The sequence below is a fragment of the Fuscibacter oryzae genome (assembly GCF_016765795.1).
Lineage (GTDB): Bacteria > Pseudomonadota > Alphaproteobacteria > Rhodobacterales > Rhodobacteraceae > Fuscibacter > Fuscibacter oryzae.
In genome coordinates this window covers 56,632-170,279 of sequence record NZ_JAESVP010000006.1, presented here as the reverse complement: position 1 = coordinate 170,279, position 113,648 = coordinate 56,632, and the positions used below count along the sequence as shown (strand labels likewise).

Sequence of the window (113,648 nt, the reverse complement as noted above, 5' to 3'; positions counted from 1 at the left end):
TCTGGAATCGCGCGCGGTGCATTACTGGTCGGAAGACCAGTCGGTCTATCGGTTGTACCCGTCGTCGGTGCCGCTGAACGAAGAGCTGACCAAGCGTGGCCGGACCGAAGTGATCAAGAAGGTGGAAAATCCGGTCTGGATTCCCACGAAGGACGAGCTGACTCGCCACCCCGATTGGCCCACCCGTGTTGATGGCGGCGCGGCCGACAACCCGCTTGGCGTGCGGGCGCTCTATCTTGGCTGGCCCGCCTACCGCATTCATGGCACGCATGACACCCGAAAGATCGGGCGGCGGTCGTCCAACGGCTGCGTGGGTCTGTATAATGAGCATATCCTGGAGCTTTACGGCTTTGCCAAAGTGGGAACCCAGGTTCTTTTCCTCTGATTTCACGGGCTTGTGTCTCTGGAAATCCGGCATCCGACACCTATGTTGGGCCGGAGCAAACGGAGGCAGCAGATGAACAATCAGAACGGGCGGGGCATGAACCGCCGTCTTATCCTTTCCGCGGCGGGCGGTTTTCTGGCCGCGGCAGCGACCGGAACCGCACGCGCGCAAGAGAATTCCACAGAATTCCTGCCCGCCGCCACCGGACCGACCAACAACATCTCGTCCTTTCGGATGCCCACCTGGCAGGAACACTTCCAGACGCTGAAGAACGGCGCGATTCTGGCAGACCTGACCTCGCGCGCGGTGCATTTCTGGGGCGAGGATGGCGTGACCTACCGCCTTTACCCTTCGTCCGTGCCGCTAAGTGAGGATTTGACCCGCCGCGGCCATACCGAGGTGATCCAGAAGGTGGTGAACCCGCCATGGCGACCCACCGCCTCGATGAAAGAACGCAATCCCGAATGGCCCGACATGGTGCCCGGCGGCGCGCCCGACAACCCTCTTGGCACGCGCGCGCTGTATCTCGGCTGGCCCGCCTACCGCATTCACGGCACGCATGACACCCGCAAGATCGGGCGGCGATCGTCCAACGGTTGCGTCGGGCTTTACAATGAGCACATTGAGGAACTTTTCACTCTGGCTACGGTTGGCACACAAGTGTTGCTAATTTGACGCAGCGCGCCGATGCTGCGGCATGCACATGCGGGGCCGATTGCATTCCCCCCGCAACTGCTTCTAGACAGCCTATACGTGGATAACATTGCGTGCGGCTTGGCTAATATGTCGATCCGCAGAAATCTGGAGACTGACATGAAAAAAATCGCGCTCGCCGCTGCTCTGTCGCTGGCTGCTACCACCGCTTTCGCTGGTGGCGTTGCTGAACCTGTTGCTGAACCGGAAGTTGTCAAGGCCGAGACCTCGTCGTCCTCGGGCGGCATCCTGGTTCCGCTGCTGCTGCTGGTGGTTGTTGCCGCCGCTGTGGCTTCGAACTGATTCTTCCAGCTTCGGCTGGTAAAAGACGGCAGTCCTTCGGGGCTGCCGTTCTTTTTTGGCAATATCTGTTGTGATCTTGCCTCATTACCCCCCCGTTTTCTTGATTATTGTTTTACAACATTTGATTTGACGCCCGTGGTCTGCAATTCTGCCCGGGCAAGCCGGCTGTTCCGGCCGCATCGGGATCTGCACCCGGTCGTAATTTCTGGAGGCTCCTATGAAAAAAATTGCACTCGCTGCCGCTCTGTCGCTGGCTGCCACCACGGCTTTCGCTGGTGGCGTGGTCGAGCCGGTCGTTGAAGAAGAAGTCGTTAAGGCCGAGACCACCTCGTCCTCGGGCGGTATCTTGATTCCGCTGCTGCTGCTGATCGTTGTGGCCGCTGCCATCGCCTCGTCGGGCGGCAACGATTCGATTCCTCAGTAATTCAGAGAGCATGCACATGAAAAAGATCGCACTCGCAACCGCCCTGTCGCTGGCTGCAACCTCCGCCTTCGCCGGTGGCGTGGTTGAACCCACGATGGAACCCGAAGTCGTGGCCGCAAAGACCACCTCGTCCTCGGGCGGCATCCTGATTCCGCTCCTGCTGCTCATCGTCGTCGCCGCCGCTATCGCCTCGTCGGGCGGCAGCGACGTTCGCGGTTAACAAGGGAAAGCTTTGATGAAAAAGATCGCACTCGCAACCGCCCTGTCGCTGGCTGCAACCTCCGCCTTCGCCGGTGGCGTGGTTGAACCCGCGATGGAACCCGAAGTCGTGGCTGCAAAGACCTCCTCCTCCTCGGGCGGCATCCTGATTCCGCTGCTGCTTCTGATCGTCGTCGCCGCTGCCATCGCCTCGTCGGGCGGCAGCGATACCCCCACCTGATAAAAGGGAAGGCGTTATGAAAAAGATCGCACTCGCAACCGCCCTGTCGCTGGCCGCCACGTCCGCATTCGCAGGCGGCGTGGTTGAGCCCGTGATGGAACCCGAGGTCGTGGCCGCAAAGACCTCCTCCTCCTCAGGCGGCATCCTGATTCCGCTACTGTTGCTGATCGTGGTGGCTGCGGCTATCGCCTCGTCGGGCGGCAACGACTCCGTTCCCACCGGCGGCTGATTCAAAGGGAAGTTCGTGATGAAAAAGATCGCTCTTGCCACCGCGCTGTCACTGGCCTCCACCACCGCATTTGCGGGCGGTGTGGTTGAGCCCGTGATGGAACCCGAAGTCGTGGCCGCAAAGACCACCTCGTCCTCAGGCGGCATCCTGATTCCGCTGCTGTTGCTGATCGTGGTGGCCGCAGCAATTGCCTCCAACGGCAGTGATCCGATAGATTGAGAAAGGGGGCCTTTGGCCCCCTTTTTTACATCCAGCCCTGAAGGTTCTGCGCAATTACCGCGCATAGTGCGTCTATATGCGCAGGCTGATCATTCAGGCAGGGGATGTAGGTAAACTCCTCTCCACCTGCGTGCAGGAAGCTTTCGCGGATCTCGCCGTTGATCTCTTCCAGCGTCTCGATGCAATCGGCCGAGAAAGCCGGGGCCATCACTGCGATTCGCTTCTTTCCCTGTTTTGCGAGTTCAGCCACATGCTGCACCGTATAGGGGCGCAGCCATTCCTCGCGGCCAAAGACCGATTGAAAGGTCGTCAGAATCTCGCCCTTGTCCCAGCCCAGCCGCTCGCGCAGCAGACGAGAGGTCTTTTGGCACTGGCAGTGATAGGGGTCGCCCTCCATCAGATAGCGTTGTGGCATCCCGTGATAGCTGGCAATCAAATGGTCTGGGCGGTGGGCCAGGCCCGCATAAGCGCGCTCAACCGATTGCGCCAATGCTTCGATATACAGCGGGCTGTCAAAATATTCCGGCACCGTGCGGGCGGCAGGCTGGCGTTTTTCGCGGGCAAGCGCGGCAAAGAACGCATCATTCGCCGTGGCAGAGGTGGCACCTGCATACTGGGGGTAGAGCGGGAAGAACAAAATCTTCTCGCACCCCGCCTCGACCATGGCCCGCACCTTCGATGCGGTTGACGGGTTGCCATAGCGCATGCAGAAATCAACCATCACGCCATCGCCATGCGCTTCGGCCATCCGCGCTGCGATCGCCGCCGTCTGGTCCTTGGTAATGGTCATCAGCGGGCTTTCACCCTTGTCGTGATTCCAGATCAGCTTGTAATTCGCGCCGCTGGTGAAGGGCCGCTTGGTCAGGATGATCAGTTGCAACAGCGGCTGCCATTTCCAGTTCGGAATATCGATCACCCGCTTGTCCGACAGGAACTCGCTCAGATACCTCCGCATCGGCCAATAGTCATAACTGTCGGGCGTGCCCAGGTTGGCCAGCAGAACGCCGACCTTTGCCGCCTTTACCTTGGGGTGGGCGGGCGTGGCATGGGCCAGCCGTCCGGTTCCTGGGGTCACATCGGTCATCCGCTTGCTCCTCTGCTCGCCGATCCCAGATAGCGCGCGGGTGGCGACGGTCAACCACCCTCGCGCGGCAGGGGTGGTTCCGCCGCATTCAGCGCCTCGGCAAGACGGGCCGCTGCCGAACCGGGGCGCAAGGGTTTCTGCTGGCCCTCATCCGGGGCCCAGCCGGTCAGCGCGATAATCTCGAACGTCGCGGGAATGCGGCCGTCCTCGCCCGCGAATCGCTGCTGATAGATCTCGGCCGCCCGCACCAGTACCCCTCGCCGCGTCACATGGCGCAAGCGGCCCGCCAGCGCATTGCCCTCGCCCATGGCACGCAAATCCGCCATCAGGCGAAAGGCATCGGCATAGCGCACCGTCTTGGTAAAGCTGTCCGCGACAGGCAGTGCAAAGCCTGCCCTGCCCAAAAGCCCCCCCAGATCGCGTATCTCACCCATCGGCAGCACGCGGGGCGACAGACCGCCCGTCACCTCGGCCTCGGCCTCGGCCAGACAGGCGCGCAATTCGTGCAGGGTCTGGCCGCCGAACAGAAACGCAAGCATCAGCCCGTCAGGCCGCAGCGCCCGACGGCATTGCACCAACTGTCCCACCGGGTCATTCGCCCAGTGCAGGCACAGCCCATGCACCACCAGATCTTGCGATCCCTCGGCTATCGACAGCACCTCGGCCTCGGCCACTGTGCGCCATCCAGCCCACAGATGGGGAAAAGGTGTCACCACCACCGCATCGGTAAAGGGTCTGTTAACCTCACTGAGTCTCTCCTGAACCTCGGCCACCACCTCTTCGTGCAGGAAGAATTCGGTGGCGCGGGCGCGGTGGCGCATCAGGGCGGCAAGATCGGTCAGCGGTGTCATGCGCCGGACCATAGGAGGCGGCGATGGGATTGCAAGCAGGCGCATGGCGGGCGGCGCTGCACCTGGTCTATCCACCGCAATGCCTGACCTGCGATGCGCTGGTCACCACCGATTTCGGGCTGTGCGGTGCCTGTTGGCGGGAAACACCGTTCGTTTCGGGGCTGGTTTGCGACCGCTGCGGCATCCCCCTGCAGGGTGATGATTCGGGTCATCCGGCCCATTGCGACGATTGCCTGACCACGGCCCGCCCCTGGGGCCGCGGCCGCGCCGCGCTGATCTATCAGGACAAGGCCCGACAGATGGTGCTGGCGCTGAAACATGGCGACCGGCTTGACCTTGCGCGCCCTGCTGCCGGCTGGATGCTGCGTGCGGCAGCCCCGATCCTGGAACCCGGAATGCTGGTGGCCCCCGTTCCGCTGCACCGCCTGCGCCTGTTCAAACGGCGCTATAACCAGTCGGCCCTGCTGTCGGCCCGCATCGCCCGCGCCGCCGGGCTGGACCATTGCCCCGACCTCCTCCTCCGCCCCCGCCCCACGCCGAGTCAGGAGGGACGCGACCGGCAGATGCGCTTTGCCAACATGGCAGGCGCCCTGACCCTGCACCCGCGCCGCGCCGCGCGTGCGAAAGGCCGCCATATCCTGCTGGTTGATGATGTGATGACCTCTGGCGCCACCCTTGCCGCCGCAGCCGAGGCCTGCCTTGCAGGCGGTGCAACACAGGTTTCGGTTCTGGTGCTGGCACGCGTTGCGAAGGATGCTTAAATCCCTATAGTTCCGCGCAAAGCGGGCCTGTGCGAAAGGCATTCCATGAAGACGGTCGAGATTTATACCACCCCCACCTGCCCCTATTGTCTGGCCGCCAAGCGGCTGTTGACGAAAAAGGGCATCGCTTTTACCGAAATCGACGTGTCGCGCGATCCGGCGCTGCGGGTGGCGATGACCGAACGCGCGCGGGGCCGCCGCTCGGTCCCGCAGATTTTCATCGACGGCACGCCTGTCGGCGGCAGCGACGACATCCACCTGCTTGACCATCAGGGCAAACTTGATCCGATGCTGGCCTGACATGCGCGTCGCCCTGCTTCAGCTAAATGTGTCCGACGATCCGGTGGCAAACCTTGCCACCACGCTGGATCTTGTGGCCCAGGCCGCGCGGGGTGGGGCGCAGTTCGTGCTGACCCCGGAATGCACCAACATCCTGTCGTCGAACCGCGACCATCAGCGCGCCGTGCTGTGGCATGAGGAAGACGACCCCACCCTTGCGGCCCTGCGGGCAGCGGCGCAGCAGCATGGCCTGTGGCTGCTGATCGGGTCGCTGGGCGTCAAGACGCATGATGCCGATGGCCGCTTTGCCAACCGCTCGATCCTTGTCGCGCCCGATGGCTCGCTGGCCGCACGTTATGACAAGATCCATATGTTCGACGTGAACGTCAGCGAGACCGAGGTTTACCGCGAAAGCGCCGCCTATCGCCCCGGCGCCCATGCCGTTCTGGCCGAAACGCCCTTTGCCAAGATCGGCATGGCGGTGTGCTACGATCTGCGCTTTCCGCGCCTGTTTCGCCGCCTGGCCAAGGCGGGTGCGCAGATCCTGACCATTCCCGCCGCCTTCAACGACACTACCGGCGCGGCGCATTGGCATGTGCTGCTGCGCGCCCGCGCCATTGAAACCGGCTGCTTCATGCTGGCCCCTGCCCAGACCGGCCAACATGCCGAGGCGCATGGCCCGGGCAAGCGCCGCACCTATGGCCACTCGCTGGTCATCGCCCCGTGGGGAGAGGTGCTGGCAGATGGCGGAACCGAGCCTGGCGTGACCTTTGTCGATCTTGACCTGTCGCTGGTCGAAAGGGCCCGCGCCCGTGTGCCCTCCATCCACCATGATCGGGCGTTTGACGGCCCATGACAGAGCGCGTCGATGACCTTGCCGTTGCCCTCTTTGGCGAGCTGTTCATGGCCGATCAGCTTGCCCGCAATCGCATATCAAAGGCGCTGCCCAAAGGGATGGAGCTTTCGCATTTTTCCGTGCTGAACCATCTGGCGCGGATCAGCGACGAACGCACCCCGGCCCAGCTTGCCCGCGCCTTTCACGTCACGCGCGGCGCGATGACCAATACCCTCAGCCGTCTGGAATGGGCTGGCCACATTCACATCCGCCCCGATTGGGACGATGCCCGGCAAAAATTCGTGGCAATTTCCCCGGCAGGCCGCGCCGCCCGCGATGCCGCCGTGGCTTCGGTTGTTCCGATGATCGGCGATGTGGTGCAAGCGCTCGGCTCTGAAAAGGTCCGTGCGTTGCTGCCGGTGCTGCGAGAGTTGCGGCTGAAGATGGAAGGCGAGGGTTAGGCCAAAACAAGCACCGCATTCCGAAACCCCACCGTTTACAATTGGTTACCAAGAATATCCAACGCATTGATCCAGCATACATATCCCAGGATTTTCACCGCGTAATTCCCCTTGCCGACGCCCCCATCCTCGCCCATCCTGCCGCTATGCGGCTGTCTTTTCTTCACCCCGATCTGGTCGCGGCCTTTTGGCGCTTTTATCGCCGGATCGACCATGCCGAGATTGACCTGATCGCCGCCGGGGTGGCCTTTTACGCCTTCCTCGCCATCTTTCCCGCCGCCGCCGCCGTGATTTCGATGTGGAGCTTCGTCTCCAACCCCGCCGTGATCCGGCAAGAGTTGGAGCTGATACGTCCGCTGGTTCCGGTAGATTTCTTCAACCTGATCTCGGCCCAGGTCGATCAGCTTCTATCCCTCGGCTCGTCCCATTTCGGGCTGACCGCCTTCCTGTCGCTGATGCTGGCCCTATGGTCGGCGCGTGCAGGGGCGGCGGCCCTGATCCGGGGGTTGAACGCGATTCATCAGCGCCCTAACCGTGCCGGGCACCGCCATCAACTGCGGGCGATCTTTCTGACCTTCGTGCTGATCGGTCTGGTTCTTGCGGCCATGGTCATGGCCGTCGTCATGCCCCTGCTCGCAACCTCTTTGCCCGAATGGATGGATTGGGCGGGCCTGACCAGCACCACGAACCTTGGCCTTGCCTTGCTGTTTGCCGTTCTGGCCGTGGGTCTTGCGTTTCGTCTTGGCCCCAATCACGGGCCCAGCGCGCCGCCCTTGTTTTCCTGGGGCCTGCTGGTTGCCGTTATCCTGTGGGGGCTGGTGACGCGGGGCTTCATGCTCTACCTCGCGAATTTCAACAGCTATAACCGGGTATACGGCTCCATCGGGGCGGTGGCGGTCACGATGATCTGGCTGTACCTTACGGCCTATGCCGTTCTTCTTGGTGCCGCCGTGGACGCCGAGCGGCAAAAGCTGCGCCGGATACGGGAACGGGGAGTTCCTACGGAGTGATCCGTTCCGCCCCGCCGCGCGTCAGCCGGTAGAACCCGCCCGCCAAGGGCTGCCAATCGCCCGCCACCCCATCCGGCCAGATCACCCGCACCTCGGCCTGATCCGCCTTGCCCAAGCCAAAGTGCTGCCAGCCCAACTGCCCGCCGCCATGGCCACCACCCACTGTTACCTCGCGCCGTTGCAGATGGTCGCCCACCCGCAGCTCGATCCAGGCACCGATGGCATCGCGGTTGGCCCCTTCGTCAGCCAGCCACAGCGCAACGAACCCGCCAGCGCCCGCCGTTGTATTGCGCCAGACCTTCGGCGCCTCTCGCCGGTCTACCACCACCAGATCGGGCAGACCGTCCAGATTGAAATCGGCCAGCGCCGCCCCCCGCGCCGTCCCCATATCGGCCACGCCCGCCTTGTCACCCATTTCGACAAACTTGCCGTCAGCGCCCTGCATCAGCAGATTGTTGGGGTCGTTCTGCGCGAAATCGGGCATCCGGTCCACGTTGCCCTTGGCCACGAACAGATCGTCCAGCCCGTCGTTGTTCACATCCGAAAACTCGGCATGCCAGGCGGTCGAGGGGCGGATGTCATCGCCGGTATAGGGCCGATGAGAGGTCACGCCCCGCGCAAAGGCGGTGTCATCATAGACCGGCTTTGGCCCATCTTTCTGTGCCGCCGGATTCAGAGATTGCAGCTTGTTATCGGCCATCGAGGTCAAAAACAGCTCGGTTGTGCCATTGGCATCCAGATCGCGGCTGGCAATGCCCATGCCCCAGATACGCAGGCGCTTCCAGCCCTCAGCCTCGGTATAAAGCGCTGGCGGCTGGCCGGGTTCGATATGCCACAACTGCTCTTGCCCGCCCTTGTAATATTCGCGGTCGTTCGACACCCGCAAATCCACCTTGCCCGTGCCGGACCAGTCGGAGAACAGGATCGACAGCGCGCAATAGCTGGGCTTCAGCGGCAGGGCCGGGGCAAAGCCCGTGGCCCCGGCAGGCCGGTGCAGCCAGTTTTCGGTGCAACTGCCCCAAGGAAAGGCATCCTGCGTGCGGTCAATATAATTGCCTACCGCCAGCGTGGGCCAAGTCGCACCCTTTTCCCAAGTGGCCGAAAACGCGGTAGACCAGCCGTCTCCGCCATCAAAGCCCCAGTCGGCGCTGGCATCGCGGAACTTGCAGCCGCCCAGACCCTTCATCAACCGGTTCTGACCCACCCGCATCACCGCCAGATCGGTCAGCCCGTCAGCATCGATATCCAGCGGCCAGGCGCCGGTGACGGCCTCCATCTCCAGCCCGCTGTCCACCGGTTGAAACCGCAGATCGCCGCCGATGGCGGAAATGTTGCGGTAAAGGCCCGCCTTGCCCTCTCCGCCCGCAACAAAAACATCCTGCTTGAGATCGCCGTCGCAGTCGAACACCGCGACACCGCCGCCGACCATGTATTGCCAATCGCCCTGATAGGGCGTGGTCAGGCCTGCCGACGGCTCCGGCGCAAAGGTCTGGGCCAAGGCAGGGCTGGCGGCAAAGGCCAGAACAAGCAACATCCGCATCACGCAGCCCTCGTTTTCAGCTGTGTGACATGGCCCGCAACACAGGCCCCCTGCGCCAGCCCCTGCTCGATGGCAGAGCGGAAATGGATACCACCATAAAGGCGCGACATCGCCGCCTCTTCTGCCGCAGCGGCAAAATTGGGAAAGTTGCGCGCTGGCAGGCCGTCATCTTCGTGGGTTGCGTCACTAAAGGCGAAATTGTCCCCGAAAAGATGGGCCAGAACGCCCGCTGCCGCCCCCGATTGCGTCGAATGCCCCGAAGGGTATTCAGGGAAGGGCGGCGTGTTCAGAATGGGTTGCCATGTCTTGTCGATCACGCGGTCAATATAGGTGACGGGCCGGATCAGGTTATAGTCGAACTTGGTTTTCCAGCAGCAGATGAAGGCATCCGCCATCGCCATGCCCAACAGGGCCAGCGCTTCGACCTGACGGTCCAGCGGTAGCGCGTCGCGGTCAGAGATCTGGCGCAGGATGGAAATCCAGTGGCCGGGCGGGGTGGGCGACAGCATCGGATCGTCCGACCAGAACCGCGCGATGGCTTTCTGGTCGGGCGTCAAGGCGCGGGTGGTGTCGTAAACCTCTTTCGCTTCGGCATAAAAGGCAGACCCCGGTTCTTCGCTATAGGCGGGCGGGGGGGGCAAACCGCAATCGGCGGCGCCCGCCATGGTAAAGGTGCGCACATCGCCCCAATGCGGCAACAGGGGGGCCTGTTGCTGGGCGACCTTGCTGGTCGGCACCCATTCCCAAGGCTTGGCATCTTTCACCGCTTGCTGCGGGAAGCCCATGTTTTCAATCTTGGCGCCACCGTCCGTTTCGGCCCAGGCCAGAACATGGGCCGCCACCGCCTTGCCACGCGCGATACTGGCGCTGGCATGGGGGCTGGTTGCCAGCTTGTCGGTCAGGTTCCGCTCCATCGCCGCCATGGCGCGCTGCCCGGTGGGGCCGGTGTGGGAAAACAGGCTTTGCGCGGCGATGGACAGAGCTGCGTGCAGCATCAGCGCCGTATCGACGGGGCCATCGGCGGGAGGCAGAGGGGCCAGTCCGTTGACCTGCCCGGCCAGTGAAATCAGCCCCTCTGGCCCGCCCGCAAGGCATTCCTGCAAGATGATGCCCATATAGGCCAAGGCCCGGCTGGCCACCGGGGGCGAATAGATCGGCGTATGGCGCACCAGTTCCAGCGTCAGCCGGTACCAGTTATCGACCACAGCCGCGCCATCGGTCGCCGCCTGCGCGGCGCGGGCCGACAGCAAGACCGGGGCCGCCACAAGCCCAGCCAGAACCTGCCGCCGAGCAAGCCGCATTTCGCGCAATTTGCGTGACTGCATCAGGCTCTCTCCCCATCCCCTGTTTGCGCGAACAAGGAAGCACATCCGCGCCTTGGCGAAAAGATGCCGTCTTGCGGAGCTATCACGAATTCCACAGACCCACCCATTGCCCTTTGCGGGGGGGCGGGCGATAGTTTGCTACCGCATCTGGGGGATCAGGATGCCCATGATCACGATGGGTCGTTGTGGCCCGTTTTTTGCTGGTTGTCTTGCCCTGGTATTGGGCGCATCGCCCGTCCGGGCGCTTGAAACGCTGACCTTTGCCACCCCCGGCGCTGACAAGGGGCTGGAAGAGGTACTGAAAGGGGCGTCGATCCTGCTGACCTCGCAGGCCGAGGGCAACACCGCTGCGCAAGACCTGTTTGCCGATTCCCAAGCCGAATATGGCAGTTTGCTCAATGCCCTTTATGCCACCGGGCATTATTCGGCGGTGATCCATGTGTATATTGACGGGCGCGAGGCGGCGGCGATTGCACCCCTGGATGCCCCGGCGCGGATTGACCGGGTTGAGGTGGTGGTGGAACCCGGCCCCCTGTTTCGCCTGTCACGCGCCAATGTGCATCCGCTGCCGCGCAAGGCAAAGCTGCCCGAAAGCTTTGCCCCCGGCCAACCCGCCGAAAGCGGCCTTGTGCTAGAGGCGGTTTCGGCCGGAATTGACGCTTGGCGCGATGTTGGCCACGCCAAAGCCGCGGTCGCCACCCAAAATCTGGAGGCGGATCACCGCAACGCCACCCTCTCGGCCGATATCACGCTGGACCCGGGCCCCCGCCTGCGCTTTGGCCCGTTGACCATCAGCGGCAATCAGCGGATGCGTACAGAACGTATCCGCGCCATCACCGGCCTGCCCGAAGGCAAGATCTACAGCCCCGAAGAGATTGAACTGGCCAAGGATCGCCTGCGACGGTCTGGTGTGTTTCGCTCTGTCGCGTTGGAAGAGGGCGAGACCATCGCCCCGCCCGACCTGCTGCCCTTTCATCTGACCGTGGTCGAGGAAAAGCGGCGGCGTTATACTTTTGGTGCCGAACTGGCCAGCCCCGACGGCGCCTCGATCACCGCCGGATGGCTGCACCGCAACCTGTTCGGCGGGGGGGAACGGCTGTCGATTGACGGTGAATTGCGCAATCTGGGCAGCGGCAGCAGCGGCACCGATTATGGGCTGAAGGTCGCCCTTAGCCGCCCGGCCACCTTTACCCCGGACACCACGCTGACCTTTGCCAGCGAAATCGGCCATCTGGACGAAGAGGATTACACCGGCGAGGTGTTTACCCTGTCCACCGGCGTGACCCATCGCTTTTCGCGCAGCCTGACGGGGCGGGCGGCAGTGGAATACAGCTATCTTTCGGTAACCGATGTCGGCAGTGACCGGCTTTATCGGAATCTTGCCCTGCCGCTGGGCCTGACTTGGGACCGCCGCAACAGCACCACCGACGCCACGCGCGGTTATTACCTTGAAGCCGAGGCCAAGCCATTCCTTGGCTTTGGCATCACCGACAGCGGCGCGCGGTTCACACTGGATGCACGCGGCTATCGCGGTTTTGGCGACCGGGACCGCTTTGTCCTTGCCGCGCGGTTCCAACTGGGGGCGGTTGTCGGCTCCAGCCTGCTCGGCACGCCGCGCGACTATCTGTTCTATTCCGGTGGTGGCGGCACGGTACGGGGACAGCCCTATCAATCGCTGGGTGTGAATGTGTTGCGCGGCGGGCCGGATACATTCCGCACCGGCGGCACGCATTTCATCGGTGGCTCGCTGGAGGGGCGGGTGCGGGTAACGGAAAAGATCGGCGTTGTCGGTTTTGTCGATGTGGGCCGGGTGGATGCGATGGGCTTTTTCGATGATTTCGGCGGCTGGCAGGCGGGCGCCGGTGTAGGGGTGCGCTATGCCACCAGTGTCGGGCCGATCCGTCTGGATCTGGCGCTGCCGGTTGGTGGCGATACCGGCGACGGATTGCAGATTTATGTGGGTCTGGGGCAGGCATTCTGATGCGGAAACTGGTATTTGCACTGGCGTTTCTGCCCCTGCCTGCGATGGCCCAATCGCAGGACGCCCAAGCACAGGCTGACAAGGGTTACCTGACCACGCTGCTGGAAGACAACTTGTCAGGCGCAGGCCGGCAGGTTGTGATTGACGGGTTCGAAGGGGCGCTGTCTTCGCGCGCGCGCATCAGGCAGTTGACGATTGCAGATGATACGGGCGTCTGGCTGACGCTGCGCGATGTGGCGCTGGATTGGAACCGCGCGGCGCTGCTGTCGGGTCAGGTTTCGGTGAACGAGCTTTCGGCGGCAGAGATCATACTGGACCGTTTGCCCGCAAGCGGCAGCTCTGCGCCCTCGCCCCAGGCTTCGGGCAGCTTTGCCCTGCCCGAACTGCCGGTATCGATCGATATTGGCGCACTGGCCGCCAACCGCATCGTTTTGGGGCCAACCGTTCTGGGCAGCGCGGTCGAAGGCAGGCTGACAGCCAGTGTTCATCTGGCAGGCGGGCAAGGCAAGGCGCATCTGGACCTGCGGCGCACCGATGACGGGCCAACGGGCGTTGTGGCGCTGGATGCCGAATATGCCAATGCCTCGCAGGTGCTGGCCTTGGACCTTTCTGCACAGGAAGGCTCGGGCGGGATAGCCGCAACCCTACTGGACCTGCCGGGCAAGCCTGCGGCGGCACTGAGCATCGCAGGGCGGGCGCCGATCAGTGACTATTCTGCCAATATTGCCTTGTCTACTGACGGAGAGAACCGGCTGGCGGGGACGGTCACAGTCAAAACCGCAACCGACCGCAGCACGGGGTTCGAGGCCATTCTGGGGGGCAATCTTGCCCCGTTGTTCCTGCCCGACTATGCCGAATTCTTCGGTGACAAGGTGGCGCTGGATGTTGCAGGTCGCCGCTTTGCCGATGGGCGGCTGGATCTGAGCAAACTGGTTGTCGCGGCAAAGGCGCTGCAACTGGCCGGAACGCTGGCGGTCGGGGCCGATGGCGTGCCGCGCAGCTTTGATCTGCGCGGGCGCATCGCGCAGGCCGATGGTCAGCCCGTGCTGTTGCCGCTGACAACCAACCTGCCGGTCAGAATCGACAATGCGGACCTGTCGTTGCAGTTCGATGCCACCAAGGGCGAAGGCTGGACGCTTTCCACCCAAGTGACCGGGCTTGACCGGGCCGATATGAAGATTGCCCGCCTTGCATTGGCCGGATCGGGGCGGATCGCCAACCCGGCGGGCAGCACGACAGTTGGGGCGACCCTGCGGTTTGATGCCGAAGGGCTGGCCCCCAGCGATCCCGGACTGGCGGCGGCGCTGGGCGCGCAGGTTTCGGGCGATGGCGTATTTTACTGGAGTGCCGCCACCAATGCGCTGGCCTTTCCCAAGCTGACGCTGGCGGGCGACGGCTATAGCGCCAGCGCCTCGGGCAAGGTGCTGGGGCTGTCGTCCGATCTGGCGCTGTCGGGTCAGATAAAGGCGCAGGTGGCAAATCTGTCGCGGCTGTCTGGTCTGGCAGGGCGGCCCTTAGGGGGCGCGGGCCAGGTAACTGTGGGGGGCAACTACAGCCCGCTGACCGGCGCGTTTGACGGCACTGCGGCGGTGCTGGGCACCGATCTTTCGGCAGGTATCGCCGAGGTTGACGGGCTGCTGAAAGGACCGTCGCAGGTAACCCTGTCAGCCCGGCGCGACCAGACGGGCACCACCTTGCGCAACCTGACTCTGCGGGCAACCAGTCTGACGGCCAGCGCAGAGGGCTCGATTTCCAGCGCAGGCACAGCCCTGACCGGCGATGTCAATTTTGCCGACCTGTCGGTTCTGGGGCCGGGCTATGGCGGTGCGTTGACCGGCAAAGCCAGTGTCAGCGGCCCGTCCGATAAACTGGCGCTGACGCTGGATGCCACCGGCAGCAACCTGCGCACCGGGCAGGCCGAGGCCGACAAGCTGTTGCGCGGGCAAAGCAGTGTAACGGTGGCGGCAACGGCCAGTGCGGGCAAACTGGTGCTGGACCGCGCCGACATTCGCAACCCGCAGCTTCAGGCCAAGGCCAGCGGTGTGGCCGATGGGGCCAGCCAGCGCCTGACCATTGATGCCAATCTGGCCAATCTGGGCCTGCTGTTGCCCGACTTTCCCGGTGCAATGACAGTTTCCGGCACAGTGCTGCAAAGTGCCGCCAGTCTTGACGTCGATCTGGCGGGCCGGGGGCCGGGCGGCATCAATGCCACCGTCAAGGGCAAGGTCGCGACTGACTTCCGGTCAGCCAACCTTGCGCTGGCCGGGCGGGCGCAGGCGGCACTGGCCAACCCCTTCCTCACGCCACGCTCTATCCAAGGGGATCTGGGCTTTGACATGAAACTGAACGGGCCGCTGGCGGTTTCGTCGCTGTCGGGCACGGCAAGCCTGGCGGGCGGGCGGTTTTCTGACCCCGGCTTCAAATTCGCGCTGCAAGATATTGCCGCGCGGGCCGACATTTCCGGCGGTCAGGCGCGGATCACCGGCACGGTGCCGGTTTCAACCGGCGGCGCGATTTCGGTCAGTGGCACCATCGGCACGGCGGCCCCCTATGCCGGAAATCTGGCGCTGGGGTTGCGCGGAGTCGTGCTGCGCGACCCTGCGCTTTATGAAACCCGGCTGAATGGCGATCTGACCGTGAAAGGCCCGCTGGCGGGTGGTGCCATGATTGCCGGGCGGATCGCGCTGGCCGAAACCGAACTGCGCGTGCCCTCCACCGGGTTTGGCGGGGCTGCGGGGTTGGAGGGGCTGCGCCACATCGCGGAACCTGCCGATGTACGCGCAACCCGTGCGCGGGCGGGTCAGCTTGGCAACGGCACGGCGGCGGGCAGGTCGGGCGATGGCCCGTCTTATGGGCTTGATGTCACCTTGTCCGCCCCGAACCAGTTGTTCGTGCGTGGCCGGGGGCTGGATGCAGAACTGGGGGGCGAGTTGCGCCTGAATGGCACGACGGCGGCGGTGGTGCCATCTGGCGCGTTCGATCTGATCCGAGGGCGGCTGGATATTCTGGGCAAGCGGCTGGACCTGACCGAAGCGCGCTTGCAGATGGAGGGCGAGCTGGTGCCCAACATCCATATCGTCGCCTCGACCGAAAACGACGGCATCACCACCGGGATCGAGATTGACGGCCCGGCGACCAACCCAACGGTCGGCTTCACCTCCAGCCCCGATCTGCCGGATGAAGAAATTCTGGCGCAACTGCTGTTCGGGCAAGACCTGCAAAGCCTGTCGCCGTTTCAGGCGCTGCAACTGGCCAATGCGGTGGCGACACTGGCGGGCAAGGGCGGTGGTGGCATCGTGAACAAGCTGCGGCAGGGCTTTGGGCTGGACAATCTGGATGTACGAACCTCGGCCACCGGGGGGGCAGAGGTGACGGCGGGCAAGTATCTGGGCAAGAACCTGTACAGTGAGTTTTCGGTGGATGATCAGGGCAAAAGCCAGGTGAACCTGAACCTTGATGTCAGCAAGTCCATTACCGCCAAGGCCCGCGCCAGTTCGGACGGGTCAACCGGCATCGGGATATTCCTGGAGAAGGATTATTAAGCCGCAGCCCCGTCGCGCGCCGCGCCCAAGATCATGTCGCTGACATGATCCAGCGCCAGTGCGGCGGCCCCCTGCGCCCAGACCAGATCGCCCCAGGCGTGAATTTCAATCGGCGGGCGCGGGCGGCCCGTTGCGATGACAAGGCTGTCCATCTCGGCCAGCGTCTCATCTGCGTAAAGGTAGTCATAGCGCATCCGTTCACCCGACAGGATGATCAGCGCCGGGTCGAACAGGTTGACCACATTGGCCAGCCCGACCGCCAGATAGCGCCCCGCGCGGCGAAAGATGCTGCGCGCGGTGGCATTGCCCGCCTTGGCCTGTGCGAACAGGCTTTCCAGCAGCAGCGTCACGCTTTGGTCTTCGCGGTGGGTCCAGTTCAGCGCAGTGGTCGCCTCTCGTGCCAAGGCATAGTCGGCGACATACGCCTCCAGACAGCCACGCTGACCACAGCGGCACAGGGCGCCATCAAGCTGCACCTTGGTATGGCCCAGCTCCATTCCCACATTGCGCGCGCCGCGATAGATGCGGTGGTTCATCACGAACCCCATGCCAACGCCGTGTTCGATGGTCACCACCGCAAAATCGGCCAATTGCCGCCCCGCGCCGAACCATAGCTCGGCCAGCGCGATCAGGTTGGCGTCGTTGTCGATGGTCGCGGGCAGGCCCAGCCGAGCCGAAGCGGCGGCGGCAAAGTTCACCCCCCGCTCGGTCAGAACCGAAGACCACAGCACCACACCTTCGGCACAATCGACAAAACCCGGCACACCGATGCCCAGCGCCGAAAGCTGATGGCGGGCCACGCCCGCCTTGGCACAAACCCGCGCCAAGAGCGCCTCGACATCATCCAGCAGGGCCTGCGTCTGCACCTGGCCCGGCTGGCGCGCGACAGATTCCTGCGCGATGATGTTGCCCGCGAAATCGACGATTACCGCCGTCTGGTCACGGTCTGACAGCTTCATCCCGGCAACATGGTGCGAATCTGCCCGCACACCCAGCGCCACGGCGGGGCGGCCCCGGCCCGGATCGGCCTCTCGGCTGGCCGAAATCTCCTCAATCAGACCTGCGGCGATCAGTTCCGAAGTGACGGTGGTCACCGAGGCGGGGCTGACCCCCAGATCCTTGGCCAATTGTACCCGCGCAATCTGCCCCGCAGCGCGCACCCGTTCGAAAATCTGCTGGCGCAGCGGCTTTTGCAGCTCGGCAAAGGGGGAAAACAGCGGTCCTGCCCCCTGCCCCTTCATCTCTTTTTTCTGCCGCGCCAATTGTGTCATTTGTTCCAAGCGTAAAGTAATGTCGCCCCGTTTCGCTGCAACATCGACATGATTTTCTGCATTGCAGCGCGATACTTGTCGAAAATTGCGTCAGGGCCAGACTGCGCCAGTAGTTTTATTTTGACAACTGAAATTATTCGGCGCATTTTTGCCCTTGTTACGGCGAATCCGCCGGACCGGCCTTGTGGAGGGGCCGACCAAATCGGGAGGATAATAATGCGCAATACCCTTCTTGCTGCCGTCATGGCAGTGACCGGCTTTTCCAGCGCCGCCCTGGCCGAAGGCCTGACGGTCGGCGTTAGCTGGTCCAACTTCCAGGAAGAGCGCTGGAAGACCGACGAAGCCGCCATCAAGGCCGCCCTTGAGGCCGCTGGCGCCACCTATGTTTCCGCCGACGCGCAAGCCTCGGCTGCCAAGCAACTGACCGACGTCGAGGGCCTGATCGCGCAGGGCGTTGATGCCCTGATCATTCTGGCCATGGACAAGGACGCCATCGTTCCGGCGCTGGACAAGGCCGCCGCCGAAGGCATTCCGGTCATCGGCTATGACCGCCTGATCGAAGATCAGCGCGCCTTTTACCTGACCTTTGACAACAAGGGCGTTGGCAAGATCATCGCCGAAGAGGTTACCAAGGCCAAACCCGAAGGCAATTATGCCATCATCAAGGGCGACCCCGGTGATCCGAACGCAGGCTTTCTGCTGGAAGGCATGATGGGCGTTCTGCAACCATCGATCGACGCCGGCAAGATCAAGATCGTCGGCGAGGCCTTCTCGGAAGGCTGGAAGCCCGACAATGCCCAAGCCAACATGGAACAGATCCTGACTGCGAACAACAACGCGGTGGATGCGGTTCTGGCGGAAAATGACGGCATGGCCGGTGGTGCGATTGCCGCACTTGCCGCGCAGGGCCTGAATGTTCCGATCGGCGGGCAGGACGGCGATCTTTCCGCGCTGAACCGCGTGGCACGCGGCACGCAGACCGTTTCTGTCTGGAAAGACAGCCGCGCACTGGGCAAGGCTGCGGGCGAGATTGCCGTTGCGCTGGCCGGTGGCACCGCGCTGGATGCGGTTCCGGGTGCGGTCAAGTTCGCGGACGGCGAAAAGAAGGTCGAAATGAACGCGATCCTTCTGACCCCGACCCCGATCACCAAAGACAACCTGAATCTGGTGATCGACGCGGGCCACATCTCGAAAGAGCAGGCCTGCGAAGGGGCCATGGCCGACGTGGCCGCCTGCAAGTAAATCCGGGCTGCCGACATCTCGGCGCCCAAGGGTCGGGCAGAATTGCCCGACCCATCGCTTCCGCGGCGCAGGCCCCGCCCGCCAGACGGACGATTTACCCTTAGCCTTGTGGGACAAGGACATGACCAACACAAATTCCCCTACCCCCGCTGGGAGCGACGCAACCCAGGGGCCGGTGACCAGATTTCTGCGCGCAACCGAAATTGACACCCGCCTTTTGGGTATGGTTGCCGCGCTGGTGCTGATCTGGATCGGCTTTCACCTTTACGGTGCCCTCATCAACGGAAACGGTGCCTTCCTGACGCCGCGCAACCTGTGGAACCTGTCGGTTCAGACCGCATCCATCGGCATCATGGCCACGGGCATGGTCTTGGTGATCGTGACGCGCAACATTGACCTGTCGGTCGGCTCTGTCCTGGGCTTTACCGCAATGATCATGGCGCTGATGCAATCACGCTGGTTGCCCCATGTGTTCGAACTGGGCAGTCCGGTCATCTGGATCACGGCAGCTTTGACCGGGTTGCTCATGGGGGCGGCCATCGGGGCCTTTCATGGCTATCTGATCGCCTATGCCCGCATTCCCGCCTTTATCGTCACGCTTGGCGGGTTGCTGGTCTGGCGTGGTGCGGCGTTTCTGGTGGCGCGGGGTGAGACGATTTCACCGCTCGATTCCACCTTTGTGCTGATCGGCGGCGGGCCCTATGGATCGGTCGGCGCAACGGGAAGCTGGATCATCTGCGCGCTGGCCTGTGCGGCCGTGTTGTGGATGATCGTGTCGGGCCGCAAATCGCGCCAGGATCATGGCTTTGCACAACGCCCGGTCTGGGCCGATACGTTCCTGTCGGCCTTGGGATGCGGCATCATCATCGGCGCGACCCTGCTGATGAACGCCTATCCCTGGCCCAAGGGCATCGTGAAAGACTATGCTGCGAAGAACAACATCACCGTGCCGGAAGAGGGGCTGTTCATCTCTCATGGCTTCGCAATTCCGGTGCTGGTGCTGGTTGCAGTGGCGATCCTGATGACGATCCTGTCCACCCGCACCCGCTTTGGCCGCTATGTCTTTGCGATTGGTGGCAACCCCGAGGCGGCGGAACTGGCAGGCATCAACACCCGCTGGATGACGGTAAAACTGTATGCGCTGATGGGGCTTTTGACAGGTCTGTCTGCGGTGGTCGCCTCGGCGCGCCTGAATTCGGCAACCAACGCGCTGGGCACTTTTGACGAACTGTATGTGATTGCAGCCGCAGTTATCGGCGGCACATCCCTGGCAGGCGGTGTTGGCACCATTTACGGTGCCATACTTGGCGCGCTGGTGATGCAATCGCTGCAATCGGGCATGGTTCTGATCGGCTTTGACGCTGCAATCCAGCAGATGGTCGTCGGGGGTGTGCTGGTCCTCGCCGTGTGGCTGGACATCCTTTATCGCCGCAACGCCAAGTAGGGGGGGCTATAGCATGACAGATACCAAAGGAACCCCGCTGGTCGAGATGCGCGACATCTCGATCTCTTTCGGCGGGATCAAGGCGGTCGATCATGTGTCGATCGACTTGCAGCCCGGCGAAGTGGTGGGCCTGCTGGGCCACAACGGTGCGGGAAAATCGACGCTGATCAAATGCCTTTCGGGCGCCTATCAGGCCGATGCGGGCGAGATTCTGATCAATGGGGAAAAGGTCACCATCCGCAATCCGCGCGATGCCCGGACCCACAACATTGAAACGATCTATCAGACACTTGCACTGGCCGACAACCTGACTGCCGCCTCGAACCTGTTTCTGGGCCGAGAGCTGGTGACCCCGCTGGGCATGGTGGATGACAGCCGGATGGAGGCTGAAACCCGCAAGATCATGGGTCGGCTGAACCCGAACTTCCGCAAGTTCAATGTGCCGGTCAGCGCATTGTCGGGTGGTCAGCGCCAGTCGGTCGCCATCGCCCGCGCGGTCTATTTCAACGCCAAGATCCTGATCATGGATGAACCGACCGCCGCCCTTGGCCCGCACGAAACCCAGATGGTCGCCGAGCTTATTCAGGAACTGAAGCGCGAAGGACTGGGCATCTTCCTGATCGAGCATGACATTCATGCCGTGATGGAGCTGTGCGACCGGGCCGTGGTGATGAAAAACGGCCAGCGCGTCGGCACCGTGAACGTCAAGGACGTGACCGATGACGATATTCTGGGCATGATCATCCTGGGCAAAAAACCACCACAGGCATATTGATGTACATCGGACTTGATCTTGGCACTTCGGGCCTTAAAGGCATCCTGATCGACGGGAACCAGACGGTTCTTGCCGAAGCCACAGCACCGCTTGACGTAAGCCGCCCCCATCCGGGGTGGAGCGAGCAATCCCCCGCGCATTGGGTTGCCGCCGCCGAAGCGGTGATGGATGCCCTTGCCGCCCATGGCCTTGATCAGGTTCGCGGTATCGGCCTTTCGGGGCATATGCACGGGGCAACCCTGCTGGACAGGGCCGATGATGTTCTCCGGCCCTGTATTTTGTGGAACGACACCCGCAGCCATGCCGAGGCAGCGCGGCTGGATGCTGACCCCCGGTTCCGCGCCATTTCGGGCAACATTGTTTTCCCCGGCTTTACCGCACCAAAGCTGGATTGGGTGCGCGCCCATGAACCGGCGATCTGGGACCGGGTGGCCAAGGTTCTGTTGCCCAAAGATTATCTGCGCCTGTGGCTGACGGGTGAGCATGTGGCCGAAATGTCGGATGCTGCGGGGACAAGCTGGCTGAATACCGGCGCGCGTGACTGGTCAGATGATCTGCTGGCGGCGACCGGGCTGACGCGCGATCAGATGCCCCGGCTGGTTGAGGGAAGTGCGGTTTCCGGGCAGCTTAGAGACACATTGGCCAATCGCTGGGGCCTGCCCAAAGGCGTCGTCATTGCCGGTGGCGGTGGCGACAATGCCGCGTCGGGCGTCGGCGTGGGCGTAGTCCGCGCGGGCGAGGCGTTTGTTTCGCTTGGCACCTCTGGCGTGTTGTTTGCCGCCAATGACGGCTATCAGCCTGCGCCCGAAACCGCGGTTCACACCTTTTGCCACGCCCTGCCCGACACCTGGCACCAGATGGGCGTGATCCTTGCCGCGACCGATGCGCTGAACTGGTATGCGCGGCTGGTCGGACAGGATGCGGCAACCCTGACAGGCGAATTGGGTGCGGTGCAAGCACCCGGAAAGACGCTGTTCCTGCCCTATCTGGGCGGCGAACGTACACCCCTGAACGATGCCGCCGTGCGCGGTGCGTTTGTTGGGCTGGAACATGCCACCGACCGCGCGGCAGGCACCCGCGCCGTGCTGGAGGGGGTAACCTTTGCCATCGCCGATTGCCGCGATGCTTTGGCCGCGACCGGCACGCGGCTGGAAAGCCTGCTGGCTGTGGGCGGTGGATCGCGGTCCGATTACTGGCTGCGGGCGATTGCGACGGCGCTGGATTGCCCGGTTCTGCTGCCTGTCGCGGGCGATTTCGGCGGCGCTTTCGGGGCCGCCCGGCTTGCCCTGATGGCCGCCACAGGCGCGGGAGCCGAGATTGCAACCCTGCCGCAAATCGCCCGCCAGATTGACCCTGACCCCGTCTTGAAACCCGCCTTTACCGAGGCCCATGCCCGCTATCGCGCGGCCCAATCTGCCATCAGAGGACTGACATGACCGATTTTTTCAAGGGCATTGCCCCGATCAAATACGAAGGGCCGGAAACGACCAACGAATTCGCCTTTCGTCACTATGACCCCGATGAGGTAATTCTGGGCAAGCGGATGGAAGACCATCTGCGCTTTGCCGTCGCCTATTGGCACAGCCTGGCCTATGAGGGCGGCGATCCTTTTGGCGGCCAGACCTTCCTGCGCCCGTGGTTCGGCGCGGGGATGGATCAGGCCAAGCTGAAGGCCGACGCGGCGTTTGAGCTGTTCGATATTCTGGGCGCGCCGTTCTATGCGTTCCACGATCTGGACGCCCGGCCCGAAGGCGCGACCTTTGCGGAATCGAAGCGCAATCTGGAAGAGATCACCGATTACCTTGGCAACAAGCAGGCGAGCCACAAGACCAAGCTCTTGTGGGGCACGGCCAACATGTTCACCCACCGCCGCTGGATGTCGGGCGCTGCAACCAACCCCGACCCAGAGGTTTACGCCTATGCCGCCGCGACGGTAAAGGCGATGCTGGATGCCACCCACAAGCTGGGTGGTCAGAACTATGTGCTGTGGGGCGGACGTGAGGGCTATGAGACCCTGCTGAACACCGACCTCAAGGCCGAGCGCGCCCATGCCGGACGGTTCCTGCAACAGGTCGTGGAATACGCCCACAAGATCGGCTTCAAAGGGTCGATCCTGATCGAGCCGAAGCCACAGGAACCGTCAAAGCACCAGTATGATTATGACGTGGCCACGGTTTACAGCTTCCTCAAGGATTTCGGGCTGGAAAAAGAGGTCAAACTGAACATCGAACAGGGCCATGCCATCCTTGCCGGCCATTCGTTCGAACATGAGCTGGCGCTGGCCAATGCCTTGGGGATTTTCGGGTCGATCGACATGAACCGGAATGACTATCAATCCGGCTGGGATACCGACCAGTTCCCCAACAACCACCCGGAAATGGCGCTGGCCTATTACGAGGTGCTGCGCGCGGGCGGCTTTACCACCGGCGGCACCAATTTTGACGCCAAGTTGCGCCGCCAGTCGCTGGACCCGGCCGATCTGGTGCTGTCGCATGTCGGTGGCATGGACACCTGCGCCCGCGCCCTGCGCGCTGCCGCCTATCTGTTCGAGGACGGCCCGCTGGAGGCTGCCCGCAAGGCGCGTTATGCCGGATGGGAGCGGGAAGGGGCCAAGGCCATGCTGGCCCAGCCTTTGGAGGCGATTGAAAAGGCGGTGTTGGAAAACAACATCAACCCGCAACCCCGTTCGGGCCGGCAAGAGCGGTTGGAAAACCTGTGGAACCACTATCTCTGATCAGCGTTTCAGTGACGAAAAGGGCGGCCAGTGGCCGCCCTTTTGCGTTCAGAAACTCAAGAGCCTGTCGCCGTTTTCATCCTTGATCCGGGTGGGCAGGCCCATCTGGTTCAAAAGGTTGATAAAGGGCTTGGGGTCCAGCTCTTCTACATTCGCCATGATGCCCACGTCCCATGTGCCATCGGCAATCAGCAGGGCGGCGGCCACCGGGGGAACACCGGCGGTATAGCTGATGCCTTGGCTGCCCACCTCTTCATAGGCTTCCTTGTGGTCGGCGACATTGTAGATCAGCACCTCTCGCGGGTGCCCGTCCTTCACACCCTTGATCACATCACCGATGCAGGTCTTGCCGGTATAGGTCGGCGCAAGGCTGGCCGGATCGGGCAGCACGGCCTTGACCAGTTTCAGCGGAATCACCTCTTGCCCCTCGGCGGTTTTCACCGGCTTTTCCGACAGCAGGCCAAGGTTTTTCAAGACGGTGAAGACGTTGATATAATGGTCGCCAAAGCCCATCCAGAACCGCACATCGGCCTGCGGATAACGGGCCGACAGGCTGTGAACCTCATCATGCCCGGTCAGATAGGCCTTTTGGTCGCCAACGACGGGCAGAGTCCAGGTCTGGCCGACCTCGAACATAGTGTTTTCCTGCCACGCGCCCTTTTGCCAAGAATAAACCGTGCCGGTGAATTCACGGAAGTTGATTTCCGGGTCGAAGTTCGTCGCGAAGTATTTGCCGTGAGAACCGGCGTTGATATCGACGATGTCGATCGAGTCAATCCGGTCGAAATAGTCTTCCTCCGCCACCCGCGCCCAAGCGTTCACCACGCCCGGATCAAACCCGATACCCAGAATGGCCGTGACACCCGCCGCCTTGCAACGGTCGCGGCGTTGCCATTCGTAATTGCCATACCACGGTGGGGTTTCGCAGATCTTGGCCGGGTCTTCGTGAATGGCCGTGTCCATATAGGCGACGCCGGTTTCAATGCAGGCCTCCAGCACCGTCATGTTGACGAAGGACGACCCCACGTTGATCACAATCTGCGCGCCGGTCTGGCGGATAAGCCCCGCAACCTCCGCGGTGGACAGGGCGTTGACGGCATGGGCGCGAAAAACGCTCGGCACCTTCATGGCACCTTTGGCGTTCACGCCATCAATGATCGCCTCGGCTTTGGCCTTGGTCCGGCTGGCGATATGCAAATCGCCCAAGCGGTCATTCACCTGCGCGCATTTATGCGCCACGACCTGCGCCACGCCACCGGCGCCGATGATCAATACGTTCCGTTTCACTTCGAACCGTCTCCTTTAAGGACAGAGGGAAGGGGAGAGTCTCAGCCGAGGCTGCTCTCATAATCGGCATAGCCGAATTCGCGTTTCAGGGTCAGCGAACCGTCAAGTTCGCGCACCACGATGGAGGGCATCTTGACGCCGTTGAACCAGTTTTTCTTGACCATCGTGTAACCGGCGGCATCGGCGATGGACAGTCGGTCACCCACCTTCAGCGGATGGGCAAAGTTGAACTCGCCAAAGATGTCGCCCGCCAGACAGGACTTGCCACAGACCATCCACGGATGCGGGCCGTCAGTCTCGATCTTGCCCGACAGCCGGTAGATCAGCAGGTCCAGCATATGCGCCTCGACCGAGGCATCGACTATGGCCAGATCCTTGCCATTGTTCAGCACATCCAGCACCGTCACCTCTAGCGACGCGCAATTGGTAATCGCGGCCTCACCCGGCTCCAGATAGACCTGAACGCCAAAGCGGTCCTGAAAGGCGCGCAGGCGGGCGGCGAGTTTATCCACCGGATAACCGATCCCCGTAAAGTGGATGCCGCCGCCCAGCGAGACCCATTTCAGGCGCTTCAGCAGGGGACCGAATTCATCCTCGATCCGGGACAGTTGTGTGTCGAACAGGCCGAAATCGGCGTTTTCGCAGTTGTAGTGAATCATGAAGCCGGAAATCTGGTCCATCACGCGCTCGATCTTGTTCGCGTCCCACTCGCCAAGGCGGCTGAACGGGCGGGCAGGGTCGGCCAAGTCAAAGCCGCTGGTGGAAAAGCGCGGGTTCAGGCGCAAGCCGCGTTCGATCTGGGCGGATTGGTTGTCGAACCGCTCCAGCTGGCCAATCGAGTTGAAGATGATCTTGTCGGCATAAGACACCGCCTCGGCGATCTCATGGTCCGACCACGCCACCGAATAGGCGTGGGTTTCCCTGCCAAACTTCTCGCGCCCCAGCCGCAGCTCGTAAAGCGAAGATGAGGTGGTTCCGTCCATATGCTGCGCCATCTGATCAAACACCGGCCAGGTGGCAAAACATTTCAGCGCCAGCAGCACCTTGGCCCCCGAAGCCTGACGCAACTTGTCCATGATTTCCATGTTCCGCGCCAGCTTTGCGCGGTCGATCAGGTAAAACGGTGTCTGGATCACGGCATCCCCCGGTCAAAGGACAGCAAGCGCAGGCAAATAGGGCCAGCAGCCCCCTGATGCAAGCCCCGGACTGATGGGCCAATTGCATGAAACAAATATGACGTCTTTATTGATCGTGATTTTGCCGATAGCCTTGTCGCGAACAGAGAGGATGCCATGACCTATCACCCCGCAGAAGACCGCTATTCCCGCATGATCTATCGCCGCTGCGGCAATTCGGGTTTGAAGCTGCCTGCGATCAGCCTTGGCCTGTGGCACAACTTTGGTGACGACACGCCCCATGCCACCAAACAGGCGATCTGCCGCACCGCTTTTGACCACGGCATCACGCATTTCGACCTCGCCAATAACTACGGCCCGCCCTACGGGAGCGCCGAAACCGCCTTTGGCCGCATTCTGGCCGAGGATTTCGCCGGGCTGCGCGATGAGCTGATCATCTCGTCCAAGGCGGGCTATGATATGTGGGCCGGGCCTTATGGCGAATGGGGCAGCCGGAAGTATGTGATCGCATCCTGCGACCAGAGCCTGAAGCGCATGGGTCTGGATTACGTTGACATCTTTTATTCCCACCGGTTTGACCCCGAAACCCCGCTGGAAGAAACCATGGGCGCGCTGGATCATATCGTGCGGTCGGGCCGGGCGCTCTATATCGGGATTTCCAGCTATAACAGCCAGCGCACACGCGAAGCGGTGGCTATCCTGAAAGACCTTGGGACGCCGCTGCTGATCCATCAGCCCAGCTATTCCATCCTGAATCGCTGGGTGGAAACCGACGGGCTAAAGGATACGCTGACCGAACTGGGCGTCGGGTCGATTGCCTTTACGCCGCTGGCACAGGGCATTTTGACCAAGAAGTACCTTGGTGGTGTTCCGACAGGCAGCCGCGCGGCGCAGGGCAAATCGCTGGACCCTGCAACCATCACCGACCGGGCGCTGGCTTCGGTTCGGGCGCTGGATGCTTTGGCGCAGGCGCGGGGCCAGACGCTGGCGCAGATGGCGCTGGCTTGGGTATTGCGTAATGGCGGCATCACCACGGCACTGATCGGGGCTTCCAAGCCCGAACAGGTGGTGGATTGCGCCGGCGCCATCGGAAATCTGGAGTTTACCGCAGCCGAACTGGCCCAGATCGACGCCATTGCCGAAGAGCCGGACATCAACCTTTGGGCGCAGTCTGCCGAGCTTTAGCGCGCGCGGATACCGGCCGAGAAATCGGCCCCTTCGGGCAGCGCCTTGGCCTTGGCGGATATCGCGGCGCGCTGGATGATATCGTTCAGCGTGCCCGGTCCTTGCAGGATATTCATTCGCATCATGAATTCGGGCAGATAGCCCGAAAACACCAAGCTGCGGTCCCACGGCACATCCGCCTTGAGCGCATGGGTCAACCCCCAGACGACCGAGGTACAGTTGGCGGTAATGGTGTTGTAGAACTCAGGTTCTGTGGCGATGCGGTTGCCCAGATCGACATATTGCAGGAACATGGTCCGCAGCGCCTCTGGCGGCAGGTTCACCGGGTATAGATGCACATCCTCATCCCGGTAATTGGTGCGCAGCTTGATGACATCTTCCTCATCCGCCGCAATCAGGGCCAGTTCGAACTGGCGAAAGAACCCGCCGATGGAAGAGAAGGACTCGCCCTTTTCCTTGCGTATTTCGACCGAGAACACCACGCGCTGACCGTCGGAAAAGCCAAAGCTGACCAGCAAATGGGCAATCGCGGGCGAGGACCAGCTAGAGGTGATCACGTCCGCCCCGGTCAGCTTTGACAGATCGTAGCTGCGGGTTTCCCAGGACTGGATGGCGTTTGTGTCGTCCTGCCAGCGAAAGGCGCGAACGTTGTGCAGAGTTACCGCATCGCCCGCGACATCCGCCGTCATGATATGGGCCACATCCTCGGCCCAGTCGCGGTCCAGCCTTGGGGTCAAAGTGGAATACCACAGACCCACCACAACCGCGACGGCGGCAAGCGCCGCCCAACCCCAACCCTTGACCAGCCGCGCCCAAAGCACGCCCAGCGCCGCAACAGCCAGCAGCGCCAAGATCCAAGGCGCATCTGGAAACTGCACCCAAAGGGCCGATGCAGCCCAAGCCAGACCAACGACGAAAACCAGCCAGAAGGGGGTCGCCCGCAAAACCCTCACCGCTTCACGCTCGCCGTGACATAGTTGCAGGACAGGTCGCGATCCGAGAGGCTCCAGCTCCACGCAAGGGGGTTGAACACCATCCCCTTGCGGTCCACCGGGTCAAGACCCGCGCGGGTGATCAGGTCGCACAGCTCATCCGGGGTGATGAACTTCGCCCAGTCATGCGTGCCCTTGGGCAACCAGCGCATGACCCATTCGGCCCCGACAATCGCCATCATGAATGACTTTGGGTTGCGGTTCAGGGTGGAACAGATCATCAGCCCGCCGGGTTTCAGCAAGGTTTGACAGGCCGTCAGGTAGGCCAGAGGGTCGGCCACATGCTCGATCACCTCCATGTTCAGAACTACGTCGAACCGCTCGCCCGCCGCCGCAAGGTCTTCGGCGGGGACGTTGCGATAGTCGATGGTCAGGCCGGATTGTTCGGCATGAAGCTGCGCCACAGGAATGTTGCGCGCGGCGGCATCGGCGCCCACCACCGTTGCCCCCAACCGCGCCATGGGTTCCGACAGCAACCCGCCACCACACCCGATGTCGAGCAGGCGCAAACCCGCAAAGGGCCGGGGCTGTTTCAGGTCACGGCCAAATTCGGCGGCCACCTGCGTCGTGATATAATCCAGCCGGCAGGGGTTCATCTGGTGCAGGGGTTTGAACTTGCCATTCGGGTCCCACCATTCGGCGGCCATCGCCTCGAACTTGGCAACTTCTGACGGGTCGATGGTCGTGGTCATCGGGAACTCCTTGCACGGGCGCGCATGGCGGCGCAGTCTGTTGCCGTTATATAGGACGGTCATGGACCAGAGATCAGGCCAAAAGCGCGCAGTCGAATATCTTTACCCACCCATCGACCCCTATGACCAGCGGGTGATAGAGGTGGGCGACGGCCATCGCGTTTATGTTGAACAATGCGGGCGGCCCGATGGTGTGCCCGTTCTGGTGCTGCATGGCGGGCCGGGGGGCGGGTGCAGCCCGGCGATGCGGCGCTATTTTGACCCGTCGGTTTACCGCGTGGTGCTGTTTGACCAGCGCGGCTGTGGCCGGTCGCGCCCCCATGCGAGTATTGAGGCGAATACGACCTGGCATCTGATTGATGACATCGAGCGGATTCGGACGGATCTTGGGATCGACCGCTTCATCCTGTTTGGCGGCAGCTGGGGGGCGACGCTGGCCCTTACCTATGCCATCCGCCACCCGGATCGCGTGACCCAACTTGTTCTGCGTGGCGTATTTCTGGGCACCGGGGCCGAATTGCGCTGGTTCTATGGTGGTGGCGCGGGCGCGTTTTATCCCGAGCTGTGGCAGCGGTTCATTGCGCAAATTCCCGAGGACGAACGGTCAGACCTGATCGCGGCCTATGAACGCAGGCTGTTTTCCGGCGATGTGATGGCAGAGGCGCGCCATGCGCGGGCTTGGGCAAACTGGGAAAATGCTCTGGCCTCGGTTCAGGCAGATCTGATGCTGGGCGATGGCCCGGCGGAATATGCCCGCGCCTTTGCCCGACTGGAATGCCACTATTTCGCCAATGGCTGCTTTCTGGGCGAGGATGGCTGGATTTTGAAAAACCGCCACAAGATCGAACATCTGCCCGCCACCATCGTGCAAGGTCGGCTGGACATGATCTGCCCGCCCGTCTCATCCAGCCGTCTGGCCAGCGGCTGGGCCGGGGCGCGGCTATGGATGGTGCCCATGGCGGGCCACGCGCTTTCGGAACCCGGCATCAGCGAGGCGCTGGTGCGCGCAATGAATGAGTTGCGGCCCTCTTGAAACTTTCGTGATCGGCCCCATCTCTTGGTTTGCGGGCCGGGCCCCTCTGACGACGCTTGTCGTGATGTCGGACCGCATCGAGCATGCTCGATGGTCAAGCCCGGCACCCCTGCCCCATACGGCCTGTCCTCGGCGTGCAAACATGCGAGAGGACAAGATGGACCTGCTGACGACTATATTTCTGGGAACCCCGCTGTGGATGTGGGGCACCTTCATTGCCTTGGTGATCGGCCTTCTGGTGCTGGACCTTGGCGTTCTGCACAAAGATGGCGCGCAGGAAATCGGCGTGGCCGAAAGCCTGAAGATGTCGGCCATGTATATTACGCTGGGCCTGGCGTTTTCGGGCTTTGTCTGGTGGCAGATGGGCTGGGACGATACCGCCAATTATCTGACCGCCTTTGTGGTGGAAAAGACGCTGGCGATGGACAACATCTTTGTCATCGCGCTGATCTTTTCCTTCTTCGCCATTCCCCGTGCCTATCAGCACCGCGTTCTGTTCTGGGGCATTCTGGGCGTAATCGTGCTGCGCGGCATCATGATTGGCCTTGGGGCGACGCTGGTCGCGCAATACGGCTGGATTCTATACGTCTTTGCCGCCTTCCTGATCTTTACCGGCATCAAGATGCTGTTCGTCAGCGAGGAAAACCATTCGGTCGAAGACAGCCGCTTTCTGCGCTTCCTCAAGGGGCGGATGCATGTGACCGAGAGCTTGCGCGGCAACGCGTTCTTCGTGCGCGAGGCGCATCCTGAAACCGGCCAGCTCACGCGCTATGCGACGCCCCTGTTTCTGGCGCTGATCCTGATCGAGATCGCCGACCTGATCTTTGCCGTCGACTCGGTGCCCGCCGTCTTCACCATCACGACCGAGCCTTTCGTGGTCTACACCTCGAACATCTTCGCGATCCTCGGCCTGCGCGCGCTCTACTTTGCTCTGGCCGCCATCCTGCACCGCTTCGCCTATCTGAAATACGCGTTGTCGGTGCTGCTGGTGTTCATTGGGTCGAAGATCTTCATCGCGCATGGCATGGGCTGGACCAAGTTCCCCCCCGCCTGGTCGCTGGGCATCACCTTTGCCATCCTTGGCGCGGGCGTGGTGTTTTCGCTGTGGAAGACCCGGCGCGAGCCCATCGCCGCCCATTGACCCGCTTCCCCCCCGCCCCGCTTTGCGCTAGGCGGGGGCAAGATCAGGAGGGCGCCATGAGCTTCAACACCTTCGGCCATTTGTTCCGCGTGACGACCTGGGGCGAAAGCCACGGGCCCGCGATTGGTGCCACGGTCGATGGCTGCCCCCCCGGCGTGGCGCTGAACGAGGCGGTGATTCAGCCCTGGCTGGACCGCCGCAAACCCGGCACCTCAAAATTCACCACCCAACGGAAAGAACCGGATGAGGTGCGTATCCTGTCGGGCGTGTTCGACGGGATGACGACCGGCACACCGATTCAGCTGATGATCGAGAACACCGACCAGCGGTCCAAGGATTACGGCGATATCGCCCAGGCCTTCCGCCCCGGCCATGCCGATATCACCTATCACCAGAAATATGGGCTGCGTGACTATCGCGGCGGCGGGCGATCCTCGGCACGCGAAACCGCCAGCCGGGTCGCGGCGGGTGGCGTGGCGCGGGCGGTTCTGGCGCAACTGGTGCCGGGGCTGAAAATCACCGGCTATATGGTGCAGATGGGCGCGAAGGCGATCGACCGCGGCCGCTTTGATGCCGCGCAGATTGAGGAAAACCCCTTCTGGTGCCCCGATCCTGTCGCAGCTATCGAATGGGCCGACTATCTGGATGACCTGCGCCTGAATCACAATTCGGTCGGTGCCGTGATTGAGGTCATCGCGACCGGCGTGCCCGCAGGCCTTGGCGCCCCCCTCTATGCCAAGCTGGACAGCGATCTTGCCAGCGCGATGATGTCGATCAACGCCGTTAAGGCGGTAGAGATTGGCGATGGCCTGGCGGCGGCCACCCTGACCGGGGTGGAAAACGCCGATGAAATCCGCATGGGGCCAAACGGGCCGGAGTTTCTGTCGAACCACGCAGGTGGTATTCTGGGCGGGATTTCAACCGGCCAGCCCGTGGTGTGCCGTTTCGCCGTCAAACCCACCTCGTCCATTCTGACCCCACGCCAGACGGTGAACACCCGTGGTGAGGAACTGGATCTGATCACCAAAGGCCGCCACGACCCCTGCGTCGGCATCCGCGCCGTGCCGGTGGGCGAGGCGATGATGGCCTGCACCCTTCTGGACCATCTGCTGCTGGATCGTGGTCAGACCGGTGGCATTCGGGGCCATATCGGCTGAGCCCCCTCATCTGTTCATAAATATCCCGGGGGTCCGGGGGCTGGCTCCCGGCTTTCGGTCAGATCAGGAACTCGGCCAGCAATTCATCCTTGGTGATGTCGCTGTATTGAAATGCCGCCGCGTCCAGCTGGTCGGTCAGCGCCTTGAAGTTTTCGGGGCGGCTCGTCTCGATCCCGATCAGCACCGAGCCAAAGTTGCGGGCTGATTTCTTCAGGTATTCAAACCGCGCAATGTCATCTTCCGGCCCAAGCATTTCCAGAAACTCACGCAAGGCACCAGGACGCTGGGGCATCCGCAGGATGAAGTATTTCTTCACGCCCGAATAGCGCTGCGCGCGCTCCTTCACTTCCGGCAGGCGCTCAAAATCGAAGTTCCCGCCAGAGGTGACGCAGACCACGGTCTTGCCCCGGATTTCCTCGGCCATGTCCTGCAACACGTTGACCGACAGCGCCCCCGCCGGTTCCAGCACGATACCTTCGATATTCAGCATCTCCAGCATCGTCACGCAAATGCGGTCTTCGGGGGCCAGCAGCACCTCTTCGGGCTTGACCCATGACAGCGCGGCAAAGTTGCGGTCGCCGATGCGGGCGACGGCAGCGCCATCGACGAAACTGTCGATCTTGTTCAGCTTGACCGGCTCTTGCGATTTCAGCGCGGCGGTCAGGCTGGCCCCGCCTGCGGGTTCAACAAAGCGAAACCCCACCTCGGGGGCCTCTTCGCGCAAATACCGCGTAACCCCCGCCGACAGGCCGCCGCCGCCGACAGGCAGAACAACAAGATCCGGCGCGCGACCCAACTGATCAAGCAGTTCCACCCCGACAGAGGCCTGACCTTCGATCACATCGTCATCGTCAAAGGGCGCAAGGAAATGCGCGCTCTGCTCGGCGCAGTATTTCTGCGCCGCCGCCAGCGTCTGGTCAAAATAGTCACCATTCAGCACGATCTTGACGAACTCGCCGCCAAAGGTGCGGGTCTTGTCGATCTTTTGCTGCGGGGTGGTAACCGGCATGAAGATAGTGCCCGAAACGCCGAAATGGCGGCAGGCAAAGGCCATGCCCTGCGCGTGGTTGCCCGCACTGGCACAGACGAAATGGCGCTGTTCGGGGTTGGCCGTTCGCACCTTGCGCATCGCGTTCCACGCACCGCGCAGTTTATAGCTGCGCACCGGCGACAGGTCTTCGCGTTTCAGCCAGATGTCGGCCTCATAACGCTGCGACAGGAAGTCGTTCCGTTGCAGCGGGGTGCGCGGAAACAGCTCGCGCAGGGCGCGGGTGGTGGCTTTGGCGGCTTGGGCAAATGTGGTCATGGGCCAGACTTGGCCCATGACTGCAAATTTCGCAAGACCAGACCACCCGTCAGACCAGCGGGCGCTTTTCGATGTAATGGCCGTAAAGCGTGGTCAGGATCGACACGCCGACCATGGTCACAAGCCAAGTGACGGCCACATTCCAGAGGATCGACACCACCGGAATGCGGTCAAATATCAGGAACCCCAGCACCGCCAGAACCAGATGCGCCCCCACAGCGATGGCCGACAGCACAAGAATATCTGCCGATGCACCCTTGGTCGCCTCCCACCCCGCCATGAAAGGCAAGCCGCTGCCGACAGCAGAGCCAGGCAGCGCGGTTGTCAGACGGAAAGCGAGATATATCATGGGCAGCTGCACCAGCACCGCCATCAGGATCAGGAATACAACAACGCCCCCGCCAGACAGCAGCGGCGAAAGCAGGCTGCCGATAATCGTTCCCAACACCGCACCCGCAATCACAACAATCAGGCCATAACCCAAGGACCGCCCGAAATAGCCCATCATGCGTTCGCCGTTATAGGGCGGAACAAAGCCCTGCGGCTGTTCGTTCAGCAAGACATATCGATGCCAGGCCACCGCCAGCCACAGGCTGGTCACAACAGCCACAACCATGACAATCAGCATGCCCAGCCCCATGCCGGCACCCATTCCCATGCCGCCACCCGCCATTGCGCCGGGGCCACCCATTCCCATCATCGCACCGCCCATGAACAGCAGCACAACCACCGTCTGGATCAGGATTGGCAGCGCCGAGACCCGCAGCGCGCCGTCCAGATTGCCCGTCACCTGACGGACCGAATGCAAGAACAACTCCAGGCCCTTCATCTTTGCCTCCTTTCTGAAATGCGTTGTGGTCAGGATTGCGGTTTGCGCCCACAAGTCAACCGATGCTTGCGTTGCGCAGGCCTTGTCTGTCCGCCAGCTTGCCCTTGCCGCCGTTTCCCGCTAAGCGCGGGCAAACCGCGATGGAGCGTCTTATGTTCAAGCCGAAGAAAGTCGTTCTGGCCTATTCCGGGGGCCTTGATACCTCGATCATCCTGAAATGGCTGCAAACCGAATACGGCTGTGAGGTCGTGACCTTTACCGCCGATCTGGGTCAGGGCGAAGAGCTGGAGCCTGCGCGCCAGAAGGCGCTGCTGATGGGGATCAAGCCCGAAAACATTCACGTCGTCGATGTGCGTGAAGAATTCGTGCGCGATTTCGTCTTCCCGATGTTCCGCGCCAATGCGCTGTACGAAGGGCTGTACCTGTTGGGCACCTCGATCGCGCGGCCGCTGATCAGCCAGCATCTGGTGCGGATCGCACATGAAACCGGGGCCGATGCGGTGGCGCATGGCGCAACCGGCAAGGGCAACGATCAGGTTCGGTTCGAACTGTCGGCGGCGGCGCTGGACCCGGCCATCAAGGTGATTGCGCCATGGCGGTTGTGGGATCTGACCAGCCGTACCAAGCTGCTGGAATTTGCCGAGGCGAACCAGATTCCGATTGCCAAGGACAAGCGCGGCGAAGCGCCGTTCAGCGTCGATGCCAACCTGCTGCACACCTCTTCCGAGGGCAAAGTGCTGGAAAACCCGGCCGAAGAAGCCCCCGAATTCGTTTATCAGCGTGTGGTTCCGGTGGAACAGGCGCCAGATACGCCGGAGTATGTGGAAATCGGGTTTGAACGCGGCGATGCCGTTTCGATCAATGGCGAGGCTCTTAGCCCCGCCACGATCCTGACCCACCTGAACGAGATCGGCGGCCGGCATGGCGTGGGCTTGCTGGATCTGGTGGAAAACCGCTTTGTCGGCATGAAGTCGCGCGGTCTGTATGAAACCCCCGGCGGCACCATTCTGCTGGAGGCGCACCGTGGCATCGAGCAGATCACACTGGATAGCGGCGCGGGCCATCTGAAAGATTCGATCATGCCGCGCTATGCCGAGCTGATCTATAACGGTTTCTGGTTCTCGCCAGAGCGCGAGGCGTTGCAAGCCCTGATCGACAAGACGCAAGAGCATGTTTCCGGCACCGTCCGCGTCAAGCTCTACAAGGGATCGGCCCGTACAGTCGCACGCTGGTCGGAAGAGTCGCTCTATTCCGAAAAGCACGTCACGTTCGAGGAAGACGCCGGCGCCTATGACCAGAAGGACGCTGAAGGCTTCATCCGCCTGAACGCCCTGCGCCTGAAACTGATCGCCACACGGAATGCGCGCGCTGCCCGTAAAGGGTAAGCCGCACGCCACGAGGGCTGTAGGCAAGAACCGGTCGGGGCGGGCGCCCCTGGCCGGTTCTTCATTCCTTGGGCGCGGTTCTGCCGTATTATTGCCGGAAATAGGGTCAAACTACGGCCAGAAATCAGGTTAACGACCTGACTCTTAGCACCCTGACCACTGTGCCGAAGGAAGTCGCCATGAAAATTCGCAGCGCCCTGACAACGCTTTTTCTCTCCGCCGCATTGATCGGCCCCGGCCCTTCGATCCTTGCGCCCCACGCGCTGCTTGATGCCGCCATTGCGGGGAACGGCAATGGCGGCGGAAATGGAAATGGCGGCGGGAAGGGCAACGGTGGCGGGAACGGAAACGCGGGCGGGAACGCCAACAGCAGCAGCAAAAGCAGCGAATCGTCTTCTGGTGCCGGCAAATCCAACGGGAACGGGGCTGTCGCATCAGAGCTGAAGGGCCTGAACGCCTCGAATGCGAGCGCCACCGCCATGGCAAATGCCGCGCCCAACAGCCAGGTTGGAAAGGTTGCAGCCTACCGTGACGCCGCCTTGGCAACGATTGACGCGCAGACTGCGGCCACTGATGCTGCAACCGACGCCGCAGCAGCCCAAGACGGTGTGACGGCAGCCACAACCTCCGTAGCCGCTGCACAGAAGGCGGTAGATGACGCCATCGCTGCGGGCGCAACGCAGGAAGAAGTTGACGCACTGAATGAAAGCCTGAGCGCGGCGCAGACCGATCTTGCCACCGCGGAACAGGAACTGGCTGATGCGCAGGCCGCAGCGTCAGAGGCTCAGGCTACGGCGGATGCAGCACAGGCGACAGAGGATGCCGCGCTTTCAACAGCCTCTGGCGGGCGCACGCTTTCGGATGCCGCGCTGTCGCAGTTGCGCAGCAATCTGGGGCTGTAAAGGCACCCAAACGGAACGGCAGACGGCTCGCCCCGGGGCGAGCCGTTTTCCATTTTACAGCCTCAGTGCAGCAAGCCTTTCATAATAGGACAGCGCCCGGTCCGACAAAGCCCGATAGGCGTCTGGCAGAGTGGGCAGCGGCCCTTCCGGCTCATCGAACCCGGTAGAGGCGTGAACAGCGTTGTACCAATGCGGTGCCCAGGGACCATCATAAGGCTTGGGCCCGGCTGGCCAGCGCAGCATTCCTTCGGCAAAGGGGATGCCCAGCGCAGCGCACAGCCGCCCCAGCGTTTCGCGCGGGGTGGCACGAATGTCGGCGGAATCGACGACCAAAGGCGCCGCGCCCAGCCGGTCGGCCACCTGATCAAACAACTCTGCCTGCTGCACGAAACCGATGTCGGCCAAGGTCGGGGCCTCGCGTTTCTTCGAATAGCTGGCAATGACGCGCGCGGGGTGGCGGATCAGGAAAACATTGGTCAGGCCCGCCATGAAGCTGCGGTCAAATCCGGCGATCATATGCAGCGTCATGTGCTTTTGGTAGAACAGCGGCTTGCCGTCGGGGATTGCGCCAAGACACGCGTTAGCCACCCGGGCCGGATCGGCAATACCCGCAGAAATCACCTGATCGGCCATTGGATGAGCGATGCCTGTCGCCTTGAGATAAGCCGCATAAAAAGGTTCGTCCCAGACCGCGCAATCACCACGCCCCGCAAAGGAATACATCATCGCGGTCGAAAGATTGCGCGGGCCAGACCACATTGCGATGCGCATGGCTCAGGCTCCTACCAGGGCCTTGTAAAGAATGCGCAGCCGTTCGGTCATCGGCCCCATCTGGCCGGTGCCGATGGTGCGTCCGTCAATCGTGCCCACCGGGGTCTGCGCCCCGAAGGTGCCGGTCAGGAACGCCTCATCCGCAGAATAGGTATCGACCAGACTGAAGTTCCGCTCAAAGACCGGGATGTCATTGACGCGGCACAGGTCAATCACCTTTTGCCGCGTGATGCCGTTCATGCAGTAGTCGCCCGTACTGGTCCAGACTTGACCCTTGCGCACGATAAAGAAGTTGCAGGCATTAGTGGTGTTCACAAAGCCATGCACATCCAGCATCAACGCCTCATCCGCGCCAGCCTTTTGCGCAGCAATACAGGCCAGAATGCAATTCAGCTTGGAATGGCTGTTTAGCTTGGGGTCTTGCGTCATCGGCAATCCGCGCAAATGCGGAACCGTTGCCAGAGTTATCGGCCGCGGGATCCTGGGGCGCGAATGCTCCATGATGATCGCAATGTTCGGCCCCTGCTGCGACAGGCGTGGATGCTGGAACGGCCGCGTTTTAACCCCGCGCGTCACCATCAGGCGGGCGTGGGCGTCGCTGTGCATTCCATTGGCTTTTTGTGTCTCTAACAGGGCATTCGTGACGCTTTCTCGGGTCATCCCGATGTCAAGATCAATGGCTTTTGCGGCGTCAAACAGGCGGTCGATATGCTCCTCCAGAAAGGACCAGCGCCCGTTATAAAGCCGAAGCCCTTCCCACACACCATCCCCCAGCATGAAGCCGGAATCATAAACCGACACCACGGCTTGCGCCTTGGGCACGATCTTGCCATTCACATAGATCAGGATGTCCTCGTTGCGGGCATCTTCTTCGGCCTGATGGGTGGAAACATGGTCTGTCATCGCACTCTCCTTGCCCCGTCACGTCAGGCCACGTCACGCTAGGCCCGCTGGCGACAAAGGCCAAGAGGTCAGGTTTGCCCTCCTTGCGGGAAAGGCGTGGTCGTGTTCTGCTGGCGGCATTTGAAATGCTATATTCCGGGAGGTCGCATGAAACAGAAGATCGTGTTTCCCCGTTTTGATGCCGAGTTGAATACCGACGTCTGCGATGCCTACAACAATGCCGAATTGACGCTGACGGTCCGCATGGGGTTTTCCCAGATCAACCCCGCTGCTGGCGCGGACGAAGGCACCTATCACGACTATGGCAACGCGGCCAAACCGGCGCGCAAGATCATCAAATGGACTCCGGCCACCTGGAAGGCGTGGAAGGACACCTTCTGCTCGTCAGTTCAGGCCTATTGGAGCGACAAGTTCTGGCTGATCAATGACGCGGGCAGCTTTCTTTACACCGCCAAGGATGCGCAGGTTTATGTTCCGAATGTCTGGTGCCGGCTGAAGGTGGTGGGGCAAGAGGGAACGGCCGCCAACAATCACCACAGCATCGATGTGGTGCGCTTGCATCCCAGTGTGAAGTGGTTCGGCTCTCATGAGCATCTTTATGATAGCAAGGACATCAACTCGGTCGAAAAGAACCGCGACAGTCACAACAAGAAGGTGATGCAGCAGGCCCATGTGCATGAGTTCGGCCATATTCTTGGCCTTGGCCATGTCGATATCGGCAAGGCGCATTGCCCGGCCAGTGGCGATACCAATGCAAGCGCCTGTTACGGCGTTTCTGACGTGGACATGAATTCCGTCATGGGATCGGGGATGCAGTTGCGGCTGGAACATTCAGCGCCCTGGCGCGAGGCGGTGCGTGCCTTTTCGGTGGCAGAGGTGTTTTCGGGCGGCGCCTCGCCCACTGACCTTCTGATGCCGTTCGCGCGACTTCTGGTTGGCAGCAACACCTTGTTCGCCGTCTGGCCCGCCAAGATGAAGCGGCATTATCCGCGCACCCCTGCCGAAGCGGCGGCGGGAACCCTGATCACGGCTCCCCCCAAGCGGGGGGCGAAATGAGTCGCGGGACCAGATTATCGCTTGCCGCCGTCTTGGCGGTTGTTTGCGCAACTGCGGTGGTTGCCCTGCTGTCGGCGGGCGGCGCCAGCGCCGGAAAAGTCAAAACGGAGGAGTGCAGAATGGACGCGGTAAGCCAGTCGATCTGTATCTACAGGCTGATTCTTGACGATATTGACGCCAAAGTAACCATGCGAGGCGGTGGCGGCCTTACGGCAATCACCCAGACCACCGATGACATCTTCGAGGCCCGTATCGCACAAGAGGGCCACGAGGATATCCGCACCTATCAGATCGAACTGTCCGAGAGCGGCGCGCCAAAAATCCTGTCCGTCAAGGAAAGCACCAAAAGCTACTGACCCGGCGGACGGGCCGCCGAGTCAAGCGGAAGGTCAGCCGACCTTGCAGGCCGCCATGACCGCCATGTTCAGGATGTCATTGGCGGTTGAGTTGGCGGAGCAGATCTGGATGGGCTTGGTCGCGCCGGTCAGAATAGGGCCGATCACGGTCGCACCCGCCATTTCCTGCATCAGCTTGACCGAGATCGACGCCGAGTGCCGCGCCGGAACCACCAGAATGTTTGCGGGGCCGGACAGGCGGCAGAACGGGTAATGCGCCATCACCTCGGGGTTGAGGGCAACATCTACCGTCATCTCGCCATCATATTCAAAATCGACCCGGCGCTGATCCAGAATCTGCGGCGCACGGTGCATTTTGGTCGCCCGCTCACTGACCGGATAGCCAAAGGTCGAAAAGCTGACGAAGGCCACGCGCGGCTCCAGCCCCAGATTGCGGGCGACCTTGGCGGCGCGGGTGGCGATGGTGGCCAGATCTTCCTCTTCTGGCCATTCATGCACCAACGTGTCGCCGATCAGTACGATGCGGCCCTTGTGCAACAGCGCGGTAACGCCAACGGCACCATCCGCCGCCGTCGCATCAAAGACATGGTTGATCAGCGACAGCACATGCGCCGATTTGCGCGTGGCCCCGGTGACCAGCCCATCGCCATGGCCATGCGCCAGCATTAGCGCCGAAAACACATGCCGGTCGCGCGCGGCAAGGCGGTGAACGTCTTGCCGGTCGAACCCCTGCCGTTGCAGGCGCTGATAAAGGAAGTCCTTGTATTGATCGAGATGGCGGTTGTTGCCGGCGTTGACGATCTCCAACTCGCGCACGGCATCGCCAAGGCCCGTTGCCTCCAGCTTTTCGCGCACATCCTGTTCGCGACCCACAACCATGGCGCGGCCAAGGCCTGCGCGCTGATAGGCCACCGCAGCACGCAGAACGCGCGGATCGTCGCCTTCGGCAAAGATCATGCGGGCCTGCGCCTGACGCGCGCGCGCGTGGATGCCTTGCAGGATGCTGGCCGTCGGGTCCATGCGCTGTTTCAGGTGCAGTTCATAGGACTTCAGGTCCACAATTGGGCGGCGGGCAACGCCGGTATCCATGCCCGCCTTGGCCACTGCGGGCGGGATGACGTGGATAAGCCGGGGGTCGAACGGCGTCGGAATGATGTAATCCCGCCCAAACGACAGCTTGCGACCATAGGCCATCGCAACCTCATCCGGCACATCTTCGCGGGCCAGTTTGGCCAGAGCCTGAGCGCAGGCAATCTTCATCTCGTCATTGATCGCGCGGGCGTGGATATCCAGCGCGCCGCGGAACAGATAGGGAAAACCCAGAACGTTATTGACCTGATTGGGATAATCGCTGCGCCCGGTCGCCACGATGGCATCGGGGCGGATGGCATGCGCCTCTTCCGGGGTAATTTCGGGATCGGGGTTGGCCATGGCAAAGATGACGGGGTTTTCCGCCATGGATGCCACCATTTCTGACGTGACCGCGCCCTTGGCCGAAACGCCAAGGAACACGTCGGCGTCCACCATCGCCTCTTCCAGCGTGCGGGCGGGCGTGTTGGCGGCATGGGCCGATTTCCACTGGTTCATGCCCTCGGTACGGCCTTGCCAGATGACACCCTTGGTGTCGCACATGATGCAATTGTCATGCTTTGCGCCCATGGATTTCAGCAGCTCCAGACAGGCGATTCCGGCGGCCCCTGCCCCGTTGAGGACGATCTTTACCTCACCGATCTTCTTGCCCGACAGTTCCAGCGCGTTGATCATCCCGGCAGCACAGATCACGGCGGTGCCGTGCTGGTCATCGTGAAACACCGGTATGTCGCAGATTTCCTTCAGCCGCTGCTCGATGATGAAGCATTCCGGCGCCTTGATATCTTCAAGATTGATGCCGCCAAAGGTGGGCGACATCAGATGGACAGCCTTGATAATCTCTTCCGGGTCTTCGGTCGCCAGCTCAATGTCGATCGCGTTCACATCGGCGAAGCGCTTGAACAGAACCGCCTTGCCCTCCATCACCGGCTTTGACGCCAAGGCCCCCAGATTGCCCAACCCCAGAATGGCGGTGCCGTTCGAGATGACGGCCACCATGTTTCCCTTGACGGTATAGTCATAGGCTGTCTCTGGCCGCTCGGCGATGGCCAGAACAGGAACCGCCACGCCAGGGCTGTAGGCCAGCGACAGGTCGCGCTGGGTGGCCATGGGTTTGGATGCCACGATGTCATATTTGCCGGGGCGCGGATCAAGGTGATAGGCCAGCGCCTCTTCCGGCGTGACGCGGTTCTTGTTTGACATTTTATTGCTCTCAATGGGCCGAAATCTTTCATATCGTTACGCGAAGGCTTGCGCAACCCGATCTGGGCGCTTGCGGGCGAAGCGGTAGGAGCATTGCTTTTGATAGTGATATAGCAGCGCTTATCCACAACAAGTTGTGGATCGCGGGGCGGGCAAGCCCCACAGCACTTTCCCTTGCATGGCTGCTTCGCTAGGATTTTGGCGCGAAGAGGGAGACAGGTGTGGCAACGGACGACACCAGCGTAACGCCGATGATGGCGCAGTATCTGGAGATCAGGGCCCAGAATCCGGGGTCGCTGCTGTTCTATCGGATGGGCGACTTTTACGAGATGTTCTTTGACGATGCGGTGGCCGCCGCCGAAGCGCTGGACATCGCGCTGACCAAGCGCGGCTTTCATCTGGGAGAGCCGATCCCGATGTGCGGCGTGCCAGTTCATGCCGCCGAGGGTTATCTGCTGGCGCTGATCCGCAAAGGGTTTCGCGTGGCGATTGCCGAGCAGCTTGAGGACCCCGCAGAGGCAAAAAAGCGCGGCGCGAAATCGGTGGTGCGGCGTGATGTGGTGCGCCTGGTCACGCCCGGCACGCTGACCGAAGATTCGCTGCTGGAAGCACGGCGACACAACTATCTGGCGGCCTTTGCCGAGGTGCGCGACACCAGCGCGCTGGCCTGGGCCGATATTTCGACCGGCGAGTTTCGGGTGATGCTGTGCCCCCCGGTAAGGTTGGCACCCGAGCTGGCCCGGCTGGCACCGAGAGAGGTTTTGATCAGCGAGGCACGCGAACAGGATTGGACCGGGCTGGTCACCGAAATCAATGCGGCGATGACGCCGCTGGCACGCGGCAGTTTTGATAGCCAAAGTGCGGAAAAGCGGCTTTGCGCATTGTTCGGCGTCGCCTCGCTGGAGGCGTTTGGTGTTTTTGACCGGGCCGAAGTGTCGGCAATGGGCGCTTTGGTTGAATATCTGGACCTGACGCAGCGCGGTAAGCTGCCGCTGTTGCGCCCGCCGGTGCGCGAAACCCTTGGCGGGGCGATGCAGATCGACGCCGCAACCCGGCGGAATCTGGAGCTGACACAGGCGCTGTCGGGCGGGCGCGAGGGATCGCTTTTGGCGGCGGTGGACCGCACGGTCACGGCGGCGGGCGCGCGGCTGCTGGAGCGGCGCATCTCTGCGCCATCGCAGGATCTGGCGGTGATCCATTCGCGGCTGGAGGCCGTTGGATTTCTGCTGGAAAATGCGCGGCTGCGAGAGGGTCTGCGCGCCGCCCTGCGGCAAGTGCCGGATATGGATCGTGCGCTGTCACGGCTGGCGCTGGACCGGGGCGGGCCGCGCGATTTGGCGGCGATCCGCGCGGGACTGACCGAAGCAGAGCGGATTTCAGCACTGCTGTCCGGCGTGCCTGCGCTGTTGGCAGAGGCGGGCAACAGCCTGACCGGGCACCGCCCGCTGGTTGATCTGCTGGACATCGCGCTGGTGGCCGAGCCGCCCTTGCTGGCGCGGGACGGCGGCTTCATTGCCAGCGCATATGATGGGGATCTGGATGAAACCCGGGCTCTGCGCGATGAGGGTCGCGGGGTGATTGGCAGGATGCAGGCGGAATATATCGCCCTTAGCGGGGTGCCGAGCCTGAAGATCAAGCACAACAACGTGCTGGGCTATTTCATCGAAACAACGACAACACATGCCGAAAAGATGTTTTCGGATCCGCTGAACCAGACCTTCATCCACCGGCAGACAACGGCCAATCAGGTGCGGTTTACCACCCTGCCTTTGAACGAGATGGAAACCCGCATATTGAACGCGGGAAACCATGCGCTGGAGATTGAAAAGCGGCACTATGAGGCGCTTAGAGCCGCAATACTGGATCAAGCGGCGATGATCGGCGCAGCCGCGCGCGGTTTGGCAGAACTGGATTTGGCGGCGGCTTTCGCGGATCTGGCACTGGCCGAGGACTGGTGCGCGCCTGAGGTGGACGGAAGCCGCGCCTTTGAGGTAGAGGGCGGACGGCATCCTGTTGTGGAACGCGCGCTGCGCCGCGTAGGGGGCGGACCGTTCGTTGCCAATGATTGTGGACTGACGAGCGGCGACACCCCAGCGATCTGGCTGCTGACCGGGCCGAACATGGCCGGTAAATCCACTTTTCTGCGCCAGAATGCGCTGATTGCCCTTTTGGCACAGGCGGGAAGCTATGTTCCGGCACGCAAGGCACGGATCGGGCTGGTCAGCCAGTTGTTCAGCCGGGTTGGGGCCAGCGATGATCTCGCGCGCGGCCGATCCACCTTCATGGTCGAAATGGTCGAGACGGCGGCAATTCTTAATCAGGCCGATGACAGGGCTCTGGTTATTCTGGACGAGATTGGCCGGGGAACCGCAACCTATGACGGGCTGTCGATTGCCTGGGCGGTGCTGGAGCATCTGCACGAAGCCAACCGTTGCCGCGCGCTTTTCGCTACCCATTACCATGAGATGACGGCACTGGCAGGAAAATTGCCGGGCGTCGCCAATGCCACGGTCAGCGTGAAAGAATGGGAAGGCGAGGTGATCTTTCTGCATGAGGTGCGCAAAGGCGCGGCAGACCGCAGCTATGGCGTGCAGGTGGCGCGTCTGGCCGGACTGCCGCCCGCGGTGATCGAACGGGCCAAGGTGGTGCTGGAGGCGCTGGAAAAAGGAGAGCGCGAGGGCGGCGCGCAAAAAGCGGTGATCGACGATCTGCCGCTGTTCCGGGTTGCCCCCGCCGCGCCGGTGGCGCGCGCCGTCGCAAAGGAATCGGTCGTTGAGCAGCGCCTGAAGGCGGTTCACCCCGATGAGATGACGGCGCGGGAAGCGTTGCAGGTTCTTTATGAGCTGAAGGATTTGCTGAAATAGAAAGGTGCGCGCAAAGCACGCACCTCACCGGGCCTATGGCCGATTGTTGGGCTTAGCCGGGGGTAGAGGATACCCCTACCTGCGCGGGGCGCAGCAGCCGATCATGCAGCAAGAAGCCCTGCGTCATTACCTGTATGATCTGGCCCGCCTTGGTGCCGGGGACCGGGGCCTCGAACATGGCCTGGTGCATCTGCGGATCGAACTGGTCGCCCGCGGCTGGGGAAATGGGGGTGACGCCGTGTTTGGTCATCACATTGGTCAGCTCTCGCAGCGTCAGCTCGACCCCTTCAATCAGGGCTGAGGCCTGCGTGCGGGTTTCATCCGAGGCCGCATCCAGCGCACGGGTCAGATTGTCGTAAACCGGCAGCAAATCTCGGGCGAGACGGGTTGAGCCGTATTGCTCTGCCTCGCGGCGGTCGCGGTCAGCGCGTTTGCGCGAGTTTTCAGCATCGGCCAGTGCGCGCATGAAGCGGTCACGCAGTTCATCGCGTTCGGCGCGCAGTGCATCCAGCTCATCTGCCGCGAGAAAGTCCTCGGAGGCGTCCGGCGAAATCGATTCGGTGGCCGGGTTGTCCTGTGCCATTGCAGTCTTCCTTGTCTTTCCGTTGTCCCTAGCCCCCGCCACGTTCGGACAAGAGCCTGCCGACCATTTGGGCGGTGTAATCGACGATCGGAACAATGCGCCCGTAGTTGAGCCGCGTTGGTCCGATCACCCCCACCGCGCCGATGATCTTACGGTCAGCGTTCATATAGGGAGAGACCACCAGAGAGGAACCCGAAAGTGAGAAGAGTTTGTTCTCAGACCCAATAAAAATGCGCACGCCCTCGCCGGATTCGGCAAGTTCCAGAAAATCAGCGATGTCGCGCTTGCGTTCAAGGTCATCGAACAGGGTGCGTATCCGGTCGAGGTCCTGGGTTTCGGTCGCTTCCAGCAGGTTTGCGCGACCGCGCACGATCAGGCGCTCGGCCTGTTCGCCGTCATTTTGCCAGACAGCGAAACCTGATTCCACCAATGCGCGCGCCAGAGAGTCGATCTCTTGCCGCCGCTGGGCGATCTGGATCGATACGGTGCGGCGCAGTTCTGACAGGGTACGGCCTTCGGCAAGCGCATTGAGAAAGTTTGCAGCCTCGCGCATGGAGGCCGGGGTTTGACCTGCGGGTGGGGTGAACAGGCGGTTTTCAACCTGACCGTTGGCAAAAACCAGAACGACCAGAACCCGGTCGGGCGACAGCGAGACAAATTCAATGTGGCGGATTGGCGCCTCTTGTTTCGGCGCAAGCACGACCGAAGCGCCGCGGGTGATGCCGGACAGGGTGGCTCCTATCTGGTCAAGCAGGGTTGTGACGTCCTGATCGCCGGCGGCAAGGGCGGCATCCATCACGTCGCGGTCTTCGGCGGCGACCGATCCCACCTCCAGCAGCCCATCGACGAAAAGGCGCAGGCCAAGCTGAGTGGGGATACGTCCTGCGGAAACATGCGGGCTGCCGAGCAGGCCCAAAAGCTCTAGATCCTGCATGACATTGCGGATGGTTGCAGCCGACAGGCGCTCTGTCATCGATCTGGTCAGGGTGCGAGAGCCAACCGGATCACCGGATGCCAGATATCCCTCGACCACGCGACGAAAAACCTCGCGTGAGCGGTTGTTCAGTTCCAAAAGCAGTTTCGTGCCGTCTGTCATGCCGGTGTTCCGATCCGCCCGATATTAGGAACGCAATGCGGTCAGCGTCAATGTGGGTTGCGTCGGAGCCGCTCGAAGGACTAATTGGCGATAAAACAGGAGGATCAACATGCGACCGTCTGGCCGGGCCCTTGATGAACTGCGCCCCGTATCGATCGAGGTTGGCGTGACTCGACACGCCGAGGGATCATGCCTGATCCGCATGGGTGATACCCATGTTCTTTGCACGGCAACGATTGAAGACAAGCCGCCGCCGTTTCTGAAGAATACCGGGCTGGGCTGGGTCACGGCCGAGTATGGCATGTTGCCCCGCGCGACCAATACCAGGATGCGCCGCGAGGCTGCTGCGGGCAAGCAATCGGGCAGGACACAAGAGATTCAGCGCCTGATCGGCCGCGCCTTGCGGGCCGGGGTTGATCGGAGCGCCTTGGGTGAACGGCAGATCGTGATCGACTGCGACGTTATCCAGGCGGATGGCGGTACACGCTGTGCCTCTATTACCGGGGGGTGGGTTGCACTGCGGCTGGCTGTGAATCGCCTTTTGAAGGCCGGTTCGATCACGAGCGATCCGATTTTGGACCATGTTTGCGCCGTGTCGTGCGGAATCTATGCCGGACAGCCAGTGGCGGACTTGGATTACGCTGAGGATTCTGTTGCCGGCACGGATGGAAACTTTGTCCTTACCGGGCGCGGCCGGTTGATCGAGGTGCAGATGTCCGCCGAGGGCGCGACATTCTCTCGCGATGAAATGTCCGCGCTTCTGGATTTGTCGGACGCAGCGGCCAAGACGCTTTTGGCGGCACAGGCGGAGGCCGTGGGGAGTTGAGCCGGAAGTTCGCTGGAAGCTCTTTGGTTATTGCCACCCACAATCGCGGCAAACTTGAAGAGATGCAGGCCCTGTTTGCGCCCTATGGCGTCAAGGTGGTTTCTGCTGCCGAACTTGGCTTGGCGGAGCCAGAGGAAACCGAGAGCACCTTTGTTGGGAATGCCAGGATCAAGGCTCGCGCTGCGGTTCTGGCTACTGGAATGCCGGCTTTGGCGGACGATTCAGGGATAACCATCGACGCACTTGATGGCGCGCCCGGAGTCTATACGGCGGATTGGGCGCAGACGCCAAATGGACGAGATTTCCACAAGGCGATGGTGGAGACTTGGGCCAAGTTGGAGGCGGTTGGGGCCCCAACTCCTCGCAAGGCACAGTTCAGATGTACGCTTGTTCTGGCGTGGCCGGATGGGGATGAACGTATCTTTGAAGGGGATGTATCCGGGCAGATTGTTTGGCCGATGCGCGGCGCTGAAGGGCATGGATATGACCCCATCTTTCAGCCTGACGGATATGATATTACATTCGGCGAAATGGTCGGCGCAGAGAAAAACCGCATAAGCCATCGGTCAGATGCATTCCGAAAGTTGATAGTGGAATGTTTCACGTGAAACACTCTGTTGTGTGGAGACCGCCCGGCGCAGATGAGGGGCGCTTGTGTCTGTCTATCGCGCCGATCCTGCCCGCTGGCATCGGCGTTATGGGTGCAAGCTGATGGAAGATTGGAGGCACGGCGGATTTGGCCTGTATATCCACTGGCCGTTTTGCCAATCCAAATGCCCATACTGCGACTTCAACAGCCATGTTGCATCAAGCGTCGATCAAGACAAATGGCTGACGGCCTACTTGCGAGAGATCGACCGGCTGGCCGCTGAAACCAAGGGGCGCGTGCTGTCGTCGGTATTCTTTGGCGGTGGCACGCCCTCACTGATGAACCCCGAAGTCGTTTCGGGTGTCATCGACCATGTTCGCAGGTCATGGCCAATGACCAATTCCGCCGAAATCACCCTAGAGGCGAACCCAGGTTCGGTCGAGGCTGGACGATTTTCGGCCTACCGTCAGGCCGGAGTTAACCGCATTTCAATGGGGATTCAGGCCCTGAATGACGAGGCCCTACGCAAACTGGGACGATTGCATACTGCCCCTGAGGCGCTGAAGGCTTTCGGAATCGCGCGCGACCTGTTTGACAGGGTCAGCTTTGATCTCATTTACGCCCGGCAAGAACAAACGGTACAGGACTGGCGGGCAGAGCTGAGGCTCGCTCTGTCCTATGCCATTGATCATCTCTCTCTCTATCAACTGACGATCGAAGAGGGCACGCCCTTTGCTGCCCGGCTGTTAAAAGGCGGGCTGACCGGCCTCCCAGACGAGGATCGCGCGGTCGCTCTTTTTGAGGCGACACAGGAAATATGCGACGCGGCAGGCCTGCCATCCTATGAGGTTTCGAACCATGCCAGACCGGGCGCTGAATCGCAACACAACCTGATTTACTGGCGTGGCGGGGATTATGTCGGTATTGGCCCCGGTGCGCATGGAAGGTTGACGCTTGATGGTGTGCGCGTAGCGACCGAATGTCCTCGCGCACCCGATACTTGGCTGAACTCTCGCACTCCTGAACTACCAAGAATGACGCTCTCCGCCCTCGAACACGCCGAAGAATATGTTCTTATGTCGCTCCGGCTGAGCGAAGGCCTGGAGATGGACCGACTTATAAATATCCGAGGAAAGGCGCCCAATTATTCTGTGCTGAACGAGTTGAAGGACCAGGGCCTGCTGCTTATTGAAAACGGCCGACTCACTGCGACCCCTCGAGGAAGAATGCTGCTGAACGCTGTTATAGAAAAAGTCGCAGTCAGCTTGGCCTGATACAGCGTTAACTTCTCATGTCACGCGATACGGAAGAAAGCACGCGACAAAGCAGATCAAGATCATCAAGGCTATAGTATGTGATCGTCAGCCGCCCCCTATCACCTCCAGCTTCGTGGGCTATCGACACCGGCATACCCAAACCAGCCGCAAGATCCGCTTCAATCGCCTTGGTATCAGCATCCTTTTCGCCCGACCCAGAGGCGCGGCGCCGCGATGCGGGTGACACGGTTGATCTGCGGACGAGATCTTCCGTAGCGCGAACCGAAAGACCCTTGCCAACGATTTTGGCAGCCAACGCAACAGAATCCGGCACAGAGATCAGCGCCCGCGCATGCCCTGCCGTCAGCGTTCCCGCCGCGATCATGTTCTGTATCTCTTGCGGCAAGGTCAGGAGCCGCAAAGTATTGGCGATGTGACTACGGCTCCTGGACAAGGCTTCGGCAATCTTCTCTTGGGTGTGACCAAAGCGATCCATAAGCTGTCGATAGGCCAATGCCTCTTCCAGCGGGCTAAGGTCTGCTCGCTGGACGTTTTCGATAATCGCGACCTCAAGCACTTCAGTATCACTGAATTGCCGAACCAGAACAGGCACTTCGTGAAGTTGCGCAATCTGGGACGCTCGCCAGCGACGCTCGCCAGCGACAATTTCGTAAACCCCCACATCGCCCGTCGGCCGGACGATCAGCGGTTGAATTACGCCTTTCTGTCGGATCGATTCAGCCAGCTCTTGCAGGGCAGCAGCATCAAAATGACGGCGCGGCTGGTCCGGATTCGCAATCAGACGCTCGATTGGAACCAGCAGATCAGCACTCGCAACCACTCCGGCTTGACCGTGCGAGTGATCAAGATTTACGTCAGCCATAAGTGCGCTCAGACCCCGACCGAGCCCGCGCCGTTCAATCTTCTTTTCCATATTCAGACCTCCGCGAGCGTATCCCGTCGAAGGGGATGCCTTGTCAGCAGCTCTTTGGCCAAGGCTTTATAAGCCTCCGAGCCGCGTGACAACGGGTCATAGTCAAGAACCGAGACTGCATAGGATGGTGCTTCACTCAGCCTTACGTTTCGGGGAATGACAGTCTTGAAGACAAGGTCCCCAAGCGTGCGGCGAGCATCCGTTTCGACCTGCTGCGACAGCCTGTTGCGAGAATCCGCCATCGTCAACAGAACGCCCTCGATCCGAAGTGCCGGATTGGCACCCTGCCTGACCTCCCGAATCGTGAGCATAAGCTGAGAGAGCCCTTCGAGAGCAAAAAACTCGGTTTGCAGCGGCACCAAAACTGCATCGGACGCAGCAAGCGCATTCACGGTCAACAAGCTTAGCGAAGGCGGGCAATCAATCAAAATGAAGTCCAGCCGCAACGCATCAACGGATGGCCCGCGCAGCGCATCCTGTAGCAGAAAAATGCGTTTCTCATTTGAGACCAGCTCCATGTCAGCAGAAGCAAGGTCGGAATTTGCCGGACAGATCAACAACCCATCGGTAGAGGTCTTCTGAACGACGTCAGAGACCGGAACCTCTTCGATAAGGAGATCGTAACTCGTCAGCTTACGGTCCGAAACGGCAACGCCCAAACCGGTCGAGGCATTGCCTTGCGGGTCCAGATCAACCAACAGCACCCTGGCGCCTTCTGCCACAAGAGCAGCGGCCAAATTGATCGCTGTCGTCGTCTTGCCAACGCCACCCTTCTGATTTGCGATGGCGATACTTCTGACTTTTCGCGGAAGGATTGTATCAGACATGATGGACTTCCGTAATTCTCAGCAAAGATGCGGCCGGGTTGGTAACGCTCGATGTCTGTTTAAGAGTAAACTGCCAATCCCGCCGCGCCGTCAAAATCTCTTCTTCGGCCCGCTCTCCCTTGGGAAAGATCAATACCGCGTCATCCGCAGAAACTCTCTTTCCAAGCATCAACAGCGTCGACAAAGGCGCAAGGGCGCGCGCAGACACAACATCGGCCTGAAGATCCGCTACATCCTCGATTCGCGCAGCACGAACCTCGCAGTTCAGAGACAGAGCGTTCGACGCCTGAACAAGAAACGCGGCCTTGCGCCTGTCTGATTCGATCAAAACAACGCGCATATCGGAGCGGAGGTATTTCGCCAGTATTGCGACGACCAAGCCAGGTAGCCCACCGCCACTGCCGATATCCACCCAAAGCTTTGCCGTATCGGGTGAAATCGGCCAAATCTGAACAGAATCAAGGATATGCCTATTCCAGATTTCACCTTCAGAGGCCTTGGAAATCAGATTGATGTGCTGATTCCATTTCAGCATCATCTGCGCGAACCGCCGCAAATCCTGCTCTGCCTCTGGCGAAAGTATCGCTCCTGCCGCGGCGTTCAGATCGCTCATGACGCAAGCATGCCCCTGCTGAGCTTTCGCAAATGCGCCAAGATCAGAGTCAATGCTGCGGGGGTCATTCCCTCAATCCTTCCAGCCTCGGCAATGCTGCCGGGCCGAAGACGATGCAGTTTGGCTGCAAGTTCGTTCGATAAACCGGGAAGCCCCTGATAGATGAAACTGTGCGGTATGACCGTCTGCTCTTCCCGCTTCAGCTCCGATATTTCGATCAGTTGGCGATCAACATATTGAGCGTATAGCGCGTCTTTCATCACCTGATCGCGAATGTCAGCGTCGAATGACAAGAACTCCGGCGCCATAAGCCCTACTTGCGCCTCTGTGACGTTCGGAAAGGCCATCACCTCAAGCGGCGTCCTGCGGATACCATCCAGACTGACAGAAACACCGAAACTCGCCATCTGCTTCGGACTAAGCGCCTCTGCGGAAACGGTCGCCTTGGCCTTGTAAAGCTTGTCTAGCCGATCCTCAAACACGATTCGCCGCCGTTCCCCGACGATACCCAGCGCCATTCCCATGGGGGTAAGCCTTTGATCAGCATTGTCGGCCCGCAGCAGCAAACGATACTCTGCCCGCGACGTAAACATCCGATATGGCTCAGTCACGCCCCGTGACACCAGATCGTCGATCATAACACCGATATAGCTGTCATTCCGACTGAAATTGATCGGCGGCAAGCCCTGTGCGGCCCTTGCCGCCCCAAGGCCGGCCACCAAGCCCTGCGCCGCCGCTTCTTCATAACCCGTCGTTCCGTTTATTTGCCCGGCAAGGTAGAGACCAGAGACATCACGCGACTGCAAAGTCCTGTCCAGCTCTCTCGGGTCAAAATAGTCATACTCGATTGCATAGCCAGGCTGGGTAATCACCACCGCTTCAAGCCCGCGAATAGACCTAACATACGCCTCCTGCACCTCTTCCGGCAAGGAAGTGGAGATTCCGTTCGGGTAAACGGTATCATCATCCAGCCCCTCGGGCTCCAGAAAAACCTGATGCGACGACTTATCAGAAAACCTGACAACTTTGTCTTCGATTGATGGGCAATAGCGCGGGCCAATGCCTTCGATATGCCCACCATACATTGCAGATCGATGCAGATTATTCCTGATTATATCGTGGGTTACCTCATTGGTATGTGTCACTCCGCAAGAAATCTGCCGGACAAACGGCTGTTTGTGCAAAAATGAAAAAAGCGAGGGCTGATCATCCCCCTGCTGCTCATCCAAAGTATCCCAGCGAATTGTTCTGCCATCCAAACGTGGGGGCGTGCCAGTCTTCAGCCGTCCCCTTCGGGGCATCATCTCCGAGAGCTGCTGCGCCAGTAGCACCGAAGGCCGATCACCCACCCGACCACCCGGCCGCTGTTGATCGCCAACATGGATAATTCCATTAAGAAATGTTCCCGCCGTCAACACAACCGCCCTTGCGCCGATGTTGGTTCCGTCTGACATGGTGACCCCAACGCATGTGCCGTGTTCTAGGATCAGCGCAGCCACTTCACCCTCGACAATTGACAAAAACCGCTGTTCGGCAAGCAGGTCGTGAATCGCTTTACGATATAGTTTCCTGTCTGCCTGCACCCGTGGACCTTGCACGGCGGGCCCCTTACGCCTGTTCAGGAGTCGAAATTGAATGCCGGCACGATCAGCGGCAACGCCCATAATGCCATCAAAAGCATCGATTTCGCGAACCAGATGGCCCTTACCTAAGCCTCCGATCGCCGGATTACACGACATTGCACCGATCGCTTCGGACCTTAGTGTCAACAGTGCAGTCCGCGCGCCAGCCCTGCTTGCCGCAGCGGCAGCTTCGGTCCCGGCATGCCCGCCGCCGACCACGAGTACATCGAAATGTTTCACGTGAAACACTCCTACTTTCCTATGCAAAAGCTGGCGAATATTTCGCCAAGCAACGCTTCCGTGCCAATCCTTCCGACCAGCAACTCCATAAACCGAATGGTAGCCCGCAACTCCAAAGCAACCAACTCAGCCCCCGATCCAGAAATCATCAGTCGCTCGGCATTCACAAGGCTGCCCAGAGCATTTCCTACGGCGTTACGCTGTCGTTCGCGAATCAGCAAGCCCGAGTCGGGTACACGATGCGACAAGCGTTGCTGGATCAGGTCAACAAGTTCGGCCAATCCCTGGCCCGTAACCCCGGACACACCCTCTCCGATTATGTCTGCCTTGCCCAAAATTGCGATGTCGCCATCTTGCAGCTCAAGACTTGGTTTCTCATCTGGGGTTGTCAGCAAAAAGACCCGAAGGTCAGCCGCCATCGCACGCTCGATCGCACGCGCAACCCCGATATGCTCAATCGCATCAGATGTTTCCCGCAAACCCGCCGTATCCAGAAGCGTTACCGGCAAACCACCAAGGTCCATCCTGACCTCAATGATATCACGGGTTGTTCCGGCAATTTCAGAGGTGATCGCCACATCCCTTTTCGCTAACGCATTGAGAAGAGTAGATTTTCCTGCATTCGGCGCACCGACGATAGCCACCTCGAAACCAACCCGGATGCGTTCTGCCTGCCTGGAAGACTCAAGCTCTGATCTTAAACTTTCCGCGAGTTGCAAAATGATGCCCAAAACTTCAGGTGTAACATCCAAAGGAACATCTTCGTCAGCGAAATCAATTGTCGCCTCAATCAGGGCTGCCGCGCGCAACAAGCCCTGCCGCCAAACCTCAACACGGCGCCCAAGATGCCCATCCAGCACCCGCAAGGCCTGACGCCGCTGAGATTCGGTCTCCGCATCTATCAAATCGGCCAGCCCTTCGACCTGAGCCAGATCAAGACAGCCATTCTCCAATGCCCGCCGCGTGAACTCTCCAGGCTCCGCCAGACGAAGACCTTCGAAAAGCCCGAGTATCTGCAGCAGCTTCTGGACGGTCGCCATACTGCCATGGACCTGAATCTCGGCGCTTTCCTCACCGGTAAAGCTGTGTCCAGACTCAAACAGAAGAACCAGCGCCGTATCAATGGCTTCACCCTGCCAAGTCAGATTCCGCAGCGAAGCACGCCGCGCGGGTGGCAGACCACCGCAGAGTTCAGCCAGAACAGACCACGTCCCCTCACCCGACAACCGGATAACCGCTACACCGGCCTTGCCGCGCGCCGAGGCTAGCGCAAATATTCTGTCCACGATTTCCCCGCGACCAACGTCATGCGTTCATGGAATCGAAGAACTCAGAGTTTGACTTGGTCTGTTTCAACTTACCCAACAGGAATTCGATCGCATCCGTCGTCCCCATCGGGTTAAGGATTCGCCGCAGAACATAGGTCTTTTGCAGATCGATCTTGTCCACCAGCAGATCTTCCTTCCGCGTGCCAGACTTGAGGATATCAATCGCCGGGAACACACGCTTGTCTGCAACCTTGCGGTCCAGCACGATCTCGCTGTTGCCGGTGCCTTTGAATTCTTCGAAGATCACTTCGTCCATCCGGCTGCCGGTGTCGATCAGCGCAGTCGCAATGATCGTAAGACTGCCACCCTCTTCAATATTCCGCGCCGCCCCAAAGAACCGCTTCGGCCGTTGCAACGCATTGGCATCCACGCCGCCGGTCAGAACCTTGCCCGACGAAGGGACAACAGTGTTGAAGGCACGCCCCAGACGCGTGATCGAATCGAGCAAAATCACAACGTCACGCTTGTGTTCTACCAGACGTTTCGCCTTCTCGATCACCATCTCCGCCACAGCAACGTGCCGCGTTGCCGGTTCGTCAAAGGTCGAGGAAACAACCTCCCCCTTAACGCTGCGCTGCATGTCTGTCACTTCTTCGGGCCGCTCGTCGATCAGCAGAACGATCAGATAACATTCCGGATGATTGATAGCTATGGAATGCGCGATGTTCTGCAACAGCACCGTCTTACCCGTCCGCGGTGGCGCCACGATCAACGCACGCTGGCCTTTCCCGATCGGGCAAACCAGATCAATAATCCGGGCAGAGCGATCCTTGATCGTCGGATCTTCAATTTCCATCTTCAGCCGCTCATCGGGGTAAAGCGGCGTCAAGTTGTCGAAATGAACCTTGTGGCGCACCCGCTCAGGGTCATCAAAGTTGATCCGCGTCGCCTTGATCAGGCTGAAGTACCGCTCATTCTCACGAGGAGCCTGAATGACACCCTCGATCGTATCGCCGGTCCGCAAGCTGAACTGGCGGATCATCTCGGGGCCAACATAAATGTCGTCGGGACCGGGCAGATAATTTGCCGACGGGCTGCGAAGGAAGCCAAAGCCATCCTGCACCACTTCCAGCACACCATCGCCACCGATCTCCCAGCCCTCTTCGGCATGCTCCTTCAAGATCGAGAACATCATCTCGCCCTTCCGCATGGAAGGCGCATTTTCGATCTCCCATTCCTCTGCCATCGACAAAAGTTCTGCCGGTGTCTTGGCCTTGAGGTCTGCGAGATTAAGATGTTCGATGGTCATGCCATGGCCCTTTCGCACGAAGCGTGCACTAGGTCTGATGTCTGGGAGATATATGAGCCGGACGGCCTGACGCAGCAGGTAAGACCGACGTACCACAAAGTCAACGCCGATCAGAACTTCACGATCACCGAAATGACGATAATGACCATAAGAAGCGTTGGAACTTCATTCATTATTCGATAGGTTCTGCCATTCAACCTGTTGGTTCCAAAAGAAAAATCTTTCCTCCTCCAACCCAACCAGTGGTGAAACCAGGTCATCCCCAGAACAGCCGCCGCTTTGGTCCAAGGCCAGACCATAGACCAGTCAACCGTTCCTGGTGTGAAAACAAGGCATAGTCCGAAAATCCAGGTCGCTATACTCGCCGGGCCCATGATGCCGCGCAGAAGCCGTCGTTCCATTGTCTGGAACATCAGATCGGTATCGGACTCGGCGACAACCTTCTCGGCATGATAAACGAATAGCCGTGGCAGGTAAAACAACCCGGCCATCCAAGAGATGACCGAGACGATGTGGCACGCCTTGATCCAGAAATACCAGTCTAGCAGAAAGTCATACATGCCTAACCTCTTGGTCCCTCTTTCTATATAAAGAAGAGTAAGAAAGGAATGATGTGATTGTTGGTCCTGTGGAAACCGGGATTTTTGAGTTACCCACAGGTTCTCCCCATCTGTCTCCATGCTGTTCTGTGCCACAGAAAAATTGAAAAAATAAGTAAATTCAAGACTATATACGCGAAAACCGTCTATCGGCGGTCTGATTTCCAACACGCCATGTATGAAACCAGACCACCTGTCCACATCTGGATAACCATGGCCGGCGGCTTGACAATCCATCTGACTTTCCCACACCTCTGAAAAGCGCGCGATCTACGATCAAGAACATAAACAGAATATCCACAGACCCATGGCGACCCCCCTCATCCTCGCCTCCAGCTCGACCATCCGACGACAGCTTCTGGAATCGGCTGGTTTGTCCGTTCAGACGGTTGCGGCCCGCATTGACGAGGATATGATCCGCGACAGTCTGATTGCCGAGGGAGCGACGCCGCGCGATATCGCCGACAGCCTGGCCGAGATGAAGGCGATACGCGTGGCCGAACGCCATGCGGACGCGGTGATCATTGGCTGCGATCAGGTTTTGGAGTTTCAAGACAAGGTCTGGGCTAAACCGGAATCACTTCAACAGGCTCAAGAACAGCTTGGTCTTCTGCGTGGCAATACCCACCGCCTCTTGTCTGCTATCGTTGTCTGCCACCAAGGACAGCCCGTCTGGCGCCATGTCGGAACGGCCCGGTTGACGATGCGAGACTTCAGCGAAAGCTATCTTGCGGCCTATCTTGCGCGGAATTGGCCAAGCGTTGGCCAGAGCGTCGGCGCCTACAAGCTGGAGGAAGAGGGTATCCGCCTGTTTTCCGCCATCGAAGGCGATCATTTTACCATCCTCGGCCTGCCACTTTTGCCGCTATTGTCCTATCTGACCCTGAGAGGATTCATCGAGCCATGACCACAGGCGCTGGAATACCGCTTGCCGGTGTCATCGGCCACCCCATAGCCCACAGCCGCTCTCCTGCTTTGCATGGCTATTGGCTCAAACGCTATGGGATCAAAGGGCACTATATCCCGATGGATGTTGCGCCAGCCGATCTGGCTGACGCCCTGAACATCCTGCCCCGCCTCGGATTCGTCGGCCTCAACGTCACCCTTCCCCATAAGGAAGAGGTTCTGAAACTCGCCGATGTTGTTTCCGATCGCGCGGCTTTGATCGGTGCGGCCAATACCCTGATTTTCCGTCGTGATGGCCGCATTCAGGCCGACAACACAGACGGAGCGGGCTTCATTGCAAATCTGCGGCAGGGCGCGCCGGATTGGGTGCCAACAGCAGGCCCGGCCGTGGTATTCGGTGCGGGTGGTGCCGCGCGCGCTGTGATTGCGGCCCTTCTGGAGACGGGTGTCACGGAAATTCGACTGACCAACCGCACCCGACCCCGCGCCGAGGCGCTAAAGGCCGATTTTGGCGCAAAACTTGTCGTCGAAGACTGGGTTCAGGCTGGAAACATGCTCGAAGGTGCCACAACGGTCGTGAATACAACCTCGCTTGGGATGAGCGGCAAGCCAGAATTCCGCATTCCACTGGATGCCCTCGAACCCGAAGCCACGGTCACAGATCTGGTTTACACCCCCCTTCGCACGCCATTTTTGGAACAGGCGGCCCAGCGCGGCTGTCATACCGTCGATGGGCTTGGCATGTTGCTGCATCAGGCTGCTCCGGGCTTTGAGCGCTGGTTCGGTCACCGCCCCGAAGTTGACGCCGATACCCGCGCCGCAGTGCTGACAGCATGACCTTCCGGCTTGGATTGACCGGCTCCATCGGGATGGGGAAATCCACCGCTGCCGGGCTTTTTCGCGCCGAGGGCATAGATGTGTGGGATGCCGATGCAGCCGTTCATCGGATGTATGGCCCCGGTGGGCAGGCGGTTGACGCAATCTTTGCCCTGTGCCCGCAGGCAATTGAGAGGGGTGCTGTTTCACGTGAAACGCTGAAGCATGAAATTGCTGCTCGTCCCGATTTGCTGCCACAGATCGAACAGATCATTCATCCATTGGTGGCCAGTGATCGGCAGATGTTCCTGAACGATAGCCTGGCGGACATTGTGGTTTTCGACATTCCGCTGCTGTTCGAAAAGGGCACTGAAACGGAAATGGATGCCACGCTTCTGGTCACCGCGCCCGCTGCCCTGCAAAGAACGCGCGTGCTTTCCCGGCCCGGGATGACAGAACAGACCTTCCAGATAATTATGTCCCGCCAGATGCCCGACGCGGAAAAGCGCCGCCGTGCTACACATATCGTGGAAACGCTCGCGCTCGACCAGACGCACGCTTACATTCGTGCCCTGATCGCATATATTCGAATGCACCATGCGTGAAATCGTTCTCGACACCGAAACCACTGGCTTTGAGCCCTCCGAGGGCCACCGCATCGTCGAAATTGGCGCGGTAGAGCTGTTTAACCACATGCCGACCGGGCAGACCTATCACCAATACATCAACCCAGAACGGACCATGCCGCGCGAAGCCTTCGAGGTCCACGGCCTTGGCGACGAATTCCTGCGCGACAAGCCGGTCTTCCGTACCATTGCGCAGGCCTTTCTGGATTTCATCGGCGACGCAAAACTGGTCATCCACAACGCAGCCTTCGATGTGAAGTTCCTTAATGCAGAGCTGAAGGCGGTCAATCTGCCAACACTTGGTTGGGATCGCGCCATTGACACGCTGGCGATAGCGCGCGCCAAATTTCCCGGCTCGCCCGCCTCTCTCGATGCTCTGTGTCGCCGCTTCGGGGTTGATAACTCACGCCGCGAAAAGCACGGTGCCCTGCTCGACAGCGAAATTCTGGCAGATGTCTATCTGGAGCTGATCGGCGGGCGTCAACCGGACCTCGTCCTTGCCCCCGCCAAGTCAGAGGCCGAAACCCAAAAGGTGACCGTTGCTGCGCAGACCTGGCGTGCCTATGCCCGACCGGCACCTTTGCCAACACGTCTTACGGAAGATGAAGTCGCGGCTCACGAGGGTCTGGTTCAAAAACTGGGCGACGCCTCCCTTTGGAAGCGCCGCCTCGCGTAACTTTTGCCGCTCAGATCAGTTCGGCTGGGCGGTTGGCTGCGGCGCTTGGGCCCGCCGGGCAATTTCCTGACGATAGAGTGCCACGAAATCCACGTTGTCGATGTTCAGCGCAGGAAATCCGCCATCGCGGGTCAGGTCCGAGATGATCCGGCGCGCAAAAGGAAACAGCATCCTCGGGCATTCGATCAACAGGAATGGGTGCAGTTGATCTTCCGGCACCCCTTCAACCTGAAAAATCCCGCCGTAATCCACTTCGCACAGAAACAGTGTTTCCCCGTTGGCCTTGTTGACCGAAGTTACGCGGTATTTCGAAATCACATCGAACTGGTTCGGTGCGGCGCGCTTGCGGGCATCAAGGCTGACGGCTACCTGAATGTCTGGCTTCACTTCGCTCGCGCTGACACCCTTTTGCGCCACCATATTCTCAAACGAAAGGTCGCGGACAAACTGGGCCAGAACCGACATGCGAACCTGCGGCGCGGCACCATTCTCTTCGGCCATACGAATTCTCCTCTCATGCCGGGTTGCGCCGTTCCTAACAGGTCGCCATGGCCGTCTCAATGCCGATGGCGGGTGAACTGCCGCGAAATAAGGCCGCGATCTGTGACATGAGGTCCCTTCCTGCCCGACATATTGGTCCGGGCGGTGGACTTGCACCGCGCGTCATCCTACATAAATCCAGTCAACCGGAACCAACCCCCCGGACGCATGAGGCCGCCGATGAACTCTTCCCTGATCCAGCTTCTTGTTCTGGCGGGTATTGCCGTATTCCTGATCTTGAAACTGCGCTCGGTTCTTGGCACCCGTGAAGGCTTTGAAAAGCCGCCCCTTTCCCGTGAGGAAGCCGCCCCTTCGTTGCGGAGGGCCACTCCACCAGCTCTTGACGGCCCGGACCAGGACATCACCGATCACGTTGCCGAAAACGGGCCTGCTGCTGCCGCACTCAAGGCGATGAAGCTGGCCGAGCCCTCATTTTCCGTTGGAGAGTTCCTGCGCGGCGCGCGCGGTGCCTATGAAATGATCCTGATGGCCTTCGAAAAAGGAGAGCTGGACCGCATCCGCAGCTTCCTTTCAGAAGAGGTTGCTGCAACCTTTGCTCAGGCAATCAACGCGCGCGAAGCGCAGGGCCTGACCTCGGAAACAACCTTTCTCGGCATCCGGGAACTGACCCTTGATGACGCCGAATTCGACAGCACGACCAGAACAGGTGAAATCACCGTCCGTTTTGTCTCCGAAATCACCTCTGTCGTCCGCAACAAGGCGGGTGATGTGGTCGAGGGGGCGGCAGGTGAGGTCAAGCGCCAGCGCGACAACTGGACCTTTGCGCGCAAAATGGGCGCGTCCGACCCCAACTGGCAACTTGTTGCAACCGGGGACTGATGCGTGGCCTTCTGCGTCTTTTCGGGTTTCTTTGCGCCATGACGGCCCTTCCGGCCCCGGCGCAAATCCTTGATTTTGAAAACCTTGACGGCTGGGATGGGGATGATCACCGCGCAGCGCTGGTGTCATTCCTCGAAACCTGCGATCTGCTGACAGCGCCCGATTGGGTTCCGCTCTGTCGGCTGGCGGCTGATGCCAACAAGACCGATGCTTCGGCCCGTGCCTTTTTCGAGCTGTTTTTCCGCCCGGTGATCATCGGCCCGCCGCCCGCCCTGTTCACCGGATATTATGAGCCAGAGCTTGACGGCTCCCCGGTCCGCACCCCGCGCTTTTCCTGGCCGATCTATCGCCGCCCGCCCGAATTGCAGGATGGGCAGACCTTTTACGACCGGGCCAGCATCGAAAACGGTGCGCTTCGTGGGCGGGGGCTGGAACTGGCCTGGCTGGAAGATCCGGTTGATACCTATTTCCTGCAAATTCAAGGCTCTGGCCGGATCAGGATGCCAGACGGCCGCGTTGTGCGGGTTGGGTACGCTGGTCGCAACGGCTTCGCCTACAAGTCGGTCGGGCAAGAGATGATCCGACGCGGAACCCACCGTCCCGATCAGGTTTCAGCTCAGGAAATCCGCAGTTATGTCCGCCAGATGGGGGATGCCGGGCTTGATCTACTGAACATCAACCCCTCGTATATCTTCTTTCGCAAGTTGGCCGACCTTCCGGCAGAGAAGGGACCGATCGGTGCCATGGGCAGGTCGATCACGACCTTGCGTTCGGTTGCAATCGACCCCGCCTATACCCCCTTGGGTGCGCCTGTCTGGGTCGAGAAAAACGGCGACAACCCGATCCGCGCCCTGATGGTCGCCCAGGATACCGGCGGCGCGATCAAGGGGCCGCAGCGGGCCGATATTTTTTACGGCACGGGTCTGGCCGCAGGCAATGCCGCCGGAACCGTCAAGGATGGCGGGCGCCTGATCCTGCTTTTGCCCATCGACCGCGCCTATGCGCTTTTGCCCGAAGGCTGATCATGGCGCGTCGCCGCGATCTGCACCCGGAAGAGCAGGCGCTCTGGCAGGCCGTGGCCAGCACCGTCACGCCCAACATCCGCCATCGGGCCAAAACCGTGCTGCCTGCCGCGCAGCCAGCCATATCCCCGGTAGATCCGCCCCCTGTTCCGCCCAAACTGCCGGCCTTTCGTCTGGGTGAAAAACTGCCACCCAAATCCGTGCGACCGGCAGAGTCGCCCTTGCGCATGGACGCCAAGACCCATGCTCGCATGACGCGCGGCAAGCTGGCCCCCGAGGCGCGGATTGATCTGCATGGCATGACCCTCGCCGAGGCCCATGGCGAACTGATCCATTTTATCCTTGGCGCACAAGAGCAGGGCCATCGATTGGTTCTTGTCATCACGGGCAAGGGCAAGCCGGGTCGCGAAGACGACCATCTGCACCGCCAGGGCGGCGTGTTGCGCCAGCAGGTGCCCCACTGGCTGCGCCTTCCGCCCCTGGGTCTGGCCGTGCAACAGGTGGCCGAGGCGCATTTGCGCCACGGCGGCTCCGGGGCCTGCTATGTCTATCTGCGCCGCCGATAGGGCCCGCCCCTAGCGGGTCAGCTCATTTGCTACCGTCCCAATTGGCCGCAGTACAATCTGCGTGGCGTTCTGAACGCTCAGAACCACGCCCGGCAACAGGCCAACCCGCCGTGCCCGCTCGGCCTCCAGCACAGTGTCCACTTCACCGATCCGCCCCAGCAGCAGGATCAGCGCCGGAGAATCTGCCACAAGGAAATGCGACGATCCTTTGGCAAAGGCGCCCACATCAAGGAATGTCACCTTCAGGTCGGACAGCCGCGTCAGATCAGACAGCGACCCCAGGCGCTCTTTTTGCCCCGTAAGACCGGCAGAGAAGCGCAACACCTTGTCGCGGTTGGACCCGAAAATCAGGAATGGCTGCGGCAATGCCCCGATCGACTTCGCCTGTTCGCGGAACACATCCACGTCAATGTCAGGAGAGATCAGAACAACGCCCGACAGCTTCGCCATGGTTTTATGGTCGCCGCGCAAGGCAAGGCTGCGCAGGGCCTCCATCGTCAGCGCCGACCCCATCGAATGGGCGACGAGCAGGATGCGTTTTGCACCCGCCGCATCAATTTCGTGCAGCAGATCGCTCAGCCCGTCGCGGGCAAAGATCGCCGAGTCGCGGTCATAGACATAGCCCAGAGGATTGGCCGCCGAAGGCCAGGAATAATGCACCTCCACGCCCGGAATCTCCAGATCATGGGAAAGCTGTGCAACCCGGTACAGCCCTTCGGAAAAGTTGTTGTTGTAGCCATGCACAAAGATGACAGCCTCGCCGCCATTCCGGCGGAGGTCGGCGGCCAGATCTTTACGAAAGGCCGCCGTCTGCGGATAGGTTTTCGCCGCCGTTGTCAGATAGTGCTGCCGTGGGTCCGGTTTGCCATGCTTTGGTGGCCAATCAATGCTGCCCAGCTTGCGCACAGGTGGAACAGAAATGTCATAGCGCGCATACGAGGCGGTCTCGCTGCGTTCATTTCCAAACCCGCCCTCTGGCAGCGGATCGCGCGTGGTGCTGACATAAACCTGCTCGACCATACCCACGCTGGCCGCCTGCGGCACATAGGTGATCCGTCCCCTCGGGGCACAGGCCACCGCCAGCGAAACCAACATCAGCAAGGCAAATCGGTTCATCGGTTCATCCCGAGCTAATGACAAATCCAGATTGCCGCCGCGGCGATCTGCTCACCTACAGCACATAGCGCGAAATATCGGCCGAACGTGCCAAAGCGCCGACATTTCGTTCGACAAAGGCCGCATCCACCGTAACCACCTCGCCTGACCTGTCTGGGGCGGTAAAGGAAAGCTCTTCGAACACCCGTTCCAACACGGTATGCAGCCGCCGCGCACCGATGTTTTCCACACTGCGGTTCACATCGGCGGCCACGCGCGCCAGTGCGGCAATGCCATCTTCTGTAAAAGAAACCTGCACCTCTTCCGTCGCCATCAGCGCGGCATACTGCCGGGTCAGCGCATTGTCGGTTTCGGTCAGAATGCGCACGAAATCCTCCTCGGTCAGCGGTGACAACTCAACCCGGATCGGCAGGCGGCCTTGCAGTTCCGGCAACAGATCAGAGGGTTTGGCAACATGGAACGCGCCAGAGGCGATGAACAGGATATGGTCGGTTCGCACCGGGCCATATTTGGTGGAAACCGTCGTTCCCTCGATCAGCGGCAACAGGTCGCGCTGCACGCCTTCGCGGCTGACATCGGCCCCCCGCGCATCGGCGCGGGCGCAGATTTTGTCGATCTCGTCCAAAAAGACGATGCCGTTTTCCTGCACTGCCTCCAGTGCTGCGGCACGCACCGCCTCGTCATCCAACAGCTTGTCGGCTTCCTGGCTCATCAGCAGGTCGTGGCTGTCAGAGACAGTAACCTTGCGCCGGGTGGTGCGCCCGCCAAAAGCCTTGAACAGATCCTGCAAGCCCTGCATCTGGCTTTCCATGCCGGGCGCCATCGGAAACATGCCGACCGGCGCGGCATTGTCCGGCAGTTCTATCTCGATCAGCGTGTCGTTCAATTCTCCGCGCCGCAACTTGCCGCGAAACATCTCGCGCGTCTGCTCACGGGCTTCCTTGCCGGCCAGCGCCTCGATCACGCGGTCTTCGGCGGCCCGCTCTGCCCTGGCGCGCACATCGTCGCGCATCCGGGTGCGGGTTTCGATCAGGGCTGCATCAACGAGATCGCGTATGATCGAGTCCACATCGCGGCCAACATAACCCACCTCGGTGAACTTGGTCGCCTCAACCTTCAGGAACGGGCTTTTGGCCAGTTTGGCCAGCCTGCGCGAAATCTCGGTCTTGCCCACACCCGTTGGCCCGATCATCAGGATGTTCTTGGGATAGACCTCTTCCTGCATCTCGGCGCCCAGTTGCTTCCTGCGCCAACGGTTGCGCAGGGCGACGGCGACGGCGCGCTTGGCATCCCGTTGGCCAATGATAAAGCGGTCAAGTTCCGAGACGATCTCTCGCGGGGTCAGGCTGCTCATTTCGCAATCCGCTCTACAGTCAGGTTGCCATTGGTATAAACACAGATGTCGGCGGCAATCGCCATCGCGCGGCGGGCCACCTCTTCAGCACCCAGATCGGTCGCCATCAGGCCGCGCGCCGCCGCAAGGGCATAGTTCCCACCCGACCCGATCGCGGCAACGTCATGCTCTGGTTCCAACACATCGCCCGCGCCGGTAAGAACATAGATCGCCGCGCCATCGGTCACGATCAGCATGGCCTCAAGGTTGCGCAGATATTTGTCCATCCGCCAGTCCTTGGCCAGATCAACGCAGGCGCGGGCCAGCTGACCGGGGGCGGCGTCCAGCTTTTTCTCCAGCCGCTCCAGCAGGGTAAAGGCATCGGCGGTCGATCCGGCAAAGCCTGCCACCACATCCTGCCCACCCGGCGACAGCCGCCGCACCTTGCGCGCCGTCCCTTTGATCACGGTTTGGCCCAGGCTCACCTGCCCGTCGCCCGCCACCACAACCTCACCGCCGCGCCGCACTGCCAGAATGGTGGTGCCGTGCCAGCCAGGAAATTTGTCTTCCGCCATATCCGCCTCCGAACCTTGCCGTCATATGGGGTTGGGCAAGCGCAAAAGAAAAGGGCGCCACAGCGGGCGCCCCAATCGTGCCAGAAAACCGGCGTCAGATCGCCGATTGAATCCAGTTGGCCAGTGCCGCCTTGGGCGCCGCGCCAACCTTGTTCGACACAACCTCACCATTCTTGAACAGGAACAGCGACGGAATCCCGCGCACGCCCAGAACCGCCGGGCTGTCGGGGTTTTCGTCAACATTGACCTTCACGATCTTGACCTTGCCGGCATATTCGGCAGCCAGCTCTTCCAGGGCCGGGCCGATCTGGCGGCAAGGGCCGCACCATTCAGCCCAGAAATCCACGATAACTGGAATGTCCGATTTGCGGACTTCGGCATCAAAAGTGGCATCGGTCACGGCGACGGTGTTCGCACCCATGGCGCATCTCCAAACGAAAGGGGTCGGCTAACGAAGCTAGGCATACCGCCCTCTGGCGTCAAGGGATTGCGGCTCTTTGCAAGGCGGCCCGCACGATATTGCATGGCACGGGCATCAAGTTGGCGGTGCGGGTCCACAAAATCGCAAGGTCGATCCGGCGATCCGGCCAGATTTGCGCCAGCGCCGCCTCATACGCACCCAATTGCCGCAGGATGCCTTCGGGCACCTCGGCCACGGTCGCAGGGACAACGCGGTTCGATTTGAAATCAACCACCAGAATGCTGTCATCTGTCACGATCAGCCGGTCAATGGTGCCCATCATCTGAACCCCAGCCACAACGGCGGAAACCGGCACCTCTGCTAGGCCGCCGGGCGCAAAGACATGCGCCAGCGCGGGCGCGGCCAGCAGATCAAGCACTTCTGGCAAAGCCTGCTGCGTCAGTGGACCCAGCCGTTCGGCAAGGGCGGGCCGCTGGTCGGGTGGCACCTGCGGCAGATGCTCCAGCAACTGATGCAGGGCGGTGCCTCGCGTCTTTGCCGCCTCGACATCCATCCCCTCGCCGGGCAAGGCCTTGGCTCCGCCAAGATCAGACGGGGAAAGCGTCCGGGCCGGTTCCTCGACGGGGGGCAACAGGGCGCTTGCCCAGTCCGGCAATGCGTGCTGCGGGACCGGTTCGGCAGAGTGTATGTCAGAGAGAGGCGCAGGTTGCGGCCAATCGCCGGTTTGATAGCGCAGGCTGCCACCAATACCCGCAACAGCACCAACCGCGCGCATCCCGCCCTGCACATGGGCATACCACGCCCAGTCCAGCGGGTCTTTCGGTCCGGTCTTGCGCTCGGTCTTGACGTCGCCCGCCCCGGCAATGATCAACCAGCACCGCGCTCGCGTCAGTGCGACATACAAAAGCCGCAGCCCTTCTTGCGCCAGCCGCTTGCGCCGGGCCTCGCGCGCCTCGGCAATCAGGGCGGGGCTGTCATCGGCGGGGGTTTTCCACGCGGCGGTGCCATCGGCCAACCGCAGAACCTCATCGCGCTCTCGCGGTTCGCGGTCGGTGGTGTCGGGCAAGATGACAATCGGCGCCTCAAGCCCCTTGGCGCCGTGAACCGTCATCACGCGGATACGGTCACCCGCGCTGTCCATCTGGCGCTTGACCTCGATTTCGCCCGTATCTAGCCAGATCAGAAAGCCGGTCAGGCTGGGCACTTCCGCCGTTTCATAGGCTATCGCCCGGTTCAACAGCTCATCAATCCCGTCTTCGGCCTCTTGACCCAGCCGGGTGATCAGACGGCGCCGGCCATCGTGCCGGGTCAGCATCCGGCCAAGCAGTTCATAGGGCCGCAGAAAGTCGGCCTGATCGCGCAAATCCTTTAGCACGGCAACCGTTTCTGGCTGCGCCAAATCATTGCGCAAGGCCTCCCACAGGAACCCGCGACGGGGTTGCGCCAGCCGGTGCAATTCATCCTCGGTCCAGCCGAACAGGGGTGACCGCAGCACAGCAGCCAGCGACAGATCGTCCTCTGGCGTTGCCAAAAAGCGCAGCAGCGCCGTCAGATCCTTGACCGCAAGCTCTGCCCCCAGCTTTAGCCGGTCGGCCCCCGCAATCGGCAGTTGGGCTTTCTTGCAGGCGCGGATGATCTCGGAAAACAGGGTCGATCGGCGCTGAACCAGAATCAGAAAATCCCCGGCCCGCACCGCCCGATGGCCGCGCGGGTCTTCCCGCACATCCACCGGGATCGAAGTTCCGGCCGCGATCATATCGCCGATCTGCTGGGCGATCTGTTGCGCCAATCGCGCGGTGTGGTGGGTTTCGGCGACCAGATCGACCGGGTTTTCCCACTCCGTATCCGCCTCGACCTTGGTCGGCTCAATCAGCGGCCACAGGTCTACCCGCCCCGGCATGGTGTCCTTGTGGGCAATGTGGTGCATATGCGCGCCCAGCGCCTCGGGGAACCGAGAGCCAAAGGTTTCGTCAACCAGCCGCAGCACGGCTTGCGACGACCGGAAGGAATACTCCATTTCCAGTGTCTGAAACGGCAGGTCTGCGGCCCGAAAATCGGCCTGAAAGTCGCTTTGCTTGCGGTCAAAGGCGGCGACATCTGCCCCTTGAAACGAATAGATCGACTGCTTTTTGTCGCCCACGACAAACAGGGTGCGGGCCCCCGGCCGGGCGCCTTCGCCCGCCGTGAACTCGCTTGTCAGCAATTCGATGATGCGCCACTGATCGGGCGCGGTATCCTGCGCCTCATCAACCAGAATATGGTCGATGCCACCATCCAGCCGGAACAGAACCCATGCAGCCAGCGCCCGGTCGGTCAACAGGGCCTTGGCGCGCTGGATCAGATCATCGAAATCCAATCGCCCCCGTGCGGCCTTTGCCCGCTCGTACAGCGGCAGAAACCGCGCGGCAAAGCGTTGCATCAGCGCCGTCTTTTCAGCCGCCCTCAGCGCAAGCCGCTGCGGTCGGGCAGATTCCACCCGGCGCATCAGATCGTGAAGGCGGTCAAGGTCCGCGCCCAGCATCGGCCGGCAATCCTTGGTCGGAAGCCGGCCCGTCTTGGCACAATTCGGCTGCTTGGTGTCGGCGCCATAGATGAAAAGCGCCTCAAGCGCGGCGAGCGTTCCAAGATCAGGCGATGACAAATCAATCGCCGCCAGAGTGTCGGCGGTGGCTTGGTCCGTTGTCTTTCCGGCACGCAAAAGTGGCACTATTCGGCTAAACAGTGACGCTTCATCGCCCAGAAATACGCGCGCCAGCAGGCTGGCTTCGGTCTCTTCCTCGGCCAGCCCGAACAGGTCGCGCAGCGCGCTTTCAGACAAGGGTTTGGCAAAGGCGGCGCGCTGGGCGCTGATTTCTTGCGCCAGCGTCGCAAAATCATCGCCCGAAAAGACCTGCGCCAGTTCGGCCACCAGCCCTTTGTCCGTGCGGTCTGCCATATCTTCCAGAATTTCCGACCGGATCAGATGCGCGGCCCGGTCATCCAGCTCCTGAAAGGCGGGGGCAACACCGGCCTCCAGCGGAAAGCGGCGCAATAGCGTGGCGCAAAAGCTGTGAATGGTCTGTATGCGCAACCCGCCCGGCGTTTCCAGCGCGCGGGCAAACAGGCGGCGGGCGCGGGCCAGATCTTCGGCAGGCAGCGCGCCCGCTTCGCCCAACTGGATCAGGGCGGCGCGCAAATCGGCGTCAGGCTTCATCGCCCATTCGCCCAGCAGGCGAAACAGGCGGTTCTGCATCTCGGCTGCGGCGGCTTTGGTATAGGTCAGGCACAGGATATGCTGCGGCTGCACGCCCGACAGCAACAGCCGCGCCACCCGTTCGGTCAGAACCCGCGTCTTGCCCGACCCGGCATTGGCCGCAATCCAGGACGAGGCTTGCGGATGGGCGGCCTGAACCTGACGCTCGCTGGCTGCATCGCGGATCATGCGCCCCCCTCCTCTGGCCCGACGGGCGCGGGCGCCGCGCGGTCCGACATCTGCCATTCGCCAAGGCGCGACAGGTGATCATAATCGCCTTCTATCCGGTCTTCGAACACGGCACGGCGGGCGGTATAGCCAGTTGCACGGCGATGATACCGCTCGATCAGAAGGACAAACTTGTCCCATTCGCTGCCCGTCAGCTCGGGCGTAATTTCGGTTTCTACCGCCTTTTCGCCCGCGCCCAGCCCGACATAGCTGATCTCGGCCACGTCGGCGGGCCCGATCTCGGCAAAGCCGCCCCTTTCAGCCATGGCAGCCGCCAGCAGCAACTGCTTGTCATAATGGTCCTGCTGCTTTTTCGTCGGGGGCGTGCCGGACTTATAGTCAATCAGATGCAGACGGCCATCGGGCAGCCGGTCAATCCGGTCGGGCGTACCGAACAGGGTGAAGTCATGGCCGGGCACAGTGATTTGGCCCTTGGATTCGACCAGAAGGGCGGCCCCGCCCCGCTTGCGATCTTGCGTCAGAACATGGTTCGCCGCGCGTGAAAACCGCGCCAGCCACAGGGCGCGGGCGGCAGGAAAGGGCACCTCGGCCTCCAGCACCTCGGCAGCGGTGGCCAAGAGGCGCGCGCGGGCCGCCGCCAGCGCCTCGTCTTCGGGCCGCTCCCGGACAAAGCGTTCCAGAATCAGGTGAAAGGCATTCCCCCGGTCGCGGGCATCGGCAACGGGGTGCAGCGGGTCCAGCGGATAAAGCCGCAGCACATGGCGCGCGTAAATCGCATAAGGATCGCGGATCAGCCGGGCAATTGCGGTCAGCGCCAACCGGCGCGGGCGTTGGGCAACGGGCGGCTGCGGCGCGGGCCGGCCAGCGGGCGCAAGACGCGGGTCGGCCATCTGCGCCAAAGACGGGGCTTCCAGCGCCGCACCCAAGGCCAGCCAATGCCCCCCCCGGTTGCGCATCAGGGACAGGGCCTCTGGCCCGTGCTGTTCGGGCAGGCCGGACATCAGGTTCATCAACCGGTTCAGCCAGCGCGACGGCACGCATTCCGCCTCGGCGTCGCGGACAGACCGTGTCAGCACCACTTCGGGCGCGGCAACCGCCTGTTGATAGTCATGTGCGGAAAGGCCGACGCGCCGCTCTGGCAACAGCAACCCCGCCTCTTTGCGCATGGCGCGGTTCAGCCAGGGGTCGGGTGGCGGCAGTTGGGGCCATGTGCCATCGTTCAGCCCGGCCAGAACCACCAGATCGGCCCCCTGTATCCGCGCCTCGACCGTGCCCCACAGCATGATTCGGGGGTGGCTTTGCGCCGCCTCGCGCACCTCTGCCTGTGTCAGCACCGCGCTGAACAGATCGCGGTATTCGGTTGCAGACATCGCGCCACCATGAGGGGCCTCGGCCTGCAAATCCTGCATGACGGCAAGCGCCTGTTCGCCCGCTTCTTTCAGCCACAGCGCTCCGCTGCCGGTCTCATGGGTGCCGCGCGCCAACGCCTCGGCCAGATCGCGGTGGCGGTGAACATGGTCCGACAGGGGCAGCGCTTGTTCCGTCTCGGGAACAAAAACGGCCAGTGTTCTGGCAAGAAACGTCCCCCAGGCCGGGGCCTCGGGTGCATCCTGCGCACTGGCCCAATGCAGAATGTCTGCCGCCGTGGGAAAAACCGGGCCATGGCGGCGCAATCGCAGTTCCAGCTCTCGGGTCAGGCGCAGGTGGGCGCCACGGTCACCCGTGCTGGCGGTCAGTGGGTGTTTCAGCAGGATCAGCAGCCGTTCTGCCGTCAGCCGGGCCCCGAACAGATCGGCGACATGCAGCAGGAACCGGCCCGGCGCAGACAGTGCCAGCGGGCGACCGGCGGAATCATCCGGCACAAGGCGCCAGCGGTCCAATGCCGCTGTCACCTGCCGGGCCAATGTGCGGTCGGGCGTGATAACGGCGGCAGTGCGGCCCTGCTCGGCGGCCTGTCGCAAGACAAGGGCAATGGCCAGTGCCTCTGACCTTGGGGTCGGGGCCTCGATCAGCGTCATTTCGGCGGTCGCCCCGCGTAAATCGGGCAGATGTGGCCCCTCTGCCAGCCAACGGTCCGTCACAGGTGCAGGCCGCAATGAAAGCGATATCAGGCGATTCCGGTCGGGGCTGGGCGCCGCCGCCCCGCTCCACGGTTGGAAATCGGTCGGCGAAAGGCCCAGATCATCGGCCAACCGGCGGTAACGGTATTGCGGATGGTCCTCGGCTGTCAGCGAATCCTGCAACGCCGCCCAGCCCTCGGGCGGCAGATCGGCGTCAAACCCCGGTAGTACCAGCGCGCCCATCGGCAACCGGGTCACAGCCTGCATCAACAGCGCCGTCGTACCACGCGAGCCGGTAGAGCCTGCAACGATCACCGGATCCTGCGGTGGATCGGCGGCCCAAAGGGCCATCTGCGCCTCGACCGCAAGACGCTGTCTTAGCCCCGCATCGGGGGCGTTGCCGTCCTGCAAATGTGGCGCGATGATCGACAGAAATTGCCGCGTGCGCGCCCAGTGTTCGGAATGGCCCGACACATCCAGCCCCGCCACGGTTTCAACTGAAACACCCTCGCCTTGCATTTCCTCTCCCAACTGGGCCAGACTGTCGGCCAAGTCGAAGATTCCGGCGCGGGGTGCCAGATCGGGCTGGCTGTCCAGAAGGCGGGCGACCAGTTGGCCCAGTTCCAGCCGTCGGCGCAGGGGCGGCACAGCGGGCGGCACGCCAAGGCGCGGATCGTCGGGCAGATCGGTGATCAGGCGCAGCTTGGGCAAAAGCGTGGGCCCGCCTTGGCGAAAGGCCAGTTCGACCTCGCGCCGCATCCGGGCCGTGTTCAAAAACAGGGTCACCCGCGCGATGGCTTCGGGTGGTTGCCCGGCAAGGCGGCCTTTCAGACCAGTGACCAGATCGGTGGCGAAATTTGCGCCGGGGGGCAGATAGAAGATGCCTTTGGTCATGCCCTGGCCCCGGCCAACAGTGCCTCGGCCTCGGCAATCCCCTCGGGTCGGCCAACATCACACCAGCCGCCCTGATGCACCAGCCCGAAGACCCGGCCCGAGGCGATTAGACGGTCCCACAGCAGGTTCAGCGAAAAGATCTGCTCCGAAATTTCGGCCAGCCGATCCGTTCGCAGGATTTGCGCGCCCAGATACACCAGCCCCGGCGCGCCCTTTGCGCGGACAAGGCGACCCTGATCGTCCATCAGAAAATCGCCCTGCCCGGTATGGCCGCGCGCATTGCCGGGCGCGGCCAGCAAAAGCAGCGCGTCCATCCGGCTATCGTCCCAATGTTGCGACAGTTGCAGTAGGGGGTTTTGTCCGGTCCAGACGGCATCACTGTTCAGCGTCATCACCGGCGAGGATTGCAGCAGCGGCAAGGCCTTGCGCAGTCCACCCCCGGTTTCCAGCAGCAGATCATCCTCGGCGCTGACGGCAATGGGCAGATGGGACAGATGGGCCACGATCTGATCGCCCAGATAATGGGTGTTCACGACAATGGGCCGCGCCCGCGCGGCCGCTGCAAGGTTCAGCGCGTGATCGATCAGCGGTTTGCTCGCCACCTTGATCAGCGGTTTGGGGCAGTTTGCGGTCAGCGCACCCATGCGGGTGCCCTTGCCTGCGGCGAACAGCATCAGCGGAAAAGGCCGCATTTCGCCTCCATGGTCGCAAGGGCGGCAGGATCGGGCGGTGGCAACAGGGCGCTGCACAAAGATTGCAACCCTTCCATCCCCGGCTGCCGCAGATTGGCCTGCAACTGCTGCCACACCCGAGGCAGCAAAGGCAGATAGCCGGGCTTGCCCCCTACCAGACACAGCCGGGCAAAGATGCCCAGAATCCGCAGGGCGCGCTGGGCACCCAGAACGGAGTAAGCGCGGCGAAACGCGGCCCCCTCATGTCCTGCCCCGGCTGCAAACCGGCGGATCATCTGCTCTTCCGTATCAGGCAGCACATCGCGCCGCGCATCTTGCAACAACGACACCAGATCGTAGCCAGGCTGCCCCATCTGCGCCAACTGAAAGTCCAGCAGCCCGACGCGGGCCAACCCCTGCCGGGCGGGCAGCCACAGCAGATTTTGTGCGTGATAATCCCGCAGGATCAAGACCCTTGGCCCGTCGGCATAGCAATGCAGCAAATCGGCCAAAATTGCTTGGAAATCGTCGGTCGGAACCCGGTCGCCGGTGATGGCAAAGCGATACCAGTCCAGTGCAAAGGCGGCAGCCTCGGCCCAATCGGCAGCGGACAGATTGGGCAGGTCCGGCGGTGCAGGTTGGGATTGAAGATGCAACAGCACATCGGTGGCCGCCTGATAGAGCGGCACTTCCTGCGCCGGATCATCGGCAATCAGGCGGGAGAAAAGACCGTCTCCCAGATCTTCCAGCAGCAGAAAGCCGTGTTGCAGATCTTCGGCAAGACAGCCGGGTGCCGACAGGCCAAGCCCGGTCAGATGTCGCGCGATCACTAGGAATTGCGCAGGATCGTCGCCCTTGCCGGGCGGGGCATCCATCAGAACGGCGGTTTTGCCCGATAGCGTAACCCTTTGATAACTGCGGTCAGAAGCGTCGCCCGCCAGAAAGACGCGGCCCGCCGCGCCCCAGCCCGCCCGGTCAAGAAACTGGTCCGACAGGGTGCGTCGGTTCGCGGCCTGTGTCATTTGCCGAAGGTCGGCCGTCATATCTGGCCTTTCCGGTGTTGAAATGATTGCACGCCGCCCATCGCCTTCGATGCTTAGCGACAAGCGAATGGCATCTTTTGGCGCCATGGCTCCCAGCCGCTCTGGCCATTCGATCAAGGTGATGGCGCTTTGGAATGCCTGCTCCAGACCCAGCTCCCACGCCTCGTCCGGGTGACCAAGTCGATAAAGGTCTGCGTGCCAGATTTCGACACTATCGGCCGGATAGACCTGCACCAGCGTAAAGGTTGGCGAGGGCACATCTTCTTCCGGCCGCGCCAGCCTCGCGCGAATCAGGGCGCGGGCAAAATGGCTTTTCCCGGCACCAATAGGCCCATCAAGCAAGACGCAGTCCCCCGCGACCAACCTTGGCGCGAACCAACGCGCAAGGGCTTCGGTTGCCGCGTCATCGGGCAAAAACAGCGAAATATCGGTGCGGTCAGCAGGGGTCATGAACCCGAGTCTAACCGCGCCCGCCCCAGCCGCAAGGACTGCCGGTTACCCGCGGCGTTGTTTCCGCTCGATCGGCCGGGTGACGCCCTCTCCTGTAACGCCTTTCAGGATCGAAAATGCGACCAGTGTTGCCCCGGCCGCCAGCGGGGCACAGCGGAAACGCAAGGCGCGGCCATCGGTCAGCCGCACCTCGCCGTCCCAGGGCACACGGTTTCCGACGGTTGAGACATAGGCCTCCACCTCTGACCAGCGGGCACCCGGTGCCGTCAGGCTTTGCCAATAGCTGGCAAGCTGGCTTACGGGAACCGCGCCCAGCTCCTCTGCCCCGTCGCGGCCCCATAACTGACCATAATGAGCGTTTGTCATCACCAGTTGCCCCTCTCGGGAAAAAACCGCAATCGCCTCTTCCATTGAATCGATCACCGATTGGCCCAGTTCCAGATCGGCCCGATAACGCCGCGCCCGCATGGTTTCGGTTGAGACATCTTCGAACATCAGCATCAGCCCGCCATCGGCATATGGCCTGCCGCTTACGCGGAACACCTGACCGTGGGGCAGGTTCCAGGTTTCCTGATAAAGCCCTTCCGAGGCAGCGCGCTCCATATTGACCAAATCTTCGCGCCAGCTTTTGTAATCCTTTGGTTCCGGCAGAATGCGCGCCTCTCTCAGCGCATCCAGAAAGGAAATGAGAGAGGTCTTGCTCATCAGCAGCTCTGCCGGAAGGCGGGTCAGGTCCAGGAGGGCGGGATTAAGGATGCGCAATTGCCGGTGCTGGTCAAAGACTGCGACACCAATTGGCAGGTGGGCAAAGGTTTTAGAAACCGTCAGCAAGGTTTCCTTGCGGCTGGTTTCGGCCTGAACCAGCGCATCGACAGGCGTTGCAAAAAACACACCTGCGCTGGTCTCGCCCACGCCGGACTCAAGCTGGAACCACAACTCGCGGCGATTCGATAGGGCAAGCCGCGCGCGTTGGCCCGGTGCGTTTTGGGTTGTCGCGGTGCGATCAAACAGGCGGGGCAATGGCCAGCCAAGCTCTTCTCCCGGCCGCAACGCCTCGGTTGCCATCAAAAGATAGGCGGTGTTTGACCAGATGATGTCACCAGCAGCATCCTCTCGCCAGCAAAGGCAGGGCATTTCGGTCACGACATTGCGCAGGTCCTCCACCTCTTGCTGAAGCGCCGCAAAGGAAAACGGATCTGGTCCATTGCCGGGTGCGCCGCCCGGCTCTGCCAGGGCAAGGCGGATCAGCCCGCCGCGCTCTTCCACCGACAACAGGGTGGTGCGAGTCATCGCCGGGTCGGAAACCAGATCCAGCCGCCCGCGCTCTGGCAGGGTTGCGATCTGGCCCGCCAGTTCGGGAAAGGGTGGCGCGAGGAACCGCTGTAACCGCGCCAGCGGCCCCCCCGGACCGGGAATTGACGACAACAGCGACCTGGCCGAAGGGCTCAGATCTACCAGCGTTTCGCCGTCGAACAGAAATACCGTTCCCGCCGTACGGTCGGAAAACAGGCTTTGCCCCCGAGATTTCGTATCTCTCAGCTCGAACGCGCGAAACAGCGTCAGGGCCGCAAGGGCGGTCAAAAAGGCCGTGGCTACCAGCCCGGCGGCAACAAGCATGCTCACCGAATCCCCCAGACATTTGTCCTTCACCCCTGCGACAACCATGGGGAGATTTTGTTAAGCGTTCGTTAATCTATAGGCGAGAAGGCGGCGTTCTTACCGAATGGGGATATTTTCGCCCAAGGCCCGCCCGCGCGGCACAGAAATTTCCGTCATCGGCCAGATCACCTCAACAATGGCGCCGCTGCGGTCTGGCCGTTCGTCTGGCGCCAGAAACGGGTCACCAGCGTTGGCAAAGGTCAGTTCTGCGCCGGTCCTCTCCAGCAGGGTCTTGGCGATGAACAGCCCCAATCCCATCCCTTCATAGCCGGGTCTGCTGTCGGTAATTTCGATATTCGGCTCGCGCCGCGACCGCACAAAGGGATCGCCGATCCGCCCGATAATCTGCGATGGAAAGCCGGTTCCATCGTCGATAATCTGAACCCTGACAGACTCTGCCGTCCAACTGACGGTAATCCAGACTCGGGCCTTGGCAAAGTCCACCGCATTCTGTGCCAGATTGCGCAACCCGTGAATAAGCTCTGGCCGGCGCTGTATCTCCGGCTCCGGTCCGGCGCTGGGCGCGGTTTCGATGCTGACGGTTTTGCCCCGCGCCAGATGCGGCTCTGCCGCTTCGCGGATCACGGCTGTCAGCGGCGCGCTGAGAAGATGCCGGTCCTCCTTACCCGCCTTGCCCATGGATCGCAGGATGTCGCGGCAACGGTCGGCCTGATCGCGGATCAGACGGGCATCATCCTGCAAATCGGTGTTGTCGGCCAATTCGTCAATCATCTCGCTGGAAACCAGCTTGATGGTCGCAAGCGGTGTGCCCAACTCATGCGCGGCGGCGGCAACCACGCCGCCCAGATCGGTCAGCTTTTGCTCTCGTGCCAGTGCCATTTGGGTGGCCAGCAAGGCATCCGCCATCGACCGCATTTCGGTTGCCACGCGGCGCGAATAGATCCCAAGAAAGCCGATGCCGATGATCAGCGACAGCCAATAGCCGAACTTGAACAGGTCTGGCACCTGCAAGACGCCGCCAGATGCGTCATGCAGCGCGACATTGAAAAGCCCGAAAAGGGTTACGAACCCAATCGCCAGCGCGCCAAGAAACACGGTTGATCGCAGTTCAAGTGCCAGCGCCGAAACGGTAACCGGCGCCAGGATCAGCAGCGCAAAAGGGTTGGTAAGACCGCCGGTCAGAAACAGCAGCAACGATAACTGCGTCAGATCGAAGGTGAGGGTGATCAGCGCCTCGGCTTCACTCAGGCGCTTGTTGACAGGAAACAGATACATCAACAGCAGGTTGACGATCACGGCCAACCCAACCGCCAGATAGCACAGGCCCGAAGGCAGGCTGATCAGGAAAAGCTGCTGGGCCACGACCAGGGCGGCGATTTGCCCCAGAACCGCAAGCCATCGCAGCAGGATCAGCGTCCGCAGCCTCAACCACTCTGCGCGTTCCGGCCCGAACCCCTGCGTCGTCATATCGTCTTCCGTCGGCTGGTCATTGCATGACAAGGGTGGCAACATGCCAACCAGATTGGCAATAGCCGAGAAGGGGCGCGGAATGACAAGGATCTATGCCATCGTGGCGGCACTGGCGATGGCGGCGCTTTTGTTGGGAAGCTACTTCTACCCCGAGATTCGTAGGCTGGTCTCCGGACGGGATGACCCCTTTGCCGATTGTCGGGCCGGTGCGGTTGGCGGTGGAGATATCGGTGGCCCCTTCACGCTGTTGAATGGGGACGGCCAGACCGTGACCGACAAGGATGTGCTGACCAAGCCGTCCCTGATCTATTTCGGCTATACCTTCTGCCCGGATGTCTGCCCCGCAGACAATGCCCGCAATGCCGAAGCGACGGATATATTGGAGGAGCGCGGTTTTGACGTGCAGCCGGTCTTCATCTCGATCGATCCTGAACGCGATACGCCCGAGGTTGTGAAAGAATTCGCGGCCAATCTTCATCCCAAGATGGTCGGGCTTACAGGATCGCCCGATCAGGTCAAAGCCGCCTCTCTGGCCTACAAGACCTATTATCGCAAGCAAGAGGGGGATTCCGATTATTATCTGATGGACCACTCTACCTTTACCTATCTGGTCATGCCCGGATATGGGTTTGTCGATTTCTTCAAGCGCGATGATACCGCTGCCGCAATGGCAGACCGCGTTGCCTGTTTCGCAGACAAGGCTGCACGTTAGGGGGGTTTGACCCCCCTGACCGGGCGGTCTATCTATCTGACAGACATCTTTCCGCAGAGGAATTGCCATGGCCGAAGATCTGATTGCCGAGCTTGGCCCGGACCGCAGTTTGTTGCTGGTGGATGACGACGAGCCTTTTGTGAAGCGGCTGGCAAGGGCCATGGAAAAACGCGGTTTTGTGCCCGAAACCGCAAGCAGCGTTGCAGCCGGGCGTGCGATCGCCCTGACCCGCCCGCCCGCCTATGCAGTTGTCGATTTGCGGCTGGAGGATGGCAACGGCCTTGATGTTGTCGAGGCCCTGCGCGAGCGCCGACCCGATTGCCGGATTGTGGTTCTGACCGGATATGGTGCCATTGCGACCGCGGTTGCAGCCGTCAAGATCGGGGCGAGCGACTATCTTTCAAAGCCCGCCGATGCCAATGAGGTGACGAACGCCCTGCTTTCGCGTGGCGAGGCTTTGCCAGAGCCCCCCGAAAACCCGATGTCCGCCGACCGTGTACGCTGGGAGCATATTCAGCGGGTCTATGAAATGTGCGACCGCAATGTTTCGGAGACGGCGCGGCGGCTTTCGATGCACCGCAGGACATTGCAGCGCATTCTTGCAAAGCGGAGTCCTAAATAAAAGGACAGGTTGATAGAATGGGTTCGTCGGCCTAAATTCGGCGAATATCATTATAAGGAGCCTAAAATGGCTTTCGACCTTGACACCCTGTCCCTGAAGGACCTGAAAGACTTGCACGCTCAGGTGACAAAGGCCATTTCAACCTTTGTTGACCGCAAGAAAAAACAGGCACTGGCCGAGCTGGAAGAAAAAGCACGGGAACATGGGTTTTCGCTGTCGGAGCTTACTGGCGCCGCGCCGGTGCGCAAACGGACGCCCGCAACGGCGAAATATGCCAACCCGGCCAACTCCGCAGATACCTGGTCGGGCCGGGGCCGTAAGCCGCGCTGGTTTGATGCGGCGATTGCGAATGGCAAGAAGCCCGACGACCTGTTGATCTAAGCCGCACTAGACCGCTGATTTCAGCCAACGAACAAAAGTTTTCAGCTCGGGCCTTTTGGGTCCGGGCCTTGTCACGATGTAATAGGCCAGGGCGTCATCGGTAATCTGGCTAAGGATCACAAGATTACCCTCTTCGACATCTTGCTCCACCAGGGCAATCGCCTCGACGTGCAGGCCCAGGCCCTGTCGCGCGGCTGCCAGAGCCAGCTCTTCGTTCGGCATCAAGGTGATCTGCATGGCATCGGGCTTCAGCCCGCGCTCTTTCAGCCAGGCCAGCGCCTCGGGCCAATCCTGTTCGATCACCCAAGGCATCGCAGATATTTCGCGGTTTGACAATTCGGTGCGCCCGTCCAGCAACTCTGGCGCGGCAACAATCGCGTACCGGGCCGAAGATAGAAACTCTGCCTCGACTCCCGGCCATTTTCCACTGCCAAACCGAATGCCCAGGTCGATTCCGTCGCGACGAAGGTCAACCACGCGCTGTTCGGGGTGCAGCAGCAGCGGAATTTCGGGATGCTTGGTCCAGAAATCACCCAGTCGGGGCATCAACCATTGCGTGGCGAAAGCGGGCGTCATGGTCAGGTGCAGAGGTGCTTTTCCTGTACCGGCGGCAAGGTCTGCCACTGCCCGCTCTATCACACCAAAGCCATCGGCAAGGGCCTGCGCCAGCTTGTCACCGCTGGCCGTCAGTTTGAGCCCGCGCCCTTCGCGATAGATCAGCTCGCAATTCAGCCGCGCCTCCAGTGCGCGAACTTGCTGGGCAATCGCCGCATGCGTGACGTTCAGTTCTCTCGCGGCTTGCGAAAAGCCTTGCAGCCGCGCTGCGGCCTCGAATGCGCGCAGTTGGGTCAGCGAGGGAAAGCTGCGCCAATCAATCGCCATATGTTAGTTTTCCTAACAGATTGGAAAAATCGCTGACTCGAGTGTGGGGCCAAACAGGCCTATATACAATGCAGGAACTGAACCAGAAGGACTGAAGAAATGTTAAGCCTGATTGCAAATGCCCTGCTGATCGCCGCTGGCGGCTATCGTCCGCAAACCCATAACGACCAGCGCGGTCGCCGCATCGAAACGGCCCTTAAATCGTGAGCGTGGCCAAAAGCTCCGCATGTCGTGAAATATAGTCCGCCCGCGCCGCCGCGGGCGGACGCAATTTGATCTGTAGCCCTTTCAGAACTAGATTTTCCGGTCGCCCGAACAGTTTGTCGGCCTCGCTTTGCGAAAACCCTGCAATCTGCACCGCCTCCAGCCAGGCAGAAACCTTGTCGGCCGCCTTGATCGCCTTTTTGATCGCCGCAGGCAGTATGGCAGGCAGGCCGAACCGCAGATGCACCGCCGCCGCCAGCCGCGCATCCAGCTCTCCATAGCTTGGGCCGACCGCCGCCTTGACCGGGCTGATCATGTCGCCGATCACATATTCCGGCGCATCATGCAGCAGGGCCGCCAACTGCCAGCGCGCCGCACAACCCGGATTGCAGCGGGTAAAGATTTCCTCGACCAGCAGCGAATGTTCGGCCACCGAATAGGGCCAATCCCCGCGCGTCTGCCCGTTCCACCGCGCGACAAAGGCCAGACCATGCGCGATGTCTTCCACCTCGATATCCATCGGCGTCGGGTCCAGCAGGTCCAGCCTGCGTCCCGAAAGCATCCGTTGCCAGGCGCGTGGTTGTTTCATCGGGTGGCCCTGCTTGGTTGTCGAAATGGCAGGCTAATGCTATCTGCCCTTCAAACTCAGGATCAAGGAGCGCCGCGATGGCTGCCGATTACATCGTCAAGGATATTGCGCTGGCCGAGTTTGGCCGCAAGGAACTGACCATCGCTGAAACCGAAATGCCGGGCCTGATGGCCTGCCGCGAGGAATTTGGCGCATCCAAGCCGCTGAAAGGTGCGCGGATCGTTGGCTCCCTGCACATGACCATTCAGACCGCGGCGCTGATCGAAACGCTGGTGGCACTCGGTGCGGATGTCCGCTGGGCATCCTGCAACATCTTCTCGACCCAAGATCACGCCGCCGCCGCGATCGCCGCCGCAGGCATCCCGGTGTTCGCAGTCAAGGGCCAGACCCTGACCGAGCATTGGGATTACCTCGACCAGTCCTTCATGTTCCCCGAAGGCGCGAACATGATCCTCGACGATGGCGGCGATGCGACTTTGTATGTTCTTCTGGGCGCGCGGATGGAGGCGGGCGAAGACGTGCTGGCCGTGCCGCAGTCGGAAGAAGAAGAAGTTATCAAGCTGCAAATCCAGAAGCGGATGAAGCAGTCACCGGGCTGGTTCGCCAAGACCAAAGCCGCGATCAAGGGCGTTTCTGAGGAAACAACCACCGGCGTGCATCGTCTCTATGATCTGCACAAGCGCGGCCAACTGCCGTTCCCGGCGATCAACGTCAATGACTCGGTCACCAAGTCGAAATTCGACAACAAATACGGCTGCAAGGAATCGCTGGTTGACGGTATCCGCCGCGCCACCGACACCATGATGGCCGGCAAGGTTGCCGTGGTCTGCGGCTATGGCGATGTCGGCAAAGGCTCGGCCGCCAGCTTGCGCGGCGCGGGTGCCCGCGTGAAAGTGACCGAGGTTGATCCGATCTGCGCCTTGCAGGCGGCAATGGACGGGTTTGAGGTCACTCTTCTGGAAGATGAAGTCGCAAGCGCCGACATCTTCATCACCACCACCGGCAACAAGGACGTGATCCGCATCGAGCATCTGCGCGAGATGAAGGATATGGCCATCGTCGGCAACATCGGCCATTTCGACAACGAAATTCAGGTCGCATCCCTGCGCAACCACAAATGGACCAACATCAAGGAACAGGTGGATATGATCCAGATGCCCTCGGGCGCGCGGATCATCCTGCTGTCGGAAGGCCGCCTGTTGAACCTCGGCAACGCCACGGGCCACCCGTCCTTTGTCATGTCGGCCAGCTTCACCAATCAGGTGCTGGCGCAGATCGAGCTTTGGACCAAGGGAGAAGACTATGCGCCCGGCGTCTACATCTTGCCCAAGGCTCTGGATGAAAAGGTTGCCCGCCTGCATCTGAAAAAGATTGGCGTCAAACTGACCGAGTTGCGCCCCGAACAAGCCGATTACATCGGTGTTCAAGTCGATGGCCCGTTCAAAAGCGAGCATTACCGCTACTGAGGAACGCAACTCCGCCCAAGGGGGAAGAACCGGCGACTATTCCCTTTGCCAAGAAAAAACCTTGGCCTAATCTGCACCGGAACGTGCGTGGCGTGGTGCCGCGCGCGAGTTTACCAGTGGGGACAGCGATGGGCAAAAGAGACGAGCTGATTGCCAAGTATGCGGACGATCTGAAGACGAAATGCAAAGTTCAACCCGATATGGCGCTTTTGACCAAAGTGACCATCGGGTGCGGGCCGGCCATCTATGATAATGATGCGCAGACCGTTGCGGCCAGCGATGCGGCAGAGCTTGATCGCATCAAGGCCAACTTCCTGATCAAGAAGCTGGGTCTGTCGGATACTCCGGCGCTCAAGGCCGGTATCGATGCCGTGGTCGAAACCTATGGACGGTCAGAGCGCAACAAGTTTCGAGCCGTTTTCTATTATTTGCTGGTCAAGCATTTCGGCAAAGAAGCCGTTTACGCCTGAGGGCGCCAAATCATTGTGCCTGCCCTATCCGGGCGGGCATCTTCCCAAAGCAATGAATTGATTCATGTTTTAGGAACTCGGCATTTGCCGCGCCCCCTGAAAAGCCCTATGGTTGAACTCTGGGCAGGACGTCTGGAACCTTTTCATAACACGCGTGCGGTGGGAGTGCGTGGGGTGGGTGAAGGGTTCCGTAGGGGTGCGGGGCCCTTCACTTTTTGCCAGCCGAAAATCCGGTCAGGCAGGCAAGCCGCCCAAGCCACAGACAATTCGCCACTCTTCTGCCGATACCGGTTGAACCGACAGGCGGGAGTTGTTGACCAGTACCATCTTCTCCAGCCCCGGCTGAACTTTGCAGGTGTCCAGCGAAACCGGGGTGATCAGAGGGCGCACGGCCTTGATCCACACACAATCCCAGCGCGGATCGTCCGTTGTGGAATCCGGGCTGCTTTCGCGGCACACCTCGACAACACCCACAACTTCCTTGCCGATGTTGGAATGGTAGAAAAATCCAAGATCGCCGATCTTCATCGCCCGCATGTTGTTGCGCGCCTGATAGTTGCGCACGCCGTGCCATTCTTCGCCCTCGGGCCCCTTTGCGACCTGCTGGTCCCAGCTCCAGGTGTCGGGTTCGGATTTGAACAGCCAGAAGGTCATCCCACCACCTTTTTCCATTCGGTGACGGTTACGCTGTCGAACAGACCTGCCTTGGCATAGGGGTCGGCATCGGCCCAGGCCTGCGCCTGTTCCAGCGTTTCGACGTTCAACACCAACAGGCTGCCGGTCATCTGGCCTTCAGTATTCAGAAATGGCCCCGCCATCTCCACAACGCCAGAGGTGTTGATATGGTCCAGATGCGCCGCGCGGTTGGCAAGGCGGGTTTCCAGGTGGCCGGGCTTGTCCCGGCAGATCAGTGCGACGCGCATGGGCTATTCCTGTTTCAAGGGGCGGGACATCAGGGCCTGAATGGCCTCTGGCAGAGTAATCTGGTTCTCAACAAGGGCGGCAATCATGGCTGTGATCGGCATGTCAATCTGCCGCTGTCTGGCAACGGCGGCCACGGCGCGCGCGGTGGCCAGCCCCTCGACCGTGACCAAGGGGTCAAAGCCCTGGCCAGACCCCAGCGCCTGACCAAAGCGGAAATTGCGCGACTGGGCAGAGGTGCAGGTCAGAACCAGATCACCCAGACCAGACAGGCCCGCCAGCGTTTCGGCGCGTGCCCCCAGTGCAAGGGCCAGCCGCAGCATTTCGGCATAGCCGCGGGTCATCAACGCGGCACGGGCCGAATCGCCTAAGCCAGCCCCGATCACGATACCCGCTGCGATGGCGACCACATTCTTCATTGCCCCGCCCAGCTCGGCGCCGGTTGTGTCATCGCTGCGATATAGCCGCAGGGTCGGGGTTGAAAGCAGGATTTGCAGCGCCTCGTCCCCACCAGCAAGGGTCAGCGCAGTTGGCAGGCCGCGCGCGATATCGGCAGCGAAACTTGGCCCCGTCAGGATTGCCGCACCGCAGGCAGGACGCGTCAGCCGGATCAATTCAACCGGGCCCGTCAGGGTTTTCAGATCAATTCCCTTGCAGCAAGCCACCAGCCACGGGCTGTCAAGATTGCGTCCCTGTGCCGCCAGAAATGCCCCCAAAGCCTGCATCGGCAGCGACAGAAGAATGACGCTTGCGCCATTCAGATCGTCACTATTCGGCGTAACAGTCACTGTTTCCGGCAGGGAAATACCCGGCAGGCGCGATTCATTCCGCCTTGTCCGCGCCATCTCGGCGATATGGTCCGAGTTGCGGGCCCACAGCCGCACTTCATGGCCCTTTTTCGCCAATGTGACCGCAAGCGCAGTGCCAAACGCCCCTGCCCCGATGACGCCGATCATGCCTTGGCCCCCCTCTTGCCGGACCCGATCATCGCCGGTGCGTTTTGATCCAGGGGCCAGCGTGGACGGGCTTGCAGGTCGAATCCGTCGCGCTGCCCGGCTTGAAACAGCTCGATCCCGGCCCAGGCGATCATTGCCGCATTGTCGGTGCAAAGCCGCAGCGGGGGTGCGACGAAACCCAGACCAAGCTGCGCCGAAACAGCCTCTAACCGGCCGCGCAGAGCCTGATTTGCGGCAACGCCGCCTGCCACGGCCAACACGGCACTTGAGGGGGCAAGGTCCAGATATATCTGCACGGCACGGCGGGTTTTTTCAGCCAGAACCTCTGCCACGGCCAGTTGAAAGCCCGCGCACATATCGCGGCGGTCCTGTAGGGTGATCCCGCCTTTTTCGGCAATCACAGCATCCCGTGTCCGTAAAAGAGCGGTCTTCAAACCGGAAAACGACATATCGCAGCCGGGTCTGTCCAGCAGCGGCCGGGGAAACTGAAACCGGCGGGCGTCGCCCAGCGCCGCCTCCGCCTCAACCACGGGGCCGCCGGGCTGGGGCAGGCCCAACAGTTTTGCCGTCTTGTCAAAGGCTTCACCGGGTGCGTCGTCAATCGTGCCACCCAGCCGCTGAAACTCGGTTGCGCTTTTCACGATTAGAAACTGGCAATGGCCGCCCGAAACCAGCAACAGCAGATAGGGAAAAGCCAATCCATCGGTCAGGCGCGGCGTCAGCCCATGACCGGCCAGATGGTTGACGCCCACCATCGGCAAGCCCGTCGCCGCAGCCAATCCCTTGGCCAGCATGACGCCAGACAGAACTCCGCCAATCAGGCCCGGTCCGGCGGTCACGGCAATCCCGTCCAGATGCGACAGATCCAGCCCGGCCAGCGAAAGCGCCTGTTCGACACAGCCGTCCAGCCGTTCGGCATGGGCGCGGGCGGCGATTTCCGGCACGACCCCACCAAATGCGGCATGCAGGGCGGTTTGCCCCTCGACCACCGAGGACAGCACCTCTGGCGTGGTGCCGTGCAGGCGCACCACTGCGGCAGCCGTGTCATCACAGCTTGATTCGATTCCCAGAAAGGTCAGGGTGCCGGACATGGCTTTCCGTTGCGGCCAGGGTTCCTAGCGAGGTAACACCCAAGACATGCCCAGACAATCCCGCGCTCCGATCATCCTGCTGACCCGGCCTTTGGCGCAAAGCCAGCGCTTTGCCGGGACGCTGGCACAGGTAACCAGGCTGCCGGTTGTCATTTCTCCGTTGATGGAGACACGATTTTTGCCCGTGACATTGCCGGACGGCAAGTTTTCAGCGCTTGTGCTGACGTCCGAATCCGGGGCGCTCGCGGCGGGGCGAATGCGGAATGATCTGCCGTGCAGGGCGTGGTGCGTCGGCGACCGCACTGCACAAGTGGCCGCAAAACTGGGCTTTGCCGCAACATCTGCCGGAGGCGATGCGGCTGCGCTAATTGCGCTGATCCGGCGCGAACAAGAGACCGGCCCGCTGCTGCATCTTCGGGGTGTCGAAGCACGTGGCGATATTGCCGAAACATTGACCAAAGGCGGAATAGAGACGCAAAGTCTGGTTGTTTACGATCAACGTGAAACGCCACCGTTGCCAGAGGGGCAGGCGTTGATTCGCGGCCACCAGCCGCTAATCGTTCCGCTGTTTTCACCACGCTCTGCCCGGATCTTTGCAAAAATCGCAGGGCCAAGGCCGGGGCTTTGGCTTGCCGCTCTTAGTCTGGCCGTTGGCCGTGAATTGACCGCGCTTGATCCTCTTGGGCTGGAAATCGCCGACACGCCCGACAGTGATGGCATGTTGCTGGCGGTACAAAGGCTTATCGCCGCAGCGTGCAGTTCTTGATGCCGGGCACTGGCACGCATTACGTTACACACAGGCAGCAGAAAGAGTCGGCGATGTCACAGACCGAAGACCCCACCCCCGCTCTGACGGATTCGGTTGTGCCAGACGCCGATATGATCAAAACGCCTCCGCCGATTGACACGACACCCCGCTCGCAACCGCGCCGGGGTGGCTTTCTTGGGGGCCTGGTTGGCGGCGTGGTCGCGGCTGGTTTGGGCTTTGGCGCTGCGCAGCTTTACCCCAAGGGCTGGCCACTTGCCGTAACGGGCGACTTGCAGGCGATGCTGACGCAGCAGGCGACCGAGATTGAGGCGTTGAAGGTGGAATTGGCGAAACTTTCACAGCCGGTTCCTGCCGATACCCAACTGGCTGATCGGATTACTGCGCTTGAATCCAAGGCCCCACCTGCGGTGGACCTTTCACCCGTCGACAGCAGGATTGCGGCACTGGAGTCGCGCTTGTCCGCGATTGAAACCTTGCCCACCGATGGCACAAGTGCCTCGCCTGCCGCGCTTGCAGCATTGCGCGCCGATGTCGAGGCCCTGAAAACCGAAGGCGCTGTGGGTCTGGAGGGGGTGACCCAGAAGACCGAAGACCGCCTGAAGGCCGTTGAAGAGCGCGCCGCCACGCTGCAATCCGAGACCGAGGCCATGGTTGCCAAAGCCCGTGCCCGCACCGCGCTGGGGCAAGTCATGGCCGCGATGGACAGCGGGGTGCCCTATGCCAGCCTGCTTGCCGATCTTGGTGCCGTACCAGAGGCTTTGTCCGCCCCCGCCGCAAGCGGCATTCCAACCATTGCGCAATTGCGCGACGGATTCCCAAATGCCGCGCGCCTTGCGCTTGAGGCATCTTTGCAGGCTGACATGGGGGCCACTTGGGCCGACCGGATCGGCAGCTTTCTGCGGACACAAACCGGCGCGCGGTCTTTACAGCCGCGCGAGGGGAATGATCCCGATGCGGTTCTATCGCGCGCAGAAGCCAGCCTTGCCCAAGGCGATCTGGCCGCTGCGCTGGCCCAGCTGGACAGCCTGCCAGAGCCGGGCAAGGCGGCAATGGCCGACTGGCACACCAAGGCAGAGCAACGGCTGGCGGCGATTGCGGCCCTGTCGTCGTTGACGGCAACGATCGACGGATAGGGGGCACAGATGGTCTGGTCTTTGTTGAAAATCCTGTTCTTCGTGGCTTTGGTTGCCGTGCTGACGCTGGCGGCCGGTGCGCTGCTGGATCTGCAAGAGGGGCTGCGCATTCAGATTGCGGGGTGGGAGTTCACCCTGACACCGCTGGCCGCAGTGATAACGGCACTGGTTTTGATGGCGCTGATCTGGCTGTTGATGAAGGTTGTTGGCCTGCTGGTGGCGACCTTGCGTTTTCTGAACGGCGATGAAACCGCGATTTCGCGCTATTTTGACCGCAACCGCGAACGCCGCGGCTACAAGGCGATGTCAGAGGCGATGCTGGCTGTTGCAGCCGGAGAGGGGCGGCTGGCCCTTATGCGGGCGCAGCGGGCCGAGCGCTATCTGCAAAAGCCCGAACTGACCAACTTGCTGGTGGCGCAAGCGGCTGAACTTGCCGGTGATGGCAGCCGGGCCGAGGCTGCCTACAAGGCGTTGCTTGGGCATGAGGAAACGCGGTTCATTGCGATTCACGGCCTTTTGAAACAAAAGATTGCCGGGGGGGATACCGAAACAGCCCTGGCATTGGCCGAAAAGGCCTTTGCGCTAAAGCCGCGTCACGCCGCCACGCAGGACATTCTGCTAAAGCTGCAATCAGACAGCGCCGACTGGAAGGGGGCTCGCGCCACACTTGGCGCCAAGATGAAGGCGGGCGCCTTGCCGAAAGAGCTGTTTCGTCGGCGTGACGCTGTTCTTGCCCTGCAAGAGGCACGGAGTCTTTTGGATGATCAGTCCAGCATCGAGTTACGCGAGGCCGCTATCGAGGCCAATCGCAAGTCGCCCGATCTTATTCCGGCTGCTGCCATGGCCGCCCGCAGCTTGACGCTGAAGGGCGACAAGAAGGGGGCCACCCGTTTGCTGCGCAAATCCTGGGAATCGCAGCCTCACCCCGATCTGGCCGCCGCCTTTGCCGAGATAGAGCCAGAAGAAACGCCAGCCGCCCGTGTAAAGCGCTTTGCCTCGTTGATTGCGGCCAATCCCAATCACGATGAATCCCGCATGCTTTTGGCCGAACTGAATGTGGCGGCCGAAGACTTCCCGGTGGCCCGCCGCGCCTTGGCCGACACGGTAACCCGCCACCCGACACAGCGCGCCTTTGCAATCATGGCCGCGATAGAGCGGGGCGAGGGTGCCGATGATGCCATCGTGCGGGGCTGGTTGGCCAAGGCGCTGACGGCACCGCGCGGGCCGCAATGGTGTTGCGACAAGTGCCAGTCGATCCATTCCGAATGGCACCCCATCTGCGAGAATTGTGGTGGGTTTGACACCCTGAGCTGGCGCGAGCCGGTCGAGACCATCGGGCCAAGTGCAACAGGTGCCGAACTGCTGCCATTGATGGTCAAAGCCCCACCCTCCGCCCCGCCCGAGACCGTAAAGGACGACATCATTGACCTTGCAGCCATCGCACGCAGTGCAAATTAGTCAAGCTTCCGGCTTGCAAGCGAAGCCCCGCGCTGCTAATTCGGCGCGGCGGTTCAGGCAAAGCTTGGTGGCGCCCGAAAGGTCACCACCCCACGCAACCTGACGCATGAAGAAAAGAGTGCCGCTGTAGCTCAGCTGGTAGAGCACGTCATTCGTAAGTAGCGGGTCCGCTCGTGAAAGACGTGTAAAGCCAAGTAGTTAGATCGGGGGTTGTATTGTCAGTAGGGCCATAGTAGGGCCAACGCAGAGAAGGATGCCGGTGTAGCTCAGCTGGTAGAGCACGTCATTCGTAATGATGGGGTCGGGGGTTCGAGTCCCTTCACCGGCACCATCCTTCTCAGGAAGTCTCCTTATATTCCAATAACTTGCAAGGCGCAACGCCAAGTGCATTGGCTAGTTTGCCGACGATAAGGACGGTGGGGTTGCGCACCCCGCGTTCAACTCCGCTGACATAGGTGCGGTGCAAGTCGGCGTCGAAGGCAAGCTCTTCCTGCGAGATGCCTTTCAGCTCCCGATACCGCCTTACGTTCCTGCCCACGACCGCCTTTATGTTCATGCGGCCATAGCGCAACGCTGTAGACTATTGATCTACAGACTATGAGTCTCATTTTCTGTTGTCGCTCTGCTTTGGCGCGTGCAGACTATAAGTCTCGGTTTTGTGGAGACTTTCCGATGCAGTTTTTGATTGCCTACTTGGAGTTGACCGCGCTTACGGTGCTTCTGGTCATCCTCACTTATGCCCATGTCGAAGTCGCCATGTGGACAACCTTCGGCATCTTCGTGGTGGCGACGCTGTGCTTGCTTTTCGGTTGGAAGCCGCCCCGCATTACTGGGCGCTTCAAGGCATTCATGGTCATGTTCGTATGCTTTGGCGCGGCTATCTTCATGGGGCCGAAGATCCAAGCCCATCAGGAGGCTGAGTTGGCCCATCTGCGCGCCACCGACGTCGAAGCTTATCTCACCACTTTGCGTACCCAAGACGAAGTCCGTTGGCTGAACGCGCTGAAGGAACTCCGCCCCGAGCAATACGAGGTCGAAGCGAAGCGACGCCAGAACACCGCGAAGGCTGCGTACCTAGCCGAATGCACCGACGACAAGGCGGGGATGGCATACGTGATGCTCCAGAACGAAGTCCGCGAGCAGTTGCGCGCACCATCGACGGCGGATTTTCCCGGCAGATATGAGCCGGGCACGAGGCACCTCGGTGACTGCATCTACCAAGTTTTCGGCAAGGTGGATGCACAAAACGGGTTCGGGGCCATGCTGCGGACAACCTTCGAGGGAAGAATCCAGTATTTCCCAGAAAGCGGTGGATGGCGGACGCTGGAACTGAGGGTTGAAGGCTAACCCTCCCTGTTGCATCCACCTACGGCGCGCGCAGCGGCCCGTACAGCGGCCTTAAGGGCTGCTGGGTACCTTGGCCTAGGCTGGCCTGCACATACCTTCAAAGGTGCGGCTGGCCCGTTCCAGCATAAGCTTGGCTTCATCCCATGAAATAAAGCAGTTTTGTAACTTGTAACAGTAACTTAGCTCGGAAGGTTCCATAAGCAAAAATGGTGGGGCACCGTAGCGCCCCACCGGGTAGTGCAAGCTAGTTTGGGCCTTATGTTACGTTACATGGTACGCCCGCCGTCGGTCAAAATGGCGTTTCCTCGTCGTGCTGTCCGTCTAGGCGCTCGATCACCACGATGCCTCCCTCTATGCGCCGGGCGATGTATTCGACTTTGCGCTCTTCGGTGTTACCGTGCGCGAACCCGCGCCGCAGGGCTTTCGTGCGTCGTCCTAGGTCGTGCAGGCGATGGGTGGCATATTCCCACCCCAGCCCGTCCATGGCTGCCCTGATCCTTCGCGCGTCCGTGGGCGACATGTGTGCCGTATCTAGGCCAAGCAATAGCTTTACGCTTTCCATGGAGACGCGACCCGTAATCCCTTCAAACGCACCTTCCAAAACATCGGCATAGGCATCCTCCACCATACGCTGGACCTGCGCTGCTTTCGCTACATCCCACAAGTGCGGAGACAGAATAATTGACTCACCTGTCGCCTCCCGCACTACCGCTTCTGCCCAAAGTTGGTCCAAATCGGCGCTGAAGCGTTCAAGATCGATCTGACCCACCACGACTGGCCATATGCGCCGATTGCCCGTCAGATCGCGCAGATAGGTACTTTCGTTCGTTGTCCCAAGAATGATGCAGTGTCTGGGATACTCCCCGGCATCCCGGGCGTAGGCTCGCCTGTAGCTGTCGGTGGCTGTGCTAAGGAAACGCTTGAGACTTTGACTAGTTGCCTTGTTCAGACCGTCCAATTCCTGGCATTCTATGATCCAAGCGCGGCCCATCAACTCGGCCTTGGTCTTGTCGTCACTTCTGAGGTCAAGGCTGCCACAGAACCATTCTTCCCGTACAGCCAGCAATTGCGCTACCTGCGATTTCCCAACACCCTGCGGACCTTCGAAGACCATCATTGTGTCAAACTTGCACCCCGGCTGTTTGATGCGCCGGACACCTGCGATCAAGAACTTGGAGGCAAATTCCCGGTTCATTTCGGTATCGTCAGCGCCGCAATAGGTTGTTAGCCACCGGTCGATCCTTGGCGTCCCGTCCCATGCGAGCCCATCAAGATAGTCATGAATGGGGTGGTATGGGTTTTCATGGGCAAGTGCGAGAAGTTCCCTCTTAATAGCCGCCGGGCTAGCGGTGAAGTCGAGTTCGCGACCAAACTGGCTGCAGAGAATTTCCGCGATGTCGTTTAGGTCCCGCCCCTCAAGCCCAGCACCCCTAATCTCGTCGGTGTTATTGAAGACGTTTCGTTGCGCATCCACGGCAAGACGTGCCAGCGCATATCGAACGTTTTTGGGGTGGTGCGCTACTGGTGTGAACTTCTCAGTTAGCACGGGCCACTCTCCACGCCCTGCCTCTAGGAGCGCCATAGCCCGCTTTACCTGTCGTTGGGCGTAGCGCATAACGTCGGGGCTTTCGCGCACATGGGCACTGATCCCAAGATCAGGCGCGGTGATGATCGAAAGCACATGACCCGGCAGAACGCCTTGACTAAGCATCCAAATTGACGCTCCAAGCACGAGCTCTGAGCGAGAAGCGTAGTCGTGGTGCGGAGGGTTCTTGCCAAGGACGATGGCGTCGATCCACTTTGGGTCATATGGCACCGTTTCCATTAGGTCTGCAGGAAGCGGTAGTGGCGCAATTTCCTCTGTCCCAGACGGCACAAGAGTTTTTGTCTTTTCCGTCGAGTCTTTTGATCCGGGCACCTTCAACGAAAAATCTTTCGGGAAATAGGCTTTCGGCGGTGCGTCAAGGCGAACCGGATGCACTTGCCATGCCGTTGCGGGTTTCCGACCCGCTGCACGTTTCTTGTCGTTCAGCCAGTTCATCGACCAAGCTAGACGCAGAAGGCGGTCCGCATTGTGAGTGCCGGGACCGCCCTGCATTGCTGCCAGAATGGCAAGGTTCAGTGCCTCCGCCGCCTCAACAGTGATGGGCTCCGCAAGCTTCCAGATTGCCTGACAGCCACCACCGGTGAACCATACGGTCGTGGGTTCAGGTACTCCCTTTGGTCGGACATTTGGATCAAGCAGCACCGCAAGAATTCTATCAAGCTGTTCCGCCTCTGTGCCAGGGTAGTCCTTGTTGTCTAGATCCACATGAAGCGTCTGGGCGAGAGAAAGGTTTTCTTTCTTTCGCGAGCCGTTAAGAAATCTGGCGTTCGACAGAAAGTAGACATTGCGTCGAGCGACCTCGCCGTTCACCGCCGCAATGTAATCAGCGGCTTGAGCTTCCTCGCCCGGTGCGAACTGGCGGACAATCGGTTTTGCTGGCCCGACACTTGCCATCGTTTCGATGTATAGGTTGCCATCTGGGTGTAGCCAGCGAAGCCACTGTACGGATTGGGCAGGGTTGGGCTGAAACTCAGCAGCCATGGCGACCTGCCTCCGGCGTGCACGCCTGAGCAATAAGCCAGTTCTCCACGTCCTCGCGGCGGTAGAGGACCTTGCCAGCCTTGGCACCAGACTGAATACGGATGTACCGGGGGCCGTAGCCGTAGATGCGACCCTTTTCGAAGAAGCTAACGCTGAGACCCGTGATTTCGGGGAGCTGCTTGGTCGTAAGCAGCGATGTTGATCTGTTTGGCATTTTGCCCTCCTTTGCAGATGGAAGGACGCTGCCAGTGGACCGGACAGTAATGTTGCGAACAACTTGCGCCTTTTTGCGCAACCAGAGGCGACCCTACAGTTTGGTTGCGACACCCCATTCCGCCAGTTCGTCGCAAACTCGTTTCAACGCTTCTGCCTCAAGGCTTTCCTGCACATAGTCGTGCTCAACGGCGCGATAGATATACGTCGCCTCGAAGTCCACACCGTGCCCCTTGCCTTGCTTTCGGGCGTAGCTGCCTGAAAACTTCTCGCGAAGTCGATTGACTATCGCGTGACGAGCTTCGGCATTCTCTTGCCCGAAGAAGAGGTCCGCGGCCTCTTCTGCAAGGGCCAGATCAGAGCGAGGTTTCCGGGGGGGAGTTACCGTCCGGTCAGGTTTTAAACGAAGGTTCAGGGCGTACATGTCCCGATTAGCTTTGTCGATGTGGCGCTCACTACCCATCCAGATCAAGGCGCGATCATCGCGGTTGCCCGGCTCAGGATGCGGAGTTGCGCGCTCACCCACCAGCATTTTCATCGCTGCATCCAACCGCTGCTTTGATGTCTTCCCGCTTTGATCGGGATGGGCAGAAATGATCGCAAGCAGCAGCCGTTCGAAGGGATTGGCCCCGAATGCTTGCCCGGAATTGGCAACGACCGCGTCGTCAAATGCGGCGTCCGGTCCGTTCTGTTCAGACATTTGCAAGCTCCAGAATGCGAGTAGCGACCTTTTCGACCGGATCGCGCAGTCTTTCGACATTAATCACGATGTAGCCCCCAGTGACGTCACCGTTGGTGCGGTGGTTGAGCAAGCGCTTCAGCGCGTAATGAGGCACATCTAGACTTTCAGCGATGGTAATGAACGTCCGCCGAAGGTCGTGCATGGTGAAGGCGACCCCCGATCCAGCGCCGACCCGAGCGAGGAACTTCTTCGTTTCGACAAGGTGGCCAACCTTTCCGGTGCCGGGGAAGACCCATTCCGAACCCCCACTTGCTTTTGAACGGGCTTCAAGCAGTTCGACGAGAAAACCCGCCAACGGCAAAGACAGCGGATCGCCGTTCTTTGTGGTCGGCAAGTGCAGGGTGCGTGCCCTAAGGTCAACGTTCTCCCAACGCAATCTGGACAACTCGCCGCGACGCATGCCGGTGAAAAGGGCCAGCAAAAGAAAATCCCGCGAGTACTCCGGCTCGGCCATTACGGCCTTCCACCACATGGGCAGGTCAAGGGCTGTCACCACCGTTTGCCGCCGACGTTCACGATACCAAGCGCGTGCTTGTGACAAGATTTGGACGGGGTTCGGTGGGAAATCTTCTTCGGTCGCAGCGATGAAGTTGTACACCGACCGGAGGTGGCGCATCACATTGTTCGCAGTCGTTTCCCCATGCGCCTTGGCGATTTCTTGGTGCCGCTTCAGCACCATTTGCCGGGTGATCATGGTCAGCGGCGTCTTCTGCCAAGACTTCAGATACAGCCTCACGCTCCGCTGGTAGCTCCCGACCGTGTAGGGCGAAAGGGTCGTACGTGCTTCGAAGAAATTCGTGAAACTAGTGGCAAGCGTGATCTGTTCGGTCCGGGCCTTCCGCTTCTGCTCATTGGGGTCTTGTCCCTCGGACATTTCAGCCAGCAGGGCCAAAGCCCGTTTTCGAGCCACCTCTGGCGCGAACACGTCAGCACGACCGATTGTGACCCGGCGCGTTCGGCCATGCACTTGGCCTTCAGCGAAGTACATCTTTGTTCGCGATCCCACGCGAAGGCCAAAGCCCGGCAGCGTTGTGTCGCGGTAATAGACCTGACCCGCCTCAGGGTGCGGTAGTTCATCAATTTGACGGCGTGTAAGTCGCAGGTTTGGCATTGAGACCTCCTTTTGGCCTCAACTCAGGTTAGCGCGATGCGCAAAAAATTGCAATGAAAATCAGATACTTATGCGGAATTTTGCAGCGAAGGGCAGGATGATCTAGCGCTGTGCGGTTCATCCCAGTGTCCTGGTCTAACTAGTATCTGCCTTTGCCAATCTCCTTGACTGACCGGTCATGACGGATTCTACCTAGTGAGGCTCCCCGCGATCCACCTCCCGAACTTGAAGAGTAAGAAAAACAATGAATATTCAGGCCCATGAGCAGCTAAAGGTAAACATCTGGGAGATCGCCAACCGCTTGCGTGGCCCGTACCGTCCACCGCAGTACCGGTTGGTCATGTTGCCCATGGTCGTCCTTCGACGCCTGGACTGTGTCCTTGAGCCAACGAAGGATGCGGTGCTTCGGGAGCATGCAAAGCTCACTGCGCAGAACATGCCCGAAGCTGCGATGGAACGTCTGTTAGGTAAGGCAGCCGATCCGAACAGAAAGCATCCGCTGTACAATACCAGTCCGTTCACGTTTCAGCGGTTGCTGGGTGACCCAGAAAACATCGCACCGAACTTAGTGTCATACATCAACGGGTTCTCGCCCAAAGCGCGCGCGATCTTCGAGCGGTTCAAGTTCAACGACCAGATCGAGAAACTGGACGCCAGCAACCGCCTATTCACTATTGTCAAAGCAATGGCCGACGTCGATTTGCATCCCAATCGCATCGACAACATGCAGATGGGGTATGTGTTCGAACATCTGGTGATGCGCTTCAACGAGCAGGCAAACGAAGAGGCCGGTGACCACTTCACGCCGCGCGAAGTCATCCGGCTCATGGCCAACCTCATCTATACCGGCGAACACGAAGTCTACCGGCCCGGTATCTTCCGCACAATCTATGACCCAACCTGCGGCACGGGGGGGATGCTGTCCGAGTCCGAGAAGTTCATCTTGGCGCAGAACAAGGACGCGAACCTCGCTCTGTTTGGTCAAGAGTACAACGACGAGTCTTGGGCCATTTGCTGCGCGGACATGCTGATCAAGGACGAGGACACAAGCAGCATCGTACTGGGCGACACCCTTGGCGACGGCAAGACCCGGGACGGTTTTGAAGGCAAGCAGTTTCACTACCTTCTGGCCAACCCGCCCTTTGGGGTGGAGTGGAAGGACCAGAAAACGGTTGTCGAGAAGGAGCACGGGCTTCTTGGCTTTTCAGGCCGTTTCGGTGCTGGGCTTCCCGCCATCAATGATGGTTCGCTGCTGTTCTTGCAGCACATGATTTCGAAGATGCACCCCTACAAAGAGGGTGACGAAAACGCCGTTGGTTCAAAGATCGCCATCGTGTTCAACGGCTCGCCATTGTTCTCAGGCGATGCTGGCTCTGGGCCGTCGAACATCCGCCGTTGGATCATCGAAAACGACTGGCTTGATGCCATAGTCGCACTGCCCGATCAGCTGTTCTACAATACCGGCATCTTCACCTACGTGTGGCTTGTAACCAACCGCAAGGCACCCGAACGGCGCGGCAAGGTGCAACTCATCGACGGGACGCGGTTCTTCCAGCGCATGAAAAAGAGCCTGAACAATAAGCGCAATGAGATTACCGACGATCAAATCAACGACCTTACGCGCATCTATGGCAACTATCGCGATGGGGAAAAGGTCTCGGTAAAGATCAACGGTGAAACCGAGGATCGGGTGGTATCGCGCATCTTTGAGAACCGTGAGTTTGGCTTCCTGAAAGTCACGGTCGAACGCCCCCTACGCCTGAATTTCGAGGCCACACCAGAGCGCATTGCCAAACTTGATGGGGAGACGGCATTCGCCAACCTCGCCACGACCAAGAAGCGCAAGGACGATGCAGCCGGGCAGCGTGAGATCGTTGAGGGCCGCGCGCTTCAAGGGGCAGTCCGGAAGGCGCTGGTCATGCTAGCGGACAAAGGCCGTTACATGGACAGGGCTGTATTTGAGGTCGATCTCGACCGCGCAGCGCGGCGGGTTGAGGTGAAGCTGGCCGCGCCAATCAAGAAAGCCATCTTCGCCGCACTGGGTGAACGAGACCCCGAAGCCGCAATTTGCCGAGACAGCAAGGGCAGGCCGGAACCGGACAGCGAATTGCGCGATACCGAGAACATACCGCTGCCTGAGGGCACTGTGCTGCCGTTACCCATACAGTTTGGGCCAGACAAACCCAACGATAAGCTGGTGGCGACATTCCGCAATGAGATTGACGCGTACATGGCACGCGAAGTTCTGCCCCACGTTCCTGATGCTTGGGTCGACTACGACAAGACGAAGGTGGGATACGAAGTCCCGATCAACCGGCACTTCTACGTCTACAGGCCGCCGCGTCCGCTCGATGCGATCGAGACCGATATCACCGCACTGGAAGGTGAGATTGCCGGGCTTCTGAAGGGGCTGGTTGCATGACCACTGTCCCCGACAAGGTTAAGCAGGCTTATGGCCAGTTGCCGCAAGGCTGGAAGCTGGAGAAGCTCAAGTTCTATGCGTCTGTGCGGAACAGCAATGTCGACAAGACCCTTGCCGACGACGAAACACCCGTTCGGCTCTGCAACTACACGGACGTTTACTACAACGACCGGATCACGCCCGACCTCGACTTCATGCAAGGCTCCGCGACCGAAGCCGAAATCGAGAAGTTTCAGCTCAAGAAGGGTCAGGTCATCATAACCAAGGACAGCGAAGGCTGGGATGACATCGGTATTCCCGCGCTTGTCACCGAGGACATGCCGGAGGTGCTGTGCGGGTATCACTTGTCCGTACTAGAGCCCGGTCAAGAGTTGGATGGCGGGTTCCTCGCATGGTTGTGTAGGTCCGAGCCGCTGAATGACCAGTTCAAGCTGGGCGCGAACGGGGTGACGCGCTACGGCTTGGGGCAATACCCGATGAAAAATGCCTTCGTCGCGCTGCCGCCCCTAGAAACCCAACGCCGCATCACTCGCTTTCTGGACGAAAAGACCGCACGCATCGACGGGCTGATCGAAAAGAAGCGCGCCCTTCTGGACCGACTGGCTGAGAAACGCCAAGCCCTTATCACCCGCGCCGTCACAAAAGGTCTGAACCCAGACGCGCCCATGAAGGACAGCGGTATCGGCTGGCTGGGCGAGATTCCGGAGAATTGGGAGGTTCTTCCGGTTAAGCGCATCGCCAAGCTAGAAAGCGGGCATACGCCAGATCGCAAGATCGATGCTTACTGGGAGAATTGTGAGATTCCTTGGGTCTCTCTCAACGACACGTCCGTGCTTCGAGCCAGTGACTACATTTCCGAAACGACTTTCAAAATCAACGAACTTGGGCTGGCAAATTCGTCCGCGCGAATGCTTCCCGCACGAGCGGTCGTCTTCACAAGAGACGCAACTATTGGTGAAAGTGCAATTACGACACGACCGATGGCTGTTTCACAGCACATTATTGCTTGGCTATGTGATGAGAGCAGGATCATTCCCGAGTTCCTATTGCTGGCAATCTACGGGATGAGAGGCGAGCTAATGCGATTGACGAATGGCTCAACTATCGGAACCATTGGCCTTGCAGATGTCAAAGGAATACGTGTCGCGGTGCCGCCTATCGTGGAGCAAACTAGAATAATTGAAGAAGCATTTCGCCAGAAGGGTGACGTTGATATCGTTTCTGGTGAAGTTGAGCGATCAATTCGAGGACTAAACGAATACCGCGCTGCAATCATCGCGGCAGCCGTCACTGGGAAGATTACGGAGTTTCAATGACGCTGGCGGCTGGTACCTATTTCGAGCACTTAAAGGCGTATGTGAACAGCGAGTACATCATGCATGACGGTGCGGGCGGCAGCGTGGTGCTAACTGAGAAGTATTTTCGCCCCGAGGATGTGAAACCACAAACGCGAAAGATTGAGCTTCTCCTTCCAGGCGCGGGGATGGCATTCAAGCTTGACCATGATGACTTCGACACCCAGAAGAAAAAGAGCAAGCCACCGCTGTTTCACTTCCTGGACGACACTTCCAAGCCATGGTCAAAGCGTTGCGACTTCGTGGTGTTTTATGTCAACGGTCGCAACTTCCACGCGGACTGCATCGAGTTCAAGTCCAAGAGCCTTACCGCTGAGAAAATAGTCCCTCAACTGAGGGCGGGCATGTGTTGGGTCGCCACGCTCAAGCGCACGATTGAACACTACACAGGTGACAGCCGCCGCATTCGTCTCCGAAAGTTCGTCTTCGCCGAAAACGACAATCCCAACGATTACCTCGACCCAAACCGGCACCTCAGGGCTGATCCTTCAATCCGCTACTATCACTTTGACGAGGTAAATGGGCAGTCCTTAGCAAGCCTACAGAACCCGTCCGTGCAGGAGATTTGACCAGTGTCCGGACATACAGAACGCGATTTTGAAACCGCTATAGAAGCTGGGCTTGTTGGTGCAGGTGGTTACGAGAAGCGCCAGCCTACCGCCTACGACGAAACCTTGGCTCTTTTCCCCGAAGATGTGACGGGCTTTCTCAAGGACAGTCAGGGTGCAAAGTGGAGCCAGTTGGAAGCTCTGCTGGGCGAAAAGACCGCCGCAGTGGTGTTGGACAACCTGACTAAGGAGCTTGAACTTAAGGGCACGCTGCATGTGCTGCGGCATGGGTTCAAATGCTACGGCAAGACGCTCCGGCTGGCGCATTTCCGGCCGAACTCGGCCATGAACCCTGACGCTGCTGCCCTCTACGCAAAGAACAGGCTGACCATCACACGGCAGGTTGCGTTTACCTCGGTCTTGAGGAAGGCCGATGGCAGCAATCGGCGGTGCATCATAGATGTGACGCTTGCGATTAATGGTCTGCCGGTTGTTACGGCTGAGTTGAAGAACTCCCTTACCGGCCAGCGGGCAGCGGATGCGATCACCCAGTATATGCATGACCGGGACGACCGAGATCTTCTCTTCGCCTTCAAGAAGCGCGCACTCGTGCATTTCGCCGTGGACCCGGACGAAGCGTGGATGACCACCCGCCTCAAGGGCAAGGAGACCGTTTTCCTGCCGTTCAACCGGGGCCACAACCACGGTGCAGGCAACCCGCCTGTGCCCGGCAACTGGAAAACACATTACCTGTGGGACGAGGTGCTACAGGCTGACAGCCTCCTCGATATTCTGCAGCGCTTCATGCACCTCGAAGTGAAGGAGAAACAGGTCAAGACCGATAAGGGTGTGCGGACCATCCAGAAGGAAACGATGGTCTTTCCGCGCTACCACCAGCTTGACGCTGTTCGGGCGCTGGTGACCCATGCGAAGGGGCACGGGTCAGGCCACAACTACCTCGTCCAGCATTCGGCGGGTTCGGGGAAATCCAATTCCATTGCATGGCTGGCACACAGGCTAGCGAGTCTGCACAGCAACGCCGATGAGAAGGTTTTCAACTCTGTCATCGTGATCACGGATCGTCGGGTGCTGGACCAGCAGTTGCAGAACACCATCTACCAGTTCGAGCACAAGACCGGCGTGGTCGAAAAGATCGACGAGGACACGCAACAACTCGCCCGCGCACTCTCCAACGGCACGCCGATCATCATCACCACCATCCAGAAGTTTCCGTTCATATCGCAGGCACTTTCTACGCTGGAAAAGAAGGGCACCGGGGTAAAGATCGACACAGCGGGCAAACGGTTTGCGGTGATCGTGGACGAGGCCCATTCGTCCCAAAGCGGCGAGACTGCGACTGCGCTCAAGGGCATGCTGAACAAGGATGGCATTGAGGCCGCGATTGCGGCGCAGCTGACTGAGGAAGAGGATGATGACCTTTCAGAAGACGCAAAAGCAGCTCTCCTGCGCGAGTCTCTGAAGCGTGCGCGCCAGCCGAACCTGAGTTTCTTTGCCTTCACCGCGACACCAAAGTTCAAAACGAAGGTTTTGTTTGACGAACCGGGACCATCCGGCACGTCTCCGTTCCACGAATACACCATGAGGCAGGCCATCGAAGAGGGCTTCATCATGGATGTTCTTAAGAACTACACCACCTACAAGCGTTTCTTTGGCCTGATAAAGCAGGTGGAAAACGATCCAGAAGTGCCCCGCAAGAAGGCCGCGAAGGCACTGGGCCGGTATTTGGAGCTTCACCCAGTAAACATCGAACAAGTCGTGTCTGTGATCGTTGAGCATTTCAGGCTTTACGTCATGCACGAGCTAGGAGGTCGCGCCAAAGCGATGGTGGTCACCGGATCGCGCCTTGCTGCCGTGAAGTACAAGTTAGCGTTCGACAAGTACGTGAAGGATCACGGGTATACCGGTATTCGTTCGCTGGTCGCATTCTCTGGGACGGTGGAAGACCCAGAAGATCCAGGAGCGACATACACCGAAGTGTCGATGAATGATGGGCTTGCTGAAAGCGAATTGCCCGAAACGTTCGAGCGCGACGACTATCGCGTTCTTCTCGTCGCTGAAAAATATCAAACCGGCTTCGATCAGCCCCTTTTGCAGACGATGTATGTGGTTAAGCGATTGGCTGGGGTGCAGGCGGTTCAGACGCTATCCCGGCTCAACCGGATGGCACCGGGCAAGGCACGAACCTTCGTGCTGGATTTTGCCAACGAGGAAGAGGATATCTTCAAGGCATTCAAACCCTATTACGAAACGACACCCATAGGCGAAAACGCAGACCCGCACAGGTTGTCAGAATTACAGCATAAGCTCCTTAGCTGGGCCATCTTTGCGCCTGCGGACGTGAATGGCTTTGCAGAGGTTTGGTATCGAAAACGACGCGACCACTCGGCCACCGACCATCGCTTGATGAATGCCGTTCTTGATGCTGTAGTGCAGAGGTTCGTCGAACGTGAGGAAGTAGAGCAAGACGAGTTTCGGGGTCAGCTTACCGCCTACCGAAATCTCTATGCGTTCCTTTCGCAGATCATCCCTTATCAAGACAGTGAGCTTGAGAAGCTGTACGCCTTCGTGCGCAATCTGCTTTCCAAGCTTCCGCCTCCGGGTGACGGAAAGGCGTTTGTGCTGGATGATGAAGTTGCGCTTCGATACTTCCGGCTCCAGCAGATGACTGAGGGCTCCATCGACCTCAGGGATGGCGAAGCCGATCCCCTGAAGGGACCTACCGACGTTGGGACAGCTCGGACGCCGGATGATGAGGTGATCCTCTCAAGCCTAATCAGTAAACTGAATGAGCGTTTCGGAACAGATTTTACCGAAGCCGATCAGCTTTTCTTTGACCAGATCAGCGCAAGCGCACAAGAAGATGAGAAGATCGTCGAAGCAGCCAAAGCGAACAATCTGGCAAATTTTTCATCCTACTTGGAACGGATGCTTGATGAGTTATTCATTGACCGAATGGAAGGGAATGACGAAATCTTTTCACGGGTCATGACAGATAAGGATTTTCGTTCGGCGGCCCATGAGCACTTAGCAAGAGAAATCTTCAATCGAGTAAATCGAAAGAATAGCGCTGGTGCCAGAGTGGATGATATATAGGGGAGGGGATCAACGCTGGGGGGGCAAATATCGGGCAAAGATCGAAGCCGCGGAAGCAAACTCGTTCCTCACGCGCGCGGACAAGGACCGTACAGCAAGATCGGTGGGTAAAGAGTTATCAAGTAATCTGGTGTCACCTGAAGCGTGGTGCTTGCCAGTTTTCCTCTTCTTCCTCTCCATCAGCCTCCAATTGCTCAACCGTCAACAGCGTCATGCGATAGCCATTCTGCTGGGCAACGGTCTGCTCGCCCAATGACAGTCCTGCAGAGCGTTCAAGCCAAATGTGTCCTTGTATCTCAACGGTGTCAGTTACCGTGCCAATTGCCGCACGGCTAGTAGCAGACAGGGAGCCATCGGGAACAGGCGCACCGTTCCAAAGTGACATCCTAGGGAAAGTGCTGTTGGGTTGGATGTACCGAATGTGACCATTGCACGAGAAGACAATTGCAGCTGGTGTCTCCAACTTTGAAATGTAACGACGTGCTGCCGCCTCCTTGCTTACCTCAAACCACTCAGCCATTGCGATAACATGGTCGAGGTTGGCACCTACTCTGCGTCGCATGAAAGACTTCACGTAGGAGTCCGGCATCAGCAGTTCAGCCGCAAACAGATTGGCCTCGGCTTCCATCTTTGCGTGCCTATCGCCCGCTTTTGCCGAGTGGATAGCCATATCTTTGCGCGAGCACCTAAAGCCCTCCGGGCTACCGGCGCGGTGGTTTGGGTTCACATAGTGGCCAATCTCATGGGCGATAGTGTAGCGCTTGCGGGTCTCAGGCCGATCAGCGTGTACCAAGATCGCGCCGTTGGCCTTGTTCTCAGGAACGATTAGGCCGCCTTCTAGCCCATCGAGTACAGCTTCACGGATTTCATAGATATCAATCGCCTTAGCGATCTCCCTCACTGGTACCGCCTGTGTTCCGGGTGGAAGCTGCTTTACGATGGACTCTGCCAGTTTCTTTGGATTCGCGCCTGCATCGTCAATTTCCATTCTTTCAATTTTCAGCGCCACGCTTCTGATTCCTCGCAACCATTGAACGGATCATGTCTTCCAGTACAGCGCGGTCGTTTGGCCCTAGTTCACCAGCCTGCCGGAACATCATCGCTAGTTTTTCGTCTTCTGACGATTCGGGGTCTTCACCGACCAAGCTTCGGATGGTCACTCCAAAGTGGTTCGCGAGCTTGGTGAGCATTTCCAGCGAAGGGTTGTCGCTGCGCCCTTTCTCCAACTCCCAAATATGGGTCTTCGATACGCCTATGGCATCAGCAACATCTTGTAATGATTGACCTTTGCGAAGCCTAAGCTGGTTCAGCCTCGTGGCAAACGACATGAGTCTTCCTCCCAGAATCATAACGGCGCACCGCCGAGAGATGCGCCGTAAGGTCGTGTGATACGCAATCATACCACATGGGTTGACGAAGTGAAGCGTTCGATCTATCTATACGAAACCGGCTAGCCAAACACGGACGCCGGAGCATAAGGAGACCTATCGTGAACTACGCAGCGAAGACCCGTGCCCCTCTCGGCACGACAGCAAAGACTGGTGAGGCCTGCCCGGAAAGCGGTGTATGGAAGGTCGTCGGAACCCCCAGCACTACCGCTCCCATCGCCAAGGGGAACCGCATGCCGCCCTATGGCGGGAAAGCGGTGACTTGGACGCTGATCCAGTACGCGTAAGGGGGATGTGTGATGGCAAAGAACGAAAGCACATCGCGCCGGGTTGCTTCCAAGGCCGCCAAGCTGTTGGCCAACCCCAAGACACCGAAGGCCGTGAAGAGCGTGGCGGCTTCGGCGCTTACCCAAGCACCGGACCGCAAGCGCAAGTAACCTAGAGGCGGGCTGTTATGGCCCGCTTCTAACCGTTCGATTACATTCTAGAAGTGATCAGACTTCCGGGCTGGGCCAGATCAATACAGCCTTCTCCGCAAGATGCTCGCCGCGTTCTTTGATATCTACTTCGGTCCAGGCTGTTCGTTTGGTGAACCACTTGTTCAAGAACAAGGATGTGTGCTCCTCGAACTTCTCGCGCTTCTGCATGAACCCTTTGTTGCCCGAAGAGATATTCAGCGCACCAGTGATGAGGGTCAAGTTTCCCAAGGTTTGCAGCAATGCATCCCGTGCATCAGCCCTTGGGTCAGCGGAACCCCTAGCCACAAAATCGCCTTCTGCGTAGGGCCAATCCTCATTCCATGACACCGGAAGAACATGCTCTGTCCACAGGCCGCTAGGTCTGGCCACCGTCTCAGAAAACTTTGACCGGCTTGCAAGTTCAAGCTCCCACAGGATGTCCTTGTTCCTTTCGCCGGGTGCGTTTCGGTAGACAGGCTTTGTCAGAATGGCGCGTTTGAACTCGTCGTCGTTTGGGAAGCGGGAGCTTTCTCCTGATCTGCTGAGGAAGAAGGTACGAAGCAGGTCATAGGAAGGCGTATCTTCATAGAAACGCTGAGAAATTGCCTGAAACAGCTTGTTCAGGTTCTTGTTGGTCATTTCACAGACCGCGCGGCGAACCACATATGAATAGATGAGCCGTGCGATCCGATCCTGTTCGGCTTCTGGCAGGCCAGCCTGCGCTACTTGCATCATCACCGGGTAGGCCGTCGTTAGTTGCCACGTCGCCAGCTTTCGACCCAACCATGCCATCGTCGGGTTAGCACTCTTTCTGCCTTCTAGCGTTTCGTAGATGGGCGCGTGTCTTTGCAACAATTTGAGTTCATCTTCGACATCTGGGAAGCGCGGTTTACCGCGTGGCGTCGCAAACGCTCGGTACTCCGAATACAACTCACGCATGGCGATTGAAGCCCCGGTTTCAGCGGCAAGAACATGAGCCAAGAAATGGTCGATCCGAGGTCGCATCGGTCTCGCGTTCGGTGCGTTCTCCTTCCACCAGTAATCGTCGAACGGGTCCCACAGCTCCTTGTACAGTTCCTCAGTTGAAGCGCTTTGCCTTTCCGCACGATGAAAAATGTTGTTGCGGACAAGATCCATGGCCAGCAACGGTAGCCCCTGCGAATTCAGCGACTGAAAGATGACCTGTGCATCATCGCCTTCACCAAGCGTAATAACGACCAGCTTCATCTGTGCGAGGACGGCACGTAGCAGAGCGTCGAGGCGCTGTTCGATCAGTTCCTTGGGCGCGCGTTCGGTAGACTTCGGTTCGTCGCCGTCTTCTTCCTCCCGCTGCACATCCGTGGGACCGGTCAGTGCAAATTGTCTGATGAAATTAAGGAACAAGACATAGGCGCGCAGTGCACGAACGGGCGTGTTCTTTGGCACCCCACCGCCCCAGTAGTACCGGTTGTACTTGATCCGCACCTCCCGGTAAGGGCTGTCGATGATGTCGTGGAAGACCTCGCGGTCGGATGGCGTCGGTGTCAGCTTGAACCTGACGAGAGGGTCAGTGTCTTTTGATCGTGGAACGTTGAAAAGGTATCCATTCACCTGCTCAATGACTTCTGGCAGTTCGTTTTCTCTCGCTATTTCTCTGAGTGCCGCAAGGAACAGCTGAAACGTGGTCAGCCGCTGTTGACCATCTACGATCTGCATTCGCGGTGTGATGCCGATCTGCGATCCTTCCCCAAGGGGCGAGAGGATGAGCGCGCCCATGTAGTGCTGGAAGCGACTGTTGCCTTCGAGCACTTCCGTCGCCTTTGCTTCGACATCATCCCAAAAAGGTGTAAGGCGATCATCAGCCCACTGGTACTTCCGCTGATACAGCGGAACCATGAAGCGACGGCTTTCGGCCAAAATGGTTTCAATAGAAAAATCGTCTGTCTGCAAAGCGTTGGCCTCCTGGTGTCGTGACGGAACAGTGCATTGGCGGGGGTGCCAGTTCAAGAAGGATCACAGATGCGCCACAGAGGGGTCCACTGGAGGGCGGCCTGCCAGCTGGGTTCTGAGCGGCCCGTTGATGGGGTGGGGTGGGGGCAAGGCAGCGTAGAGAGCGCGGGACCAGCCAGCTAAAGCAAATAGAAGCTGCCGGTTTGACCCCTCGAGTTTTAGTAGGGCAAACGAAAATCTGTAGGGCCATAGTATGGAAGCGCCATGCGGTGCGGCCCAGCGGTGTCCAACGGCGTGCAAGCCTGAAGTTCGGGAAAGACGAGGCCTGCCAAGGCGTTGTGATGGTTGCTGCAACGCTGTCAGTCGCGCTGCAATCCATTGATATTGCTTAGGAAAACAATTCGTAATGATGGGGTCGGGGGTTCGAGTCCCTTCAGCGGCACCACTGATCCCGACGGGTTGGTGGCTTTTCTTTCGGGGCTGACCGATATCAGGCAGACCAATCCTGAATAGGCACATGTTGTGGCGGGCAGACGCTCTGCCCTGCTTTTGCTCAATCGGATCGCCGTGCAGTTTCCCCCGGCGATCTGTGCTTTTGGTTCGATCATATGCCAGCACCGCCTGACACGGCCCTGACGGCCAAGCCATGCGGTGCTGGCTGATCCGCAGAAAGGTCAGGCCTCTGGCAGAATCCGCACCGCGCCCTTGTCGGCCGAGGCGGCAAAGGCGGCATAGGCTTTCAGCGCGGTGGTCACATTGCGCTTGCGCGGCTGGGCGGGCTTCCATCCCAGACGGTCCTGTTCGACCCGGCGGGTGGCAAGTTCGGCTTCGGATACCGCCAGATTGATCGTGCGGTTTGGAATGTCGATCTCGATCAGGTCACCCTGACGGACAAGGCCGATGGCACCGCCCTGCGCCGCCTCGGGGCTGGCATGGCCGATGGACAAGCCCGAAGTGCCGCCGGAAAAACGGCCATCGGTCACCAATGCGCAGGCTTTGCCCAGACCGCGCGACTTGAGGTAGCTGGTCGGATACAGCATTTCCTGCATCCCCGGCCCGCCCTTTGGCCCTTCGTAGCGGATCACCACCACATCGCCTGCCTTGACCTCACCGCCCAGAACGCCTTTCACGGCATCATCCTGGCTTTCGTAAACCACGGCGGGGCCGGAAAACTTCAGGATGCTTTCATCGACGCCCGCCGTTTTCACGATGCAGCCATCCAGCGCGATGTTACCTTTCAGCACGGCCAGACCGCCATCTTTGGAAAACGGATGATCGACCGAACGGATCACGCCGTTTTCACGGTCCAGATCCAGATCATCCCAGCGCGACGACTGGCTGAAGGCCACCTGCGTCGGCACGCCACCCGGTGCGGCCTTGAAGAAATTGCGAACCGTCTCGCTTTCGGTGCGTGAAATGTCCCAGCGGTCAATGGCATCGCCCAGCGTTGGGGCATGAACGGTGGGCGTGTCGCGATGGATCAGGCCACCCGCCTCCAGCTGACCAAGGATCGACATGATGCCACCGGCGCGGTGGACGTCTTCCATGTGAACGTCCTGCTTCGCCGGCGCAACTTTGGACAGACAGGGCACGCGGCGCGACAACTGGTCAATGTCGTTCAGGTCAAAGTCGATCCCGCCCTCATAAGCGGCGGCCAGAATATGCAGCACGGTGTTGGTGGACCCGCCCATGGCAATATCCAGCGACATGGCGTTTTCAAACGCCTTCTTGTTGGCCACGTTGCGCGGCAGGATGCTGGCGTCGTCCTGTTCGTAATAGCGTTTTGCCAGATCAACGATCAGGTGCCCCGCCTCGACGAACAGCCGCTTGCGGTCGGCGTGCGTCGCAAGGGTCGATCCGTTGCCCGGCAGCGACAGGCCCAGCGCCTCGGTCAGGCAGTTCATCGAATTCGCCGTGAACATGCCGCTGCAAGACCCGCAGGTCGGGCAGGCCGAGCGTTCGATGATCTTCACATCCTCATCCGACACCTTGTCATCGGCGGCGGCAACCATGGCATCCACCAGATCCAGCGCCACCTTCTTGCCGTGCATCACGACCTTGCCAGCCTCCATCGGGCCGCCTGAGACGAAGACGGCCGGGATGTTCAGGCGCATCGCGGCGTTCAGCATGCCGGGGGTGATCTTGTCGCAGTTGGAGATGCACACCATCGCATCGGCGCAATGGGCGTTGACCATGTATTCGACTGAATCCGCGATGATCTCGCGGCTTGGCAGGGAATAAAGCATCCCGTCGTGGCCCATCGCGATGCCGTCATCGACGGCGATGGTGTTGAACTCTTTGGCAACGCCGCCAGCCGCCTCGATTTCGCGCGCGACAAGCTGCCCCAGATCTTTCAGGTGAACGTGACCGGGCACGAATTGGGTGAACGAGTTGACGACCGCAATGATCGGCTTGCCAAAATCGCCGTCCTTCATGCCGGTGGCACGCCAAAGGCCACGGGCCCCTGCCATGTTGCGGCCATGGGTGGTGGTACGAGAGCGATAGGCTGGCATGGTTCACATCCCCTGCTTGAATCCTGTGCGCCACATTCCTGAATCTCTGCGGCAGCCCTTGCTAACGCGGTTTGAGGGAATGTTCCAGTTGCTCCTGCTATGGGCGTGGCGCATGTCGGAGACGGAACATTGCATTCCCGTGAGGCCGCAAGACTGACGGGCATTGACAATCCCGGCTCTGCCGCGACCTGTTGCGCATAAAGTCGGCCAGAAGGTGTGGACATGGACAAACGACTGGATCTGGCGGGGCCGGATATTGTCTTTGAAGAATTCGACGGTGATCTGGTGGTGCTGAACCTGTCAACCGGCCGTTATTTCGGCTTTAACCCCTCGGCTGCGGTTCTGTGGTCTGCCTTGGCTGCAGGTGTCTGCCCGGCCGACCTGCAAGCGCATCTTGCGCCCGCTATCGACCTTGCCACCTTCATCGGGGCACTGCACGAGAATGCTCTGGTGGTCGAAGGAGATGAGGCGCCGACCCCGGTGACCGATGATCTGCGCGCGCAACTTGCCAAGCTGACAGAGCAGCCGCAGCTTGAAATTTACGATGACCTGTCCGACCTGATCGTTGCCGATCCGATTCACGATAGCGATGCGGCGCAGGGCTGGCCCGTCAGGCCCGCACAGGGCTGAGCCGCTGATCCTGATGCGCCGCGCTGTCCCGATCCCCCTTTCCAGCACTGCGCTTGCCGATCAGGTGCAGCCCCTGTTTGCCGGGTTCGAGGCGCGCTTTACCGCAGCACCCGCCGAAACGGCCTTCCATGTGGCGGGCACAGATTTCCTGTGCCGCAGCGCGGATGCCAGCTACAGCGAAATTCTTGTCCGGGTCTTGCCGGTGGCCGTGCCGTCTGCGGCCCCACAAGTTCGTGTTCTGGTCGATTTGTGCGACACCCCCCTTTCCCTTGGTTGGCCCCGCTGGTCGGAACCGTATTTCAGGGAAAGAGAGGTCGAAGCCGCGCTGTTTGCCACGCCGTTTCGCCTGCATTTCCATGATCAGACCGACTTTTGGCAGGTTTTTGACCGGGGGTTGAACTGCGGGCTGCAACTGATGCGAAAGGCGGCGGGCTACCCTGACTGGGATACTGGTTCGCCATTGCGCAATCTGATCCACTGGGCGCTGGCAGAGCAGGGCGGAGGCCTTGTTCATGCGGGCAGTCTGGGGCTGGGGGAAAGGGCCGTCCTGCTGGCGGGCACTGGCGGTTCGGGCAAGAGTGGCACCGTACTGGCCGGACTGCTGCATGGTCTGACCAGCCTTGGCGATGATTATGTGGCGATCACGACCAAAAGTGGCATCAGGGCACATCGGGCCTTTAACAGCCTGAAACAAGATCCGGGCGGATTTGCCCGCCTTGGGCTTACCGGGCGCGTAAGGGGTAAAGCTGCACTGAACTGGCAAGGTAAGCATCAGTTCACGTTTGACCACCTTGGCGTGCCGTCCCAGCCTGACAGCCTGCCGGTTACCGCATTGTGCCTGCCCCATGTCGCCACGGCAGCGCGAACGACTTTTGCCCCCGTTTCGGCGCGCGAGGCGTTTTTGGCGCTGGCACCCTCTGGCGTGGCGCAAATTCCCTCTGCCCGCGCGGAAACCTTTCGCCTTTGCGCGGCCCTGTCCCGCGATCTGCCTGCCTACCGCGTTGCGCTCGGCACCGATCCGGCAGAAATTGCCGCAGCTTTCGCGGCCTTTCTGGACGGCACCGCCCCATGACGCTGACCGTCATCATCGTCACTTATAATCGGCTGCCTTTGCTGCCCTTGGCCATACGGTCAGTGAAGCGTCAGGCCGCTGACCTGCCCTTGCCGCTGGATATTCTGGTTGTGGATGATGGATCGACCGATGGCACCGCGGATTGGCTGGCGGCCCAAAGGCAGCCCGGCCTGCGGTTTGTCACGCAGCCAAATCGGGGGGTGACAGCGGCACGGAATGCCGGGTTGCAGGCACTGCTGGCCGAGACCACCTTTGTCACCTTCCTCGATTCAGACGATATTTCTCCACCGCAGGCACTGGCCCGGCAATTGGCTGATCTGCGGGCGGACCCGGCCCTTGATCTGGTTTATGGCCGGATGACCATGGTCGATGATATTTCGCCCCAGACGCTGGAGCCTGCTGCAGATGCCCGGCGCCTTGATCTGGTGGGAATCCACCTGTCTTGCGCCTTGTTCCGCCGGGCCCTGATCGACCGCATCGGCCCGTTTGACCCTGCATTCAGACAGGCCGAGGACACTGATTACCTTCTGCGTACCTTTGAGGCGGGCACGCGCTTTCGGCAGACCGCGACAGTCTGTCTTTACTATCGGCGCCATGCCGGCAACATGACGAAACGCCAAGAGGAAAGCCGCCGATACTTCGCATTGGCGATTCACAAATCCCTTGTGCGACGCAGGCGTGATCCGACAATCCGGCTGGACAAGCCCTGTTTCGATATTCAAAGCCTTGGTTCGACAGAGTTTTGGTGATGCCCGGCTACAGCGTGATCATTCCCGCCTTCAACGCGGCCCGTACCCTGGCCGAAGCGGTGCAATCCGCCTGCGCCCAAACGCCCGCACCGGTCGAGGTGATCGTGGTCAATGACGGCTCTTCCGATGACACGGCCAGCATTGCGGCAGGGTTTGGCGGCCCAGTCCGGCTGATTTCGCAAACCAATGCCGGGCCGGGCGCTGCTACGATGACGGGCATTGCCGCTGCGCGGATGTCGGTTCTGGCGTTTCTTGATGCCGATGACCTGTGGCTGCCGGGCAAGGTCGCGCGGCAACTGGAACATTTGCGGCAGGTCGGGTCGGATCATCTTGTCTTTACCCAAATGCGCCAGTTCCGCCATGGCCTGCCGGATGACGGGCAGGGCAAGGTTGCAGACGGCCTTTCCCGGTCCACCTTGCTGATGCACCGCAGCGCGCTTGACCGTATCGGGCCTATCGTTGACCCGGTGGGCCGCCGGGGCGAGATGATTGACTGGTTCGGCAGGGCGCGCGAGGCTGGGTTGGCGCTGGATGTCTTGCCGCAGGTGCTGGCGCTGCGGCGCATTCTGCCAGGCAGTCTGTCCTGGGGGCGCGATGCGCAGGCGGACAGCGGCTATTTGCGCGTGGTCCATGCCGCGATGCTGCGACGCCGCCAGAAACAGGCCCCGGAATGACCGGGCCGCGCCGGTTTCCGCACCCGTCATGGGCCTGGCCTCAGGGGGGTCTGGACCTGTTATTGCAGGCCGTTATCGGGCCAGATCCGGCCGTGGCGCTCGCCGCTGCACGGCAATGGTTCGCCACGCAAGATATTGATTCTGCTGGTTTTGCCGAGCATCGGCTTTTGATGGCCGTTGCCGCGCGGTTTGGTCAGGCGCTGGGCGATCTGCCCGCCTATCCCCGGCTGGCAGGGCTGCAACGGATGCTGTGGACCAAGGCGCGCATGGCCCTGCGAGAGGTGCAGCCGCCCCTGGCGCAGATTGCCGGGGCGGGCATTCCGGTAATGCTGCTGAAAGGGGCCGCCCGTCTGGCGGTAAATCCCGAAGATCAGAGATCCCGCATCAGCCACGATACAGATATTCTGGTTGCCCCAAGCCATTTCGCCAGGGCGCTGGACATTCTGACAACACATCGCTGGCAGCCCTCAACGGGCGAAAGCGCGCTGTGCCTGACGGCGCGATTGGCGACGACCCGCGCAGTGAACCTGTTTTACGGCCATTTCGGCGATATCGATCTGCATCAATGGGGCTATGGCCCTAACACCGCCTTGTCTGCGGTTGAGGCGGCGCTGTGGCAAAACGCGCAGGCGCGACGGTTCCTTGACATTCCGGTGCTGGTTCCTGCGCCAGAGGACAGGATCGCATTGGCTTTGTCGTCCTCGGCGCTGGATGCCCATACGCACAGCGACTGGCTGGTCGATTGTGCGCGGGTTCTGACACAGGAAAGGGTTGATTCTGCCCGGTTGGTTTCGATCTTGAAACAGGCCGATCTTGGTCCACAGGCCCGTGTTGCGCTGTCTTACCTTGGGGATTGCATCGGCATTGCGGTGCCCGGACTGTCAGATCTGCAAGCCCAAAGACCGGGCTGGCAACGGTCGGTGGCAACCGTGTTGCAGATGAAGCCGCGCGGCGATTGGACCACCCTGTCGCGCCTTGCGCGCGGGGTGGCAAAACAGGCGCGCAAGATGGCGGATACGGCAACCCCGGTCGTGCGGGCGCCATGGTTGCGCGGGCGGCTGGGAATGCTGGCCACAGGCTGGCAGGGCCGGGCGTTGTCGCCCGTGATGTCACCGATCGACCTTGGTCAGCTTCAACCCGGCCAGTACCGTATCGACCTTGCTTTGGCGGTTGATCTGCCGGGCGTGCGGCGGCGGCTGG

Annotated in this window: 108 protein-coding genes, 1 tRNA gene and 1 pseudogene (2 of these 110 only partly in view); 59 read left to right on the top strand and 51 right to left on the bottom strand. The window is 60.5% G+C overall.

Annotation, left to right across the window (positions count from 1 at the left end):
* From JI744_RS13450 to JI744_RS13415, 8 genes are all read left to right on the top strand, one after another.
* Positions 1–385, top strand: the 3' portion of a protein-coding gene (locus JI744_RS13450; protein WP_202661649.1) for a L,D-transpeptidase. It extends 239 nt beyond the left edge of the window; only the last 385 of its 624 coding nucleotides appear in the window; its start codon lies beyond the left edge, outside the window; its stop codon occupies positions 383–385.
* Between the two features lie 72 nt (positions 386–457).
* Entirely contained in the window at positions 458–1,060 is a 603-nt protein-coding gene (locus JI744_RS13445; RefSeq protein WP_202661648.1) for a L,D-transpeptidase, read from the top strand.
* Between the two features lie 138 nt (positions 1,061–1,198).
* Positions 1,199–1,381 (top strand): hypothetical protein, encoded by a 183-nt coding sequence (locus JI744_RS13440; protein WP_202661647.1) that lies wholly within the window; start codon positions 1,199–1,201, stop codon positions 1,379–1,381.
* A 217-nt stretch (positions 1,382–1,598) separates the two neighbouring features.
* Complete coding sequence (locus tag JI744_RS13435) at positions 1,599–1,805, top strand: hypothetical protein (RefSeq protein WP_202661646.1); 207 nt, start codon at positions 1,599–1,601, stop codon at positions 1,803–1,805.
* 16 nt (positions 1,806–1,821) lie between these two features.
* On the top strand, positions 1,822–2,025 hold the full coding sequence (locus tag JI744_RS13430; protein WP_202661645.1) for a hypothetical protein: 204 nt from the start codon (positions 1,822–1,824) through the stop codon (positions 2,023–2,025).
* Between the two features lie 15 nt (positions 2,026–2,040).
* A complete protein-coding gene (locus JI744_RS13425) occupies positions 2,041–2,244 on the top strand; it encodes a hypothetical protein (RefSeq protein WP_202661644.1) in 204 nt (67 codons plus the stop codon).
* Between the two features lie 16 nt (positions 2,245–2,260).
* Positions 2,261–2,473, top strand: coding sequence for a hypothetical protein (locus JI744_RS13420; protein ID WP_202661643.1), 213 nt, complete (start codon positions 2,261–2,263; stop codon positions 2,471–2,473).
* Positions 2,474–2,491: 18 nt separating this feature from the next.
* On the top strand, positions 2,492–2,692 hold the full coding sequence (locus JI744_RS13415; RefSeq protein ID WP_202661642.1) for a hypothetical protein: 201 nt from the start codon (positions 2,492–2,494) through the stop codon (positions 2,690–2,692).
* A gap of 25 nt (positions 2,693–2,717) precedes the next feature.
* Here JI744_RS13415 and hemH read toward each other — a convergent pair whose 3' ends face one another.
* Positions 2,718–3,776, bottom strand: coding sequence for a ferrochelatase (gene hemH / locus JI744_RS13410; protein WP_202661641.1), 1,059 nt, complete (start codon positions 3,774–3,776; stop codon positions 2,718–2,720).
* Between the two features lie 50 nt (positions 3,777–3,826).
* On the bottom strand, positions 3,827–4,627 hold the full coding sequence (locus tag JI744_RS13405) for a methyltransferase domain-containing protein (RefSeq protein ID WP_202661640.1): 801 nt from the start codon (positions 4,625–4,627) through the stop codon (positions 3,827–3,829).
* A 23-nt stretch (positions 4,628–4,650) separates the two neighbouring features.
* Between JI744_RS13405 and JI744_RS13400 the strand changes: the two genes are divergently transcribed.
* The 5 genes from JI744_RS13400 to JI744_RS13380 all read left to right on the top strand — a co-directional run bounded on the left by JI744_RS13400 (position 4,651) and on the right by JI744_RS13380 (position 7,973).
* Positions 4,651–5,388 (top strand): double zinc ribbon domain-containing protein, encoded by a 738-nt coding sequence (locus tag JI744_RS13400; RefSeq protein WP_202661639.1) that lies wholly within the window; start codon positions 4,651–4,653, stop codon positions 5,386–5,388.
* A gap of 45 nt (positions 5,389–5,433) precedes the next feature.
* Positions 5,434–5,688 (top strand): glutaredoxin 3, encoded by a 255-nt coding sequence (gene grxC / locus JI744_RS13395; protein WP_202661638.1) that lies wholly within the window; start codon positions 5,434–5,436, stop codon positions 5,686–5,688.
* Between the two features lies 1 nt (position 5,689).
* Complete coding sequence (locus JI744_RS13390) at positions 5,690–6,523, top strand: carbon-nitrogen hydrolase family protein (protein ID WP_202661637.1); 834 nt, start codon at positions 5,690–5,692, stop codon at positions 6,521–6,523.
* Positions 6,520–6,963, top strand: a complete 444-nt coding sequence (locus tag JI744_RS13385) for a MarR family winged helix-turn-helix transcriptional regulator (RefSeq protein WP_202661636.1) — start codon at positions 6,520–6,522, stop codon at positions 6,961–6,963. Before JI744_RS13390 ends, JI744_RS13385 begins: the two co-directional genes overlap by 4 nt.
* A 146-nt stretch (positions 6,964–7,109) precedes the next feature.
* Positions 7,110–7,973 carry a YihY/virulence factor BrkB family protein gene (locus JI744_RS13380; protein ID WP_202661635.1) on the top strand — a complete coding sequence of 288 codons (864 nt, stop codon included), beginning with the start codon at positions 7,110–7,112 and terminating at the stop codon, positions 7,971–7,973.
* Here the strand turns inward: JI744_RS13380 and JI744_RS13375 are convergent.
* Positions 7,963–9,513, bottom strand: a complete 1,551-nt coding sequence (locus JI744_RS13375) for a CRTAC1 family protein (RefSeq protein ID WP_202661634.1) — start codon at positions 9,511–9,513, stop codon at positions 7,963–7,965. The two genes, JI744_RS13380 and JI744_RS13375, sit on opposite strands and share 11 nt — an antisense overlap.
* Complete coding sequence (locus JI744_RS13370) at positions 9,513–10,838, bottom strand: vanadium-dependent haloperoxidase (protein ID WP_202661633.1); 1,326 nt, start codon at positions 10,836–10,838, stop codon at positions 9,513–9,515. Before JI744_RS13370 ends, JI744_RS13375 begins: the two co-directional genes overlap by 1 nt.
* 220 nt (positions 10,839–11,058) lie before the next feature.
* On the opposite strand from JI744_RS13370, the gene JI744_RS13365 reads away from it, so the two are divergent.
* Positions 11,059–12,819 carry an autotransporter assembly complex protein TamA gene (locus JI744_RS13365; RefSeq protein ID WP_236019442.1) on the top strand — a complete coding sequence of 587 codons (1,761 nt, stop codon included), beginning with the start codon at positions 11,059–11,061 and terminating at the stop codon, positions 12,817–12,819.
* The gene (locus tag JI744_RS13360; protein ID WP_202661631.1) at positions 12,819–16,361 is read left to right on the top strand and encodes a translocation/assembly module TamB domain-containing protein; all 3,543 of its coding nucleotides are present in this window, start codon (positions 12,819–12,821) and stop codon (positions 16,359–16,361) included. Before JI744_RS13365 ends, JI744_RS13360 begins: the two co-directional genes overlap by 1 nt.
* Here the strand turns inward: JI744_RS13360 and JI744_RS13355 are convergent.
* Positions 16,358–17,632 carry an ROK family transcriptional regulator gene (locus tag JI744_RS13355; protein WP_202661630.1) on the bottom strand — a complete coding sequence of 425 codons (1,275 nt, stop codon included), beginning with the start codon at positions 17,630–17,632 and terminating at the stop codon, positions 16,358–16,360. The genes JI744_RS13360 and JI744_RS13355 overlap by 4 nt on opposite strands.
* A gap of 216 nt (positions 17,633–17,848) precedes the next feature.
* Between JI744_RS13355 and JI744_RS13350 the strand changes: the two genes are divergently transcribed.
* The 5 genes from JI744_RS13350 to xylA all read left to right on the top strand — a co-directional run bounded on the left by JI744_RS13350 (position 17,849) and on the right by xylA (position 23,827).
* The gene (locus tag JI744_RS13350; RefSeq protein ID WP_202661629.1) at positions 17,849–18,874 is read left to right on the top strand and encodes a substrate-binding domain-containing protein; all 1,026 of its coding nucleotides are present in this window, start codon (positions 17,849–17,851) and stop codon (positions 18,872–18,874) included.
* A 121-nt stretch (positions 18,875–18,995) separates the two neighbouring features.
* Positions 18,996–20,318, top strand: a complete 1,323-nt coding sequence (locus tag JI744_RS13345; protein WP_202661628.1) for a sugar ABC transporter permease — start codon at positions 18,996–18,998, stop codon at positions 20,316–20,318.
* Between the two features lie 13 nt (positions 20,319–20,331).
* Positions 20,332–21,093, top strand: coding sequence for an ATP-binding cassette domain-containing protein (locus JI744_RS13340; RefSeq protein ID WP_202661627.1), 762 nt, complete (start codon positions 20,332–20,334; stop codon positions 21,091–21,093).
* Complete coding sequence (gene xylB, locus JI744_RS13335; RefSeq protein WP_202661626.1) at positions 21,093–22,529, top strand: xylulokinase; 1,437 nt, start codon at positions 21,093–21,095, stop codon at positions 22,527–22,529. The genes JI744_RS13340 and xylB overlap by 1 nt, the downstream gene beginning before the upstream one ends.
* A complete protein-coding gene (gene xylA, locus JI744_RS13330) occupies positions 22,526–23,827 on the top strand; it encodes a xylose isomerase (protein WP_202661625.1) in 1,302 nt (433 codons plus the stop codon). The genes xylB and xylA overlap by 4 nt, the downstream gene beginning before the upstream one ends.
* A gap of 48 nt (positions 23,828–23,875) precedes the next feature.
* Here xylA and JI744_RS13325 read toward each other — a convergent pair whose 3' ends face one another.
* Both JI744_RS13325 and JI744_RS13320 read right to left on the bottom strand, forming a co-directional pair.
* On the bottom strand, positions 23,876–25,114 hold the full coding sequence (locus JI744_RS13325) for a saccharopine dehydrogenase family protein (protein WP_202661624.1): 1,239 nt from the start codon (positions 25,112–25,114) through the stop codon (positions 23,876–23,878).
* 41 nt (positions 25,115–25,155) lie between these two features.
* Complete coding sequence (locus JI744_RS13320) at positions 25,156–26,250, bottom strand: carboxynorspermidine decarboxylase (RefSeq protein ID WP_202661623.1); 1,095 nt, start codon at positions 26,248–26,250, stop codon at positions 25,156–25,158.
* 156 nt (positions 26,251–26,406) lie between these two features.
* Here JI744_RS13320 and mgrA point away from each other — a divergent pair, with 156 nt between their 5' ends.
* Entirely contained in the window at positions 26,407–27,435 is a 1,029-nt protein-coding gene (mgrA, locus tag JI744_RS13315; protein ID WP_202661622.1) for an L-glyceraldehyde 3-phosphate reductase, read from the top strand.
* Here the strand turns inward: mgrA and JI744_RS13310 are convergent.
* Both JI744_RS13310 and ubiG read right to left on the bottom strand, forming a co-directional pair.
* Complete coding sequence (locus JI744_RS13310) at positions 27,432–28,388, bottom strand: Lnb N-terminal periplasmic domain-containing protein (RefSeq protein ID WP_202661621.1); 957 nt, start codon at positions 28,386–28,388, stop codon at positions 27,432–27,434. The two genes, mgrA and JI744_RS13310, sit on opposite strands and share 4 nt — an antisense overlap.
* Positions 28,385–29,119, bottom strand: coding sequence for a bifunctional 2-polyprenyl-6-hydroxyphenol methylase/3-demethylubiquinol 3-O-methyltransferase UbiG (ubiG, locus tag JI744_RS13305; RefSeq protein WP_202661620.1), 735 nt, complete (start codon positions 29,117–29,119; stop codon positions 28,385–28,387). Before ubiG ends, JI744_RS13310 begins: the two co-directional genes overlap by 4 nt.
* Positions 29,120–29,180: 61 nt before the next feature.
* Here ubiG and pip point away from each other — a divergent pair, with 61 nt between their 5' ends.
* The 3 genes from pip (at position 29,181) to aroC (ending at position 32,450) form a co-directional block, all read left to right on the top strand.
* Positions 29,181–30,152, top strand: coding sequence for a prolyl aminopeptidase (gene pip / locus JI744_RS13300; RefSeq protein WP_202661619.1), 972 nt, complete (start codon positions 29,181–29,183; stop codon positions 30,150–30,152).
* A 157-nt stretch (positions 30,153–30,309) separates the two neighbouring features.
* Positions 30,310–31,293 carry a TerC family protein gene (locus JI744_RS13295; protein WP_202661618.1) on the top strand — a complete coding sequence of 328 codons (984 nt, stop codon included), beginning with the start codon at positions 30,310–30,312 and terminating at the stop codon, positions 31,291–31,293.
* Between the two features lie 56 nt (positions 31,294–31,349).
* A complete protein-coding gene (gene aroC, locus JI744_RS13290) occupies positions 31,350–32,450 on the top strand; it encodes a chorismate synthase (protein WP_202661617.1) in 1,101 nt (366 codons plus the stop codon).
* 58 nt (positions 32,451–32,508) lie between these two features.
* On the opposite strand, the gene ilvA is transcribed toward aroC, so the two are convergent.
* Together ilvA and JI744_RS13280 are read right to left on the bottom strand one after the other, a co-directional pair.
* Positions 32,509–33,756 (bottom strand): threonine ammonia-lyase IlvA, encoded by a 1,248-nt coding sequence (gene ilvA, locus JI744_RS13285; RefSeq protein WP_202661616.1) that lies wholly within the window; start codon positions 33,754–33,756, stop codon positions 32,509–32,511.
* 49 nt (positions 33,757–33,805) lie between these two features.
* Positions 33,806–34,585, bottom strand: a complete 780-nt coding sequence (locus JI744_RS13280) for a hypothetical protein (protein WP_202661615.1) — start codon at positions 34,583–34,585, stop codon at positions 33,806–33,808.
* 152 nt (positions 34,586–34,737) lie between these two features.
* On the opposite strand from JI744_RS13280, the gene JI744_RS13275 reads away from it, so the two are divergent.
* Both JI744_RS13275 and JI744_RS13270 read left to right on the top strand, forming a co-directional pair.
* Entirely contained in the window at positions 34,738–35,970 is a 1,233-nt protein-coding gene (locus JI744_RS13275) for an argininosuccinate synthase (protein ID WP_202661740.1), read from the top strand.
* A gap of 179 nt (positions 35,971–36,149) precedes the next feature.
* Positions 36,150–36,872 carry a hypothetical protein gene (locus JI744_RS13270; protein ID WP_202661614.1) on the top strand — a complete coding sequence of 241 codons (723 nt, stop codon included), beginning with the start codon at positions 36,150–36,152 and terminating at the stop codon, positions 36,870–36,872.
* Between the two features lie 54 nt (positions 36,873–36,926).
* Here the strand turns inward: JI744_RS13270 and JI744_RS13265 are convergent, their stop codons facing one another.
* Positions 36,927–37,643, bottom strand: a complete 717-nt coding sequence (locus JI744_RS13265; protein WP_236019440.1) for a sulfotransferase-like domain-containing protein — start codon at positions 37,641–37,643, stop codon at positions 36,927–36,929.
* 3 nt (positions 37,644–37,646) lie between these two features.
* Positions 37,647–38,546 (bottom strand): D-amino acid aminotransferase, encoded by a 900-nt coding sequence (locus JI744_RS13260; RefSeq protein WP_202661613.1) that lies wholly within the window; start codon positions 38,544–38,546, stop codon positions 37,647–37,649.
* Positions 38,547–38,693: 147 nt separating this feature from the next.
* Between JI744_RS13260 and JI744_RS13255 the strand changes: the two genes are divergently transcribed.
* Entirely contained in the window at positions 38,694–39,602 is a 909-nt protein-coding gene (locus JI744_RS13255) for a hypothetical protein (protein ID WP_202661612.1), read from the top strand.
* A gap of 119 nt (positions 39,603–39,721) precedes the next feature.
* Positions 39,722–39,958 (top strand): hypothetical protein, encoded by a 237-nt coding sequence (locus JI744_RS13250; protein ID WP_202661611.1) that lies wholly within the window; start codon positions 39,722–39,724, stop codon positions 39,956–39,958.
* A 33-nt stretch (positions 39,959–39,991) separates the two neighbouring features.
* Here the strand turns inward: JI744_RS13250 and JI744_RS13245 are convergent, their stop codons facing one another.
* Positions 39,992–42,250, bottom strand: a complete 2,259-nt coding sequence (locus tag JI744_RS13245) for an NADP-dependent malic enzyme (RefSeq protein ID WP_202661610.1) — start codon at positions 42,248–42,250, stop codon at positions 39,992–39,994.
* Between the two features lie 251 nt (positions 42,251–42,501).
* Here JI744_RS13245 and mutS point away from each other — a divergent pair, with 251 nt between their 5' ends.
* Positions 42,502–45,114 (top strand): DNA mismatch repair protein MutS, encoded by a 2,613-nt coding sequence (gene mutS, locus JI744_RS13240; protein WP_202661738.1) that lies wholly within the window; start codon positions 42,502–42,504, stop codon positions 45,112–45,114.
* A 52-nt stretch (positions 45,115–45,166) separates the two neighbouring features.
* Here the strand turns inward: mutS and JI744_RS13235 are convergent, their stop codons facing one another.
* Together JI744_RS13235 and hrcA are read right to left on the bottom strand one after the other, a co-directional pair.
* On the bottom strand, positions 45,167–45,697 hold the full coding sequence (locus tag JI744_RS13235) for a nucleotide exchange factor GrpE (protein ID WP_202661609.1): 531 nt from the start codon (positions 45,695–45,697) through the stop codon (positions 45,167–45,169).
* Between the two features lie 28 nt (positions 45,698–45,725).
* On the bottom strand, positions 45,726–46,793 hold the full coding sequence (hrcA, locus tag JI744_RS13230) for a heat-inducible transcriptional repressor HrcA (RefSeq protein WP_202661608.1): 1,068 nt from the start codon (positions 46,791–46,793) through the stop codon (positions 45,726–45,728).
* 109 nt (positions 46,794–46,902) lie between these two features.
* Here hrcA and rph point away from each other — a divergent pair, with 109 nt between their 5' ends.
* The 3 genes from rph (at position 46,903) to hemW (ending at position 49,482) form a co-directional block, all read left to right on the top strand.
* Positions 46,903–47,619, top strand: a complete 717-nt coding sequence (gene rph / locus JI744_RS13225; RefSeq protein ID WP_202661607.1) for a ribonuclease PH — start codon at positions 46,903–46,905, stop codon at positions 47,617–47,619.
* Positions 47,616–48,227: an RdgB/HAM1 family non-canonical purine NTP pyrophosphatase gene (rdgB, locus tag JI744_RS13220; protein WP_202661606.1), complete on the top strand. Its 612-nt coding sequence runs from the start codon at positions 47,616–47,618 to the stop codon at positions 48,225–48,227. The genes rph and rdgB overlap by 4 nt, the downstream gene beginning before the upstream one ends.
* A 103-nt stretch (positions 48,228–48,330) precedes the next feature.
* Complete coding sequence (hemW, locus tag JI744_RS13215) at positions 48,331–49,482, top strand: radical SAM family heme chaperone HemW (RefSeq protein ID WP_202661737.1); 1,152 nt, start codon at positions 48,331–48,333, stop codon at positions 49,480–49,482.
* 7 nt (positions 49,483–49,489) lie between these two features.
* Here hemW and JI744_RS13210 read toward each other — a convergent pair whose 3' ends face one another.
* The 7 genes from JI744_RS13210 to hemJ all read right to left on the bottom strand — a co-directional run bounded on the left by JI744_RS13210 (position 49,490) and on the right by hemJ (position 56,837).
* Entirely contained in the window at positions 49,490–50,398 is a 909-nt protein-coding gene (locus tag JI744_RS13210) for a ParB/RepB/Spo0J family partition protein (RefSeq protein ID WP_202661605.1), read from the bottom strand.
* 2 nt (positions 50,399–50,400) lie between these two features.
* Positions 50,401–51,225, bottom strand: a complete 825-nt coding sequence (locus tag JI744_RS13205) for a ParA family protein (RefSeq protein WP_202661604.1) — start codon at positions 51,223–51,225, stop codon at positions 50,401–50,403.
* Positions 51,218–51,838: a 16S rRNA (guanine(527)-N(7))-methyltransferase RsmG gene (rsmG, locus tag JI744_RS13200; RefSeq protein ID WP_202661603.1), complete on the bottom strand. Its 621-nt coding sequence runs from the start codon at positions 51,836–51,838 to the stop codon at positions 51,218–51,220. The genes JI744_RS13205 and rsmG overlap by 8 nt, the downstream gene beginning before the upstream one ends.
* Positions 51,835–53,700 (bottom strand): tRNA uridine-5-carboxymethylaminomethyl(34) synthesis enzyme MnmG, encoded by a 1,866-nt coding sequence (gene mnmG, locus JI744_RS13195; RefSeq protein ID WP_202661602.1) that lies wholly within the window; start codon positions 53,698–53,700, stop codon positions 51,835–51,837. Before mnmG ends, rsmG begins: the two co-directional genes overlap by 4 nt.
* An 11-nt stretch (positions 53,701–53,711) precedes the next feature.
* Positions 53,712–54,986: a tRNA uridine-5-carboxymethylaminomethyl(34) synthesis GTPase MnmE gene (mnmE, locus tag JI744_RS13190; protein WP_202661601.1), complete on the bottom strand. Its 1,275-nt coding sequence runs from the start codon at positions 54,984–54,986 to the stop codon at positions 53,712–53,714.
* Between the two features lie 19 nt (positions 54,987–55,005).
* Positions 55,006–56,277 (bottom strand): transcription termination factor Rho, encoded by a 1,272-nt coding sequence (gene rho / locus JI744_RS13185; protein WP_202661736.1) that lies wholly within the window; start codon positions 56,275–56,277, stop codon positions 55,006–55,008.
* A gap of 110 nt (positions 56,278–56,387) precedes the next feature.
* Complete coding sequence (hemJ, locus tag JI744_RS13180; RefSeq protein WP_202661600.1) at positions 56,388–56,837, bottom strand: protoporphyrinogen oxidase HemJ; 450 nt, start codon at positions 56,835–56,837, stop codon at positions 56,388–56,390.
* 346 nt (positions 56,838–57,183) lie between these two features.
* Between hemJ and JI744_RS13175 the strand changes: the two genes are divergently transcribed.
* From JI744_RS13175 to dnaQ, 4 genes are read left to right on the top strand one after another with little or no spacing between them, the layout of a single operon-like run.
* The gene (locus JI744_RS13175; protein ID WP_202661599.1) at positions 57,184–57,783 is read left to right on the top strand and encodes a Maf family protein; all 600 of its coding nucleotides are present in this window, start codon (positions 57,184–57,186) and stop codon (positions 57,781–57,783) included.
* The gene (locus JI744_RS13170; protein WP_202661598.1) at positions 57,780–58,619 is read left to right on the top strand and encodes a shikimate dehydrogenase; all 840 of its coding nucleotides are present in this window, start codon (positions 57,780–57,782) and stop codon (positions 58,617–58,619) included. The genes JI744_RS13175 and JI744_RS13170 overlap by 4 nt, the downstream gene beginning before the upstream one ends.
* The gene (gene coaE / locus JI744_RS13165; RefSeq protein WP_202661597.1) at positions 58,616–59,203 is read left to right on the top strand and encodes a dephospho-CoA kinase; all 588 of its coding nucleotides are present in this window, start codon (positions 58,616–58,618) and stop codon (positions 59,201–59,203) included. The genes JI744_RS13170 and coaE overlap by 4 nt, the downstream gene beginning before the upstream one ends.
* A complete protein-coding gene (gene dnaQ / locus JI744_RS13160) occupies positions 59,196–59,900 on the top strand; it encodes a DNA polymerase III subunit epsilon (RefSeq protein ID WP_202661596.1) in 705 nt (234 codons plus the stop codon). Before coaE ends, dnaQ begins: the two co-directional genes overlap by 8 nt.
* A 15-nt stretch (positions 59,901–59,915) precedes the next feature.
* Here dnaQ and secB read toward each other — a convergent pair whose 3' ends face one another.
* A complete protein-coding gene (secB, locus tag JI744_RS13155; RefSeq protein WP_202661595.1) occupies positions 59,916–60,401 on the bottom strand; it encodes a protein-export chaperone SecB in 486 nt (161 codons plus the stop codon).
* 219 nt (positions 60,402–60,620) lie between these two features.
* Here secB and JI744_RS13150 point away from each other — a divergent pair, with 219 nt between their 5' ends.
* The 3 genes from JI744_RS13150 to JI744_RS13140 are packed head-to-tail and all read left to right on the top strand — an operon-like array spanning position 60,621 to position 62,868.
* Positions 60,621–61,280, top strand: coding sequence for a Tim44/TimA family putative adaptor protein (locus JI744_RS13150; protein ID WP_202661594.1), 660 nt, complete (start codon positions 60,621–60,623; stop codon positions 61,278–61,280).
* Positions 61,280–62,302: a murein transglycosylase A gene (mltA, locus tag JI744_RS13145; protein WP_202661593.1), complete on the top strand. Its 1,023-nt coding sequence runs from the start codon at positions 61,280–61,282 to the stop codon at positions 62,300–62,302. Before JI744_RS13150 ends, mltA begins: the two co-directional genes overlap by 1 nt.
* A gap of 2 nt (positions 62,303–62,304) precedes the next feature.
* Positions 62,305–62,868: a Smr/MutS family protein gene (locus JI744_RS13140; RefSeq protein ID WP_202661592.1), complete on the top strand. Its 564-nt coding sequence runs from the start codon at positions 62,305–62,307 to the stop codon at positions 62,866–62,868.
* A 9-nt stretch (positions 62,869–62,877) separates the two neighbouring features.
* Here the strand turns inward: JI744_RS13140 and JI744_RS13135 are convergent, their stop codons facing one another.
* From JI744_RS13135 to regB, 11 genes and pseudogenes are all read right to left on the bottom strand, one after another.
* On the bottom strand, positions 62,878–63,984 hold the full coding sequence (locus JI744_RS13135) for an alpha/beta hydrolase (protein ID WP_202661591.1): 1,107 nt from the start codon (positions 63,982–63,984) through the stop codon (positions 62,878–62,880).
* Positions 63,985–64,039: 55 nt separating this feature from the next.
* Positions 64,040–65,338, bottom strand: a complete 1,299-nt coding sequence (gene hslU, locus JI744_RS13130) for an ATP-dependent protease ATPase subunit HslU (RefSeq protein ID WP_202661590.1) — start codon at positions 65,336–65,338, stop codon at positions 64,040–64,042.
* Positions 65,335–65,892: an ATP-dependent protease subunit HslV gene (hslV, locus tag JI744_RS13125; protein ID WP_202661589.1), complete on the bottom strand. Its 558-nt coding sequence runs from the start codon at positions 65,890–65,892 to the stop codon at positions 65,335–65,337. The genes hslU and hslV overlap by 4 nt, the downstream gene beginning before the upstream one ends.
* A gap of 94 nt (positions 65,893–65,986) precedes the next feature.
* Positions 65,987–66,313 (bottom strand): thioredoxin, encoded by a 327-nt coding sequence (trxA, locus tag JI744_RS13120; protein WP_202661588.1) that lies wholly within the window; start codon positions 66,311–66,313, stop codon positions 65,987–65,989.
* A gap of 58 nt (positions 66,314–66,371) precedes the next feature.
* Positions 66,372–69,734: a double-strand break repair helicase AddA gene (gene addA / locus JI744_RS13115; protein ID WP_202661587.1), complete on the bottom strand. Its 3,363-nt coding sequence runs from the start codon at positions 69,732–69,734 to the stop codon at positions 66,372–66,374.
* Positions 69,731–72,688, bottom strand: a complete 2,958-nt coding sequence (addB, locus tag JI744_RS13110; RefSeq protein ID WP_202661586.1) for a double-strand break repair protein AddB — start codon at positions 72,686–72,688, stop codon at positions 69,731–69,733. The genes addA and addB overlap by 4 nt, the downstream gene beginning before the upstream one ends.
* The gene (locus JI744_RS13105) at positions 72,685–73,380 is read right to left on the bottom strand and encodes a nucleotidyltransferase family protein (protein ID WP_202661585.1); all 696 of its coding nucleotides are present in this window, start codon (positions 73,378–73,380) and stop codon (positions 72,685–72,687) included. The genes addB and JI744_RS13105 overlap by 4 nt, the downstream gene beginning before the upstream one ends.
* The gene (locus JI744_RS13100; RefSeq protein WP_202661735.1) at positions 73,362–74,381 is read right to left on the bottom strand and encodes an aminoglycoside phosphotransferase family protein; all 1,020 of its coding nucleotides are present in this window, start codon (positions 74,379–74,381) and stop codon (positions 73,362–73,364) included. The genes JI744_RS13105 and JI744_RS13100 overlap by 19 nt, the downstream gene beginning before the upstream one ends.
* A 54-nt stretch (positions 74,382–74,435) precedes the next feature.
* A pseudogene (gene tsaE / locus JI744_RS19405) lies at positions 74,436–74,852 on the bottom strand (tRNA (adenosine(37)-N6)-threonylcarbamoyltransferase complex ATPase subunit type 1 TsaE); the annotation flags it as partial.
* Positions 74,853–74,897: 45 nt separating this feature from the next.
* On the bottom strand, positions 74,898–76,469 hold the full coding sequence (locus tag JI744_RS13090) for a PAS-domain containing protein (protein ID WP_202661734.1): 1,572 nt from the start codon (positions 76,467–76,469) through the stop codon (positions 74,898–74,900).
* A gap of 99 nt (positions 76,470–76,568) precedes the next feature.
* Positions 76,569–77,939: a sensor histidine kinase RegB gene (gene regB, locus JI744_RS13085; RefSeq protein WP_202661584.1), complete on the bottom strand. Its 1,371-nt coding sequence runs from the start codon at positions 77,937–77,939 to the stop codon at positions 76,569–76,571.
* Positions 77,940–78,021: 82 nt separating this feature from the next.
* Here regB and JI744_RS13080 point away from each other — a divergent pair, with 82 nt between their 5' ends.
* The 3 genes from JI744_RS13080 (at position 78,022) to JI744_RS13070 (ending at position 79,657) form a co-directional block, all read left to right on the top strand.
* A complete protein-coding gene (locus tag JI744_RS13080) occupies positions 78,022–78,654 on the top strand; it encodes an SCO family protein (RefSeq protein ID WP_202661583.1) in 633 nt (210 codons plus the stop codon).
* 67 nt (positions 78,655–78,721) lie between these two features.
* Positions 78,722–79,276: an ActR/PrrA/RegA family redox response regulator transcription factor gene (locus tag JI744_RS13075; protein WP_202661582.1), complete on the top strand. Its 555-nt coding sequence runs from the start codon at positions 78,722–78,724 to the stop codon at positions 79,274–79,276.
* Between the two features lie 66 nt (positions 79,277–79,342).
* Complete coding sequence (locus tag JI744_RS13070) at positions 79,343–79,657, top strand: H-NS histone family protein (RefSeq protein ID WP_202661581.1); 315 nt, start codon at positions 79,343–79,345, stop codon at positions 79,655–79,657.
* A gap of 6 nt (positions 79,658–79,663) precedes the next feature.
* On the opposite strand, the gene JI744_RS13065 is transcribed toward JI744_RS13070, so the two are convergent.
* Both JI744_RS13065 and JI744_RS13060 read right to left on the bottom strand, forming a co-directional pair.
* Positions 79,664–80,539 carry a LysR family transcriptional regulator gene (locus JI744_RS13065; protein WP_202661580.1) on the bottom strand — a complete coding sequence of 292 codons (876 nt, stop codon included), beginning with the start codon at positions 80,537–80,539 and terminating at the stop codon, positions 79,664–79,666.
* 196 nt (positions 80,540–80,735) lie between these two features.
* Entirely contained in the window at positions 80,736–81,332 is a 597-nt protein-coding gene (locus tag JI744_RS13060; protein WP_202661579.1) for an HD domain-containing protein, read from the bottom strand.
* A 77-nt stretch (positions 81,333–81,409) separates the two neighbouring features.
* On the opposite strand from JI744_RS13060, the gene ahcY reads away from it, so the two are divergent.
* The gene (gene ahcY / locus JI744_RS13055) at positions 81,410–82,798 is read left to right on the top strand and encodes an adenosylhomocysteinase (protein WP_202661578.1); all 1,389 of its coding nucleotides are present in this window, start codon (positions 81,410–81,412) and stop codon (positions 82,796–82,798) included.
* A gap of 128 nt (positions 82,799–82,926) precedes the next feature.
* Positions 82,927–83,268, top strand: a complete 342-nt coding sequence (locus tag JI744_RS13050) for a DUF2853 family protein (RefSeq protein WP_202661577.1) — start codon at positions 82,927–82,929, stop codon at positions 83,266–83,268.
* Between the two features lie 234 nt (positions 83,269–83,502).
* Here the strand turns inward: JI744_RS13050 and JI744_RS13045 are convergent, their stop codons facing one another.
* The 4 genes from JI744_RS13045 to tsaD are packed head-to-tail and all read right to left on the bottom strand — an operon-like array spanning position 83,503 to position 86,236.
* Positions 83,503–83,922 carry an EVE domain-containing protein gene (locus JI744_RS13045; protein ID WP_202661576.1) on the bottom strand — a complete coding sequence of 140 codons (420 nt, stop codon included), beginning with the start codon at positions 83,920–83,922 and terminating at the stop codon, positions 83,503–83,505.
* Positions 83,919–84,191, bottom strand: coding sequence for a YciI family protein (locus tag JI744_RS13040; RefSeq protein ID WP_202661575.1), 273 nt, complete (start codon positions 84,189–84,191; stop codon positions 83,919–83,921). Before JI744_RS13040 ends, JI744_RS13045 begins: the two co-directional genes overlap by 4 nt.
* A gap of 3 nt (positions 84,192–84,194) precedes the next feature.
* Positions 84,195–85,145 carry an NAD(P)H-dependent glycerol-3-phosphate dehydrogenase gene (locus tag JI744_RS13035; protein ID WP_202661574.1) on the bottom strand — a complete coding sequence of 317 codons (951 nt, stop codon included), beginning with the start codon at positions 85,143–85,145 and terminating at the stop codon, positions 84,195–84,197.
* The gene (gene tsaD / locus JI744_RS13030; protein WP_202661573.1) at positions 85,142–86,236 is read right to left on the bottom strand and encodes a tRNA (adenosine(37)-N6)-threonylcarbamoyltransferase complex transferase subunit TsaD; all 1,095 of its coding nucleotides are present in this window, start codon (positions 86,234–86,236) and stop codon (positions 85,142–85,144) included. The genes JI744_RS13035 and tsaD overlap by 4 nt, the downstream gene beginning before the upstream one ends.
* A gap of 91 nt (positions 86,237–86,327) precedes the next feature.
* On the opposite strand from tsaD, the gene JI744_RS13025 reads away from it, so the two are divergent.
* The 4 genes from JI744_RS13025 (at position 86,328) to JI744_RS13010 (ending at position 89,927) form a co-directional block, all read left to right on the top strand.
* Complete coding sequence (locus tag JI744_RS13025) at positions 86,328–87,002, top strand: uroporphyrinogen-III synthase (protein ID WP_202661572.1); 675 nt, start codon at positions 86,328–86,330, stop codon at positions 87,000–87,002.
* Positions 87,003–87,055: 53 nt separating this feature from the next.
* Positions 87,056–88,138, top strand: coding sequence for a COG4223 family protein (locus tag JI744_RS13020; RefSeq protein WP_202661571.1), 1,083 nt, complete (start codon positions 87,056–87,058; stop codon positions 88,136–88,138).
* Positions 88,139–88,147: 9 nt separating this feature from the next.
* Positions 88,148–89,596 carry a heme biosynthesis protein HemY gene (locus JI744_RS13015; RefSeq protein WP_202661570.1) on the top strand — a complete coding sequence of 483 codons (1,449 nt, stop codon included), beginning with the start codon at positions 88,148–88,150 and terminating at the stop codon, positions 89,594–89,596.
* Positions 89,597–89,851: 255 nt separating this feature from the next.
* A tRNA-Thr gene (locus JI744_RS13010) sits at positions 89,852–89,927 on the top strand.
* Positions 89,928–89,933: 6 nt separating this feature from the next.
* Here the strand turns inward: JI744_RS13010 and JI744_RS13005 are convergent.
* Positions 89,934–90,152 carry a helix-turn-helix domain-containing protein gene (locus tag JI744_RS13005; protein WP_202661569.1) on the bottom strand — a complete coding sequence of 73 codons (219 nt, stop codon included), beginning with the start codon at positions 90,150–90,152 and terminating at the stop codon, positions 89,934–89,936.
* A gap of 116 nt (positions 90,153–90,268) precedes the next feature.
* On the opposite strand from JI744_RS13005, the gene JI744_RS13000 reads away from it, so the two are divergent.
* Positions 90,269–90,943 (top strand): hypothetical protein, encoded by a 675-nt coding sequence (locus JI744_RS13000; RefSeq protein WP_202661568.1) that lies wholly within the window; start codon positions 90,269–90,271, stop codon positions 90,941–90,943.
* A gap of 289 nt (positions 90,944–91,232) precedes the next feature.
* On the opposite strand, the gene JI744_RS12995 is transcribed toward JI744_RS13000, so the two are convergent.
* The 4 genes from JI744_RS12995 to JI744_RS12980 all read right to left on the bottom strand — a co-directional run bounded on the left by JI744_RS12995 (position 91,233) and on the right by JI744_RS12980 (position 95,596).
* On the bottom strand, positions 91,233–93,530 hold the full coding sequence (locus JI744_RS12995) for a virulence-associated E family protein (protein ID WP_202661567.1): 2,298 nt from the start codon (positions 93,528–93,530) through the stop codon (positions 91,233–91,235).
* On the bottom strand, positions 93,520–93,744 hold the full coding sequence (locus JI744_RS12990) for a helix-turn-helix transcriptional regulator (RefSeq protein WP_202661566.1): 225 nt from the start codon (positions 93,742–93,744) through the stop codon (positions 93,520–93,522). The genes JI744_RS12995 and JI744_RS12990 overlap by 11 nt, the downstream gene beginning before the upstream one ends.
* A gap of 93 nt (positions 93,745–93,837) precedes the next feature.
* On the bottom strand, positions 93,838–94,443 hold the full coding sequence (locus JI744_RS12985) for a hypothetical protein (RefSeq protein ID WP_202661565.1): 606 nt from the start codon (positions 94,441–94,443) through the stop codon (positions 93,838–93,840).
* Positions 94,436–95,596 (bottom strand): tyrosine-type recombinase/integrase, encoded by a 1,161-nt coding sequence (locus tag JI744_RS12980; protein WP_202661564.1) that lies wholly within the window; start codon positions 95,594–95,596, stop codon positions 94,436–94,438. The genes JI744_RS12985 and JI744_RS12980 overlap by 8 nt, the downstream gene beginning before the upstream one ends.
* Positions 95,597–95,840: 244 nt before the next feature.
* Here JI744_RS12980 and JI744_RS12975 point away from each other — a divergent pair, with 244 nt between their 5' ends.
* From JI744_RS12975 to JI744_RS12960, 4 genes are read left to right on the top strand one after another with little or no spacing between them, the layout of a single operon-like run.
* On the top strand, positions 95,841–98,018 hold the full coding sequence (locus JI744_RS12975) for an N-6 DNA methylase (RefSeq protein ID WP_202661563.1): 2,178 nt from the start codon (positions 95,841–95,843) through the stop codon (positions 98,016–98,018).
* Positions 98,015–99,334 carry a restriction endonuclease subunit S gene (locus JI744_RS12970; protein ID WP_202661562.1) on the top strand — a complete coding sequence of 440 codons (1,320 nt, stop codon included), beginning with the start codon at positions 98,015–98,017 and terminating at the stop codon, positions 99,332–99,334. The genes JI744_RS12975 and JI744_RS12970 overlap by 4 nt, the downstream gene beginning before the upstream one ends.
* A complete protein-coding gene (locus JI744_RS12965) occupies positions 99,331–99,942 on the top strand; it encodes a hypothetical protein (protein WP_202661561.1) in 612 nt (203 codons plus the stop codon). The genes JI744_RS12970 and JI744_RS12965 overlap by 4 nt, the downstream gene beginning before the upstream one ends.
* Positions 99,943–99,945: 3 nt before the next feature.
* Positions 99,946–103,035, top strand: a complete 3,090-nt coding sequence (locus JI744_RS12960) for a type I restriction endonuclease subunit R (RefSeq protein WP_202661560.1) — start codon at positions 99,946–99,948, stop codon at positions 103,033–103,035.
* Positions 103,036–103,168: 133 nt separating this feature from the next.
* Here the strand turns inward: JI744_RS12960 and JI744_RS12955 are convergent, their stop codons facing one another.
* Both JI744_RS12955 and JI744_RS12950 read right to left on the bottom strand, forming a co-directional pair.
* Entirely contained in the window at positions 103,169–104,023 is an 855-nt protein-coding gene (locus tag JI744_RS12955; RefSeq protein ID WP_202661559.1) for an ImmA/IrrE family metallo-endopeptidase, read from the bottom strand.
* Between the two features lie 4 nt (positions 104,024–104,027).
* On the bottom strand, positions 104,028–104,363 hold the full coding sequence (locus JI744_RS12950) for a helix-turn-helix domain-containing protein (protein WP_202661558.1): 336 nt from the start codon (positions 104,361–104,363) through the stop codon (positions 104,028–104,030).
* A gap of 359 nt (positions 104,364–104,722) precedes the next feature.
* On the opposite strand from JI744_RS12950, the gene JI744_RS12945 reads away from it, so the two are divergent.
* Positions 104,723–104,860, top strand: coding sequence for a hypothetical protein (locus tag JI744_RS12945; protein WP_202661557.1), 138 nt, complete (start codon positions 104,723–104,725; stop codon positions 104,858–104,860).
* Between the two features lie 57 nt (positions 104,861–104,917).
* On the opposite strand, the gene JI744_RS12940 is transcribed toward JI744_RS12945, so the two are convergent.
* The 3 genes from JI744_RS12940 to ilvD form a co-directional block, all read right to left on the bottom strand.
* A complete protein-coding gene (locus JI744_RS12940) occupies positions 104,918–106,810 on the bottom strand; it encodes a DUF262 domain-containing protein (RefSeq protein WP_202661556.1) in 1,893 nt (630 codons plus the stop codon).
* Positions 106,811–107,169: 359 nt separating this feature from the next.
* Positions 107,170–107,418, bottom strand: a complete 249-nt coding sequence (locus JI744_RS12935) for a hypothetical protein (protein WP_202661555.1) — start codon at positions 107,416–107,418, stop codon at positions 107,170–107,172.
* 66 nt (positions 107,419–107,484) lie between these two features.
* Entirely contained in the window at positions 107,485–109,323 is a 1,839-nt protein-coding gene (gene ilvD, locus JI744_RS12930) for a dihydroxy-acid dehydratase (protein WP_202661554.1), read from the bottom strand.
* 222 nt (positions 109,324–109,545) lie between these two features.
* Between ilvD and JI744_RS12925 the strand changes: the two genes are divergently transcribed.
* The 5 genes from JI744_RS12925 to JI744_RS12905 all read left to right on the top strand — a co-directional run.
* Entirely contained in the window at positions 109,546–109,953 is a 408-nt protein-coding gene (locus JI744_RS12925) for a PqqD family protein (RefSeq protein WP_202661553.1), read from the top strand.
* A gap of 13 nt (positions 109,954–109,966) precedes the next feature.
* Positions 109,967–111,025, top strand: coding sequence for a hypothetical protein (locus tag JI744_RS12920; RefSeq protein WP_202661552.1), 1,059 nt, complete (start codon positions 109,967–109,969; stop codon positions 111,023–111,025).
* Positions 111,022–111,774: a glycosyltransferase family 2 protein gene (locus JI744_RS12915; RefSeq protein WP_202661551.1), complete on the top strand. Its 753-nt coding sequence runs from the start codon at positions 111,022–111,024 to the stop codon at positions 111,772–111,774. Before JI744_RS12920 ends, JI744_RS12915 begins: the two co-directional genes overlap by 4 nt.
* Entirely contained in the window at positions 111,774–112,448 is a 675-nt protein-coding gene (locus JI744_RS12910) for a glycosyltransferase family 2 protein (RefSeq protein WP_202661550.1), read from the top strand. The genes JI744_RS12915 and JI744_RS12910 overlap by 1 nt, the downstream gene beginning before the upstream one ends.
* 62 nt (positions 112,449–112,510) lie before the next feature.
* Positions 112,511–113,648, top strand: partial view of a nucleotidyltransferase family protein gene (locus JI744_RS12905; protein ID WP_202661549.1) — the 5' portion only. Its footprint extends 251 nt past the window's final position; 1,138 of the gene's 1,389 nt are visible here — the first part of the coding sequence; its start codon is at positions 112,511–112,513; its stop codon lies beyond the right edge, outside the window.

Bases quoted from the DNA above. Each gene is read 5' to 3' on its own strand.
- JI744_RS12965 (WP_202661561.1), top strand. From the start codon at position 99,331: ATGACGCTGGCGGCTGGTACCTATTTCGAGCACTTAAAGGCGTATGTG.
- JI744_RS13420 (WP_202661643.1), top strand. From the start codon at position 2,261: ATGAAAAAGATCGCACTCGCAACCGCCCTGTCGCTGGCCGCCACGTCC.
- JI744_RS13080 (WP_202661583.1), top strand. From the start codon at position 78,022: ATGACAAGGATCTATGCCATCGTGGCGGCACTGGCGATGGCGGCGCTT.
- JI744_RS12980 (WP_202661564.1), bottom strand. From the start codon at position 95,596: ATGCCAAACCTGCGACTTACACGCCGTCAAATTGATGAACTACCGCAC.
- JI744_RS13040 (WP_202661575.1), bottom strand. From the start codon at position 84,191: ATGCGCGTCGCACTGATCTGCCGGGACAAGCCCGGCCACCTGGAAACC.
- ubiG (WP_202661620.1), bottom strand. From the start codon at position 29,119: ATGACCACGACCATCGACCCGTCAGAAGTTGCCAAGTTCGAGGCGATG.
- xylA (WP_202661625.1), top strand. From the start codon at position 22,526: ATGACCGATTTTTTCAAGGGCATTGCCCCGATCAAATACGAAGGGCCG.
- JI744_RS13060 (WP_202661579.1), bottom strand. From the start codon at position 81,332: ATGAAACAACCACGCGCCTGGCAACGGATGCTTTCGGGACGCAGGCTG.
- JI744_RS13100 (WP_202661735.1), bottom strand. From the start codon at position 74,381: ATGACACAGGCCGCGAACCGACGCACCCTGTCGGACCAGTTTCTTGAC.
- JI744_RS13000 (WP_202661568.1), top strand. From the start codon at position 90,269: ATGCAGTTTTTGATTGCCTACTTGGAGTTGACCGCGCTTACGGTGCTT.
- JI744_RS13265 (WP_236019440.1), bottom strand. From the start codon at position 37,643: ATGCGCATCGCAATGTGGTCTGGCCCGCGCAATCTTTCGACCGCGATG.
- JI744_RS13210 (WP_202661605.1), bottom strand. From the start codon at position 50,398: ATGGAAAAGAAGATTGAACGGCGCGGGCTCGGTCGGGGTCTGAGCGCA.
- JI744_RS13070 (WP_202661581.1), top strand. From the start codon at position 79,343: ATGGCTTTCGACCTTGACACCCTGTCCCTGAAGGACCTGAAAGACTTG.
- JI744_RS13390 (WP_202661637.1), top strand. From the start codon at position 5,690: ATGCGCGTCGCCCTGCTTCAGCTAAATGTGTCCGACGATCCGGTGGCA.
- JI744_RS13340 (WP_202661627.1), top strand. From the start codon at position 20,332: ATGACAGATACCAAAGGAACCCCGCTGGTCGAGATGCGCGACATCTCG.
- JI744_RS13205 (WP_202661604.1), bottom strand. From the start codon at position 51,225: ATGTCTGATACAATCCTTCCGCGAAAAGTCAGAAGTATCGCCATCGCA.
- mgrA (WP_202661622.1), top strand. From the start codon at position 26,407: ATGACCTATCACCCCGCAGAAGACCGCTATTCCCGCATGATCTATCGC.
- hemH (WP_202661641.1), bottom strand. From the start codon at position 3,776: ATGACCGATGTGACCCCAGGAACCGGACGGCTGGCCCATGCCACGCCC.
- JI744_RS13105 (WP_202661585.1), bottom strand. From the start codon at position 73,380: ATGCGGCCTTTTCCGCTGATGCTGTTCGCCGCAGGCAAGGGCACCCGC.
- JI744_RS13350 (WP_202661629.1), top strand. From the start codon at position 17,849: ATGCGCAATACCCTTCTTGCTGCCGTCATGGCAGTGACCGGCTTTTCC.
- JI744_RS12910 (WP_202661550.1), top strand. From the start codon at position 111,774: ATGCCCGGCTACAGCGTGATCATTCCCGCCTTCAACGCGGCCCGTACC.
- rsmG (WP_202661603.1), bottom strand. From the start codon at position 51,838: ATGAGCGATCTGAACGCCGCGGCAGGAGCGATACTTTCGCCAGAGGCA.
- JI744_RS12925 (WP_202661553.1), top strand. From the start codon at position 109,546: ATGGACAAACGACTGGATCTGGCGGGGCCGGATATTGTCTTTGAAGAA.
- JI744_RS13375 (WP_202661634.1), bottom strand. From the start codon at position 9,513: ATGCGGATGTTGCTTGTTCTGGCCTTTGCCGCCAGCCCTGCCTTGGCC.
- JI744_RS13150 (WP_202661594.1), top strand. From the start codon at position 60,621: ATGAACTCTTCCCTGATCCAGCTTCTTGTTCTGGCGGGTATTGCCGTA.
- JI744_RS13250 (WP_202661611.1), top strand. From the start codon at position 39,722: ATGGACGCGGTAAGCCAGTCGATCTGTATCTACAGGCTGATTCTTGAC.
- JI744_RS13140 (WP_202661592.1), top strand. From the start codon at position 62,305: ATGGCGCGTCGCCGCGATCTGCACCCGGAAGAGCAGGCGCTCTGGCAG.
- addA (WP_202661587.1), bottom strand. From the start codon at position 69,734: ATGATCCGCGATGCAGCCAGCGAGCGTCAGGTTCAGGCCGCCCATCCG.
- hemJ (WP_202661600.1), bottom strand. From the start codon at position 56,837: ATGTATGACTTTCTGCTAGACTGGTATTTCTGGATCAAGGCGTGCCAC.
- JI744_RS13400 (WP_202661639.1), top strand. From the start codon at position 4,651: ATGGGATTGCAAGCAGGCGCATGGCGGGCGGCGCTGCACCTGGTCTAT.
- hslV (WP_202661589.1), bottom strand. From the start codon at position 65,892: ATGGCGGAAGACAAATTTCCTGGCTGGCACGGCACCACCATTCTGGCA.
- hemW (WP_202661737.1), top strand. From the start codon at position 48,331: ATGGAAGATTGGAGGCACGGCGGATTTGGCCTGTATATCCACTGGCCG.
- JI744_RS12970 (WP_202661562.1), top strand. From the start codon at position 98,015: ATGACCACTGTCCCCGACAAGGTTAAGCAGGCTTATGGCCAGTTGCCG.
- coaE (WP_202661597.1), top strand. From the start codon at position 58,616: ATGACCTTCCGGCTTGGATTGACCGGCTCCATCGGGATGGGGAAATCC.
- JI744_RS12995 (WP_202661567.1), bottom strand. From the start codon at position 93,530: ATGGCTGCTGAGTTTCAGCCCAACCCTGCCCAATCCGTACAGTGGCTT.
- trxA (WP_202661588.1), bottom strand. From the start codon at position 66,313: ATGGGTGCGAACACCGTCGCCGTGACCGATGCCACTTTTGATGCCGAA.
- JI744_RS12920 (WP_202661552.1), top strand. From the start codon at position 109,967: ATGCGCCGCGCTGTCCCGATCCCCCTTTCCAGCACTGCGCTTGCCGAT.
- JI744_RS13360 (WP_202661631.1), top strand. From the start codon at position 12,819: ATGCGGAAACTGGTATTTGCACTGGCGTTTCTGCCCCTGCCTGCGATG.
- JI744_RS13235 (WP_202661609.1), bottom strand. From the start codon at position 45,697: ATGGCACAGGACAACCCGGCCACCGAATCGATTTCGCCGGACGCCTCC.
- JI744_RS12945 (WP_202661557.1), top strand. From the start codon at position 104,723: ATGGCAAAGAACGAAAGCACATCGCGCCGGGTTGCTTCCAAGGCCGCC.
- JI744_RS13385 (WP_202661636.1), top strand. From the start codon at position 6,520: ATGACAGAGCGCGTCGATGACCTTGCCGTTGCCCTCTTTGGCGAGCTG.
- JI744_RS13440 (WP_202661647.1), top strand. From the start codon at position 1,199: ATGAAAAAAATCGCGCTCGCCGCTGCTCTGTCGCTGGCTGCTACCACC.
- JI744_RS13445 (WP_202661648.1), top strand. From the start codon at position 458: ATGAACAATCAGAACGGGCGGGGCATGAACCGCCGTCTTATCCTTTCC.
- ilvA (WP_202661616.1), bottom strand. From the start codon at position 33,756: ATGACCACATTTGCCCAAGCCGCCAAAGCCACCACCCGCGCCCTGCGC.
- JI744_RS13170 (WP_202661598.1), top strand. From the start codon at position 57,780: ATGACCACAGGCGCTGGAATACCGCTTGCCGGTGTCATCGGCCACCCC.
- JI744_RS13280 (WP_202661615.1), bottom strand. From the start codon at position 34,585: ATGAAGGGCCTGGAGTTGTTCTTGCATTCGGTCCGTCAGGTGACGGGC.
- JI744_RS13015 (WP_202661570.1), top strand. From the start codon at position 88,148: ATGGTCTGGTCTTTGTTGAAAATCCTGTTCTTCGTGGCTTTGGTTGCC.
- xylB (WP_202661626.1), top strand. From the start codon at position 21,093: ATGTACATCGGACTTGATCTTGGCACTTCGGGCCTTAAAGGCATCCTG.
- JI744_RS13135 (WP_202661591.1), bottom strand. From the start codon at position 63,984: ATGAACCGATTTGCCTTGCTGATGTTGGTTTCGCTGGCGGTGGCCTGT.
- JI744_RS13430 (WP_202661645.1), top strand. From the start codon at position 1,822: ATGAAAAAGATCGCACTCGCAACCGCCCTGTCGCTGGCTGCAACCTCC.
- pip (WP_202661619.1), top strand. From the start codon at position 29,181: ATGGACCAGAGATCAGGCCAAAAGCGCGCAGTCGAATATCTTTACCCA.
- JI744_RS13260 (WP_202661613.1), bottom strand. From the start codon at position 38,546: ATGACAGACCATGTTTCCACCCATCAGGCCGAAGAAGATGCCCGCAAC.
- JI744_RS13435 (WP_202661646.1), top strand. From the start codon at position 1,599: ATGAAAAAAATTGCACTCGCTGCCGCTCTGTCGCTGGCTGCCACCACG.
- dnaQ (WP_202661596.1), top strand. From the start codon at position 59,196: ATGCGTGAAATCGTTCTCGACACCGAAACCACTGGCTTTGAGCCCTCC.
- JI744_RS13255 (WP_202661612.1), top strand. From the start codon at position 38,694: ATGAAACAGAAGATCGTGTTTCCCCGTTTTGATGCCGAGTTGAATACC.
- JI744_RS13405 (WP_202661640.1), bottom strand. From the start codon at position 4,627: ATGACACCGCTGACCGATCTTGCCGCCCTGATGCGCCACCGCGCCCGC.
- JI744_RS12990 (WP_202661566.1), bottom strand. From the start codon at position 93,744: ATGCCAAACAGATCAACATCGCTGCTTACGACCAAGCAGCTCCCCGAA.
- JI744_RS13425 (WP_202661644.1), top strand. From the start codon at position 2,041: ATGAAAAAGATCGCACTCGCAACCGCCCTGTCGCTGGCTGCAACCTCC.
- hrcA (WP_202661608.1), bottom strand. From the start codon at position 46,793: ATGACAGACGGCACGAAACTGCTTTTGGAACTGAACAACCGCTCACGC.
- JI744_RS12935 (WP_202661555.1), bottom strand. From the start codon at position 107,418: ATGATCGAACCAAAAGCACAGATCGCCGGGGGAAACTGCACGGCGATC.
- JI744_RS13415 (WP_202661642.1), top strand. From the start codon at position 2,492: ATGAAAAAGATCGCTCTTGCCACCGCGCTGTCACTGGCCTCCACCACC.
- JI744_RS13005 (WP_202661569.1), bottom strand. From the start codon at position 90,152: ATGAACATAAAGGCGGTCGTGGGCAGGAACGTAAGGCGGTATCGGGAG.
- JI744_RS13075 (WP_202661582.1), top strand. From the start codon at position 78,722: ATGGCCGAAGATCTGATTGCCGAGCTTGGCCCGGACCGCAGTTTGTTG.
- regB (WP_202661584.1), bottom strand. From the start codon at position 77,939: ATGACGACGCAGGGGTTCGGGCCGGAACGCGCAGAGTGGTTGAGGCTG.
- JI744_RS13090 (WP_202661734.1), bottom strand. From the start codon at position 76,469: ATGCTTGTTGCCGCCGGGCTGGTAGCCACGGCCTTTTTGACCGCCCTT.
- JI744_RS13370 (WP_202661633.1), bottom strand. From the start codon at position 10,838: ATGCAGTCACGCAAATTGCGCGAAATGCGGCTTGCTCGGCGGCAGGTT.
- JI744_RS13175 (WP_202661599.1), top strand. From the start codon at position 57,184: ATGGCGACCCCCCTCATCCTCGCCTCCAGCTCGACCATCCGACGACAG.
- JI744_RS13245 (WP_202661610.1), bottom strand. From the start codon at position 42,250: ATGTCAAACAAGAACCGCGTCACGCCGGAAGAGGCGCTGGCCTATCAC.
- mutS (WP_202661738.1), top strand. From the start codon at position 42,502: ATGATGGCGCAGTATCTGGAGATCAGGGCCCAGAATCCGGGGTCGCTG.
- JI744_RS12915 (WP_202661551.1), top strand. From the start codon at position 111,022: ATGACGCTGACCGTCATCATCGTCACTTATAATCGGCTGCCTTTGCTG.
- rho (WP_202661736.1), bottom strand. From the start codon at position 56,277: ATGACCATCGAACATCTTAATCTCGCAGACCTCAAGGCCAAGACACCG.
- JI744_RS12955 (WP_202661559.1), bottom strand. From the start codon at position 104,023: ATGGAAATTGACGATGCAGGCGCGAATCCAAAGAAACTGGCAGAGTCC.
- JI744_RS13275 (WP_202661740.1), top strand. From the start codon at position 34,738: ATGTTCAAGCCGAAGAAAGTCGTTCTGGCCTATTCCGGGGGCCTTGAT.
- JI744_RS13035 (WP_202661574.1), bottom strand. From the start codon at position 85,145: ATGATCGGCGTCATCGGGGCAGGGGCGTTTGGCACTGCGCTTGCGGTC.
- JI744_RS13045 (WP_202661576.1), bottom strand. From the start codon at position 83,922: ATGACCTTCTGGCTGTTCAAATCCGAACCCGACACCTGGAGCTGGGAC.
- JI744_RS13065 (WP_202661580.1), bottom strand. From the start codon at position 80,539: ATGGCGATTGATTGGCGCAGCTTTCCCTCGCTGACCCAACTGCGCGCA.
- JI744_RS13355 (WP_202661630.1), bottom strand. From the start codon at position 17,632: ATGACACAATTGGCGCGGCAGAAAAAAGAGATGAAGGGGCAGGGGGCA.
- rph (WP_202661607.1), top strand. From the start codon at position 46,903: ATGCGACCGTCTGGCCGGGCCCTTGATGAACTGCGCCCCGTATCGATC.
- JI744_RS13270 (WP_202661614.1), top strand. From the start codon at position 36,150: ATGAAAATTCGCAGCGCCCTGACAACGCTTTTTCTCTCCGCCGCATTG.
- JI744_RS12985 (WP_202661565.1), bottom strand. From the start codon at position 94,443: ATGTCTGAACAGAACGGACCGGACGCCGCATTTGACGACGCGGTCGTT.
- addB (WP_202661586.1), bottom strand. From the start codon at position 72,688: ATGACCAAAGGCATCTTCTATCTGCCCCCCGGCGCAAATTTCGCCACC.
- JI744_RS13050 (WP_202661577.1), top strand. From the start codon at position 82,927: ATGGGCAAAAGAGACGAGCTGATTGCCAAGTATGCGGACGATCTGAAG.
- JI744_RS12975 (WP_202661563.1), top strand. From the start codon at position 95,841: ATGAATATTCAGGCCCATGAGCAGCTAAAGGTAAACATCTGGGAGATC.
- hslU (WP_202661590.1), bottom strand. From the start codon at position 65,338: ATGAGCAGCCTGACCCCGCGAGAGATCGTCTCGGAACTTGACCGCTTT.
- JI744_RS13345 (WP_202661628.1), top strand. From the start codon at position 18,996: ATGACCAACACAAATTCCCCTACCCCCGCTGGGAGCGACGCAACCCAG.
- secB (WP_202661595.1), bottom strand. From the start codon at position 60,401: ATGGCCGAAGAGAATGGTGCCGCGCCGCAGGTTCGCATGTCGGTTCTG.
- JI744_RS13295 (WP_202661618.1), top strand. From the start codon at position 30,310: ATGGACCTGCTGACGACTATATTTCTGGGAACCCCGCTGTGGATGTGG.
- JI744_RS13380 (WP_202661635.1), top strand. From the start codon at position 7,110: ATGCGGCTGTCTTTTCTTCACCCCGATCTGGTCGCGGCCTTTTGGCGC.
- aroC (WP_202661617.1), top strand. From the start codon at position 31,350: ATGAGCTTCAACACCTTCGGCCATTTGTTCCGCGTGACGACCTGGGGC.
- JI744_RS12950 (WP_202661558.1), bottom strand. From the start codon at position 104,363: ATGTCGTTTGCCACGAGGCTGAACCAGCTTAGGCTTCGCAAAGGTCAA.
- ilvD (WP_202661554.1), bottom strand. From the start codon at position 109,323: ATGCCAGCCTATCGCTCTCGTACCACCACCCATGGCCGCAACATGGCA.
- JI744_RS13020 (WP_202661571.1), top strand. From the start codon at position 87,056: ATGTCACAGACCGAAGACCCCACCCCCGCTCTGACGGATTCGGTTGTG.
- grxC (WP_202661638.1), top strand. From the start codon at position 5,434: ATGAAGACGGTCGAGATTTATACCACCCCCACCTGCCCCTATTGTCTG.
- ahcY (WP_202661578.1), top strand. From the start codon at position 81,410: ATGGCTGCCGATTACATCGTCAAGGATATTGCGCTGGCCGAGTTTGGC.
- tsaD (WP_202661573.1), bottom strand. From the start codon at position 86,236: ATGTCCGGCACCCTGACCTTTCTGGGAATCGAATCAAGCTGTGATGAC.
- mltA (WP_202661593.1), top strand. From the start codon at position 61,280: ATGCGTGGCCTTCTGCGTCTTTTCGGGTTTCTTTGCGCCATGACGGCC.